Annotated in this window: 100 protein-coding genes and 1 riboswitch (2 of these 101 only partly in view); of the genes, 31 read left to right on the top strand and 69 right to left on the bottom strand. The window is 70.2% G+C overall.

Features of this window, described 5'->3' with window-relative positions:
- The 3 genes from BLT19_RS18175 to BLT19_RS04205 form a co-directional block, all read right to left on the bottom strand.
- Positions 1-616 carry the 5' portion of a cytochrome b/b6 domain-containing protein gene (locus BLT19_RS18175; protein ID WP_331710703.1) on the bottom strand. 572 nt of this gene lie to the left of the window's left edge, so 616 of the gene's 1,188 nt are visible here — the first part of the coding sequence; its start codon is at positions 614-616; its stop codon lies beyond the left edge, outside the window.
- A gap of 661 nt (positions 617-1,277) precedes the next feature.
- Entirely contained in the window at positions 1,278-2,267 is a 990-nt protein-coding gene (locus BLT19_RS04210) for an electron transfer flavoprotein subunit alpha/FixB family protein (protein WP_091486909.1), read from the bottom strand.
- Positions 2,268-2,275: 8 nt separating this feature from the next.
- A complete protein-coding gene (locus tag BLT19_RS04205; protein WP_091486907.1) occupies positions 2,276-3,052 on the bottom strand; it encodes an electron transfer flavoprotein subunit beta/FixA family protein in 777 nt (258 codons plus the stop codon).
- 110 nt (positions 3,053-3,162) lie between these two features.
- Here BLT19_RS04205 and BLT19_RS04200 point away from each other — a divergent pair, with 110 nt between their 5' ends.
- Positions 3,163-3,699 (top strand): MarR family winged helix-turn-helix transcriptional regulator, encoded by a 537-nt coding sequence (locus BLT19_RS04200; RefSeq protein ID WP_091486904.1) that lies wholly within the window; start codon positions 3,163-3,165, stop codon positions 3,697-3,699.
- A 110-nt stretch (positions 3,700-3,809) separates the two neighbouring features.
- On the opposite strand, the gene BLT19_RS04195 is transcribed toward BLT19_RS04200, so the two are convergent.
- The 3 genes from BLT19_RS04195 to BLT19_RS04185 are packed head-to-tail and all read right to left on the bottom strand — an operon-like array spanning position 3,810 to position 6,709.
- A complete protein-coding gene (locus BLT19_RS04195) occupies positions 3,810-4,592 on the bottom strand; it encodes an enoyl-CoA hydratase (RefSeq protein ID WP_091486901.1) in 783 nt (260 codons plus the stop codon).
- Between the two features lie 36 nt (positions 4,593-4,628).
- Positions 4,629-5,534, bottom strand: a complete 906-nt coding sequence (mmsB, locus tag BLT19_RS04190) for a 3-hydroxyisobutyrate dehydrogenase (RefSeq protein WP_091486898.1) — start codon at positions 5,532-5,534, stop codon at positions 4,629-4,631.
- Positions 5,534-6,709, bottom strand: a complete 1,176-nt coding sequence (locus BLT19_RS04185) for an acyl-CoA dehydrogenase family protein (RefSeq protein WP_091486896.1) — start codon at positions 6,707-6,709, stop codon at positions 5,534-5,536. Before BLT19_RS04185 ends, mmsB begins: the two co-directional genes overlap by 1 nt.
- A gap of 216 nt (positions 6,710-6,925) precedes the next feature.
- Between BLT19_RS04185 and BLT19_RS04180 the strand changes: the two genes are divergently transcribed.
- A complete protein-coding gene (locus tag BLT19_RS04180) occupies positions 6,926-10,366 on the top strand; it encodes a choice-of-anchor I family protein (RefSeq protein ID WP_091486894.1) in 3,441 nt (1,146 codons plus the stop codon).
- A gap of 86 nt (positions 10,367-10,452) precedes the next feature.
- Here the strand turns inward: BLT19_RS04180 and BLT19_RS04175 are convergent, their stop codons facing one another.
- The 5 genes from BLT19_RS04175 to BLT19_RS04155 form a co-directional block, all read right to left on the bottom strand.
- Complete coding sequence (locus tag BLT19_RS04175; RefSeq protein WP_091486891.1) at positions 10,453-11,631, bottom strand: thiolase family protein; 1,179 nt, start codon at positions 11,629-11,631, stop codon at positions 10,453-10,455.
- Between the two features lie 5 nt (positions 11,632-11,636).
- Positions 11,637-12,809, bottom strand: coding sequence for a bifunctional 2-methylcitrate synthase/citrate synthase (locus tag BLT19_RS04170; RefSeq protein ID WP_091486886.1), 1,173 nt, complete (start codon positions 12,807-12,809; stop codon positions 11,637-11,639).
- Between the two features lie 11 nt (positions 12,810-12,820).
- Positions 12,821-13,720 carry a methylisocitrate lyase gene (gene prpB, locus BLT19_RS04165; RefSeq protein ID WP_091486882.1) on the bottom strand — a complete coding sequence of 300 codons (900 nt, stop codon included), beginning with the start codon at positions 13,718-13,720 and terminating at the stop codon, positions 12,821-12,823.
- A 112-nt stretch (positions 13,721-13,832) separates the two neighbouring features.
- The gene (locus tag BLT19_RS04160; protein ID WP_091486880.1) at positions 13,833-15,374 is read right to left on the bottom strand and encodes an MmgE/PrpD family protein; all 1,542 of its coding nucleotides are present in this window, start codon (positions 15,372-15,374) and stop codon (positions 13,833-13,835) included.
- Positions 15,375-15,392: 18 nt separating this feature from the next.
- A complete protein-coding gene (locus BLT19_RS04155) occupies positions 15,393-16,073 on the bottom strand; it encodes a GntR family transcriptional regulator (RefSeq protein ID WP_091486875.1) in 681 nt (226 codons plus the stop codon).
- A 151-nt stretch (positions 16,074-16,224) separates the two neighbouring features.
- On the opposite strand from BLT19_RS04155, the gene BLT19_RS04150 reads away from it, so the two are divergent.
- The 3 genes from BLT19_RS04150 to BLT19_RS04140 are packed head-to-tail and all read left to right on the top strand — an operon-like array spanning position 16,225 to position 19,686.
- Positions 16,225-17,154, top strand: coding sequence for an ABC transporter ATP-binding protein (locus BLT19_RS04150; RefSeq protein ID WP_172825588.1), 930 nt, complete (start codon positions 16,225-16,227; stop codon positions 17,152-17,154).
- Positions 17,151-18,770, top strand: a complete 1,620-nt coding sequence (locus BLT19_RS04145; protein WP_091486871.1) for an ABC transporter permease — start codon at positions 17,151-17,153, stop codon at positions 18,768-18,770. The genes BLT19_RS04150 and BLT19_RS04145 overlap by 4 nt, the downstream gene beginning before the upstream one ends.
- 49 nt (positions 18,771-18,819) lie before the next feature.
- The gene (locus BLT19_RS04140; protein WP_091486866.1) at positions 18,820-19,686 is read left to right on the top strand and encodes a hypothetical protein; all 867 of its coding nucleotides are present in this window, start codon (positions 18,820-18,822) and stop codon (positions 19,684-19,686) included.
- Between the two features lie 13 nt (positions 19,687-19,699).
- Here the strand turns inward: BLT19_RS04140 and BLT19_RS04135 are convergent, their stop codons facing one another.
- The 8 genes from BLT19_RS04135 to BLT19_RS04100 form a co-directional block, all read right to left on the bottom strand.
- Positions 19,700-20,575, bottom strand: coding sequence for a hypothetical protein (locus BLT19_RS04135; RefSeq protein WP_091486862.1), 876 nt, complete (start codon positions 20,573-20,575; stop codon positions 19,700-19,702).
- A complete protein-coding gene (locus tag BLT19_RS04130) occupies positions 20,572-21,126 on the bottom strand; it encodes a hypothetical protein (protein ID WP_091486858.1) in 555 nt (184 codons plus the stop codon). The genes BLT19_RS04135 and BLT19_RS04130 overlap by 4 nt, the downstream gene beginning before the upstream one ends.
- Positions 21,119-21,730 (bottom strand): hypothetical protein, encoded by a 612-nt coding sequence (locus BLT19_RS04125; protein ID WP_091486854.1) that lies wholly within the window; start codon positions 21,728-21,730, stop codon positions 21,119-21,121. Before BLT19_RS04125 ends, BLT19_RS04130 begins: the two co-directional genes overlap by 8 nt.
- A 41-nt stretch (positions 21,731-21,771) precedes the next feature.
- Positions 21,772-23,001, bottom strand: a complete 1,230-nt coding sequence (locus BLT19_RS04120) for a hypothetical protein (protein ID WP_091486851.1) — start codon at positions 22,999-23,001, stop codon at positions 21,772-21,774.
- Positions 22,998-23,300 carry a hypothetical protein gene (locus tag BLT19_RS04115; protein WP_091486848.1) on the bottom strand — a complete coding sequence of 101 codons (303 nt, stop codon included), beginning with the start codon at positions 23,298-23,300 and terminating at the stop codon, positions 22,998-23,000. Before BLT19_RS04115 ends, BLT19_RS04120 begins: the two co-directional genes overlap by 4 nt.
- A gap of 79 nt (positions 23,301-23,379) precedes the next feature.
- Positions 23,380-23,865, bottom strand: a complete 486-nt coding sequence (locus tag BLT19_RS04110; protein ID WP_091486844.1) for an NUDIX domain-containing protein — start codon at positions 23,863-23,865, stop codon at positions 23,380-23,382.
- A gap of 13 nt (positions 23,866-23,878) precedes the next feature.
- Positions 23,879-24,892 carry an aldo/keto reductase family protein gene (locus tag BLT19_RS04105; protein ID WP_091486841.1) on the bottom strand — a complete coding sequence of 338 codons (1,014 nt, stop codon included), beginning with the start codon at positions 24,890-24,892 and terminating at the stop codon, positions 23,879-23,881.
- Between the two features lie 37 nt (positions 24,893-24,929).
- Positions 24,930-25,859, bottom strand: a complete 930-nt coding sequence (locus BLT19_RS04100; protein WP_091486835.1) for an aldo/keto reductase — start codon at positions 25,857-25,859, stop codon at positions 24,930-24,932.
- Positions 25,860-26,043: 184 nt separating this feature from the next.
- Here BLT19_RS04100 and BLT19_RS04095 point away from each other — a divergent pair, with 184 nt between their 5' ends.
- From BLT19_RS04095 to BLT19_RS04085, 3 genes are read left to right on the top strand one after another with little or no spacing between them, the layout of a single operon-like run.
- Positions 26,044-27,066 carry a 3-oxoacyl-ACP synthase III gene (locus tag BLT19_RS04095; protein ID WP_091486830.1) on the top strand — a complete coding sequence of 341 codons (1,023 nt, stop codon included), beginning with the start codon at positions 26,044-26,046 and terminating at the stop codon, positions 27,064-27,066.
- Between the two features lie 8 nt (positions 27,067-27,074).
- Entirely contained in the window at positions 27,075-29,702 is a 2,628-nt protein-coding gene (locus BLT19_RS04090) for an alpha/beta fold hydrolase (protein WP_091493259.1), read from the top strand.
- A complete protein-coding gene (locus tag BLT19_RS04085) occupies positions 29,699-30,673 on the top strand; it encodes an NAD-dependent epimerase/dehydratase family protein (protein WP_091486826.1) in 975 nt (324 codons plus the stop codon). The genes BLT19_RS04090 and BLT19_RS04085 overlap by 4 nt, the downstream gene beginning before the upstream one ends.
- Here the strand turns inward: BLT19_RS04085 and BLT19_RS04080 are convergent, their stop codons facing one another.
- The gene (locus BLT19_RS04080) at positions 30,674-32,626 is read right to left on the bottom strand and encodes an ABC1 kinase family protein (RefSeq protein WP_091486821.1); all 1,953 of its coding nucleotides are present in this window, start codon (positions 32,624-32,626) and stop codon (positions 30,674-30,676) included. It lies immediately after the preceding gene.
- Between the two features lie 20 nt (positions 32,627-32,646).
- The gene (gene rlmN, locus BLT19_RS04075; protein WP_091493256.1) at positions 32,647-33,885 is read right to left on the bottom strand and encodes a 23S rRNA (adenine(2503)-C(2))-methyltransferase RlmN; all 1,239 of its coding nucleotides are present in this window, start codon (positions 33,883-33,885) and stop codon (positions 32,647-32,649) included.
- 105 nt (positions 33,886-33,990) lie between these two features.
- Between rlmN and BLT19_RS17845 the strand changes: the two genes are divergently transcribed.
- Both BLT19_RS17845 and BLT19_RS04065 read left to right on the top strand, forming a co-directional pair.
- Complete coding sequence (locus BLT19_RS17845) at positions 33,991-34,827, top strand: hypothetical protein (protein ID WP_091486817.1); 837 nt, start codon at positions 33,991-33,993, stop codon at positions 34,825-34,827.
- 45 nt (positions 34,828-34,872) lie between these two features.
- Positions 34,873-35,508 (top strand): LysE family translocator, encoded by a 636-nt coding sequence (locus tag BLT19_RS04065; RefSeq protein ID WP_091486812.1) that lies wholly within the window; start codon positions 34,873-34,875, stop codon positions 35,506-35,508.
- Between the two features lie 65 nt (positions 35,509-35,573).
- Here the strand turns inward: BLT19_RS04065 and BLT19_RS04060 are convergent, their stop codons facing one another.
- The 5 genes from BLT19_RS04060 to BLT19_RS04040 form a co-directional block, all read right to left on the bottom strand.
- The gene (locus BLT19_RS04060; protein ID WP_091486808.1) at positions 35,574-35,954 is read right to left on the bottom strand and encodes a VOC family protein; all 381 of its coding nucleotides are present in this window, start codon (positions 35,952-35,954) and stop codon (positions 35,574-35,576) included.
- A gap of 224 nt (positions 35,955-36,178) precedes the next feature.
- Positions 36,179-37,780: a DUF4407 domain-containing protein gene (locus tag BLT19_RS04055; RefSeq protein WP_091486805.1), complete on the bottom strand. Its 1,602-nt coding sequence runs from the start codon at positions 37,778-37,780 to the stop codon at positions 36,179-36,181.
- A gap of 791 nt (positions 37,781-38,571) precedes the next feature.
- Positions 38,572-39,399, bottom strand: a complete 828-nt coding sequence (locus tag BLT19_RS04050) for an SDR family oxidoreductase (RefSeq protein WP_091486801.1) — start codon at positions 39,397-39,399, stop codon at positions 38,572-38,574.
- A complete protein-coding gene (locus tag BLT19_RS04045) occupies positions 39,396-40,175 on the bottom strand; it encodes an enoyl-CoA hydratase/isomerase family protein (protein ID WP_091486797.1) in 780 nt (259 codons plus the stop codon). Before BLT19_RS04045 ends, BLT19_RS04050 begins: the two co-directional genes overlap by 4 nt.
- 103 nt (positions 40,176-40,278) lie before the next feature.
- On the bottom strand, positions 40,279-41,040 hold the full coding sequence (locus BLT19_RS04040) for an SDR family NAD(P)-dependent oxidoreductase (RefSeq protein ID WP_091486794.1): 762 nt from the start codon (positions 41,038-41,040) through the stop codon (positions 40,279-40,281).
- 108 nt (positions 41,041-41,148) lie between these two features.
- Here BLT19_RS04040 and BLT19_RS04035 point away from each other — a divergent pair, with 108 nt between their 5' ends.
- A complete protein-coding gene (locus tag BLT19_RS04035) occupies positions 41,149-41,883 on the top strand; it encodes an aminoglycoside 3'-phosphotransferase (RefSeq protein ID WP_091486790.1) in 735 nt (244 codons plus the stop codon).
- 1 nt (position 41,884) lies between these two features.
- Here BLT19_RS04035 and BLT19_RS04030 read toward each other — a convergent pair whose 3' ends face one another.
- The 3 genes from BLT19_RS04030 to BLT19_RS04020 form a co-directional block, all read right to left on the bottom strand.
- On the bottom strand, positions 41,885-42,673 hold the full coding sequence (locus BLT19_RS04030; RefSeq protein WP_091486786.1) for an energy-coupling factor transporter transmembrane component T family protein: 789 nt from the start codon (positions 42,671-42,673) through the stop codon (positions 41,885-41,887).
- A complete protein-coding gene (locus tag BLT19_RS04025) occupies positions 42,670-44,154 on the bottom strand; it encodes an ABC transporter ATP-binding protein (protein WP_172825587.1) in 1,485 nt (494 codons plus the stop codon). The genes BLT19_RS04030 and BLT19_RS04025 overlap by 4 nt, the downstream gene beginning before the upstream one ends.
- Before the next feature lie 2 nt (positions 44,155-44,156).
- Entirely contained in the window at positions 44,157-44,786 is a 630-nt protein-coding gene (locus tag BLT19_RS04020; protein ID WP_091486782.1) for an ECF transporter S component, read from the bottom strand.
- A riboswitch (TPP riboswitch) is annotated at positions 44,779-44,888 on the bottom strand. (Overlaps the previous gene by 8 nt.)
- A 38-nt stretch (positions 44,889-44,926) precedes the next feature.
- Between BLT19_RS04020 and BLT19_RS04015 the strand changes: the two genes are divergently transcribed.
- Positions 44,927-46,459, top strand: coding sequence for a D-alanyl-D-alanine carboxypeptidase family protein (locus BLT19_RS04015; protein ID WP_091486778.1), 1,533 nt, complete (start codon positions 44,927-44,929; stop codon positions 46,457-46,459).
- Here BLT19_RS04015 and BLT19_RS04010 read toward each other — a convergent pair.
- The gene (locus tag BLT19_RS04010) at positions 46,452-47,129 is read right to left on the bottom strand and encodes a hypothetical protein (RefSeq protein WP_091486773.1); all 678 of its coding nucleotides are present in this window, start codon (positions 47,127-47,129) and stop codon (positions 46,452-46,454) included. The two genes, BLT19_RS04015 and BLT19_RS04010, sit on opposite strands and share 8 nt — an antisense overlap.
- A 195-nt stretch (positions 47,130-47,324) precedes the next feature.
- On the opposite strand from BLT19_RS04010, the gene BLT19_RS04005 reads away from it, so the two are divergent.
- Complete coding sequence (locus tag BLT19_RS04005; RefSeq protein WP_091486768.1) at positions 47,325-48,779, top strand: DUF2252 domain-containing protein; 1,455 nt, start codon at positions 47,325-47,327, stop codon at positions 48,777-48,779.
- Between the two features lie 3 nt (positions 48,780-48,782).
- Here BLT19_RS04005 and BLT19_RS04000 read toward each other — a convergent pair whose 3' ends face one another.
- Positions 48,783-49,409, bottom strand: a complete 627-nt coding sequence (locus BLT19_RS04000) for a hypothetical protein (RefSeq protein WP_091486764.1) — start codon at positions 49,407-49,409, stop codon at positions 48,783-48,785.
- 81 nt (positions 49,410-49,490) lie between these two features.
- Between BLT19_RS04000 and BLT19_RS03995 the strand changes: the two genes are divergently transcribed.
- The 4 genes from BLT19_RS03995 to BLT19_RS03980 are packed head-to-tail and all read left to right on the top strand — an operon-like array spanning position 49,491 to position 52,682.
- On the top strand, positions 49,491-51,188 hold the full coding sequence (locus BLT19_RS03995; protein WP_091486760.1) for a SulP family inorganic anion transporter: 1,698 nt from the start codon (positions 49,491-49,493) through the stop codon (positions 51,186-51,188).
- A gap of 11 nt (positions 51,189-51,199) precedes the next feature.
- Positions 51,200-51,871: a GAP family protein gene (locus tag BLT19_RS03990; RefSeq protein WP_091486756.1), complete on the top strand. Its 672-nt coding sequence runs from the start codon at positions 51,200-51,202 to the stop codon at positions 51,869-51,871.
- 35 nt (positions 51,872-51,906) lie between these two features.
- Complete coding sequence (locus tag BLT19_RS03985) at positions 51,907-52,344, top strand: DUF6325 family protein (RefSeq protein WP_091486751.1); 438 nt, start codon at positions 51,907-51,909, stop codon at positions 52,342-52,344.
- Positions 52,341-52,682 (top strand): SHOCT domain-containing protein, encoded by a 342-nt coding sequence (locus BLT19_RS03980; protein ID WP_172825586.1) that lies wholly within the window; start codon positions 52,341-52,343, stop codon positions 52,680-52,682. The genes BLT19_RS03985 and BLT19_RS03980 overlap by 4 nt, the downstream gene beginning before the upstream one ends.
- 374 nt (positions 52,683-53,056) lie before the next feature.
- On the opposite strand, the gene BLT19_RS03975 is transcribed toward BLT19_RS03980, so the two are convergent.
- From BLT19_RS03975 to BLT19_RS03940, 9 genes are all read right to left on the bottom strand, one after another.
- Positions 53,057-54,718, bottom strand: coding sequence for a SulP family inorganic anion transporter (locus tag BLT19_RS03975; RefSeq protein ID WP_091486743.1), 1,662 nt, complete (start codon positions 54,716-54,718; stop codon positions 53,057-53,059).
- 24 nt (positions 54,719-54,742) lie between these two features.
- On the bottom strand, positions 54,743-54,910 hold the full coding sequence (locus BLT19_RS17510; protein WP_197673016.1) for a hypothetical protein: 168 nt from the start codon (positions 54,908-54,910) through the stop codon (positions 54,743-54,745).
- A gap of 15 nt (positions 54,911-54,925) precedes the next feature.
- Entirely contained in the window at positions 54,926-57,001 is a 2,076-nt protein-coding gene (locus BLT19_RS03970; RefSeq protein WP_091486740.1) for an ABC transporter ATP-binding protein, read from the bottom strand.
- Positions 56,998-58,725, bottom strand: coding sequence for an ABC transporter ATP-binding protein (locus BLT19_RS03965; protein WP_091486736.1), 1,728 nt, complete (start codon positions 58,723-58,725; stop codon positions 56,998-57,000). The genes BLT19_RS03970 and BLT19_RS03965 overlap by 4 nt, the downstream gene beginning before the upstream one ends.
- A 176-nt stretch (positions 58,726-58,901) precedes the next feature.
- A complete protein-coding gene (locus BLT19_RS03960; protein ID WP_091486733.1) occupies positions 58,902-61,238 on the bottom strand; it encodes an arylsulfatase in 2,337 nt (778 codons plus the stop codon).
- A gap of 91 nt (positions 61,239-61,329) precedes the next feature.
- The gene (locus BLT19_RS03955) at positions 61,330-62,274 is read right to left on the bottom strand and encodes a J domain-containing protein (protein ID WP_091486728.1); all 945 of its coding nucleotides are present in this window, start codon (positions 62,272-62,274) and stop codon (positions 61,330-61,332) included.
- 67 nt (positions 62,275-62,341) lie between these two features.
- Positions 62,342-62,887, bottom strand: a complete 546-nt coding sequence (locus BLT19_RS03950) for a hypothetical protein (protein WP_091486724.1) — start codon at positions 62,885-62,887, stop codon at positions 62,342-62,344.
- Positions 62,884-63,738: an LssY C-terminal domain-containing protein gene (locus tag BLT19_RS03945; RefSeq protein WP_091486719.1), complete on the bottom strand. Its 855-nt coding sequence runs from the start codon at positions 63,736-63,738 to the stop codon at positions 62,884-62,886. Before BLT19_RS03945 ends, BLT19_RS03950 begins: the two co-directional genes overlap by 4 nt.
- 4 nt (positions 63,739-63,742) lie before the next feature.
- Complete coding sequence (locus BLT19_RS03940) at positions 63,743-64,813, bottom strand: enoyl-CoA hydratase/isomerase family protein (protein ID WP_091486714.1); 1,071 nt, start codon at positions 64,811-64,813, stop codon at positions 63,743-63,745.
- A gap of 186 nt (positions 64,814-64,999) precedes the next feature.
- Here BLT19_RS03940 and BLT19_RS03935 point away from each other — a divergent pair, with 186 nt between their 5' ends.
- Positions 65,000-66,682 carry an ABC transporter ATP-binding protein gene (locus BLT19_RS03935; RefSeq protein ID WP_091486710.1) on the top strand — a complete coding sequence of 561 codons (1,683 nt, stop codon included), beginning with the start codon at positions 65,000-65,002 and terminating at the stop codon, positions 66,680-66,682.
- A complete protein-coding gene (locus BLT19_RS03930; RefSeq protein WP_091486705.1) occupies positions 66,679-67,500 on the top strand; it encodes an ABC transporter permease in 822 nt (273 codons plus the stop codon). Before BLT19_RS03935 ends, BLT19_RS03930 begins: the two co-directional genes overlap by 4 nt.
- A 60-nt stretch (positions 67,501-67,560) precedes the next feature.
- Here BLT19_RS03930 and BLT19_RS03925 read toward each other — a convergent pair whose 3' ends face one another.
- Positions 67,561-67,977: a hypothetical protein gene (locus BLT19_RS03925; RefSeq protein ID WP_091486702.1), complete on the bottom strand. Its 417-nt coding sequence runs from the start codon at positions 67,975-67,977 to the stop codon at positions 67,561-67,563.
- 103 nt (positions 67,978-68,080) lie between these two features.
- On the opposite strand from BLT19_RS03925, the gene cofG reads away from it, so the two are divergent.
- From cofG to cofC, 4 genes are read left to right on the top strand one after another with little or no spacing between them, the layout of a single operon-like run.
- Complete coding sequence (cofG, locus tag BLT19_RS03920; protein ID WP_231917783.1) at positions 68,081-70,519, top strand: 7,8-didemethyl-8-hydroxy-5-deazariboflavin synthase CofG; 2,439 nt, start codon at positions 68,081-68,083, stop codon at positions 70,517-70,519.
- On the top strand, positions 70,516-72,006 hold the full coding sequence (locus tag BLT19_RS03915) for a flavin-containing monooxygenase (RefSeq protein WP_091486699.1): 1,491 nt from the start codon (positions 70,516-70,518) through the stop codon (positions 72,004-72,006). The genes cofG and BLT19_RS03915 overlap by 4 nt, the downstream gene beginning before the upstream one ends.
- Positions 72,003-73,022, top strand: coding sequence for a glucose-6-phosphate dehydrogenase (coenzyme-F420) (fgd, locus tag BLT19_RS03910; protein WP_091486695.1), 1,020 nt, complete (start codon positions 72,003-72,005; stop codon positions 73,020-73,022). The genes BLT19_RS03915 and fgd overlap by 4 nt, the downstream gene beginning before the upstream one ends.
- Entirely contained in the window at positions 73,019-73,693 is a 675-nt protein-coding gene (cofC, locus tag BLT19_RS03905) for a 2-phospho-L-lactate guanylyltransferase (RefSeq protein WP_091486690.1), read from the top strand. Before fgd ends, cofC begins: the two co-directional genes overlap by 4 nt.
- Here the strand turns inward: cofC and BLT19_RS03900 are convergent.
- The 11 genes from BLT19_RS03900 to BLT19_RS03850 form a co-directional block, all read right to left on the bottom strand.
- Positions 73,675-74,418: a sulfite exporter TauE/SafE family protein gene (locus tag BLT19_RS03900; RefSeq protein WP_091486686.1), complete on the bottom strand. Its 744-nt coding sequence runs from the start codon at positions 74,416-74,418 to the stop codon at positions 73,675-73,677. The genes cofC and BLT19_RS03900 overlap by 19 nt on opposite strands.
- Positions 74,419-74,433: 15 nt before the next feature.
- Positions 74,434-75,405, bottom strand: a complete 972-nt coding sequence (gene cofD / locus BLT19_RS03895; protein ID WP_091486682.1) for a 2-phospho-L-lactate transferase — start codon at positions 75,403-75,405, stop codon at positions 74,434-74,436.
- Positions 75,405-76,202: a uroporphyrinogen-III synthase gene (locus BLT19_RS03890; RefSeq protein ID WP_091486678.1), complete on the bottom strand. Its 798-nt coding sequence runs from the start codon at positions 76,200-76,202 to the stop codon at positions 75,405-75,407. Before BLT19_RS03890 ends, cofD begins: the two co-directional genes overlap by 1 nt.
- Before the next feature lie 187 nt (positions 76,203-76,389).
- The gene (locus BLT19_RS03885; protein ID WP_091486673.1) at positions 76,390-76,689 is read right to left on the bottom strand and encodes a hypothetical protein; all 300 of its coding nucleotides are present in this window, start codon (positions 76,687-76,689) and stop codon (positions 76,390-76,392) included.
- Positions 76,679-77,080, bottom strand: coding sequence for a phage holin family protein (locus tag BLT19_RS03880; RefSeq protein WP_091486670.1), 402 nt, complete (start codon positions 77,078-77,080; stop codon positions 76,679-76,681). The genes BLT19_RS03885 and BLT19_RS03880 overlap by 11 nt, the downstream gene beginning before the upstream one ends.
- Before the next feature lies 1 nt (position 77,081).
- Complete coding sequence (locus BLT19_RS03875; protein ID WP_091486665.1) at positions 77,082-77,480, bottom strand: hypothetical protein; 399 nt, start codon at positions 77,478-77,480, stop codon at positions 77,082-77,084.
- 115 nt (positions 77,481-77,595) lie between these two features.
- Positions 77,596-79,170: a protoporphyrinogen/coproporphyrinogen oxidase gene (locus BLT19_RS03870; RefSeq protein ID WP_091486662.1), complete on the bottom strand. Its 1,575-nt coding sequence runs from the start codon at positions 79,168-79,170 to the stop codon at positions 77,596-77,598.
- Positions 79,167-79,985 (bottom strand): ABC transporter ATP-binding protein, encoded by an 819-nt coding sequence (locus tag BLT19_RS03865; protein ID WP_091486659.1) that lies wholly within the window; start codon positions 79,983-79,985, stop codon positions 79,167-79,169. The genes BLT19_RS03870 and BLT19_RS03865 overlap by 4 nt, the downstream gene beginning before the upstream one ends.
- Positions 79,982-81,046: an ABC transporter ATP-binding protein gene (locus tag BLT19_RS03860; RefSeq protein WP_091486655.1), complete on the bottom strand. Its 1,065-nt coding sequence runs from the start codon at positions 81,044-81,046 to the stop codon at positions 79,982-79,984. Before BLT19_RS03860 ends, BLT19_RS03865 begins: the two co-directional genes overlap by 4 nt.
- 5 nt (positions 81,047-81,051) lie before the next feature.
- Complete coding sequence (locus tag BLT19_RS03855; RefSeq protein ID WP_091486651.1) at positions 81,052-83,772, bottom strand: FtsX-like permease family protein; 2,721 nt, start codon at positions 83,770-83,772, stop codon at positions 81,052-81,054.
- Positions 83,769-86,165 (bottom strand): FtsX-like permease family protein, encoded by a 2,397-nt coding sequence (locus BLT19_RS03850; RefSeq protein WP_091486647.1) that lies wholly within the window; start codon positions 86,163-86,165, stop codon positions 83,769-83,771. Before BLT19_RS03850 ends, BLT19_RS03855 begins: the two co-directional genes overlap by 4 nt.
- A gap of 104 nt (positions 86,166-86,269) precedes the next feature.
- Between BLT19_RS03850 and BLT19_RS03845 the strand changes: the two genes are divergently transcribed.
- From BLT19_RS03845 to BLT19_RS03830, 4 genes are all read left to right on the top strand, one after another.
- Positions 86,270-86,854 carry an HhH-GPD-type base excision DNA repair protein gene (locus BLT19_RS03845; RefSeq protein WP_091486642.1) on the top strand — a complete coding sequence of 195 codons (585 nt, stop codon included), beginning with the start codon at positions 86,270-86,272 and terminating at the stop codon, positions 86,852-86,854.
- Positions 86,851-87,282, top strand: a complete 432-nt coding sequence (locus tag BLT19_RS03840; protein ID WP_091486638.1) for a DUF1801 domain-containing protein — start codon at positions 86,851-86,853, stop codon at positions 87,280-87,282. The genes BLT19_RS03845 and BLT19_RS03840 overlap by 4 nt, the downstream gene beginning before the upstream one ends.
- A complete protein-coding gene (locus BLT19_RS03835) occupies positions 87,279-88,310 on the top strand; it encodes a glycoside hydrolase family 6 protein (RefSeq protein WP_231917782.1) in 1,032 nt (343 codons plus the stop codon). Before BLT19_RS03840 ends, BLT19_RS03835 begins: the two co-directional genes overlap by 4 nt.
- Before the next feature lie 125 nt (positions 88,311-88,435).
- Positions 88,436-89,368: a response regulator transcription factor gene (locus BLT19_RS03830; RefSeq protein ID WP_172825585.1), complete on the top strand. Its 933-nt coding sequence runs from the start codon at positions 88,436-88,438 to the stop codon at positions 89,366-89,368.
- Positions 89,369-89,446: 78 nt separating this feature from the next.
- On the opposite strand, the gene BLT19_RS03825 is transcribed toward BLT19_RS03830, so the two are convergent.
- The 5 genes from BLT19_RS03825 to BLT19_RS03805 form a co-directional block, all read right to left on the bottom strand.
- Entirely contained in the window at positions 89,447-90,901 is a 1,455-nt protein-coding gene (locus BLT19_RS03825) for a glycosyltransferase family 2 protein (RefSeq protein WP_091486633.1), read from the bottom strand.
- Positions 90,902-91,120: 219 nt separating this feature from the next.
- On the bottom strand, positions 91,121-91,729 hold the full coding sequence (locus BLT19_RS03820) for a hypothetical protein (protein WP_231917781.1): 609 nt from the start codon (positions 91,727-91,729) through the stop codon (positions 91,121-91,123).
- 91 nt (positions 91,730-91,820) lie between these two features.
- Positions 91,821-93,206, bottom strand: a complete 1,386-nt coding sequence (locus tag BLT19_RS03815) for a glycine--tRNA ligase (RefSeq protein ID WP_091486630.1) — start codon at positions 93,204-93,206, stop codon at positions 91,821-91,823.
- Between the two features lie 77 nt (positions 93,207-93,283).
- Positions 93,284-94,318: a hypothetical protein gene (locus tag BLT19_RS03810; RefSeq protein ID WP_091486626.1), complete on the bottom strand. Its 1,035-nt coding sequence runs from the start codon at positions 94,316-94,318 to the stop codon at positions 93,284-93,286.
- Positions 94,319-94,327: 9 nt separating this feature from the next.
- Complete coding sequence (locus BLT19_RS03805; protein WP_231917780.1) at positions 94,328-96,208, bottom strand: substrate-binding and vWA domain-containing protein; 1,881 nt, start codon at positions 96,206-96,208, stop codon at positions 94,328-94,330.
- A gap of 236 nt (positions 96,209-96,444) precedes the next feature.
- Between BLT19_RS03805 and BLT19_RS03800 the strand changes: the two genes are divergently transcribed.
- Entirely contained in the window at positions 96,445-97,563 is a 1,119-nt protein-coding gene (locus tag BLT19_RS03800) for a class I SAM-dependent methyltransferase (protein WP_091493236.1), read from the top strand.
- Positions 97,564-97,573: 10 nt separating this feature from the next.
- Here the strand turns inward: BLT19_RS03800 and BLT19_RS03795 are convergent, their stop codons facing one another.
- The 5 genes from BLT19_RS03795 to BLT19_RS03780 all read right to left on the bottom strand — a co-directional run bounded on the left by BLT19_RS03795 (position 97,574) and on the right by BLT19_RS03780 (position 100,997).
- Complete coding sequence (locus tag BLT19_RS03795) at positions 97,574-98,503, bottom strand: hypothetical protein (RefSeq protein ID WP_091486621.1); 930 nt, start codon at positions 98,501-98,503, stop codon at positions 97,574-97,576.
- Positions 98,504-98,572: 69 nt separating this feature from the next.
- Positions 98,573-98,713 (bottom strand): hypothetical protein, encoded by a 141-nt coding sequence (locus BLT19_RS17505; RefSeq protein WP_157681747.1) that lies wholly within the window; start codon positions 98,711-98,713, stop codon positions 98,573-98,575.
- 61 nt (positions 98,714-98,774) lie between these two features.
- A complete protein-coding gene (locus BLT19_RS03790; protein ID WP_091486616.1) occupies positions 98,775-99,170 on the bottom strand; it encodes a hypothetical protein in 396 nt (131 codons plus the stop codon).
- Between the two features lie 9 nt (positions 99,171-99,179).
- Positions 99,180-100,166 (bottom strand): cyclase family protein, encoded by a 987-nt coding sequence (locus tag BLT19_RS03785; protein WP_091486612.1) that lies wholly within the window; start codon positions 100,164-100,166, stop codon positions 99,180-99,182.
- 117 nt (positions 100,167-100,283) lie between these two features.
- Positions 100,284-100,997 carry a GNAT family N-acetyltransferase gene (locus BLT19_RS03780; RefSeq protein ID WP_091486609.1) on the bottom strand — a complete coding sequence of 238 codons (714 nt, stop codon included), beginning with the start codon at positions 100,995-100,997 and terminating at the stop codon, positions 100,284-100,286.
- A gap of 124 nt (positions 100,998-101,121) precedes the next feature.
- On the opposite strand from BLT19_RS03780, the gene BLT19_RS03775 reads away from it, so the two are divergent.
- A complete protein-coding gene (locus tag BLT19_RS03775) occupies positions 101,122-102,525 on the top strand; it encodes an MFS transporter (RefSeq protein WP_091486605.1) in 1,404 nt (467 codons plus the stop codon).
- Between the two features lie 21 nt (positions 102,526-102,546).
- Entirely contained in the window at positions 102,547-104,037 is a 1,491-nt protein-coding gene (locus BLT19_RS03770) for a peptide MFS transporter (protein WP_091486600.1), read from the top strand.
- A gap of 67 nt (positions 104,038-104,104) precedes the next feature.
- Here BLT19_RS03770 and rhaS read toward each other — a convergent pair whose 3' ends face one another.
- The 4 genes from rhaS to BLT19_RS03750 form a co-directional block, all read right to left on the bottom strand.
- Positions 104,105-105,151: a rhamnose ABC transporter substrate-binding protein gene (gene rhaS / locus BLT19_RS03765; protein WP_091493233.1), complete on the bottom strand. Its 1,047-nt coding sequence runs from the start codon at positions 105,149-105,151 to the stop codon at positions 104,105-104,107.
- A gap of 78 nt (positions 105,152-105,229) precedes the next feature.
- Complete coding sequence (locus tag BLT19_RS03760; RefSeq protein WP_091486595.1) at positions 105,230-106,291, bottom strand: ABC transporter permease; 1,062 nt, start codon at positions 106,289-106,291, stop codon at positions 105,230-105,232.
- Positions 106,288-107,328 carry an ABC transporter permease gene (locus BLT19_RS03755; protein ID WP_091486590.1) on the bottom strand — a complete coding sequence of 347 codons (1,041 nt, stop codon included), beginning with the start codon at positions 107,326-107,328 and terminating at the stop codon, positions 106,288-106,290. Before BLT19_RS03755 ends, BLT19_RS03760 begins: the two co-directional genes overlap by 4 nt.
- Positions 107,325-108,845: a sugar ABC transporter ATP-binding protein gene (locus BLT19_RS03750; protein ID WP_091486586.1), complete on the bottom strand. Its 1,521-nt coding sequence runs from the start codon at positions 108,843-108,845 to the stop codon at positions 107,325-107,327. Before BLT19_RS03750 ends, BLT19_RS03755 begins: the two co-directional genes overlap by 4 nt.
- A gap of 184 nt (positions 108,846-109,029) precedes the next feature.
- Between BLT19_RS03750 and BLT19_RS03745 the strand changes: the two genes are divergently transcribed.
- Entirely contained in the window at positions 109,030-110,040 is a 1,011-nt protein-coding gene (locus BLT19_RS03745) for a LacI family DNA-binding transcriptional regulator (protein WP_091486581.1), read from the top strand.
- Positions 110,041-110,117: 77 nt separating this feature from the next.
- Here the strand turns inward: BLT19_RS03745 and BLT19_RS03740 are convergent, their stop codons facing one another.
- The 3 genes in view from BLT19_RS03740 to BLT19_RS03730 are tightly spaced (each overlapping or abutting the next) and all read right to left on the bottom strand, a layout consistent with a single transcriptional unit that may run on beyond the window.
- Complete coding sequence (locus BLT19_RS03740) at positions 110,118-112,895, bottom strand: alpha-L-rhamnosidase (RefSeq protein ID WP_091486578.1); 2,778 nt, start codon at positions 112,893-112,895, stop codon at positions 110,118-110,120.
- Positions 112,892-113,740 carry a fumarylacetoacetate hydrolase family protein gene (locus BLT19_RS03735; RefSeq protein ID WP_091486573.1) on the bottom strand — a complete coding sequence of 283 codons (849 nt, stop codon included), beginning with the start codon at positions 113,738-113,740 and terminating at the stop codon, positions 112,892-112,894. Before BLT19_RS03735 ends, BLT19_RS03740 begins: the two co-directional genes overlap by 4 nt.
- On the bottom strand, positions 113,737-114,610 hold the 3' portion of the coding sequence (locus BLT19_RS03730; RefSeq protein WP_091486569.1) for a fumarylacetoacetate hydrolase family protein. 2 nt of this gene lie beyond the right edge of the window; the window shows 874 of its 876 coding nt (coding positions 3-876); its start codon straddles the right edge of the window (only 1 of its three bases is visible, at position 114,610); it ends in the stop codon at positions 113,737-113,739. The genes BLT19_RS03735 and BLT19_RS03730 overlap by 4 nt, the downstream gene beginning before the upstream one ends.

Genomic DNA, 114,610 nt, shown 5'->3' with positions numbered 1-114,610 from the left:
CGAGGGACTGGTGGAACCAGAGATTGAGGCTGATCTTGCGTTTCGGGTTCGTTCTCGGCGACCAGAACACGCTCGGCCGTTTCTCGCCCCGCACCTGCAGACCGGATCGGATGATCAGCACCATCAGGAACACGTTGAAGAAGTGCTGCCAGCCCAGCCACGGCGGGATCCCCACCGGCGCACCTTCGGGGAGGTGATACTCGCCCGGATACGTCGTCAGGAACTCCTGCAACGGCTCCAGGCTGAGCAGCCACCGCACCGCGAACACCGCCATCGCCGCGGCGAACAGCAGTCCCGCACCGCCGACGACCACCGCACCCGCCCACTGCACGCGCGTGAACGGGCCGTAGCGTTCCGGCTCGGCCTTCTCGACAGGCGCCGCGCGTCCGCCGGCCCCGTCGAACACGGTCCGCGTGAACGGCAGCGGGACCGAGGTGTCCGACAGGGCGAGGACGGATGCTGCGGCCGGCACGACTGCGTCGGCGACGACCAGCGCCTCCTCGGGATCGGCGCCGACCCCCGACGCGGGCGCCCCGACGGTCTCCGCGGTCTCAACGGTTTCGTCTGCCTCGGCGGTCTCGACGGTCTCGACGGTCTCGACGGTCTCGACGGTCACAGCCTGCCGGGCGGGCGCGTACCCCGCCGGCGGCCACGGTTCTCCACCCGGAACCCGCGGCAACCCGCGACGGAGAGACCTGCCGCCAGCGCCGGCATCCGCTCGCAACTCGCTTGCCTCGGATGGCGCCTCGGACGTCGCTGCGGCCGCTCTCTGAGGCAAGCCAGCATGGGCAACACCGACGTCGGCGGGGTCATTCGCCTCAGATGACGCCGTCGCGGCGCCCGAACCCGCACTCTGAGGCAACCGAGTTTCGAGGGCGGCGGCCGGTACCGCGGACGCCGCGATTCCGACCGCGACAGCGCCAGCCGGAGGCCAGGGCTCGCCACCCGGGACGCGCGGCAGTCCGCGGCGGATGCGGGGCTGCTCGGCTGTCGCGAACCGTCCAGCATCGGCGCTTGCAGAGCCTGCTTGCGACGGCGGAGCAGGCGCCGAGATCGACGTTGCCGCGGGCGCTGCGACAGTGCCACCCTGAGCGATGACAGGTGCGGAGGCGTCGGGCGTTTCGTGTCGCTGCGCTGGCTCGACGGCCGGGAGCGACGCAACGACCGGCGACGCCGACACCTCGACGGGCGCCTCCGTCCCGGCGGGCGGCCACGGCTCGCCGCCGGGCCTGCGGGGCAGACCCCGCCGCACAGTCGTTCCGGATGTCGCCACCGGGCTACGCCCTCTTCGCCTCGATGGCGGCGATCAGCTGCGGGACCACCGTGAACAGATCCCCGACCACGCCGAAGTCAGCGATCTCGAAGATCGGCGCATCCGCGTCCTTGTTGATCGCGACGATCGTCTTCGCGGTCTGCATGCCGGCGCGGTGCTGGATCGCGCCCGAGATCCCCAACGCCACATACAGCTGCGGCGACACCGAGACACCGGTCTGCCCCACCTGCGCGGTCTGCGGGATGTACCCCGCATCGACCGCGGCGCGCGACGCACCCACCGCCGCCCCGAGCGCGTCGGCGAGCTGCTCGACCAACACGAACTTCTCCTGCGACCCGAGCCCGCGGCCGCCCGAGACGACCTTCCCCGCCCCGCGCAGCTCCGGTCGGGTCGAGGCCTGCGTCGCCTCCGCGAAAGAGTCGATGGATGCCGCGGCCTTGCCGGATTCCGTCACCGTCAGGGTGTCGATCGTCGGCGACGCGACCCCGTCGGCACGGGCTTCGACAGCCCCCTGACGGACGGTGATCACCGGCGCGCCCCAGGTCGCCGCCGCGTCGACGTTGTACGAACCGCCGTACACCGAATGGTTCGCCACCACGCCCTCGTCATCGCGGGAGACCCCGACCACGTCGACGCACAGCGCCGACCGTGTCCGCGCAGCGAACCGGCCGGCAACATCCCGCCCCTCGATGGAGTTCGACACGAGGATCGCATCCGGCCGCACCAGGTCGGCCGCGGCTGCCAGCGCGTCCACCGCCGGAACCGTCAGTGACGAGGACACCGCATCGGTCTCGGCCACCAGCACAAACGGCGCGCCGAGCGCGGCCACCGCCTCCGCCGCCGCCGCACCCTCGCCCGCCGCGGTCACCACGAGCGCGACGGGCGTGCCGACACCGGCGGCAGCACCCACGAGACCCGCGGTGCTCTTCGGCAGCGCCCCGGAGGGCAGCACGTCCACCAGAACGAGGATCGAATCAGCCGGAAAGTCAGTCATCTTCGTCCTCACACCAGTCGGTTCTGCGCGAGGAAGTCCGCGAGCTTCTCGCCAGCATCGCCCTCATCGACGATCTTCGTCCCCGCCGAACGCGGCGGCTTCTCCGCGATCGCGAGCACGATCGAACGGGCTGCCGCCGGGTCCGCGGCATCGATGGCCAGATCGGCCAGGGTCACCGTCTCGAACGGCTTCTTCTTCGCCGCCATGATGCCCTTGAAGTTCGGGAACCGCGCGTCCGGCATCGCCTCCGTGATCGAGATCACCGCAGGAAGCGGCGCAGACACCTGCATCGTCCCGGCATCCGTCGCCCTCGTCCCCGAGACGGACCCATCGGTGATCTCCACCGCGACCAGCGCGGTCAACTGCGGCACCCCGAGCAACTCGGCCACCATCGCCGGGATCACCCCACCCGTCCCGTCGGTCGACAGATTGCCGGCGATCACCAGGTCGAACCCGGTCCGCTGCACCGCAGCCGCGAGCACCTCCGCCGTCAGCCCCAGGTCGGCACCGACCAATTCCGGGTCGGCGACATGCACAGCCGAGGCCGCACCCATCGCGAGCCCCTTGCGCACCGTGGCCGCGGACCCTTCCGGAGCCATCGACAGCACGACGACCTCGGTGCCGGGATGCTTGTCCGCGAAGCTCAGCGCGACCTCGAGCGAGCGCTCCCCGATCTCATCGAGCACCGTCTCGCTGGCACCACGGTCGGCCAGCCCAGTCTCGAGACTCAGCTTGCGGTCCCCGTACGTGTCCGGGACCTCTTTGACCAGCACAACGATCTTCATCAGCAACGCTCCTTTGCCCGTTCAATCCTAATGTTCAGGCGCCACGGCGCCGCGCCCGCCCGGCTCACGGACGAGCCGCTAGCGTGGGAGCGAGGGGAGGGACGCACACCATGGCCGCACGTGGACCCCTGCCCGTCGACCCGATCGCCGAGGCCAAGCGTCAGTGGCTGGCGCACGGCTGGGACGAGGCCGCGCCCGGCATGTCCGTCGTCACCTCGATCATCCGCGCGCAGCAGCTGCTCCTGGCCCGCATCGACGCGGCGCTCAAGCCGTTCCGCCTCTCGTTCGCCCGGTATGAGATGCTGCGACTGCTCGGGTTCACACGCGAGGGGCGGATGCCGATGGCCAGCGCCATCGCGCGGCTCCAGGTGCACCCGACGAGCGTGACGAACACCGTCGACCGGCTCGTGCGCGACGGCCTCATCGAGCGCGAACCGCACCCCGCCGACGGCCGTGCGGCGATGCTCGTCCTGACCGCATCGGGTCGCGAGCTGGTCGACCGAGCGACCGACGCACTGAACAGCGACGTCTTCGCCGCTCCCGGGCTGTCCGAACAGGACACGGCCGACCTCGTGCGCATCATCGCGCGATTCCGCAAGTCGTCCGGCGACTTCACCGAACCGCGGCCGCTGCCCGACCCGCTGTAGCGCTCCCTGCGCGTCGTCGCCTCGAGACCCTGCCTTTCGGCCGAGACCCGCGCGCGCACGCGACGGTCTCACCATTCCGCCCAGGTTCGGGCGCCCGGCGCCGAAGGGTCTCACCGGTTCTGGAAGTCGGGCGACCGCTTCTCGCGGAACGCCGACATGCCCTCCTTCTGGTCGGCGGTGTCGAACAGCGCGGCGAACGCGTGTCGCTCGAATCGGAGGCCCTCGGCGAGGGAGGTCTCCATCGCCGCGTCCAGGGCAGCCTTCGCCGCGTAGACCGACGGCAGCGACTTCGACGCGATCGTCTCCGCCGTCTTCGAGGCCTCGGAGAGGAGATCTGCGGCGGGGACGACGCGCGACACCAGTCCGGAGCGCTCGGCTTCCGCGGCATCCATCATCCGCCCGGTGAGCACCAGTTCGGCAGCCTTGTAGTACCCGACCGCTCGGATCAGCCGCTGCGATCCGCCCATCCCGGGGATGACGCCGAGGTTGATCTCGGGCTGGCCGAACTTCGCCGTGTCGGCGGCGAGGATGATGTCGCACATCATCGCCAGCTCGCAGCCGCCGCCGAGCGCATAGCCCGACACCGCGGCGATGACCGGCGTGCGCAGGGCGGCGAACCGGGCCCACTCGCCGAAGTGGTCGCCCATGATCATCTCGAGCCCCGACTTGGACTCCATCTCCTTGATGTCGGCGCCGGCGGCGAACGCACGCTCCGAACCGGTCAGGACGATGGCGCCGATACTCTCGTCCGCATCGAAGGCGGATGCCGCGGCCACGACGTCGCGCATGATCTGCGTGTTCAGCGCGTTGAGCGCCTCCGGCCGGTTCAGGGTGATCCACCCGACGCGTCCGCGGGTCTCGACAAGGATCGTCTCGTAGCTGTCGGGCTGCATGTCGTCTCGCTTCGCTTCGCTGTGGAACCAGGGCGCTCAGGCAGCGGTGCTGTCGGCGCGGATCGTGTGGATGATCCCCGAGAAATCCTGCCCTGCCCCGGCGCCCGCGGCGAACTCCTTGTAGATCTCGCGCGCCAGACGGCCCATCCGGGCATCCACACCGGTCAGATCGATCGCCTGCTCGGCCAATCCCAGGTCCTTGTTCATCAGCGCACCCGCGAAGCCGGGCTGGTAGTCGCGATTGGCCGGACTCGTGGGAACCGGTCCCGGTACTGGGCAGTTGGTCGTGAGCGCCCAGCACTGCCCGGACGCGTTGGATGCCACATCGAACAGCGCCTGGTGGTCCAGGCCGAGCCGCTCTCCGAGGACGAAGGCCTCGGCGACCGCGATCTGCGACACCGCGAGGATCATGTTGTTGCAGACCTTCGCCGCCTGTCCGAGACCCGCGCCTCCGCAGTGCACGACCCGGCGGCCCATCGTCTCCAGCAGCGGCCGGGCGCGTTCGAAGTCCTCGGAAGACCCGCCCACCATGAAGGCGAGCGTCGCGTTCTCGGCACCCACGACCCCGCCCGAGACCGGCGCATCGAGCGATCGATGCCCCGCCGCCTCGGCGAGATCGTGCGCCGCGCGGGCCTCGTCGACGGCGATCGTCGACGAGTCGATGAAGAGCGTGCCCGAGGCGGCGACGGCAAGCAGGCCGTCGGCACCGTCGGTGCCGCGATAGGCGTCGAGGACCTGTGCGCCGCTCTGGAACATCGTGATCACGACGTCGGCGCCGACAGCCGCCGCCGGACCGGAGTCGGCGACGCCGAGACCGGCTTCCCGCGCGGCATCGACCGCTGCCGGGTACACGTCGAACCCGACGACATCATGCCCGGCTGCGGCGAGATTGCGCGCCATCGGCAACCCCATGTGCCCGAGCCCCAGGAACGCGATGCGCATCAGCGAGAACCCTTCAGCAGTTCGCGCCCGATGATGACGCGCATGATCTCGTTCGTCCCCTCGAGGATCTGGTGCACCCGCAGATCTCGCACGACCTTCTCGATCCCGTAGTCGTGCAGGTAGCCGTATCCGCCGTGCAGCTGCAGGGCTTCGTTGGCGATGCGGAAGCAGGCATCCGTCGCGAACCGCTTCGCCATCGCGCACTGCATCGCCACATCCGGCGCCTTCTCGTCGATCGCCCGCGCCGCATCCCGGACGAGGGCGCGCGCCGCGCGGAGCTCGGTCGCCATGTCGGCGAGCGCGAAGACGACCGCCTGCTTCTCGGCGAGCGGCTCGCCGAACGTGAAGCGCTCCTGCACGTACTGCGTCGCGCGGTCCAGGGCCCACTGCGCACCCCCGAGGGAGCACGCGGCGATGTTGATGCGACCGCCGTTGAGCGCTGACATCGCGATCCGGAAGCCCTCGCCGAGCGAACCGAGGAGAGCGGATGCCGGAACCCGCACCTCGTCGAGGATCACCTGACGCGTGGGCTGGGCGTTCCATCCCATCTTCTTCTCATTCGGCCCGAACGAGAGCCCCAGCGAGTCAGCGGGCACGAGGAACGCCGAGATTCCCCGTGCGGCCCCCGCCCCCGAGCTGGTCGAGGGATCGGTGCGCGCCATCACGATGTAGACGGATGCCTCGCCGGCTCCCGAGATGAACTGCTTGACGCCGGTGAGCACGAACTCGTCGCCGGAGCGGATCGCACCGGTGGTGATCGCCGCGGCGTCCGACCCTGCGCCGGGCTCGGTCAGGCAGTAGCTGCCGAAGCCGCGCATCGCGGTCAGTTCCGGGAGCCACTCCCGCCGCTGTGCCTCTGAGCCGTAGGTGTCGATCATCCAGCCGACCATGTTGTGGATGGTGACGAAGGCCGCAATGGAGGGGTCGGCCTTCGCGAGCTCCTCGATGATGACGACGGCGTCGGAACGGGTGAGACCGGAGCCTCCGACGTCCTCGCGGACGGAGATCCCGCCGAGTCCGAGCTCCCCCGCCTGACCGAGCACGTCGCGCGGGAAGTGCTTGCGCTCGTCCCAGTCGAGCGCATGCGGCGCGATCTCCGCCTGCGCGAAGTCGCGCACTGCGTCGACGATCGCATCCAGTTCGTCGGTCGTTGTGGACGGCATCGTCATGGTCATTCCCAGCCCCCGTCGGCGGTCAATGTGTGCACTGAAGCGCGCACAGCTGCGGCATCCTGACTATTTTACATGGACCTCCGATTATCTGCTCGGTCGTCCTCTCGTTCGTGAGGACGCCGCCCGTTCGCCGTCTGTTCACCATCTCGACGGAGTCGCCCTGTAGTCACGGAGAGCGCTTCCGCGCAATCCCCTGCACCCCACTCGATGAGGAAATCGATGCCTTCGCATACCCATCGCCGTTTCGTCGCACTCGCGACGACGACGGCCGTCGCCTGCGCGCTCGTCGTCGCACCGATCACCGCGGCCACCGCTGCCGTCGTGCCCGAGCCGATCTCGTATTCGGCCGACGACGCGGCGTTGACCCTCGCACCGATCGGCTCGCACGAGAGCGGCGTCTTCGACGAATCCGCTGCCGAGATCGTCCAGGCCTACGGTGACCGGCTGTTCGTCGTCAACGCTCAAGCAGGCGCCGTGCAGGTCCTGGACTGGACCGATCCCACGGCGATCGCCGAGGAGTTCTCCCTGACCTCGGAAGGCGTCGCGAACTCGCTCGCCATCCGCGCCGACGGCCTCGGCGTCATCGCCTTCGAGGCACCGGTCAAGACCGACCCGGGTCACCTGGTCTTCTTCGACGCGAACGCGGCGGATGAGGCATCCGCTCTCCTCGGCTCGGTCGAGGTCGGCGCCCTGCCCGACATGGTCACCGTCTCGAAGGACGGCGGGTACGCCGTCGTCGCCAACGAGGCAGAGCCTGCGGACGACTTCAGCATCGACCCCGAGGGGTCGATCGGCGTGGTCTCGCTTCCCGACACCCTCACCGCACCGACGCAGGACGCCGTCGCGATCGCCGGCTTCCACGACTTCGAGAAGGGCGGCAGCAAGACGCTGCCCGCCGACGTCCGCGTCTTCGGCCCCCAGCCGCACGGCGATGACCTTCCGGTCAGCCGCAACCTGGAGCCCGAGTACATCACCGTCGTCGACGGCACCGCCTACGCCGCCCTGCAGGAGGCGAACGCGATCGCGGTCGTCGACCTCGCAACGGCGGAGGTCACCGACATCCTTGCGCTCGGCTTCAAGGATCTGGGCCTGGAGGAGAACGCGGTCGACCCGAGCGACCGGGACGCCGGGTACGCCCTGCGCACCTTCCCCGGGCTGAAGGGCATCTTCATGCCCGACGGCATCCAGTCCTACACGGCCGGGGGCCAGACCTACCTGGTCACGGCCAACGAGGGCGACGCCCGCGAGTGGGGCGACTACGTGGAGGGCACCCGTGCGAAGGACATCGCCGAGGACGGGTACGGACCGGTCTGCGAGACCAGTCCCCTCGCCTCGCAACTCGGCGATGCCGACCTCGGTCGGCTGAACGTCACCACCGAGAACGGCTTCAACGCCGAGACTGCGTGCTACGACGAGCTCTACGCATTCGGCGGCCGGTCGTTCTCGATCTGGACGACCGACGGCACGCAGGTGTTCGACTCCGGTTCGCAGTTCGAGGAGATCACCCACACGGCCGCGCCGGAGTACTTCAACTCCAACCACACCGAGGCCAACTTCGAGGGCCGCAGCGACGACAAGGGACCCGAGCCCGAGAACCTCACCATCGGTGAACTGAGCGGACGCACCTACGCGTTCATCGGCTTCGAACGCGTCGGGGGCATCGCCGTCTACGACATCACCGACCCCGGGTCATCCGAGTTCGTCACCTACGTCAACAACCGCGACTTCGCCGCCGACGCCGAATCCACCGCCGCGGGCGACCTCGGCCCCGAGGGCATCGTGTTCATCGCAGCGGAGGACTCCCCCACCGGCACACCGGTGGTCGTCACCGGCAACGAGGTGTCCGGCACCACGACGGTCTTCGAGATCACCGACCACCTGGCTCCTGCCACCACCGACATCCAGGTGCTGACGATCAACGACTTCCACGGGCGCATCGAGCAGAACCTCGCGAACGGAGAAGCCGGCGCCGCGGTGCTGGCGGGGGCTGTCGACTCCTTCGAGGCGGCGAACCCGAACACGCTGTTCGTCTCGGCCGGTGACAACATCGGCGCCTCGACGTTCACCTCGTTCATCCAGGACGACGAGCCCACCATCGACGCGCTCGTCGCGGCGGGGCTCGACCTCAGCGCCGTCGGCAACCATGAGTTCGACCAGGGCTTCGCCGACCTCACGGGGCGCGTGACCGACTCGTACGGCGACGCGGTGTTCACCCTCGGCGCGAACGTGTACGTCGAGGGCACCGACACACCGGCGCTTCCGGAGTACGCGATCGAAGAGGTCGACGGTGTGCGCATCGGCTTCATCGGCACCGTCACCGAGCAGACCGCGGCGATGGTCAGCCCCACCGGGATCGCCGACATCGAGTTCGGCGATCAGCTCGAGGCGGCCGACCGGGTCGCCGCGGAGCTCACCGAGAACGACCTGGCCGACGTCATCGTGCTCCTGACCCACGAGGGTTTGGCGACGAGCGACTGCGCGGACGTCCTGGCCGATGACACCGCCTACGGCGAGCTGATCCGTGGCGCATCGCCCGAGATCGACGCCATCGTCTCCGGGCACACGCACCAGACCTACAACTGCCTGGTGCCGGTCGATGAGACCGACCAGGAGCGCCCGGTCATCCAGGCGCACCAGTACGGCACGACGCTGGGCAAGCTCGACATCTCGGTGGATGCCGAGACCAGCGAGCTGGTCTCGGTCACCGGTGGTCTGGTGCCGCTCGTGAAGCCCGCGGACACGGTCGCCGGCACCCCCGCGACCGCGCTGTTCCCTGAGGACCCGACCGTCAAGGCGATCGTCGACGAGGCGATCGTGGTGGCAGAGGTCGAGGGGGCCGTCGAGGTCGGATCCATCACGGCCGACATCCTCCGCGGAGGAACGGCGGGGTCGGACCGTGGCGTCGAATCGAGCCTCGGCAACCTGACCGCGGACGTGTACCTGTGGGCGACCTCGAACGAGGACTACGCGGGGACACCGGCCGAGATCGGGCTGATGAACCCGGGCGGCCTGCGGGCCGATCTGCGCTACGGCACCGACGGGACGATGACCTTCCGGGACGTCGCCGACGTGCAGCCGTTCGCGAACACGCTCGTGACGGTGATACTCACCGGTGCGCAGCTGAAGGCGGTGCTCGAGGAGCAGTGGCAGCCCGACGGTTCGTCACGGCCGAAGCTGCACCTGGGTGTCTCGGACGGCTTCTCGTACGAGTACGACCCGGATGCCGCGCGCGGCGCGCACATCGTCTCGATGTCGCTCGAGGGCCGGGCGATCGCCGACGACGACGAGTTCACCGTCGTGACGAACTCGTTCCTCGCGGCCGGTGGCGACAACTTCCTCACCTTCGCCGAGGGCACCGACCGGACCGACACGGGTCAGGTCGACCTGACCGCGACGGTGGACTTCTTCGAAGCCAACTCGCCGGTCTCGCCCGCCGACCTCGGTCGCGCGATCCTGGCGACCGATGACTCGACGTCGCCTCCACCCTCGCCGTCGCCGAGTTCCACGGAACCGGCCGCCCCGGGTTCGACCCCGTCGAAGGGCAACCTGGCGACGACCGGAACGGAGTTGCCGGTCGGCATCGCGCTCACCGCGGCGCTGCTGCTGATCCTCGGCGGTGTGCTGTTCGTCGTCCGTCGCCGCAGGGCCGACGCCGCGTAGCAACCACGCGGCGGGACTGCTCCCCCGTCGCGAACCGTCCTTCGGCGCCTGCCGAGTGGACGGTTCGCGACAGAGGAGCGGTCCTGTCAGAGGCGCTCGATGATCGTCGCGTTCGCCAGGCCGCCACCCTCGCACATCGTCTGCAGCCCGTAGCGGCCGCCGGTCGCCTCGAGGGTCGCCAGCAGGGTGCCCAACAGGCGCGTGCCGGATGCTCCGACCGCATGGCCCAGCGCGATGGCACCGCCCCAGGAGTTCAGCTTCTCCGGGTCGGCGCGCAGCTCCCGCTGCCAGGCGAGCGGCACCGAGGCGAAGGCCTCGTTCACCTCGTAGGCGTCCAGGTCGTCGATGCCCAGGCCCGCCCGCTCGAGGATGCGCCGCGTCGCCGGAATCGGACCAGTCAGCATCATCAGCGGGTCATCGCCCACGACCGCGAACGCGTGGAACCGCGCGCGAGGCGTCAGCCCGAGCTCGATCGCCTTCTCCTCGCTCATGATGAGCGTCGCCGACGCCGCGTCGGTCAGCGGCGAGGAGTTGCCCGGGGTGATCTTCCAGTCCAGATCGGGGAACCGTGCGGCCAGCTCCTCGGTCCGGAACGAGACCGGGAGCCCCGCGAGCTTGTCGACGGCGGTGCCCGCACGCACGGTCTCGTCGATGGAGATCACTCCGGCATCGGTGGGCACCTCGACGATCTGCGACGCGAACCGGGAGTCCGCCCACGCGGTCGCCGCACGGCGATGCGATTCGGCCGAGAACGCGTCGAGCTCCTCGCGGGAGAACTCCCAGCGCTGCGCGATCAGCTCGGCCGAGACGCCCTGATTGACCAGCCCGTCGGGGTACCGCTCCACGACACCCCGCGACACCGTTCCACCGTGCGCGCTGGAGCCCAGCGGCACGCGGGACATCGATTCGACACCGGCGGCGATCACGATGTCGTACGCGCCGGCCATCACCCCCTGCGCGGCGAAATGCGCCGCCTGCTGGCTCGATCCGCACTGCCGGTCGATCGTCGTCGCGGGAACGCGCTCGTCGAATCCGGCGGCCAGGACCGCCTGGCGGCCGATGTTCAGCGACTGATCGGCGACCTGGCTCACGCATCCCATCAGGACGTCGTCGATCTGAGGGGACTCCAGTCCGTTGCGCTCGAGCACGCGCTGCAGCACCCCGGCGGCCAGATCGACCGGATGCACCTCCGACAGGGCACCCCCCGGTTTGCCCCGACCCGAGGGCGTGCGGACGACGTCGACGATGACGGCGGTACGGCTCATGGCCCTCAGGCCTCCGATTCGGCCGGTCGCTCAGCGGCCGCGAGGATCGCGGCATCCGCCACGTATCCCTCGATATGCCGCTCATCGGGACCGTTGTAGGCCGACAGCGGGCGGATCAGGGCGTTGGAGGCCGCCTGTTCGAGGATATGCGCGGTCCACCCGGTCACCCGGGCGGCCACGAACAGCGGCGTGAAGGTCAGGGTGTCGAATCCGATCAGGTGGTATGCCGGGCCTGACGGGTAGTCGAGGTTCGGATAGATCCCCTTGCGCGAGACGAACTCCGACTCGAGCGCGTCGTACAGCGCGGCGAGCTGATCGGCGTCGTAGTGCTCGACCAGGGTGTCCAGCGCGGCCTTCATGGTGGGCACGCGCGAGTCGCCCTTCTTGTACACGCGGTGGCCGAAGCCCATGATCTTCTTCTTGTTCGCCAGGGCGTCATCCAGCCAGGGCACGACGTTCTCGGCGGAGCCGATCTCGTCGAAGATGTGCATCACGGCCTCGTTGGCCCCGCCGTGCAGGGGTCCTTTCAGCGCACCGATCGCGCCGACGACGGCCGAGTACAGGTCGGCCATGGTGCTCGTGATGACACGGGCCGTGAAGGTCGACGCGTTGAAGGAGTGCTCCGCGTACAGGATCATCGACACGTTGAACGCGTGCGCGACGAGCGGGTCGGGGATCTCGCCGAACGTCATCCAGAGGAAGTTCTGCGCGTAATCCAGGTCGTCGCGTGGCTCGACGAGCTCCTGCCCGCGGCGGCGGCGCTGGTCGTACGCGACCATGGCCGGCAGCTTCGCGAACAGCCGCCGGGACTTGTCCAGGTCGGAGTCGCGCGAGGTGTCGAAGGCGGCGGGATCGGATGCCCCGAACACCGACACCGCGGTGCGCACGACGTCCATCGGGTGGGCATCCAGCGGCAGCAGGTCGATCGTCTGCTTGATGTTCTCGTCGAGGCTGCGCCCGGCGCGCTCCTCGGCGACGAACTGCGCCAGCTCCTCGTCGGTGGGCAGCTCGCCGTACCAGAGGAGGTAGGCGACGGCCTCGAAGGACTGGGTCGCGGCCAGCTCCTGCACCGGATACCCGCGGTACAGCAGGCTGTTCGTGTCGGGATTGACCTTGCTCACCGCCGTGTAGTCGACGGTGACTCCGGCCAGTCCCTTCTTGATCTCCACGTCGCTCATGAACGTTGCTCCTATCGCTGGATCTGGAAGTCGAACACCGAGGTGTCGAAGTGGTTGTAGCCCTCGTAGTCGATGAGCTCGTAGAGGTCGGCACGATGCTGCATCTCGGCGAGCTTCGAGGTCAGGTGCCCCTCGTCGTTCAGCGTATCCAGCGCGCGACCGGCGGCGCCCATCGCGATGCGCAGCAGCGAGACCGGCCAGATCACGATGTTGACGCCGACGTCGCGCAGCTGATCGACCGTGAACAGGTCGGACTTGCCGAACTCGGTCATGTTGGCCAGGATCGGCACGTCCACGGCGGCCCGGACGGCCGCGAACTCCTCGAGCGAACGCATGGCCTCGGGGAAGATCGCGTCGGCCCCGGCATCCACCAGCTGCTTGGCGCGATCGATCGCGGCGGCCAATCCGTCCACGGCCGCGATGTCGGTGCGCGCCATGATCAGGAAGTTCGGATCGCGACGCGCGTCGACGGCGGCGCGGATGCGCTTGACCGCCGTGTCGGCGTCGACCACGGACTTCCCGTCCAGGTGCCCGCACCGCTTCGGGTTGACCTGGTCCTCGATGTGGGTGCCGGCGAGCCCGGCGTCCTCGAGGGTCTGCACCGTGCGGGCGACGTTCATCGGCTCGCCGAAGCCGGTGTCGGCGTCGATGATCGCCGGCAGGTCGGTCATCCGCGCGATCTGCTGGCCCCGGCCCGCGACCTCGGTCAGGGTGGTGAGCCCGATGTCGGGCAGCCCGAGGTCGGCGCTGAGCACGGCACCCGAGATGTAGACGCCCTCGAAGCCCTTCTGCTCGATGAGCCGTGCGCTCAGCGGGTTGAAGGCTCCCGGGAACCGCAGCAGCTCATCCGAGGCGAGTCGTTCCCGCAAGACTCGCCGCTTCTCGGTCGCTGAGACTGTCGAATAGAGCATCAGCGGCGTCCTCCGGGTGAAGAAGTCAGGAAAAGTCGCCGGTCTGGAGTGGAAGCGAGCCCCAGAACACGCATCGTTCCTGAATTCTTCACCGCGCTCGCGTAAGACCGCATCAGAACAGTCCCTTGGGCGCGGGAGCGCCGGCCAGCACGCCGTGCTCGGCGACGATCGTCAGCTGCTGCACTTCTCCGGCGGTGAGCTCCGGCAGTCGCTGTGCGAGATCGAGGAAGCGCTCGATCTCGTCGGGCGCGAGCACGGGCTCGGCCAGGATGCGGAACTTGCGGATGTAGTCCTCTCGCGCGAACGGCCGGGCGCCGAGCGGGTGCGCGTCGGCGACGGCGATCTCGTCGGCGATCTCCGTGCCGTCGGTGAAGCGGATGACGACTCGGCCGCCGAAGGCCTTCTCGTTCGGATCCTCGGAGTGGTAGCGACGCGTCCACTCCTCGTCCTCGGCCGTCGTGACTTTCCGCCACAGCGCCACGGTGTCCTCGCGACCGGCGCGCTCCGGCGCGTACGAGTCGACGTGATGCCACGCGCCGTCCTGCAGGGCGACGGTGAAGATGTACGGGATCGAGTGATCGAGCGTCTCGCGCGACGCGGTCGGATCATACTTCTGCGGATCGCCCGCGCCCGATCCGATCACGTAGTGGGTGTGGTGGCTGGTGTGCAGGACGATCGACTCGATGTCCTGGCCCTCCGGTCCCTGGGCCTGTCGAAGACCGGGGTACTCGTTGTGCAGCTTGCGGGCCAGATCGATCCACGCCTGCGCCTGATATTCGGCCGAGTGCTGCTTCGTGTATGAATCCAGGATGCCGCGCTTGGCCTCCCCCGGCCCGGGCAGCGGAACCTCGTACGAGGCATCCGGGCCGTCCAGCAGCCAGGCGATCACGCCGTCTTCGCCTTCGTAGATCGGCGACGGGCTGGTCTCCCCGCGCATCGCGCGGTCGACCGCCTCGACCGCCATCTTGCCGGCGAAGGCAGGAGCGTGCGCCTTCCAGGTCGAGATCTCGCCCTTGCGGCTCTGGCGGGTCGCCGTGGTCGTGTGCAGCGCCTGTCCGACGGCCTGGTAGATCGTCTCGACGTCGAGGCCGAGCAGGGTGCCGATGCCGGCGGCTGCGGACGGACCGAGGTGGGCGACGTGGTCGATCTTGTGCTTGTGCAGTGAGATCGCGCGGACGAGGTCGATCTGGATCTCGTACCCGGTCGCGATGCCGCGCACGAGCGCGCGGCCGTCGGCGCCGACATGCTGTGCGACGGCGACGATGGGCGGGATGTTGTCGCCCGGGTGCGAGTACTCCGCCGCCAGGAACGTGTCGTGGTAGTCCAGTTCGCGCACCGCCACGCCGTTGGCCCACGCCGCCCACTCCGGGCTCGTGCGACGCTCGATGGCGCACCCGAAGACTGTGGAACCCTTGCCGCTGATCGAGACCGCATGATCCAGCGCCTGCTGGCGCGCCGCGCTGACGGGGGCGCGGGTGAGCGATGCCGCAGCGACGGAGGCGTTGTCGATGACCCGGTTGATGATCATGTCGACGACGTCGGCGTCCACATCGACCGGGTCGGCGGCGATCTCGGCGATGCGCCAGGCGAGCTGGCCCTCGCGGGCGAGGTCCTCGTCGCTGCGGTGGACACGGAGGTGATGCGTGACGGTCATGTGCTCTCTTTCGGAGTTCTAGGACCCCTCGACGAGCACGGGGACCGATGGGGAGGTCGCCGAGCCCGTCGAAGCGTCGATGGAGTGGAGGATGCTCTCGAGCGCGTTGTGCAGGTGCACGTGCGTCGCGGAGGCGGCCAGGTCGGCATCGTGCGCCGCGATCGCCGCGGCGATCAGCCGGTGCTCGGCCACTGACGCGGCGAGCCGGTCCGGGTTGTCGCGCGCCAGCCGGCGCACGCGCACGAGGTGGGTGCGGACGGTCCGCAGCGCGGACGTGAGGTAGTCGTTGCCGACCGCAGCGTCCAGCGCGGTGTCGAAGCGGCCGATGAGCGCGTAGTACGCATCGAGACCGGACCGCCCGTCGAGGCTCGCGTGCGCGAATTCGTCGGCCAGATCGGCGAAGGAAGCGGAGTCCGCCCGCTCGGCCGCCATGCGCGCCGCGGACTCCTCGAGCGCGCGGCGCAGTTCGAACAGCTCTCGGATGTCATCGGCGTCGATCCCGGTGACGACCGTGACCCGCGCGGACTGCTGCACGACCAGGCCGTCGGCCACCAGACGGCCCAGCGCTTCGCGCAGCGGTGTGCGGCTGACGCCGAGGCGTGCCGACTGCTCCACCTCGCCCAGGACCGTGCCGGGCGCGAGAGCACCGGACTGGATCTCATCCAGCAGCGTGCGGTAGGCGCGATCACTTGCCCGCATCCCGCACCTCCGAATCGACGACGACTCCTCCAGTGTATACACAGAGCCGTACGAGAAGCCATGTACGCCCGATAGTGGTCCTCTGCGTATACATCAGCTCGCGCTCGATGCGTATTCCCAAAGCGCTCCGCGCGGCGTACAGTCAGCGTCCGTGAACGCCATCATCAGCACCACCGGCCTGCACAAGCACTACGGACGCACGCACGCGCTCGACGGGCTGGACCTCACCGTCGAGCAGGGACAGATCCACGGATTCCTCGGGCCCAACGGCGCAGGAAAGTCCACGACCATCCGCGTCCTGCTGGGGCTGGCGCGGGCCACGTCGGGCGAGGCATCCGTCTTCGGTCTGCACCCGTGGCGGGACGCCACCGCGATCCATCGGCGGATCGCCTCCATCCCCGGCGACGTGAGCGTCTGGCCCAACCTGTCCGGCGGCGAGGCCGTCGACCTGCTGGCGCGACTGCGCGGCGCGCACCGCCACGATCAGGCGTATCGCGATCAGAAGGCGCGACTGATGGAGGCGTTCCAGTTCGACCCGCGCAAGAAGGGGCGTGCCTATTCGAAGGGGAACCGGCAGAAGGTCGCCCTCATCGCGGCGTTCGCGGTACCGGCCGACCTCTACATCCTCGACGAGCCGACGAGTGGGCTCGATCCGCTGATGGAGGTGCAGTTCCGCCGGGAGATCGCACGGGTTCGGGATGCCGGAGCAACGGTGCTGCTCTCCAGTCACATCCTCTCCGAGGTCGAGCAGCTGTGCGACCGCGTGTCGATCATCCGTGCGGGCCGGGTCGTCGAGTCGGGCACGCTGGCCGAGCTGCGCCACCTGACGCGGACGGAAGTGTCGTTCGCGGGATCGGACGCGAAGGCGGCTTCAGGCATCAGCGATGCGCACGATGTGGTCGCGGACGAGAGCAGGGTGCGGTTCACGGTGGATTCGGATGCCGTCAACGCCGTCCTTCCGGAATTGGCCGCGCGGAACGTCCAGGGACTGCGCATCGAGCCGCCCTCGCTGGAGGAGCTCTTCCTCAGGCACTACGGCGATGACACGGCAGCGCAACAGGGAGACGCGGTCGGCTCATGAGCACGCTCGGGCCCCTGCTCGCGCAGCGCATCCGGCGCGACTGGCGACAGGTGCTGATGTGGTCGATCGGCATCGCACTGCTGGCATACCTCGCCTCCCTCGGTGTCGCGCAGTCGTACGGGACGCAGCAGGACCGCGAGTCGCTGCTGGCCGCGGCGATCGCGAATCCCGTCATCCTGCTGTTCCGCGGTCTCCCGTCGGGCGCCGAGGAAGGCGCCTTCATGCTGTTCCTCATCTTCCCCTGGCTCGCGATCCTCGCGGCGTTCATGAGCACCTTCCTCGCGGTGCGCCACACCAGGATGGATGAGGAACTCGGACGCACCGAGCTGGTCGCGGCGACCCCTGCGGGCCGGACGATGCCGTTGCTCGCGACGCTCGTCCACGGCGTCCTCGCGAACATCCTGGTGGGCGTGCTGACCGCGCTCGCGCTGCTGGCGACGGGAGCGGGGACGGCCGGATCGGTGATCTCGGGCGCCGCAGTCGGCGCGGTCGGCATCGTGTTCCTGGGTGTCGGGCTGCTCGCGGGCCAGCTGATGCGAACGTCCCGCGGAGCGAACGCGCTCGCCGTGTGGATCGTGGTCGCGACGTTCGTCCTGAGCGGGATCGGCAATGCGGTGGGAACCCCCGGCGAGGATCTCCAGCGCATGCAGAGCTCATGGGTGACCTGGCTCTCCCCGTTCGGCTGGGGTGAGAACGTCCGCCCGTTCGCAGACGACGACCCGACGCCGATCCTGCTGTGCATCGGTGCCGGTGGGGTGCTGATCGCGCTCGCATGGGCACTTCAGAGCGTCCGCGACATCGATCAGGGTCTCGTCCCCGAACGGCGCGGGCGGGCGGAGGCCCGCGCGTCCCTGGGCACCGCGGGCGCCTTGGTGTGGCGCCTGACCCGCGGTGCCGTCGTCGGGTGGACGATCGGGGGGCTCATCACCGGAGTGCTCTCGACATCGCTGGCATCGGTCGTCGACTCCGTCAGCGCGGACAACCCCGCAATCGATCAGGTGCTCACCGCGCTCGGCGGCAGCGCCGACCTGGCGCAGGCGACGGTGACGGTGTTCTTCACGATGCTCGGCGTGCTCGCCGCGTGCTGCGCCGTGCAGGTCATCTGCCGCGCGCGCCAGGAGGAGGCCGCGGACCGCGCCGAGCCGGTACTGGTTTCACCCGTCGGACGCGTGCGGTGGCTGGGCGACTATGTTCTCGACGGATTCGGCGGCATCGTCCTGGTGATCGCAGCCGGTGCGGTCGGCGCCGCGATCGGGATCGCCGCGCAGCGGGGCGACTGGTCGCTGCTGCAGGTTGTCGCCGTGACCGGCGGTGGGCAGGTGGCTGCGGCATCCGTCTTCCTCGTCCTGACCTCGCTCGTCTTCGTGCTCGCTCCGCGCGCGACGCTCGTGGTCGGCTGGTCGCTCGTGGTCATCGGGATGATCCTCGGGCTCTTCGGGCCGCTGTTCGGTTTCCCGGACTGGCTCATCCACCTCGCACCCGTCGGGGTCGCCCCGGAGGTCACGGCCGACGGGGTCGACCTGCGGGGGCTCTGGTGGCTCCTGCTGGCGACCGTGGTCGGCAGCGCGGCCTCGCTCCTCCTGATGAGACGACGCGAGCTCGCAACCGACGGCTGAGCGTTGCGGGCACGGAGCCGACCCGCGCCGGCGGGCTTAGCCTGAGGGGGTGAGCGCAGATGACGCGCAGGGGAACACGGGCGACGACGCCGAACTGGCGCGGTTGCGTCGTCGCGCGTACGGCCCGCAGCCGGACATCCAGGACGATCCGGTCGCGCTGGCGCGTCTGGACGAACTCGAAGCGGTTGTCCGCTCCCGCTTCGCGATGTCGACTGTCGAGGTGGAGGACACCCGGACGACATCTCCGGATTCGGTAGCCGCGCCGGCGCCGGTCGCCGACGCATCCGTTCCTTCTCCCGTCGCGGCGACGCCACCCTCGCGCGCGCGACGTGCGCACACGGCTCTGCTGGTGGCGACGGCGACCGCGGCACTCCTCCTTGGTGCGATCGCCTGGAGCGCGGCGCCGTTCGGACAGACCGGGGCCGCAGGCCCCGATGCTGCCGAGCCGGCACCCGCCGACACCGCGAAGCCGATCCCGGTGGTGGAGGATCAGGATTGGTCCTCGTCCGATGACCGGCACTGGTCGGCATCCTCAGCCGCCGACTACACCCGCTTCCTCGATTCCCTCCGTGATGAACTCCTCGCCGGCGAGGGAATGGGCGATCTGCCGGATCGAGTGATCCGCAAGGATCTGCGCCCGTACGGCAGTCTCTACGGGCACACGGTGTGGGCGGGCTCCACCATCGACGGCGAATACTGCATGATCATCGTCGAGCAGCCGCTGCCCGAGATCGCGTGCATCTCGGTGGACGAGGCCTATGCGAGCCCGAGGACGATCGTGCTGCCGGCCGGAGTGGCCGATTCCGCCGCCGAAGCGGCCCTCGAGCCGGGTGCGCCGATCTCGTACACGCTGCTTCCGGGCGGCACGGTCGTGGCCGAGCCCTCCGACGCGTGGAACTTCCCCTTGGACGACTAGTCCGCGCGGTCGGCTACGCCTTCTCCGCGAGGTGCTTCGGCAGCCACGTCATCGGATCCGCGAAGTCCCCGATGATCACTCCACCGGCGGGTACGGAATCGTCGAACCTCGACAGATCCACTCGGGCGCCACCGGCAGTCCGCGCGCTCGCGAACGCCCGCGTCCTGACCTGGACGATGAGCCGGGCGGTGTCGGGGCCGAGGTCGGAAGCGACTCGCGCCTGCAGCGCCACCGCGTCCGATCGGGCGCCGTCGATCGCGGCGAGGAACGCCCGAGCGGTCGATCCGTCGATGTCCGCCGCCGCATCGGGCTGCGTCGCACGCACCGCGAACATGCTCACGAGCAGGACGACCGCGATGCCTGCGGAAGCGGCGATGACCGCGCCCGCACCGACGGCCCCGCGGGTGAAGGTGAACACCGCCGACAGAATCAGTCCCAGGGCGACGACAGCCTGGATACGCCACTTCGCCCGGTCCAGCGGGCGGAATCTCAGTGCGACGAGGACGGCGAGGACGATCGCGCCCGCGCCGATCGCCAACGCCGCCGCGAAGACCTCGCGGTCCTCTGGAGCGGCGCGGAACCCGCTGGAGAGCGCGGCGGACAGCGCCGCGCAGACGGCGGCGAGGATCAGCACCCATCCGATCCACCCGTTGGGTGCGCGGCCACCGTACTGGCGGTGCAATGCCGCCTTGGCGTGCTTCTTCGCGTCGTCGCCGATGGAGCGGGCGTTCTGCCAGGTTCTCGTCGCCGACTCGTTCTCGCCGACCACCTCGAAGACGATGCGCTCCGCGTCCCGCGGCGCGAACGTGTGATGGGTCGCCGACGCGCCGATCTTCTCCCGGGCCTGGCGTGCGAGCGTCTCGATCTGCTCGTCGGAAGCGGGGATCATTCCTGGACCACGTTCATCGTGACGAGGACGCGTTCCGCGTGCACCTGCGCCAGTGCGGCGTTGGGCGGCGACATCGCGGACAGGAGAGCGACGACGAGCCTTCCGGCCACCTCGAGCACGTACACGGTCCAGACGGCCTCGACGAGCGCGACCTGCGCTCCGTCGTCCGTCAGCGGGGCATCGATCACCGTGACACGCCACCCGGGTCCTCCGCCGAGGTCGGCCACGATGCTGTGCACCTCCCACGCCGAAGGCACCATGGCTCGGGCGATCTCCTCAGCCTGGGTCCGGCTCGACGCCGCCGGGACGTCGTCGTAGGCGAACACCGCAAGCGCTCCGAGCAGCCGGTGCCCGACGGCGTCGAGGAACAGCACGTGCGTGGCGTCCACTTCCGCACGGGTCCGCAATGCGAGGGTGGCCGCCTCGAAGACGTCGGCTCGCCGCTCCGCCTCCGTCGTGGCCGTTCGCTGCTCGCGCCACGCGAGCGCCTGCTGCCAGCCGGGGACGAGGCTCCAGATCTCCGGATCGGCGTTCAGCACGAGATCAGGCATCGTGCCGCCACCGGACGCTGGCCACGATGGCATCGCACAGCAGCGACATCGCGGCGATCCCCTCGTCGGCGATGGTGGTCTCACCGACCGCCCGAAGCATCGTCGAGCGGAACACCAGCGCCTTGCGGGTGCTGCCGGGGACCCGCAGCAGATACCCGGAACCGGCGACGTCGACGACGGTGCCGTCGCTCTCCGAGCTCGAGTCGGTCGACCACGTGATGATCGTCTGCCCGGGGTCCAGCGGCCGGGCATCCCGACGGCGGATCAGATCGGCACCCATCGCGGCGACGGTCGCTCCGGCCGGCGCGGTGACCCATGAGGCCACGAGGGTCACCGGCGGCGGCTCCTCACCCGTTGACCGAGACGGTGTGAACACGCGGATCACGTCAGCGCGAGCAGCCTCGGTCCGTGCGGTCGCGAGGATGTCGCGCATCCGCGCGCGTGCAGCGCCGCGCGAGGCGATGGGCAGCTGCGCCAGCGCGGCATCGAGGCGTGCGTCCATCTCACCGAAGCCGGCATCATCGCCCTCCCAGCCATCGGGAAGCAGAACGGCGAATGCCGGATCCGTCTCCGTGGCTCCGATCAATTCGGCGCGCAACGACATCGACCAGCCCTCTCGTACGGTGCATCCAGCCTAACGTCGGGTCAGCTCAGCCGATCGCCGGCGCCCACGAGACTGTCCATGACCTGGAAGTAGGCGTCGATGGATCCGCCGACGGCCTCGAGCGCATTCGCCGGGTTGCCCGCGAGGTTGCGCCAGCCTTGAGCGACGCTGGTGATGACGGAGTTGCCGTCCGCGAGGAACGCGGGCGTATGCAGCATCCGCATCAGGTTCTGCGAGTTCAGTCCGTGCGGACCGCCGACGTCGAACAGGCCCGGAATCCTCGCGCCGACGAAGTCGTCCAGCGCCCGGCCGTACTGCAGGAACTCGTCGCCGCCGAGCCGCAGCGCGCCGGAGAGCCGGGGGAATCTCGCCCCCACGTCGGCGAAGTCGGCGAGCCTGCCGAGCTTCGCGAGCTTGCCGAACGGGATGATCCCCACGGCGGCGAGGGCGACGCTCTGCCAGTCCCCGCGCCCCGCGTTCAGCTTCGCGATCTCGCCGAGCAGCGAGAGGACCCCGACGACGGCTGCGAGCACGGCGGCCAGGAGTGCCAGCGGACCGGTCACGAAGAACGCGACGATCAGCAGAGCGATGCCCACGTAGAACAGGATCTCGAGCATGACCTCGACGAACGGCATCGCGTTGTCCCAGAAGCCATCGCTGACGCCGTTCGCGTTGGTGCGCTCGAGGCTCGAGCAGGCGGTCTCGTACGCCGCCTCCCAGGTCTCCACCGGAGCGTCGTACCCGCTCCAGTACATCTCCCAGGTCTCCACGGCCGAGTCGAACGCGCCCTGCTCACCGGCGGTGGAGGGCCGGGTGCCGGTCTGCTCGATGTCGTGGTCCTCGTTGCGGTCGAACTCCCGCTGATCGCCCTCCGCGGAGCTCAGCGCCCAGGAGGCGTCGCGCACGTCGGGCCAGGTGCGGTGGGCGCCGTCCACCCGCCAGTCGGTGGAGGATTGCACCGCGCTGAGGGCGGTCGCGTAGCGACCCAGCGCCGCGCCGCTCGGGCGGTAGCGGCGCGAGGCGACATCGAGGTCCTCGTAGACCTCCTTGGCCTGCTCGCGGATGGCGTCGAAGGACGCGCCCTTTCCGACGGTGCCGTCGGCGAAGAGCTGGAGGGTCGCGGCGGCGCGGGCCATCTTCTCGCCGAGCGACTCGATCTCGCCGGCTTCGGTGGTGATGACCCCGGGGTCCCCGTCGATGTGGCGGACGCGACGGCCACCGTCGGTGCGTGGCATGTCCTCTCGCGAGTAGACGTACGAGTTCTCCGTCACTGGGACGCCTCCATGCTCGCCGCGAGTTCGAGGTCGGCCTCGGTCCACCCCTCGTGCGCGTCGTCGAGGCGCTTCTTCATCTCCTCGAGGTTGCGACGCTGGGTCTCGCGCTTGTCATTCCACTCCGACTCGAAGTCCTCGGCGGCGCGGGCGAGGCGGCTGTCGTCCTGCGGGCTGCCGATGGCTGCCACGAGGGATCCGGTGCGCGAGCCGGCGGTCTCGAACTCGGCGATGATGTCGCGGAGCGCGTCGCTGAGGGCCCTCATCGATTCGAGGGGGATCTCCACGCCATCCGTCATGCGACTGCCTTCCCGTGTCGTCGGAGACCAGCATACGAAAACGCCTTTGTCGGGCACGATGGGGACAATTGCCCATCGATCACCCGCCCGCGGCCGCCAAGTGCGTTGCCAGCGCGTCGACGGCGGGTCGCTGACCTTTCACGAGCAGCTCCTGCGCCCGACTCAGCGCCACCCATTCGGCCCGGTCGACCTCGGGGAAGGACTGCATCCGGCCGGATCGGGGCGGCCACTCCACCTCGAACGTGCCGAAGACGAGGTCGGATGCCTCGAAGCCGCCGCCATCGGCGACGAAGACGGTCACCCGCTTGCCGGACGAGTACGCGAAGGTGCCGAGCTCCGCGTACGGCGTCTCGTCGCGCGGCGCCGGGACACCGAGCTCCTCCTCGAACTCCCGATGCGCGGCATCCAGCGCTGATTCGGACTCGGGGTCGTACTCGCCCTTCGGGATCGACCATGCCCCGGCATCCTTCGATGCCCAGAACGGACCGCCCATGTGGGCGATGAGCACCTCGGGACCCTCCTCCGCCAGCCGGTAGAGGAGGATCCCGGCGCTGGTCACCGCCATGGAGCGGGCCCGATCACCAGGGGCGCGTCTTCGGCGAGACCGAGTATGTCTCTGCGCCGTCGGTCACCGCGACGCCGCCGACCGCGGCATCGATCGCGGCCATCGTGTCCGCATCCAGCGTGACGCCGGAGGCTGCGACGTTCGAGGCGATCTGCTCGGGACGCGATGCGCCCACCAGAGCCGCTGCGACGTTCGGGTTCTGCAGCACCCACGCGATCGCGAGCTGCGGCATCGTGAGCCCGGCCTGTTCTGCGACCGGCTTCAGACGCTGGACCGCCGTGAGCACGTCGTCGTCCATGAACCGCTTGATGAAGTTCGCGCCGCTCTTCTCGTCGGTGGCCCGCGAGCCCTCCGGAGCCGGCTGGCCCGGCAGGTATTTGCCGCTCAGCACGCCCTGGGCCATCGGCGACCAGACGATCTGCGAGATGCCGAGCTCCTCCGAGGCGGGGACGACCTTCTCCTCGATGACGCGCCACAGGAGCGAGTACTGCGGCTGGTTCGAGATGAGCTGGATCTTCAGCTCCTTCGCGAGTGCTGCGCCTTCGCGCAGCTGCTCTGCGGTCCATTCCGAGACGCCGATGTACAGCGCCTTGCCGGAGCGCACGACGTCGGCGAACGCCTGGAACGTCTCCTCGATCGGGGTCTCGTAGTCGTACCGGTGCGCCTGGTACAGATCGACGTGGTCGGTGCCGAGGCGCTGGAGCGAGCCGTCGATGGCCTCGAGGATGTGCTTGCGGCTGAGACCCCCGTCGTTTGGCCCCTTCGGCCCGGTCGGCCAGTACACCTTGGTGAAGATCTCCAGCGACTCGCGGCGCTGACCGGCGATCGCCTTCCCGAGGACCGTCTCGGCGGCCGTGTTGGCGTACGTGTCGGCGGTGTCGAATGTCGTGATCCCGGCGTCCAGTGCCGCGTGCACCGTCGCGATGGCGGCCGAATCATCGACCTGCGAGCCGTGGGTCACCCAGTTCCCGTAGGTGATCTCCGAGACTTTGAGACCGCTGTTGCCGAGGTAGCGATAGTTGACCATGGTTCTCCTTCGGTTGGGGAAGCGTCGGGCGGGCCGGTCAGGGCACGCGGTAGCCGGCGGTGCGGAACAGCTCATACCACTCGGGACGGGTGAGGGGGATGTCGGATCCGAGTGCGGCACCGGCGACGCGTTCCGGCGTGGTGGTGCCCAGAACCACCTGCATGTCGGCGGGGTGCCGGGTGATCCAGGCGGTCGCGATGGCGATCGGCGGCACGTCGTACTTCTCGGCCAACCGGTCGATCACCTCGTTCAGCTCCGGGTGCTCCGCCGAGCCGAGGAAGGTGCCGGTGAAGAAGCCGGACTGGAACGGCGACCACGCCTGAACGGTGATCCCGTGGATGCGGCAGTAATCCAGGATGCCGCCACCGTCGATCGTGAGCGATTGCTCCAGACCGGCCATGTTGCCCGCGACGCCCTGGGCGATGATCGGCGCATGCGTGATGGACAGCTGCAGCTGGTTGGCCACGAGGGGCTGGCTCACCGCGGTCCCCAGGAGATCGATCTGCCGCGGCGTGTGATTGGAGACGCCGAAGGCGCGTACCTTCCCGGATGCCTCGAGCTCGTCGAATGCGCGCGCCACCTCCGCGGGCTCGACGAGGGCGTCCGGGCGGTGCAGCAGCAGGATGTCGATGTAGTCGGTCCGCAGTGCGCGGAGGGACCCCTCGACGGATTCGATCAGGTGCTCGTAGGAGAAATCGAAGTAGGGTCCGTCGCCGACGATGCCGGCCTTGGTCTGGATCGTGATCCCGCCGCGTTCCGAGGCGCTCAGCTGCAGCGCCTCGGCGAACCGGGACTCGCAGACATGCAGCGCGCCGCCGTAGACGTCGGCGTGATCGAAGAAGTCGATCCCGGAATCCCGCGCGGTCCGCACCAGCGTGCGGATCTCGTCATCGCTCTTGTCGGCGATGCGCATCAGGCCCAGCACGACATTGGGGACCGGCGTTCCACCGAGGGAGATCGTCTTCATCGCGTTCCTTCCAGGGGCGTGCGGGACGCACTCATCCACCCTAGGACCGTGACCGCGCACGGGCTCCGTCGGTCGCGACATCCGAAATGCAGGTCAGCGGAAACGGCGCAACCCCGCATTTGCACAGGCTTGGTGATGTACAACCGATAGGGAGGAAGTATCGACCTCCTAATGGAGGTCCCCCGTGCCAGGTAACGCCGTCGCCCGTTTTTCCAATGTCTCGCTGCTGTCCGTCGCCAGCGTGCTGCCCAGCCGTGTCACGACATCGGAAGACATCGAGTCCCGTCTCGCCCCGTCGCTGACCCGCCTGAAGCTGCGCTCCGGCCTGCTCAGACGTGTCGCCGGCGTGTTGGAACGGCGCAATTGGGCCGAGGGCGAGTCAGCCGACGCCGCGACGATCGCGGCGGGCGAGCGAGCCCTCGCCGAAGCCGGCGTCCCGGCCTCGGAGGTGGGCCTGCTGATCAACACGTCGGTCACCCGGACGAACCTCGAACCGTCCGTTGCCGTGGCGCTGCATCACGGGCTGGGCCTGCCCAGCTCGGCCGTGAACTTCGACATCGCCAACGCCTGCCTCGGCTTCATCAACGGGATGTCGCTGGCGGCCACCATGATCGAATCCGGTCAGATCCGCTACGCGATGGTCGTGGCCGGCGAAGACGCGGACGAGATCCAGGTCAACACGATCGACCGGCTGCTGCGGTCGGACAGCGACCGCGAGGGCTTCATGAGCGAATTCGCCTCGCTCACACTCGGGTCGGGCTCGGCGGCCGCGGTCCTCGGCCGCACGGACGACCACCCCGAGGGACACCGCATCCTCGGCGGCGTGACGCGGGCGGCCACGGAGTTCCATCGCCTGTGCGTCGGCAGCGTCGACGGCATGTTCACCGACGCCAAGGCACTCCTGAAGGGCGGCCTCAACCTCGTGGTCTCGGCGTGGAAAGAGGCCAGTGGCGAGTGGGACTGGAAGTCCATGAACCGCTACATCACGCACCAGGTCTCCTCGATCCACACCGACGCGATCGTCAAGGCGGTCGACCTCGATCGCTCCTCAGTGCCCACCACGTTCCCGCACCTGGGCAACATCGGCCCGGCATCGGTCCCGATCACGCTCGACCGGGAGCAGGCGGGCCTGCGCCGCGGCGACCGTGTGCTGCTGATGGGTGTCGGGTCGGGGCTGAACACCGCCATGATGGAGCTCGCCTGGTGACCGACGCGATGATCCGGGCGCTCGCAGAGCTGCCCGGTCTCGATGCGCGCTGCAGTCGCACCCGGAGGGTTCCCGAGAGCGGGTCGGATGCGGTCCACGAATGGCATTTCCTCGACACCGCCGACGAGCTGGATCGCCTCGGCGTGAGCCCCGTCGGCACGATCCTCGCAGTGCACGGCAACCCGACCTGGTCGTACCTGTGGCGCGATGTCGTGTCGGCCTCGCTGCGGGCCGCCGAGGCGGGCGCGCCGGCCTGGCGCGTGATCGCGGTGGATCAACTCGACATGGGGTTCTCCACGCGGACCGGTTCCGCAAGGCCGCTGGCGCGCCGCGTCGCCGACCTCGACGACTTCACCAGCGCACTCGCGCTGACGGGTCCCGTCGTCACGCTCGGCCACGACTGGGGCGGAGTGATCTCGCTCGGTTGGGCGGTCGAGCACCCTGAGCTGCTGGCAGGAGTGATCGCCCTCAACACGGCAGTCCACCATCCGCAAGGCGTTCCGATCCCAGCGCCCCTGCGCGTGGCGGGTCTGCGGGGCGTCCTGGCAGCCTCGACGGTGGGCACGACCGCGTTCCTGGAGACCACGCTGGCCCTGGCCCACCCGCCGCTGCGGAGCGACGTGAAGGACGCCTACCGTGCGCCGTATCGCTCCGCCGCGCGACGCGGCGGGATCGGCGGGTTCGTCGCCGACATCCCGGTGGATGCCGGGCACCCGAGCTTCCAGGCGCTGGAGCGGATCGCCGCCGGCGTCGCGGACCTGCGCGTGCCGGCACTGCTCCTGTGGGGACCCGCGGATCCGATCTTCAGTGATCGCTACCTCGATGACCTCGTCGACCGGCTTCCGCACGCCGATGTGCACCGGTTCGAGGGCGCCGGCCATCTGATCGCCGAGGACCGGCCGTACGCGGATGCGGTCCTCAGCTGGCTGGGCGAGATCGCAGCATCCGAAGTCCGGCCCATCGTCGCACCGGCGACCGCCGGACACCCGATGTCCGGCGGGTACACCCCGCTCTGGGCGGCGCTGGATGCCCGGCGCACCGACGAGGATGTCGCGGTGCTCGACATGTCGACGCGCGGCGCGCCCGCCCGGCGCGTCACCTGGCGGCAGCTCGATGATCGCGTGCGCGGGCTCGCGGCCGGGCTCGCCGCCATCGGGGTGCGCAAGGGCCAGCGCGTGTCGGTGCTCGTGCCGCCGGGACCCACGTTGACCGCCGTGGTGTACGCGTGCCTGCGCATCGGGGCGGTGATCGTCGTCGCCGACGCCGGACTCGGCGTGCGCGGGCTCTCCCGCGCCGTCCGTGGCGCATGGCCGGACGTGGTCATCGGCGAGCTCCCCGGGCTGGCCGCCGCCCGCGCGCTGGGCTGGCCCGGCATCCGCATCTCCGTCCCCCGCCTTCCTCGAGCAGCCGCGCGGGCACTGGGCGTCACCGCCGACCTCTCCTCGATCGCCGGCGCGGGCGCCGCTGCGGCGCTCCCGATCGAGCCGGAACCCGACGACCCCGCCGCGATCCTGTTCACCTCCGGCTCGACCGGTCCGGCGAAGGGCGTCGCCTACACGCACCGTCAGCTGTCCGCGCTGCGGGACGTGCTCGCCGCCCACTTCGGCGTGACGGCTGACACGGGGCTGGTGACCGGCTTCGCCCCGTTCGCACTCCTCGGCCCGGCGCTGGGCACCCGCTCGGCCACGCCCGACATGGACGTGTCGGCTCCGCGAACGCTGACCGCGACGAGCGTCGCAGTCGCCGTCCGGGAGTCGGACGCGCAGATCGTCTTCCTCTCGCCGGCCGCGATCCTGAACGTGGTCGCGACCGCGGACGCCTTGACCGAGCAGGACCGCCGTGCCCTCGCGGGTGTCCGCACGTTCCTCTCCACCGGAGCGCCCGTCGGCGAGCCGCTCCTGGCGGCGGCGGCCGCGCTCATGCCGAACGCGGTCGCCCACACCCCGTACGGCATGACCGAGTGCCTCCTGGTCACCGACACCACCCTCGACGGCATCCGGGCGGTGGCCTCTGCCGCGGATCGCGGCGTGTGCGTCGGGATGCCGATCGGGACCAACCGCGTGCTGATCAGCGCCCTGGATGCGGACGGCCTGGCCACCGGCATCACAAGCGATTCCGCGGGCGTGCTCGGCGAGGTCGTGATCTCGGCGCCGCACCTCAAAGCGTCCTACGACCGCCTGTGGCTGACCGATCGGGGCTCGGTGCAGGGGACTCCCGACGGGCGCTGGCACCGCACGGGCGACGTCGGCCACCTCGACGCGGACGGCCGACTCTGGATCGAAGGGCGACTGCCGCATGTCCTGGTGACCGCGGACGGGCCGCTCGCACCGGTCGGGCCCGAGCAGCGGATCGAGGCGGCGGACGGAGTCCGCCGGGCGGCAGTCGTGGGCGTCGGTCCGCACCGCCTCCGGCAGGCCGTCGCCGTGGTGGAGACGATCCCAGACGCCTCCGCGCCTGGCCTCGCCTCTCCCGAGCTGACCACCGCGGTCCGCGGGCACTGCGATGTGCCGCTGGCCGCCGTGCTCGTGGTGCCGCGCCTGCCCACCGACATCCGCCACAACTCCAAGATCGATCGGACCCGGGTGTCGCGCTGGGCCGAGCGGACCCTCGCCGGCGGGCGGATGGATCGCCTGTGATCGTGCTGGCCACCGGCGCGTCCGGATACCTGGGGCGTGCGGTCGCCGCGGAGCTCGCCGCCGCCGGTCACGACGTGCGCACCCTCCAGCGGCGACCCAGCGGCGTCGAGGGCGTGCAGGACATCCTCGGCTCGGTCACCGATCCCGCGACTGTCGCGCGCGCGGTGGACGGCGCCGAGGGCATCGTGCACCTCGCGGCGAAGGTGTCGCTGGCCGGGGACCCCGCCCAGTTCCGCGCCGTCAACGTGGAGGGCACCCGGGCATTGCTCACGCAGGCGCGGCGGGCCGGAGCATCCCGATTCGTCCAGGTCTCCTCGCCCTCGGTCGCGCACGCGGGCTCCGCCCTCGCCGGGGTCGCGGCTGAACCCGCATCGCCCGCGAACGCGCGCGGGGAGTACGCGCGCACGAAGGCGGAGGCCGAGCAGCTCGCGCTCGCCGAGGACTCGATGAGGCTGCGGGTCGTCGCGGTGCGCCCGCACCTCGTGTGGGGGCCGGGCGACACGCAGCTGGTCGGTCGCATCGTGGAGCGCGCCCGCCGCGGCCGGCTGCCCCTGCTCGACGGTGGGCGGGCGCTCATCGACTCCACCTACATCGACAACGCCGCGACGGGCATCGTCGCCGCGCTCCACCGCACCGACGAGGCGCACGGCCGCGCGTTCGTGATCACCAACGGCGAGCCGCGGCCCGTCGGCGAGCTGCTGGCCGGCATCTGCATCGCCTCCGGCGTTCGTCCTCCGCGGTGGAGCGTGCCCGCCGGCGCCGCCCGTGCGGCCGGATCGGTCATCGAGCGCGCGTGGGCGCTGCGGCCGGGCCAGGATGAACCGCCGATGACGCGGTTCCTTGCCGAACAGCTCTCCACCGCGCACTGGTTCGACCAGCGCGAGACGCGACGCACCCTCGCGTGGGCGCCGAGCGTCTCGATCGACGAGGGACTGCGCCGCCTGGCCGCCCACACCGCCGCACAGCGCTGATCAGGACCGGCGGCGCAATGCCGTCCGCAGGCTCCGGAGTAGCAGGAGCAGTCCGCCCAGGCCCATGACGCTGCCGAGGAACGCGAAGGCCGGCACGTCGCCCGTGAGCATCGGACCACCATCGGCGACGCCGAGCATGATCCCGGTGACGATGAGCGTGATCCCCACCACCATCGTGGTGAGGCGGCCGAAGAGGGTCTCGACCCAGTTGCGCTCGCCGTCGCTCTCGAGGGAGCGCAGGCGAACAGACAGCGTGCCGTCGGCCAGCGACCCGGTGATCGTCTCGACGCGGCGCGGCATCCGTCTCAGCTGCTCGCCGAGGAGCGCGGACCACGTCTGGGTGCTCAGCATCGCCTGGCGCGGCGAGAGGAGGTTCAGCGCCATGCCGGGGACGACCTCGAGCGCCCGTCCCACCATGTCGTAGCCAGGATCCAGCTTGCGCAGCGTCCCCTCCAGCGAGGCCAGCGTCCGGAAGACCAGCAGCAGGGACGGCGGGATGGCGAGCCGGTTGCGCCGCAGCACGTCGACGAGGAGCCGGAAGATGTTCTCGTCGGCGCCGCTGTTGTGGATGCGGGTGAGGATGACGCCGATGTCGTGCTGCAGGGCGACGGTGTCGAAGGTCGCACCGGGCATCGGCGTGCACAGCAGCAGCACGACGTCCGTCACGGCGACATCGTCATCGTTGGACATTCCGATGAGCAGTGGGATCAGCATCCGGCGCATGCTGTGCTCGACCACTCCGACCGCGCCGAAATCGATCAGGGTCAGGGTGCCGTCCTCGCCCAGGATGACGTTGCCGGGATGCAGGTCCGCGTGGAACACCCCGCGGATGGCGATCTGATCGACGACGGCATCGAGCAGGGCGTTCGCGATCTCCGTGGCCTGCTCCGCCGGCAGCGCATCCGGCTCGAGACGACTCAACGGGATGCCTGAGGCCCGCTCCTGCACGAGCATCTGCGCCGTCGTGAGCTCGGCGTACACCCGCGGCACCCGAAGGATGGAGGGCGATTTGGCGATGGCGCCGCGCAGCATCTCGGTGTTGGCCGCCTCGATCCGGTAGTCCAGTTCTTCACGCAGCGCGCGGGCGAACTCCGTCGCCAGCGCCCGCATGCCGTACTCCTTGGCCCACCCGGTGCGCCGCTCCGCCTCGGTGGCGAGGCGATCGAGGATATCCAGGTCGGTGGTGACCTGCGCCCTGGCACGCGGGCGCTGGATCTTCACCACGACCGGATCGCCGGTGAGCAGCCGTGCGGCATGCACCTGGGCGACGGATGCTGCGGCCAGCGGCTCCGGGTCGATCTCTGCGAACACCTCGGGGATCGGACGCCGCAGCTGTGCGGTGATGGCGGCTTCGGCCTCCGGCCACGGGATCGGCGTCGAGTCCATCTGGAGGGTGGACAGCGCATCGATCAGATCGCGCGGCAGCACGTCCTCGCGGGAGGAGAGCACCTGACCGAGCTTGACGAAGGTCACGCCCGCGTCGTTCATGGCCGCCACCAGTGCGGTCGGCAGGTCGGCCGTGCCGCGCCTCCGACCCTCGTAGAAGCCGAGTCCACGGCGCGATCCGATGGCGACGATCTGCGCGTACCGCCGCGCGCGGTCGCGTCGGCGCAGCGCCTCGCGGACGACCGTGACCGGATTGGCCATGCCGTGCGAGGGCCAGAAGAACTCCAGCGTCACGATGACGACCATCGCGGCGGCGAACATCCAGCCGAGGATGATCGCGAGGAACAGGACCGCGATCGGATCGTCCACGACGATGCGGCCGCTCTCGTAGACGTCCGCCTCGGTGAGCGTCCAGATCACCAGCGGCAGGGACAGGACGAAGACGACGAGTGCCGTGACGGCGGCCCGGACCCACCCGACATCGGTGTCCAGCAGACGCCGCGCGACCCATGCGCTGGCCAGGGCGAACGCGAGCGCGACGAGCCCGACGATGATCCAGTTCGGCATGCGCCGATTCTGTCAGGTCGTCAGAGTTCGGCGGGGGTCACTGCGGCATCGGCGATGTCGGCCTCGGTGGCCACCAGCTGACCGCACGCACCGTCGATCTCCTTGCCGCGCGTGTCGCGGAGCGTGGTCGGGATGCCTGCGTCGTTCAGACGGCGCACGAACTCGTTCTGCACGCTCACCTCGGACGCCGTCCAGATCGAGCCGGGCGTCGGGTTCAGCGGGATCGGGTTGACGTGCACCCAGCCGCGGCCGCGCTCGTTGAGCTTGTCCGCAAGCAGGTCGGCGCGCCACCCGTGGTCGTTCATGTCCTTGATCAGCGCGTATTCGATCGAGACGCGTCGGCCGGTCTTGTCGAAGTACTCGCGGGCGGCATCCAGTGCCTCGTCGACCTTCCAGCGCGAGTTGACCGGGATCAGCTCGTTACGCAGGTGATCGTCCGGCGCGTGCAGCGACAGCGCGAAGGTCACCGGGATGTTCTCGTCGGCGAGCTTCTTGATCGCCGGCACGAGTCCGACCGTCGAGACGGTGATGCCGCGGGCGCTCATGCCGAGTCCGTGATCCTTATCGACCATCACACGCACGGCCTGCATCACGCGGGCGTAGTTGGCCAGCGGCTCGCCCATCCCCATGAAGACGATGTTGCTGACACGGTCGGCCGAGTGGTCGTCGCGTTTCTTCCCGCCGAGCCCGCCGTCCGCGATCAGCCGGTTGGCGCGCACGATCTGCTCGATGATCTCGCCGGCGGACATGTTGCGGGTGAGGCCGGCCTGCCCGGTCGCACAGAACGGGCAGTTCATCCCGCAGCCGGCCTGCGACGAGACGCACAGCGTGATCCGGCCGGGATAGCGCATCAGCACCGACTCCACCAGTGCGCCGTCGTGCAGCTTCCAGAGGAACTTGATGGTGTCGCCACGGTCGGTCTCGAGGCGTCGCACCTCCGTGAGCAGGGGCGGCAGCATCCCGTGCACGAACTCCTCCCGGCTCTCGGCCGGAAGGTCGGTCATGGCGGCGGGGTCGTGCGTGTAGTGCGTGAAGTAGTGCTTCTCGAGCTGATTGGCGCGGAAGCCCGGCAGACCGAGTTCTTTGACCTTGGCGATCCGCTCGTCGGGCGTCAGGTCGGCGAGGTGCAGCGGAGGCTTGCCCCGCTTGGGGCTGGCGAACTGCAGGAGCGGCCGGCCCTCGGCATCCTTCTTCTGCGACCATCCCTCGGTCTTCGGGCGCACCTGGCGGACGGGCGTGCCCTCGGGGGTGGTGATCATGTTCTCAGGGTAGAGGACCACGCCTGCGGGAGCGCTGAGCGGATTCCGCCCCAGCGCGCCCGGAAAGGAGCAGACTGGAATCGTTCCACAGGGAAGTGGACGGGGATGATGGATGCCGCAACTCGCGATGAACTGACCGAGCTGCGTCGACGTGCCTACGGTCCCGCGCCGGATATCGACGCGGACCCTGAGGCGTTGGCGCGACTGACCGAGCTGGAGGACCTCGCGCTGCCCGCGCGCCCCGAGCAGACCTCCGCCGTGCCCGAGCCGGAGGAATCGGCGCGAGCGGTGGCTGTTTCGGAGCCGGAGACGTCGCGGGTGTCGGGCGCGCCGGTCGCGGAGGTCGCGCCGGTCGCGGGAGTCACGCCGGTCGCGGAGGTCGCGCCGGTCGCGGGCAGCACGCCGGTCGCGGGCAGCCGCAGGCGGATTCCGCCCGGCAGATGGGGTATCGCCGGGGTGGTGGCGGCAGGCGTGGCGACACTGATGGTCGCCGGATTCCTCACGAGCGGCGGCGTCGCGTCGCCGCAGGCGGGATCGGCACTCGATGCGGCGGAGATCCACGTGCCGGTGATGATCATGGCCTCCACCGGCGGGTACGTGGACCTGTCCACGATCGAGTCGGCACCCGACTTCCCGATCCGCGGTGCCATGTCGTGGGCGCAGCCCCTCGGCGAGCACTACGGGTGGTCGCTGTGGATCGGCGGGGCCGATGCCGGCCGGCGCGACCAGAGCTGCCTGCTGCTGACCGACGGGGAGCGCACGCGAGGCCGCTGCGTCTCGCTGGATGCCCGCACGCAGGGCGAGTTGGTCGTCTCGCTGCCGTTCGACCGGATCGCGCCCGAGCGGCGCCCGACGGGCATGACGCCGGATCAGAGCGTCCGCTTCACATGGAGTGAGAACGGCTTCGTCACCGTCGTCGTCAGAGCACCCGAGACGCTCTGATCCCGCCCCTCGTGCGGGCCTCGCGGCGGACACTACCCTGTGTGGATGGTTCCGACGCAGAACGCACTCGCCTTCACCCTGGCGGCGTTCGTGCTCATCGTGATCCCCGGTCCGAGTGTGCTCTTCACGATCGGACGAGCGTTGGCGCTCGGCCGCACCGGAGGCCTCCTCAGCGTGCTCGGCAACGCGCTCGGGCAGCTGCCGCTGATCGCGGCCGTCGCGTTCGGCGTCGGAGCGATCGTCACCGAATCGGCCGTGCTCTTCACGATCGTGAAGGTCGCCGGATCGCTCTACCTCGTCTACCTCGGCGTGCAGGCGATCCGCCACCGCACGGAGTCGGCCCGCGTCGCCACCGCGGGGGCCCCGCGCTCGGTGTGGCGTCAGCTTCGAGAGGGCTTCCTCGTCGGCGTCACGAATCCGAAGTCGATCGCGTTCTTCGTGGCCGTGCTCCCCCAGTTCGTCGATGTGGGCGCGGGCGCGGTGCCGCTGCAGATGATGGAACTCGGGCTCATCTTCTTCGTGCTCGCGCTGGTCTCCGACGGCGTCTGGGCGCTCGCGGCCGCCGGTGCGCGCACCTGGTTCGGCCGCTCGCCGAAGCGCATCGAGACGCTCACCGCGACCGGCGGCGGACTCATGATCGGTCTGGGCGGCATCCTGCTGTTCACCGGCAGCAAGCACTGAGGAGCGGATGCCACGGCCACCGCGCCGCGTCGGCTCCATCTCAGCGCCGTGCCGGCACGATCTCCTCAGCCGCTAGAGGCCTCCGGCGGCTGGGCGGCGAGGTTCACGAGGTTGCCGTCGGCATCGCGCGCCTGCGCCACCCGCTCGCCCCACGGCATGTCGGCGGGCGACTGAATGCCTCTGCCACCCGCGGCCGTGAACGCGGCGTACGCCGCATCGACGTCGTCCACGTAGAACCAGAGCGCGATGCGGTCACCGGTCGACGGGGCATCCGGCACCCGTCCGATGCCCAGCGACTCGCCGCCGAAGGCGAGCGACACGTAGTCGTCGACCTCGCCGCTAGCGAACCGGTACTGCACGGTCGCGCCGAGCGCGTCCTCGTAGAAGCGCACCAGTCGTGGCAGGTCGCGCGAGTTGAGGATGGGGAACAGCGTCCGAACGCCCATGCCGCCACGATACGACGCCGGGCGCGTCACCGAAACCGGGGTATCGCGCCGAGGCCGGGTTGCGCGCGCCCCGGTCTCGGCGTGATGCACCGGTTTCGGCGTGATCCCCCGGCTTCGGTGGGGTCCCCCGGTCTCGGCGTGATCCCCCGGTCTCGGCGTGATCCCCCGGTCTCGGCGTGATCCCCCGGTCTCGGTGGGGTCCCCCGGTCTCGGCGTGCGTGAGCTCAGCCGCGAACGATCGCCGCGCGTTCTCGCCAGGTGCTGGCGGTGACCCGGTCCAGGGCCACCTGACGTTTCATCGCGTCCGCCTTCTCGTACAGTGACGGGTCCCCGTAGCTGGTCAGCACCTTCACGAGCACCGGCAGGAGCTCGATCATGAAGAACAGCAGCGCGATGAGCCAGTGCGCCCACGCGAGAGCGGGCTCGCGCTGGGCAAGCCGCTCCATGGCGCTCATCTGCGACAGGAGCCCCATCGCCTCGGCGTTCCCGCCTGCCACGGTCGCGGCGCGCGAATCGTATGCGGCCAGCGCGGCGTCGTACTGGGCGCGGGCGGCAGGCAGCTGGTCGGCAGCGAGCTGCTTGTTCTGCTCAGCCGACACGGCCGCGGCATCCGTCCCCGCCTCGTTGGCGGCGGTGAGGGTCGCCGTCGCCTGCTGCAGCTGGGTCGCCAGCGCGTCGTAGGAGCTCTGCGCCTGCGTCAGCTGAGCCTCTGCGGCACTCGAGCTGGTGCCGTCGCCCTGCACGCCGGTGCAGCCGGGCACGGTTCCCGCCCCTTCGCCGGTGAGCTCGCACTGGTACAGCGCGCGGGCGGAATCGATCACGGACTGCTGCGCGGCCAGCTGCGCGGTGAGCTGATCGACGGTCTGCTGGGCGGCGAGCGTCTCGGCGGACGTCGACGACGTCCCCTCCACGATTCCCGTCGCCGCCTGGTTCTCGAGGGTCGCGACGCGTGCGCTCGCGGCGTCGAGGGCCTGCTTCTCGGGACCGGTGGTCACGGCATCCTGATCCGCCTGCGCCTGCACCACGTTCGTGGAGTTGACCTCGCGCGCGATGTCGTTCTGGAAGGCCTGCAGCACGAGCGGCTCGGCGACCACGATGCCGATCAGGGCGGCCATGATCACACGCGGGATCGCGAGGCCGATCAGCCTCCACACGTTGCGCGTCGAGCGCATCGTCGAGGTCAGGAACCGGTCGAGGTTGAAGATGATCAGCGCCCAGACGAGCGCGAGGGGCACTGCGAGCCAGATGGAGATCCGCACGCCGGTGATCAGGGCGAAGAGCATCGACAGCGCCGAGACCAGGGCGGTGCCGGCCAGCACGAAGAACATCTGCACGAAGCGGGAGGTCTCCTCTGGCACCTCCTCGAGGACCTCGGCGTCGGCGCCACCGTGGACGGCGAGGCGGGTCGCGATCGGGAGTCTCCGGCGCGAGCGCCCGGTGCCGCGCTTCGATCGGGACGGCGGGGCGGGCACGGATGCTGCGGGCTCCGGTTCGGCGGATGCTGCAGGCTCCGGCTCGGCCGGGGTCACGGGCTCCGGCTCGGCCGGGGTCACGGGCGTCGATGGCTCCAGCTCCGGACTCGGTTCTGGCTCCGGCTGGAGCGCGGGCGCCTCGTCCGCTTCAGGATCCGGCTCGGCCAGCGTTTCCGCCGCGCGGAGAGGCGCAGCGACGGTCGCACGGTCTGGCTCCGGTGATGCGGGAGCGGGATCAGCGGCGCGTGCGGCCACGACATCACTGAGGTACTGGGGCTCGTCCTGGTCCGCGACTTCGAACTCGATACGGCCGTTCGAGCCCATGCGGCCGGGTCGGTGAGCGGAGAAAGACATCCCATAAGTCAAGCCGACGCGCCTGGGTAACCCATGAACGAGTGCCCAGTGCCCGTTATGCGTCGCGCCACCCGGGCCGACTGTGCCGCTGTCCGCCGCCCCGCCGACCGCCCGACCGCTCAGTGCCGAAACCCCGGCACTACGCCGAAACCGGGGCATTCCGCCGAAACCCGGTGACGCGCGCCCCGGTCTCGGCGGAAACCCCGGGTTCGGCGACATCGGAGCCGCCGGGACGGCGGTGCGCTGGCCGTAACCCCCGGTCTCGCGCAAACCCCGGGTTCGGCAACTTCGGCGCGCGCCTCAATCCTGCTTTCCGCCGCCCACCAACCCCACCGCCGACCGATCACCGCCGAAACCGGGGCATTCCGCCCAAACCGGGTGACGCGCGCCCCGGTCTCGGCGGAAACCCCGGGTTCGGCGACATCGGAGCCGCCGGGACGGCGGTGCGCTGGCCGTAACCCCCGGTCTCGCGCAAACCCCGGGTTCGGCAACTTCGGCGCGCGCCTCAATCCTGCTTTCCGCCGCCCATCAACCCCACCGCCGACCGATCACCGCCGAAACCGGGGCATTCCGCCCAAACCGGGTGACGCGCGCCCCGGTCTCGGCGGAAACCCCGGGTTCGGCGACATCGGAGCCGCCGGGACGGCGGTGCGCTGGCCGTAACCCCCGGTCTCGGCGGAAACCCCGGGTTCGGCGACATCGGGCCTGCACGGCGCCGCGCCGCGATCCCCGGGCCCGCACGGCGTCGCGCCGCGATCCCCGGGTCCGCGCCGCGCGGACCCGCGCCGCGCCTACAGGAAGATGTCCGGGAAGAGCCGGCTGTCCGGCGTGCCGGGGACCGCCGCGTAGCGGGCGAAGTCTGTCACTCCGGCATCCGTCAGCACGTCCTCGACGATCAGCGTCTGCCCCGTCAGCTCCTTCGCGGGCCGGATCAGCACCTCGTACGCGGCATCGGCGTAGATGTCCGGCGTCCGGCTGGCGGCCATCACCAGATCGCCGCCGAGCAGGTTCTGCACCGCCGCGGTCGCGATCGTCGTCCGCGGCCACAGCGTGTTCGCGGCGATCCCGTCGGCGGCGAACTCGGCGGCGAGGCCGAGGGTCACCATCGTCATGCCGTACTTGGCGAGCGTGTACCCGGTGTGCGCGCCGAGCCACTTCGGATCGATGTTCAGGGGCGGCGACAGCGAGAGGATGTGCGGGTTGGCGGCATCCCGCAGAATCGGCACCGCGGCGCGCGACAGCAGAAACGTGCCGCGCACGTTGACGTCCTGCATCAGGTCGTACTTCTTCGCGGCGAGGTCCAGCGAGCGCGACAGGTCGATCACGCTGGCGTTGTTGATCACGATGTCGATGCCGCCGAACTCGCCCTGGGTCTTCAGCACCGCCTCGGTGATGTCGTCGTCGTTGCGCACGTCGCCGACGATCGGCAGCGCGTTGCCACCGGCCGCGCGGATCTGCTCGGCGGCGGAGTGCACGGTGCCCTCGAGCTTCGGGTGCGGGGTGTCGGTCTTGGCCAGCAGCGCGATGTTCGCTCCGTCGGCCGCCGCGCGCAGCGCGATCGCGAGGCCGATGCCACGGCTGCCGCCGGACATCAGGATGGTCTTGCCGGCGAGGCTCACTTGGCTGCCTTTCGAGCGGATGCCGCGGCGAACGCCGCGACGCGGGTCTGGGCCTCGGGAGTGGCCAACGCGGCGCCGATCGTGCGGGCCTCGTCGCCGAGCTGGTCCACGACGCTCACCTCGGGCGCCGCGCGGACGAGCCGCTTGGCCTGCCCGTAGGCGGCAGCCGCCCCGGAGAGCCAGAAGCGTGCCACCGCCTCGGCGCGCGCGCGGACCTGGTCCGGTGCGACTGCCTCTGCCACAAGTCCCCACTCGACCGCCTCGGCGGCGCTCAGGAGCCGGTCCTGCAGCACAAGCTGCAGCGCGCGGCGCTGGCCGATCGCGCGGCCGAGGTGGGCCGTCACCGACAGGTCGGGGGTCAGGCCCATGTTCGCGTAGAGGCTGCCGATGCGGGAGTCCTCGCCGACCACCGCGTAGTCGGACGCGAGGAGGATCCCCAGGCCTCCGCCGGCGGTCGTGCCCTGTGCGGCGGCCACGACCGGTGTGGAGGATTCGACGAGCGACAGGATGCCGCGGTTGATCACACCGGCCAGCTCGGCGATGCTGTCTGCCGAGAAGCCGCCGGCCGCCATCGAGAGCACGTCGCCACCGGCGCAGAAGGACGGGCCCTCCGCATCGATCAGGATCGCGCCGACGTCGTCCCGCGAGACAGCTTCGGCCGTGATGCGCTCCCACGCCCGCGAGGTCGCCTCGTCGAACGCATTGAGCCGGGTCGGACGGTTCAGCGTGATGCGGGCGAGCCCGTCATCGACGGAGAACAGGATGGGTTCGGTCATGGGTGCTCCCTGTGTGTGCGGGGGTGTTTCGGGGAATCGGGGGTCATCTCGACGAACGGGGGGTCATCTCGCGGAACGACGGGTCATCTCGACGAACGGCGGGTCATCTCGGCGCCATGCGGATGCTGCCGTCCAGACGGATCGTCTCGCCGTTCAGGTATCCGTTGTCGATGATCGCCATCACGAGGCGCGCGTACTCGTCCGGCCGGCCGAGCCGCGCGGGGAAGGGCACCTGCTGGCCGAGTGAGTCCTGCGCCGCCTGCGGCAGACCCATGAGCATCGGCGTCTCCATGATCCCGGGGGCGATCGTGAGCACCCGGATGCCGTAACGGGCCAACTCGCGCGCGATCGGCAGCGTCATCGCGTGCACGCCGCCCTTGCTCGCCGAGTATGCCGGCTGGCCGATCTGCCCGTCGAACGCGGCCACGCTGGCCGTATTGACGATGACGCCGCGATCCGCATCGTCGCCCGGTTCGGTGCGTGCCATGACGGCGGATGCCTGACCGATGACGTTGTACGTGCCCACGAGGTTGATGCTGATGACCCGCTCGAAATCGGCGAGCGACGATGGGCTGCCGTCGCGATCGAGCACTTTGGCGGGCGGGGCGATCCCGGCGCAGTTCACGACGACCCGCAGCGGACCGGCGGCGGCCGCGATCTCGACCGCTGCGGCGACCTGCTCCACGCTGGTCACATCGGCGGCGGCGAACGATCCGCCGAGTTCCGCGGCGAGCTCGGCTCCGACGGAGGAGGCCAGGTCCACGATCGTGACTCGAGCCCCGGCCGCAGCGAGGCGGCGCGCGGTGGCGAGTCCCAGTCCGCTCGCACCGCCGGTGACGAGGGCTGATGCACCCGTGATGTCCATTCGCTCTCCTTCGAACTCGTGCAACCGCATCCCAGCTTACGTGGGACCCAGTTCCACGCCAGTGCGAGCCGCTCGCACGGGACAGCGTATCCGTGAAGGATGAACGTCATGTCGATCCCGCTCGAGCCCATCGCCGTGCCGGCGCGCGTCCAGGTGCTGGCCGCGGGCGCCGCGCTCACGCCGGTGTGGCGCAACAACCTCGGCGGCCTCACGTTCCGGGCTTGCGGCGCGGGCGGCGACCGGTACATCAAGTGGGCGCCGCGTGGCGACGAGAGCTCGCTGGCCGATGAGGTCACCCGGCTGCGCTGGGCAGGCCCCTTCCTGCGCGTCCCCGAGGTGATCGAGTACGGCGGCGACGACACCCATGAATGGCTGGTGACGGCGGCGCTGCCCGGCCAGAGTGCGGTGGCGCCGCACTGGGTCGCCGATGCTGCGACCGCCGTCCGCGCGGTCGGCGAGGGTCTGCGTGCGATGCACGACCGCCTGCCGGTTCTGGACTGTCCGTTCGAGTGGAGCGTGGCCTCGCGCATCGAGAATGCGGCGGACCGCGGCATCCGAGTCCCCGACACACTTCGCGAGCCGCCGCCGATCGATCGCCTCGTCGTCTGTCATGGCGATGCCTGCTGCCCCAACACGCTGATCGGCGACGACGGACGCTGGCTCGCGCACGTCGACCTGGGGCAGCTGGGAACGGGCGATCGCTGGGCCGATATCGCCGTGGCGTCGATGTCGACGGAGTGGAACTACGGACCCGGCTGGGAAGACGCGCTCATCGAGGCGTACGGAGTGGAGCCCGATCGCCCGCGCCTGGCCTACTACCGCGAACTGTGGAACGCGACCTGACTCATCCCGGCCCCAGGATGAAGTTCCAGGTGCCGACGACCACGGCCGCGCAGACCGCGGCGGCCGAGATCGCCGCGCCGATCGCCATCAGCGTCCATTCGCGCCATCCGAACCGCGACACCCGAGCCCAGGTTCGGCGTACGGGCGCGCCGAACCCGCGCGCCTCCATCGCCGTCGCCAGCTTCGATCCGCGCCGGATGGAGAGCACAAGCAGCGCGAAGGCCATCCCCAGGAAGCGGCGGATGCGACCACGGTCGGCGACTCCTCGCGCGCGGCGCGCGAGCTCGAGTGCCCGCCAGTCGTCCAGGAACAGCCCCACCATCCGCAACCCGGCGAGCGCGCCCAGCACGAACCGCGCGGGCAGGTGCAGCACCTGGGCCAGCCCATCGGCGAGGTCGGTCGGATCCACCGTCACGAACAGCACCACCGACGGCAGCGCGATCGCCAGCACCCGCAGCAGGGTCGCAAGCGCCAGCTCGAGCGAACCCTCGCTGATGCGCACCAGGAACCAGTCGACGTACACCGTGCCGGAGGCCTCGCCGTAGAGGGCGATCGTGAGCGCGGTCAGCGGCGCGGCGAGCCACACCGGCCAGGTGCGCAGCCAGAACTCCCGCCAGCCGAGGCCCGCGAACGGCAGCAGCAGGAGCTCGAGGACGAGTGCGACGGCGGCCGAGACGACATCGAGCGTGAAGATGAGCGGCAGGGCGATCAGCGCGCTCGCACCGAGCTTGGCGACGGGGTTGATCCGCGCGATGACTCCGGTGCGCGCCCGGGAATCCAGCAGGGTCATGCGGATGCCTCGGCCCGCGGCATCCGGAACTCCTCAGCGCCCAGCGCGCACACGACCTCGGCGTCGTGCGTGATCGTGACGATCGACGAGCCCGCGTCGCGGAGGCCGGCCAGCAGCGCGATGAGCTCGGCCCAGGTGCGGGCGTCCTGACCGAACGTCGGCTCATCCAGGACCAGGACGCGGGGTCGCGTCGCGAGCGCCGCCGCCACCGTGAGCCTGCGCTTCTCGCCGCCGGACAGCGTGTACGGGTTGGCGCGCGCGAGCGGCTCGAGCCGCAGTCGCACGAGCAGGTCCTCCACTCGTCGGGCGGTCTCGTCGGGATCCAGCCCCAGGGCGCGGGGGCCCACCTCGAGTTCGTCGCGGACCGTGGTGGTCAGCAGCTGATGCTCGGGATCCTGGAACACCGTGCCGATGCGGGTGAGCAGCGCGCGCGACGGCCAGCGGATGGGCGCATCGCCGATGCCGTCCGCGAGCGCGTCCGTCGCCGCGAGCGTGCCGGACTCGGGTGGCAGGAGCCCCGCGATCGTGAGCCCCAGCGTGGACTTCCCGGCTCCGTTCGGACCGGTGATCGCCAGCGCCGAACCTGCGCGGACCTCGAGCGCGAGTCCGCCCGCCACGGGGTGTCTCGCGATCCGGGCCACGCTGAGTTCGCGAGCGGCGAGCAGCGCTTCCCCCGGTTCGTGTGCCGGCGGTGGCGGCAGGGCGGGAGGGATGCCGGGCACCCAGACCCCTCGCTGAGCCAGCGCCGCCCCTTCACGACCGAGCACGTCGTCGGGCCTCCCGTCGGCGATGACGACGCCGTCACCCAGCACGATCACGCGCGTCACGATCGGAAGCCACACCTCCACCCGGTGTTCGATCACCACCAGCGTCGCAGGGTGCTCGTCCAGCGTGCGCCGCACGGCTGCACGCACACCCGCGACACCGTCGGGGTCGAGGTTGGCGGTGGGCTCGTCCAGCAGCAGAAGCCCCGGACGCATCGCGATCGCTCCGGCCAGCGCGAGCCGCTGCTTCTGCCCGCCGGACAGCGCCTTGGTCGCCCGGTCGAGGGGGACATCGAGGCCGACCGCGTCCAGCGCGGCGTCGACGCGATGCCAGATCTCGTCGCGGGGGACGCCGATGTTCTCGCAGCCGAAGGCCACATCGTCGCCGACGCGGGCGAGGATCACCTGGGAGTCGGGATCCTGCAGCACCAGACCCGAGCGACCGCGGCCGGCGGCGGCGGGTTCGCCGTCGACGAGCAGCTCGCCGACCTGCTCGCCCTCCTCGCCCCCGCCGAGCACGCCCGCCAGGCCGTGCAACAGCGTGGACTTGCCGGACCCCGATGCGCCCAGCAGCAGCACGCGCTCCCCCGGTTCGATGCGGAACGAGGCATTCGTCACCGCCCATGCGTGCCGGCTCGCGTGCCGCCAGCCCCACCCGCGTGCCTCGACGCTCGCCGGACGGACCGCACGCGCTGACGAGGACGCGGCAGGCGTCATCGTCAGACGCGGGCGCGGGCCTCGCGGCCCGAAGCGAAGCGATCCAGCGCCCCGGTCGCCGCGAGTCCGCGCGCCAGCACCCACGACAGCGCGCCGGCGATCACGGCGCCCGAGAGCACGGTGCTGACCAGGTAGATCGTCGTGAACGCGGCATCCGATCCCGGGTACCAGAGGATCAGGTTGTTGATGCCGCCGGCCAGGGCCGCGCCGGCGCCGGCGAGGATGGCGACCGGCAGGCTGAAGCGGCGGTAGAAGAAGATCAGGAAGATCAGTTCGGCGCCCAGCCCCTGGACGATGCCGGCCTCGATCGTGAGGAACCCGCCCCACGCGTTGCCCACCAGGGCCGAGACGACCGCGGCCAGCAGCTCGGTGTAGATCGCGGCGCCCGGCTTGCGGATGATCAGGGCTCCGAGCACGCCGGCGAACAGCCAGGGTCCGTCCAGGAGCCCCTGGAGTCCGGGCAGGAGCGGCTCCAGCAGCGTTTTCGGGCCGAGGTAGCCGATGTTCCAGAGGAGGAAGATCAGGCCGGATGCGACACCGATCACGCTGGCGACGACGATGTCGACGACTCTCCAGCGGAGAACGCGTGCGGAGGCACCGGTTCGTGCGGGTGCGGACGTGGAGACGTGCATGGATGCTCCTCCCTGCGCTGGCATGATCCAGATCAGGTTCGACGGTCGAAGCGTGGTTCGCTTCCTCTCAGCCCGGCTCACCGGACTCCCGTGGTTGTGGCAATCAGTGTACTCCGCCGCGGACGAGGTACTTTAGGCGAATGACCTCGGAGGACCCGCCCGCGCAGACGCGTCGCCGGCTCCGCGAGACGCAGCGCTCGCCCGAGTCCGGCGGGGATGCGAGCAGCACGGCGACCCTGACCGATGCGGATGCCACCGCGGTGTACTCCGCCGCGGCGACACTCACCGCTGCCCCGGCAGCGACGACCTCGACCGTGATCGCGGCAGCAGCCGCGCGACCAGCGGCGCTGTCGTGGGTCGACGAGCGTGCGGTCGCTTCGGCGCCCAGCGCCGCCCCCACCCTCGAGGCGGCGGGGTCGCCCTACCTGCCCGCGCAGGCCGACCTGCTCGCCGTGCCCCCGCGCCGGTCGCTGCTGCGCGCCGGCGTGGTCGTGCCGACCCTGATCATCGCCGCCCTGGCGGGCGCCTACGCTGCCACGACGCTGCTCTGGCCGCTGCACGCGATCCCCCCGGCCATCGAGGCGGTCGAGGTGCAGGCGGCGGTCGCGCCGCCCGCCGTGCTGAACTGGCCCGCGTCGGGCAGCGCCGCCGTTGCGGTCGACGGGATCGGCGGTCCCATCGCATCAGCGGTCGACCCGTCCCAGATGGCGAGCATCACGAAGGTCATCACCGCGCTGCTCGTCCTGGAGGAGATGCCCCTCGCACTGGGAGAGACTGGCCCGGAGTTCCGCTTCACCCAGGGCGACAGCGACGAGTACTGGGACTACCTCTCGAACAACGAATCGGCCCTCGACGTCCCGGTCGGCGGCACCCTCAGCGAGTACCAGCTGCTGCAGGGCATGCTGATCGGCTCGGCCGGCAACTACGCGGACCGGCTCGCCTACAACATCTGGCCGTCGCAGTCGGTGTACGCGGCCGCGGCATCGACCTGGCTCACCGCGCACGGCGTCAACGGCATCACGGTCGTCGAGCCCACCGGTCTCGACCCGCGCAACACCGCGACGCCCGAATCGATGATGTCGCTGGCCAAGCTCGCGATGGCCAACCCGGTGATCGCGGAGATCGTCGGGACGCAATCGGTCGACCTGCCGGGGGCGGGGCTGGTGACCAACACGAACGGCCTGCTCGCGGATCCGGGCGTCGTCGGCATCAAGACCGGCTCACTCGACGCCTACACGCTGCTGTCCGGAAAGAACGTGCAGGTCGGCGAGACGACGGTGCGCGTGTACGCGGTCGTGCTCGGACAGCCCGACGACGACACCCGCCTCGCCGCATCGCGTCAGCTGTACGCCGATGTCGAACTCGGACTCCAGCCTGCGCCGTCGGTGCCTCAGGGGACGGTGACCGGGCACGTCACCACGGCCTGGGGCGAGGAGGTCGACGTGATCACTGCGGCGGACGCGAGCGTGATCCTCTTCAACGGCGGCTCAGGGGCGGTCTCCACCACCTTCTCGCTGGGCGATGCGTTGTCCGCCGGCGAGACCGTGGGCAGCCTCGCGGTGCAAGGACCCCTGAATTCGACGACGGTCGAGCTCGAACTGGCCGACGATGTCGAACCGCCCAGCGCCTGGTGGCGCCTCACCCATCCGCTCGAACTGCTCGGCATCAGCTGATCCCCGCTGCGGCCGGGTGCCCGCGCCGGTAGTTCTGGACCAGGATCAGGACGCTGACCGCCAGCACCCACGCGGGGAAGATCAGCGTCACCCACAGGCTGACGCTGGTGACCACCAGCAGCACGAGCGCCACGGCGTAGGTGACGAAGGCGAGCCAGCGCGGCATCACGCGCGTGCGCAGCCACATGGTCGCGAGGCAGATCAGCAGCACTCCGGCCATCCGCAGGGCGTAGATGTTGCTGACCTGCAGCATCACCGCCCGACCGAAGTTCGACACCTCTGCCCGACTCTGCTCGTCGGCCACGAACGGCATGCTCGCGACGATTCCGCCGGCGATCGCGCCGGAGACGAAGAGCATCGCCAGGAACAGCAGTCCGCTGCCGATGAACACCGACGAGAACAGCTGGTCCTCGGCGTCTTTGAACCGGTCGCGGACGACACCCATGAACCACAGGAACGCGATGCCGGCGAACGGCAGCATCCCGAGGGCGATGCTGATCCGCGTGGCGCCACCGCCTTCCAGCCAGTCGTCGTTGCCGGTGAGGGTCTCGGGAAGCGAGGAGCGCAGCAGCACGAGGGCGACGGTGAACAGCACGGCGAACAGGACGCCGGCCAGGGCCGCCGCCCGCGGCGATGCCAGCGGCCGGGGGGCCTGCGCGGATTCGGTCATGGGGCGCTCCGTTCGGCGGCCGGACGCCGCGTCCCGACCGTATGCGCCTGCGCCGAGGCGCGACAGAGCGAACGGCCACGATCACCCCGGGAGAGTGATGCCACCGGAAGCGCGCCGCTGCCAGACTGACGCCGGGCACTTCGACGCGCCGCGCCACGCTCGTGGCGGGCCGGTGAGGTGGAAAGAAGGCTCGACATGGTTCCGACTGCTTCTGACACCGCGTCCGCGACGATCCCGGCGACGCCGGATCGCGCGGACTTCGAGGGTCGCCGTGCGTACGGCCGTGCGAGGCGCATCGGTACCCCGCGGACCAGTCACGCCGTCTGGGAGACGCCCGCCGACCGAGCCGATCCGATCGCCCTCCTGGAGGAGCAGGCCGAGTCCCGCGTTCCCGAGCTGGTGCCGATCCGGCACGGCCGGATGATGGTCTCGCCCTTCACGTTCTACCGGGGGGCGGCGCTGCTGATGGCGGCGGACCTGGCGCGGACGCCGAAGAGCGGTCTGACCGTGCAGCTGTGCGGCGACGCGCACCTGTCCAACTTCGGGTTGTTCGGCAGCCCGGAGCGGCGCCTGCTGTTCGACATCAACGACTTCGACGAGACGCATCCGGGGCCCTTCGAGTGGGACCTCAAGCGCCTCGTGGCCAGTTTCGAGATCGCCGGCCGGCATCGCGGCTTCACCGACGAGGAGCGTCAGCAGCTCCGCCTGGCCGCCGCACGCGGGTACCGCGAGCGCATGATCGAGGCCGCGGAGTCCTCGGTGCTGGATGCCTGGTACGATCACCTCGACGCGGAGCAAGTGGAGTCGTGGGTCAAGGCGGAACGTGCAGCCTCGCGGGCCGACAAGCGACAGGTGAAGGCCGTCGAGACGATCGTCGCCAAGGCACGCACGAAGGACCGCCTGCGGGCGTTCTCCAAGCTCGTCACCAACGATGACGGCGAGATGCGCATCATCGCGGACCCGCCGCTCATCGTCCCCGTCGAGGACGTCGTCACCGACGCGCACGAGATCCGCAACACCGAGGCGACGATGCGGGGCATCCTCGCCTCCTACCGCTCGACGCTGCTGGTGGCGCGGCATCCGCTCGCGGAGTACAGGTATGTGCACATGGCCAGGAAGGTGGTCGGCGTCGGCAGCGTCGGCACGCGGGCGTGGATCGTGCTGCTCACCGGACGCGATGCCTCGGACCCGCTGTTCCTGCAGGCGAAGGAAGCGCGAGCATCGGTGCTGGAGCGGTTCCTGGAGCCGAGCGAATACGCCTCCCACGGCGAACGCGTGGTCCGCGGCCAACGCCGGATGCAGGCATCCACCGACATCTTCCTCGGCTGGCGGCGCGTCCGCGGCGACGGCGGCATCGAACGCGACTTCTACGTCCGGCAGCTGCACGACTGGAAGGGCTCGTTCGACCCCGAGGTCATGATCCCGCGGGGCGCGCTGCTCTACGCCCGGATCTGCGGAGAGACGCTCGCCCGGGCGCACGCGCGATCCGGCGACCGGGTGGAGATCGCCGCATACCTCGGCCGGTCGGCGAGGTTCGACGAGGCGATCAGCGAGTTCTCGGTGGCCTACGCGGATCAGAACGACGCCGATTACGCCTCGTTCATCGCGGCGATCGCCTCCGGCCGCCTCGAGGCGCGCGAAGGGCTCTGACGATCAGAAGCGGATCGGGAAGGTGATCAGCAGCACGAGTCCCGCTGCGGCGATGACGCCGGCCAGACCCAGTACGAGCCGTGATGCGAGCAGCGAGATCCCCCGTTGCGCGATCGCCGCCAGGAAGAGCACGAGCGCGAAGAGCACGGTCATCAGGGAGTAGTTGTCGCCCTTGTCGTTGAAATCCAGCGCGGTCGCCTGCAGTGCCTCGGCCTTCGCCGTGGCCGCTTTCGCCTCGGCGGTCCCATCCGGGACGTACTCCGTCATCACGAATGGCCCGCGCTCGGTTTCGCCGTCCGCCTGCCAGGCATCGAAGGCGACTGCGAACTCCGGCGAGAAGCGATCCTCGATGTACGCCGCCAGTGCGGGCTCGTCGTTCGCGCCGGCCAGGACCCACTGCGTGTAGATCGCGAGATCGGCGCTGCGGGCGTCCCGCGCCTGGGCGTCGAAGTCGGAGGCTTCGATACGGGCGGTGGATGCTTCGCTGAAGGCGACGGAGGAGTCGCCGCCCCACTTCGCCGACTGGAATCCGCACCAGGCGGTCATGACCGCCACCAAGGAAAGCAGGATCACGGCGATCAGTTCATGCACCTCGGTGGCGCGGCTGTGCTTCGGCGTGGTCTCCCCCATGGCGCAACAGTATGCGCCCCCGGCCGCCCCGGAGTAGGTTCGGCATGTCGCGACATTGTGCGACCCGTCCCCGGAGCACGCATGCAGAAGCCCCTCGCCGGACTCACGCGCCACAATCTGGTCCGCGAGTCGGTCGCCGGCATCACACTGCTGGCGATCGCGATCCCGCTGAACATCGGCTACGCGCAGATCGCCGGGCTCCCGCCGACGGCCGGGCTGTACGCCCTCGTCGTGCCGACGGTGATCTACGCACTCGTCGTCTCGTCGCGTCAGCTGGTGGCATCACCGGATGCCGCAGCCGCCGCCCTGGTGGCCTCATCGCTGGGCGGACTGGCCGTCGCCGGCTCCGCCGACTACACCACGCTGGCGCTCGCGCAGGCGATCATCTGCGGCGTCATGTTCATCCTGCTCGCGGTGTTCAAACTGGGGTTCCTCGCGAACTTCCTCTCCAAGCCGATCCTCGTCGGATTCGTCGGCGGCCTCGCCCTCGACATCCTGGTCAGCCAGATCGCGAAGATGCTCGGCGTGAAGATCGACTCCGGCGGCGAGTTCGTCGAGAAGGTCTCCGGACTCGCGGTCGGGCTGGGCACGACGAACCTGATCTCTCTGATGATCTCGATCGTCAGCGTCGCGATCCTGCTCCTGGGCAAGCGCTACCTCGGCGCGATCCCATGGGCACTGGTGGTCCTCGTGCTGGGCACCATCATCGTCATGGTCGCCGACCTCGACGACGCCGGCGTCGACGTGCTGGGCGCCGTCCCGGCCGGCCCGCCGGCGCTGAGCTGGCCGGTCATCGACTGGACGATGTGGCTCGCCCTGATTCCCTCGGCGATGGCCCTCACCCTCGTGACCACGGCCGAAGGGCTGCTCGTCTCGCGATCGTACGGCGAAAAGCGCCACTACCCGACCTCACCGAACCGGGACCTGCTCGCCTTCGGCCTGGGCAACATCGCCGCCGGAGCCAGCAGCAGCTTCGCGATGGGATCCTCGACCTCGCGCACCGCGGCCATGGATCAAGCCGGTTCCCGCACCCAGCTGCCCTCGCTCATCCTGGCTGTCGGCACCCTGCTGCTGCTCCTGTTCGGCACGGCCGTGCTCGCCGACATCCCCTCGCCCGCCATCGGAGCAGTGGTCGCGGTCGCGATCCTGCCGCTGCTGGGCATCCGCGAATTCATCGACCTCTGGCGGCTGGATCGCTTCGAGTTCCTCGTCGGCGCCGTGTGCTTCCTCGTCACCCTCTTCGTCGGCGCGATCCCCGGCATCCTCGTCGCGTTCGTCCTGGCCCTGATCAACATGGCCAAGCGCGCGGCCAACCCCGCCATCGACGTGCTCGCCGCGAATGACAGCCCGACCGACTCGCTGCTGGACGACGCCCCATCAGGGTCGGTGACCGCACCGGGCGTGATCGTCGTCCGGATGGCGGCACCCCTGTTCTTCGCCAACGGCAGCGTGTTCGCCGAGGCGGTCAAAGGCGCCGTCGTCGCCGCCTGCGAGGACCGCGTGCACCATCTGGTGATCGACATGGAAGCCGTCACCGACGTCGATGTCACCGGCGCCGAGGCGTTCGGGGGCCTGCGGGATTGGCTCGCCTCGAACGAGGTCACCCTCGCCTTCAGCCGCGTCCGACCGGACGCCCGCAGGCGCTTGACCCGGTTCGGCATCCTCGTCGACGAGACGGTCTATCCGACCAACCGCGCGGCCGTGGCGGCGCTCACTCCGCACATGGGCTGGCCGCAGAAGCTCCGCGAGTCCCTCTCCATCACCCGAAGCAGCAACTAGACAGGATCCGCATGGGCGCCGTCATCGGAGCAGTCCTCCCCCTCGCGATCGGCATCGCGATCAGTCCGATCCCGATCATCGCGGCGATCCTCATGCTGCTCTCGCCGAAGGCGAAGGGGACGAGCGCGGGCTTCCTCCTGGGCTGGATCGTCGGCATCGTCGCGGCGGTCACGGTGTTCACCCTGCTGGCCTCCATCCTGCCTGACAGCGACTCGGACGGCCCGAAGCCCGTCCACGGCACGATCCAGATCGTGCTGGGCGCGCTGCTGCTCTTCCTGGCTCTCCGGCAGTGGCGGTCGCGGCCGAAGGCCGGGCAGACCGCGGCGCTGCCGAAGTGGATGTCGGCCATCGACACGATGAACGCGGCGAAGGGCCTCGGGCTCGGGTTCCTGCTGGCCGCCGTCAACCCGAAGAACCTCCTGATGGGCGCGGGTGCCGGCACGACGATCGGCGGCGCCGGTCTCGATGTCGGAGAGACGGTCGTGGTCATCGCGATCTTCACGGTCATCGCCGCGGCGTCGGTCGCCGTTCCCGTCCTCGGGTACCTCATCGCGTCGAGGCGGATGGCCGGCCCGCTCGAGTCGCTGCGGACCTGGCTCGTGCACAACAACGCGACCGTGATGGCGGTGCTGCTGCTCGTGATCGGCGTGGTGCTGATCGGCAAGGGCATCGCCGGCTTCTGAACCCGTCCGAATCCACCCGCATCGAAAGGAACACCATGGCTGAATTCCAATACGGTCCCGTCGAGTTGCACCTCGTCGGGTTCGAGGGCGACCGTCCCGACCCCGGCGTGATCGCCGCCATCGTCGAGCTCATCGAAGCCGACATCGTGCGCCTCCTCGACTTCGTGATCGTCTCGAAGGCCGAGGACGGCACGGTCACCGCCCTCGAGATCGAGGACGAGACCGATCGCTACGGCTTCGGCTCGGTCGAGCTCGCCGAGATCGGCATCACCGGGGAAGAAGACATCGAGGAGCTCGCCGAGCTGATCCCGCCCGGCGCGTCCGCGGCGATCGTCGCCTACGAGCTGGTCTGGGCGAAGCGGCTCGCGGAGAGCTTCGCCGCATCCGGCGGGTCGATGCTGCGCAGCGAGCGCATCCCGGCACCCATCGTGAACGCGCTGGTCGAGGCCGCGCAGGAGGAGGAATCAGCATGATCCGACGATTCGGACGCCCGGGCCTTCTGGGGCTTGCCGCACGCACCGCTGTCGTGGCCGGCACCGCCACGGCCGTCAGCGGCGGCATGCAGCGCCACCAGCAGGAGAAGGCGCAGAACCAGTACGAGCAGCAGCAGTACGAAGCATCGCAGCAGCAGGCCCAGATCGATGCTGCCGCGCAGGCCGCAGCCGCGCAGTACGCCGCACCGGCCGCGCCCCCGGCACCAGCCGGCGGCCTCGACCTGGTCGGCGAGCTGCAGAAGCTCGCCTCCCTCAAGGATGCCGGCGTGCTCAGCGACGCGGAGTTCGCCGCCGCGAAGGCGAAGCTGCTGGGCTGATCCTCTGGAGGTCCCCGGTGCGGCCCGCTTCGCCTGGGGGCGACCAGGAGCGTCTGGGCGGGCGGCTCATGGCCGATTCGTGGGGGGTGCGTTCCCGTCCCGCAACACCGGCGCGGACGGCTGGGTGGCAGTTCTCAGTGGGCACCGTCGGTGCCATGTTCATCGTCGCCGCGCCGGCGTTGTTCCTCCCCGGATCGCCCTGGTGGGTCACAGCCGGCACGCTGGCACTGGGGCTGGTCACGATGGTGCTCGGCGGCATCCAGCTGGGTCGGGAGATCCACCAGCAGCGCGCCAGCCGCGCGACGCCGCCGCCGCTGCCGCCGTCCGATTCCACGCCACCGCCCCGGCCCCAGTCCGCGCGCGAGATCCGGCGCTCAGGCGGGCGGACCGGATGCCGCGGTCAGGCCGCCCTCGACGGTGGCGTGCACTCGACCGACGGACGCAAGCCGGCGATACCAGTCCACCTTCGTCGCGACACGCTCGGCACGCTCGGGCAGCGCGACCAGGAACAGCGTGATCCCGAGCTGCGACAACTCGCGATCGAGATCGGCCAGTGCGTCCAGCACCGTGATCGTGATGACGTCCATGCGCTCCAGGTCGAGCACGACTGCTGTGACCGGCGGGTCCTGTGCCCGCGCCAGCGCGATGATGGCCCGCTCGTTGGCCAGCGCGTTGGCCGTGTAGAGTCCCCGCCCGAGGTGGACGGCGATGATTCCTTCGCGGCGGGCCACGATCGACAGCCGAGGGATGTTGAGTTCGCGCAGCACCAGGACCAGCGTGACGACGACACCGACCGCGACGGCGGCGAGCAGCCCCGCGGTGAGGCCGATGAGGGCGACGACGAGGGCGATCCAGAAGTCGGTCGGGCTGATCCGGGCCCAGCGGGCCAGCTGCCGGATGTCGATCAGCCCGATCACAGCGACGAAGACCATCGCGGCCAGCGTCGCTTCGGGGAGCAGGCTCAGCACCGGGCCGAGGAAGAGGGCCACGAGGATCGCCAGCGCGACCGTCACGAATGTGGACAGTTGCGTCCGTGCGCCCGCGCTCTGGTTCACCGCGCTCTGCGAGAACCCTCCGGCAGCCGGCATGGTGGTGAAGAATGCTCCGGCGACGTTGGCGGCGCCGGTGGCCAGCAGCTCCTGATCGCTGTCGATCTGGGGCTCGGTGGCTCTGCGGATGCCGCGCGCCACGGCTGCGGACTCGAGGAACGCCATCACCGCGATCGCGAGGGCGCCGGGTACCAGAGCCGGGATCTGCCCGACGTCCGGCAACCCCGGCACCGGCAGCCCTCCGGGCACCGGTTCGATCAGGTCGACGCCGCGTTCCGCGACACCCGCGAAGGCGACGAGCAGGATGCCGGCGACGACGACGATCAGGCTGCCGGGCACCTTCGGGGCGAACCGCTTGAGAAGCACGAGCACTGCGATCGATCCCGCCGACAGGGCGAGGGTCGGCCAGTTCACACTGTCGAACGCCTCGCCGATCGCGAGGAGCGAACGAAGGAAGCCGTGACCGGAGAAGTTGTAGGTCTCGCCCAGCAGCTTCGGCAGCTGTCCGACCGCGACGGTCGCCCCGACACCGATCTTCAGACCGAGAACCGTCGCGCCGCTGATGTTCTCCACGAGGGAGCCGAGCCGGAACAGCCGAGCCAGCAGCAGGATGAGCCCGACCAGCAGCGTCAGCGTCGTCAGCGACCCGAGGGCGTCACCGGTGCTGGATGCGCTGCCGGCCACCCCCGCCGAGACCAGTGTTGTGGCGGTGAGGGTCGCGATCGTCGACGTCGTCGACACACTCATCGCGCGCGAGCCGCCGAGCATCGCATAGATGAACATCGGCACGATGCACGTGTACAGGCCGACCTGCACCGGCAGGTTCGCGATCGTGGCGTACGCCATCGCCTGCGGCACGACGACCGCGCCGGCCGAGACGCCGCCGATGATGTCGGGAGTCAGCCACGCCCGCCGGTATCCGGCGAAAGTCGGCAGCAGCCAGGACGCGCGGGGGCGGGTCGGTGCGCCGGCCGGTGGTGTCGTCACTCCCGAAGACTATCGACGCGGCGCTCAGGCATCCGGCAGAGGCGGGAACACGTCGGTCCAGTCGTCCTTCACGCTGACCACGACGATCGAACCGTCGACCGCGGCATCCAGCGCGTCCTGGGCCCCCTTGTCGTACGGAGCATCCCCTCGACCGGTGTCATCGCGCCACGAGCCGAGCGGCTCGGTCGTCACGGGATCACCGCTCTCTCACGCCTCGCTCACGCCCTGCCCGTAGCCGGCACCCGCGGCATCCGGCACCGTCTCGAGCGTGCCGGTCTCGGCTGCGACGAAGTCAAGATCGGTTGCCGCCTGCTCGAACTGCGACTGATACAGGCGCCAGTAGGCGCCGCGCGCGGCGATGAGTTCCTCGTGGTTGCCCTTCTCCACGATGTCGCCGTGCTCCATCACGAGGATGAGGTCTGCGTCGCGGATGGTCGACAGCCGGTGCGCGATGACGAACGATGTGCGTCCCTCGCGCAGCAGGTTCATCGCCTGCTGGAGCAGCAGCTCCGTTCTCGTGTCGACCGAGGACGTCGCCTCGTCGAGGATGAGCACCGACGGCTGGGCAATGAAGGCCCGGGCGATGGTGATGAGCTGCTTCTCGCCCGCTGACACGTTCGAGGCGTCTTCGTCGAGGACGGTGTCATAACCTTCCGGAAGCGAGTGGACGAAGCGGTCCACGCGCGTGGCCGTCGCGGCTGCGATGATCTCCTCGTCGGTGGCCGACTCGCGCCCGTAGCGGATGTTGTCGCGGATCGTCCCGGCGAACAGCCAGGGGTCCTGCAGCACCATGCCGGTGCGGGAGCGGACGTCATCGCGAGTGAGTTCTGCGATGTTCTGCCCGTCCAGCAGGATGCGCCCGCCGTCCAGCTCGTAGAACCGCATGATCAGGTTGACCAGCGTCGTCTTGCCGGCGCCCGTCGGACCCACGATCGCGACGGTCTGGCCCGGCTCCACCCGGAAGGACAGGTCGGTGATCAGCGGGCGATCGGGCGTGTAGGCGAACTTCACGTGGTCGAACTCGATGACGCCCTCGCCGTCGACCGGTTCCGGCGCGTCGGGGGAGTCCGGCTCCTGCTCCTCGGCGTCCAGCAGCTCGAAGACCCGCTCGGCCGAAGCTACGCCGGACTGGACGACGGCCGCCATCCCGCCCAGCTGCGACAGCGGCTGCGTGAACTGCTGCGAGTACTGGATGAAGGCCTGCACGTCGCCGAGGCGGAGCTGCCCGCCGGCGACCATGACGCCGCCGAGCACCGCGATGCCGACGTACGTCAGGTTTCCGATGAAGGTCATGCCGGGCATGATCACGTTCGAGAGGAACTGCGCGCGGAAGCTGGCCTGGTAGAGCTCCTCGTTCTCGATCTCGAACTTCTCCCGCGAGTCCTTTTCCCGGCCGTACACCTTCACGAGTGCGTGACCGGAGAACGACTCCTCGACACGGGCGTTGAGCAGGCCGACCTTGCGCCACTGGATGCCGAACGCCTTCTGCGACTTGGGCCCGATGACGCCGAAGATCACGCCCATCAGCGGCAGCGAGATCAGGGCCACGAGGGCGAGCTGCCACGAGATCGAGAACATCATGAACATCACGCCGATGACGGTCAGCACCGAGGTCAGAGCTGAGGAGAGGGACTGCTGCATCGTCTGGGTGATGTTGTCGATGTCGTTGGTCACGCGCGAGATCAGATCGCCGCGCTGCACTTTGTCGAAGTACGACAGGGGCAGCCGGTTGATCTTGACCTCGACGTCCTGACGCAGGCGCCACATGGTCCGCACCATGATGACGTTGATGACGTAGCCCTGGATCCAGCTCAGGAACGACGAGACGACGTAGATCGCGAGCACCGCGACGATCACCATGCGGAGTGCGTCGAAATCCACTCCCGTGCCGACGGAGAAGTCGTTCATCGCGCCGACGATGTTGGCGAAGTCGGTCTGTCCCGCCGCCTGCAGTCCGGCGACGACGTCGGCCTGCGACGTGCCCTCGGGGAACGTTCCGGCCAGTCCGACAGACACGGCGCCCTCGAAGATGATGTTCGTCGCCTCGCCGAGGATCTTCGGGGCGATGACGGCGAGGACGACCCCGATCGCGCCGAGGATCGACACGATCGTGAAGGACACGGCGTGGGGTCGCAGGAGGCCGATGAGCCGGCCGAAGCTCTTGCCGAAATCGGTCGCCTTCCCGGGCTTCACGCTGTCCCAGTCGCCCGAGTTCTGGCGGGCCTGCTCGGCGAGCTCGAGTTCGAGCTGCTCTTCCTCGGAGAGGGTGTCGGGAGTACTCATGCCTGCACCGCCAGCTGCGAATCGACGATCTCCCGGTAGGTGGGACTGGACTGGATCAGCTCCTCGTGGGTTCCGATTCCGGCCATGCGGCCGTCCTCGAGGACGATGATGCGATCGGCTTCGGTGATCGTGGAGACCCGCTGTGCGACGACGATCTTGGTCACGTGCGGCAGTTCGCGCCAGAGCGCCTGGCGCAGACGGGCGTCGGTGGTGAGGTCCAGCGCCGAGAAGGAGTCGTCGAAGACGAGGATGTCGGGCTGATGCACGATCGCCCGCGCGATGGCCAGCCGCTGCCGCTGGCCGCCCGAGACGTTGGTGCCGCCCTGGGCGATGCGCGCATTCAGCTTGCCGTCCATCTCCTCGACGAAGTCGCGGCCCTGAGCGATCTCCAGCGCAGCCCACAGCTCCTCGTCGGTGGCGTCCTCGCGCCCGAACCGAAGATTGGACGCGACGGTTCCGGTGAACAGGAAGGGTCGCTGCGGAACCAGGCCGATGCCCTTCCACAGCACGTCGAGGTCGGCCTGGCGCACGTCCACGCCGCCGACGAGGACCGCGCCGCCCGTGACGTCGAAAAGGCGCGGGATCAGCGAGACGAGCGTGGTCTTGCCGGCACCGGTCGAACCGACCACCGCGATCGTCTCGCCGGGCGCGGCGTCGAAGGTGATGCCCTGCAGCACCGGTGTCTCGGCACCCGGATAGGTGAACTCCACATCGCGGAACTGCACTGCGCCGCGCGACGGGAATGCGGTGACCGCGTTCTCCGCACGCGTCAGGGTGGACTCGCTGGCCAGCACCTCGCTGATGCGCTCGGCCGAGACGGCTGCCCTCGGGATCATGATCACCATGAAGCTCGCCATGAGCACGCCCATGAGGATCTGGGCGATGTACTGCATGAACGCGAACAGGGTGCCGATCTCGATGCTGCCGTTGTCGACTTCGATGCCACCGAACCAGATGACGCCGACGATCGTGACGTTCAGCACCAGCATGGCAACGGGGAACAGCAGCACGAAGAGGGATCCGACCTTGCGCCCGACCACCATGATGTCGGTGTTGGCGACGCCGAAGCGCTCCTCCTCGATGTCCTCGCGGACGAACGCCCGCACGACGCGCACGCCGGTGAGCTGCTCGCGCAGCGTGCGATTGACGGCATCGAGCTTCTTCTGGAACTGCCGGAACAGCGGCACCATCCGGCTGACGATCAGCAGGACGAACACCAGCAGCAGCGGGACGGCGACCGCGATCAGCCAGCCGAGCCCCAGGTCGGCGCTCAGCGCCATGATCACCCCGCCGATCGCGAGCAGCGGCGCGGTGATGAGCATCGTCGAGCCCATCATCGCGAGCATCTGCACCTGCTGCACGTCGTTGGTGTTGCGGGTGATGAGCGAGCCCGGACCGAATGCCGAGACCTCGCGCTCCGAGAACGCGCTCACCTTCTCGTAGATGTCGCGGCGCATGTCGCGACCGGCCGCCATCGACGCCTTCGCGGCGAAGTAGGTGGCGATGATGGCCGCGACGATCTGACCCAGCGAGATCGCGAGCATGAGCGCGCCGGTGGACCAGATGTACCCGACATCGCCCTTCGAGACGCCCTGATCGATGATGTCGGCGTTCAGCCTCGGCAGGTAGAGGGTGGCCACCGCCGAGATGATCTGGAAGACCAGCAGGGCCACCAGCAGCCAGCGATAGGTCTTGAGATAGCGGATGAGGAGTTTTCCGAGCACGGCATCTCCCGAGAAGAGAGTTCGAAGAATGCGACGAATGCGTCGACGATCCAGGGTGCCACGAACCGCGGACACGGGACGACCTCAATGTCCGCCCGTCCGCTCAGGGCGAAACCCCGCGATGCGGTGCCACACCCCGGCGATGGTCCGGTCGCGGAGCGAGCATCTCCTCGACCTCAGTCGCGGGACATCGCGGCGGCGAGGTGGGCCTCGAGGTCGACGTAGGCGTCATCACTGACGTCGAAGACGACGCGCTCGATCTCGCCACCCTTCCAGTCGAAGCCGTACTCGTACAGCGAGGACACGGGGTCGGCGCTGTCGCGTCCGATCGTGAGGCCCTCGCCGCAGAGCGAGAAGTGTCCGAGCACCGTCCTGATCTCCTGCTGCGCGATCAGCTGGTCGTCGATGTAGAGCTTGAGCGGTCCGATAGCCTCGCGGTATTCGCCCATCCGCTCCTTCGTGAACTCGACGCCGATGATGTGCTTGCCCGGCAACGGGAGCGCGGCCTGGATGTGATCCTCCGGTGGGATGCCGAGGAAGTTGTACGCGTAGGTCACCGTGCCGTCCTTGACGAACAGCGAATGGCCGCCGAATCGCGAGCCATGCGCGAAGATCACGCCCTCCGAGTCCGCAACCAGGTCGACCTCCGCGGCGATCTTGTACGAGACGCCGTGCACGTTCGCTGCGGACCGCTCGGGCACGTCTGTCGTACCCGGGTAGTAGATGAACTGCCCGCTGGGAGGCGCCGGCTGGTGGAATTCCATCGCCACGAAGGTCTCGAAGTCTTTCGCGTTGCCGATGATCTGCAGGTCGTTGAGCGGCAGGACGTCGTTCGCCTTGGCCTCCTCGAGCCACAGGGCTTTGAGCTCTTCGAGCTTCTCCGGATGCTCTCCGGCCAGGTCGTGCGCCTCCGCGCGGTCGAGGTCGGTGTGGAAGAGCTGCCACGTGTCGTCCTCGAAGCCGCTCATCCCGGCCATCGGCCCGTGCACCGTGACCGCCTTCCAGCCCTCATGCCAGATTCCGCGACTGCCGAGCATCTCGTAGTACTGCGTCTTCTTGGTGGTGGGTCCCTCCGCCGCGAACGAGTAGTTCATGGGGACGCCCGCGAGCGGCGTCTGCTCGACGCCGGCGTACGTGTCCGGCATCTCGACGCCGCACGCCTCCAGGATCGTGGGCACGATGTCGGTCGAGTGGTGGTACTGCGAGCGCACCTCTCCCCTCGCCTGGAAACCGGCGGGCCAATGGATCACCAGCGGGTCGCAGACGCCGCCCTGGTACGAGTACCGCTTGAACATGCGGTACGGCGTCGAGAATGCCATCGCCCACCCGGTCGGGTAGTGGTTGTACGTGTCGGGGCTGCCGAGCTTGTCGACCATGGTGAGGTTCTCGGCCTCGTCATCGGGATAGCCGCCGAAGATCTTCCCCTCGTTGACCGATCCGTTGGGGCTACCCTCACCGGACGCGCCGTTGTCGGCGCAGTACAGGATCAGCGTGTTCTCCAGCTGGCCCGACTCCTCGAGGTAGTCCACGATCCGGCCGACCTGCGCGTCGGTGTACTCCGAGAAGCCGGCGAACACCTCCGCCATGCGGCAGAACATGGCCTTCTCGTCCTCGTTGAGCTCGGCCCAGGGACGCACCTCGTCGGTCTGCGTGAATGTGCCGTCGGGCATCGGGTTGACCTCGGTGAGGTCGGTCTCGGGCGGCAGGATGCCGCGCTCGATCATGCGCGGCAGCACCCACTCGCGGTATGCCTCGTAGCCGTCGTCGAACATGCCCTTGTACTTGGCGATGTACTCCTCCGGCGCGTGATGGGGAGCGTGGTTGGCTCCGGGGCAGAACCACAGGTACCAGGGCTTGTCCGGCTCGGTCTGCTTCACGTCGCGGATCATCTTCAGCGCCTGATCGGCGAGATCCTTCGACAGGTGGTAGCCGTCTTCGGGCAGGTAGGGCTGGTCGATGTAGTGGTTGTCTTCTGCCAGCGACGGGTACCAGTTGTTCGTCTCGCCGCCGATGAAGCCGTAGAAGCGGTCGTAGCCCTGCGCGAGCGGCCAGTTCTTCTTCGAGGCGCCCGCGGTCCACTCGTCGATGGGCACGTTGTGGTTCTTGCCGACCCAGAACGTCGCCCACCCGGCATCCCGCAGCACGTTCGCCATCGTCGCGTTGCTGGGCGGGATGTGGGAGTTGTAACCGGGGAACCCGGTCGAGGACTCCGAGATCGTCGCGAACCCGTTCTGATGGTGGTTGCGCCCGGTCAGGAAGGTGGAGCGGGTCGGCGAGCACAGTGCTGTGGTGTGCCACTGGCTGTATGTCAGTCCGCCGGCGGCGAGACGGTCCATGGTCGGCATGTTGATGCGTCCGCCGTAGGGCGACCACGCCGCGGTGCCGGTGTCGTCGTAGAGGACGACCAGGACGTTCGGGGAGCCCGCCGGGGGCTTGGTGGGAAGGAACGCGTCCCAGTCGGCGACCGAGTCGCGGACGTCGAGCTCGATCTTTCCCTGGAATTCTCGTGGCACGGTGCGGCCTTTCGATCGTGGGGATCGCGGGCTGCCGCCCACCCGTCCAACGTATCGAGCGCCGTGTGCGTTCGGAAGATCGAATGCGGGGTCAGACGAAGCGAACGGCGCGCTGCAGACGCGTCCGGACGTCGAAGATCTCGTTGCCGCCGATCGATCTTGCACCGGGCACGCCCTGGCGCAGCACGTTGGCGAGGGCACCGCGGGCGACCAGCACGACCGGCACGCCGCGCACCTTGCCCAGGGGCGTCACCGCCTGCACGAGGTCGTCGTCCGGCAGCACCACGATCGCCCCGCCGAACCGCACACCGGCGGAGCGGGCGACCACCCGGGTGCGGGCGAGCAGGTCGGCGACCGGGGTGCCGTCCACGCCGTCGCCGGTGATCTCACCGCGGCGCACACCCACCGGGCCGCCGAAGTCCTCCGACAGCACGGCGTACAGCCCGGACGGGCTGAGCACGATGTGATCCACCTTGTCGTCGCCGCCACCGCCGCGGACCGGCGCGGCGACGTCGTGCCACACCGTGTATCCCATGCCGAGGTCCGACACCACCCGGGCGGTGGCCTCCTCGGCGAGCGCGTCCGCGAGCATCCGTCGCAATTCCCTCGGGGCCGTGCGCACCAGCGCCGGATCGTACGGGTCGTCGACCGTGACGCCCCGTCCCACCCACTCGCGAATGAGGTCGAGGTACCGCTCGCGGCGCCAGCCGCCGGGCTGGCCGTAGGACCGGGCCTTGGGGCGCGTGTCCGCCGGCCGGGCCGGCGCACGCCACCCCGCCGAGCCCGTCGACGGGCCGAACTCGGGTGCGGCCGCCTCGCCGAACCCGTGCCCACGGTCGTAGGCGGCGCGCGCCTCGGGGGTCCCCACCAGCTCCCACGCCCGCTGCACCTGCACGAACTGGACCGCGTCACCCCCGGTGTCCGGATGCGTCTGGCGCAGTCGCAGCCGGTAGGCCTTGCGCAGCGTCTCGTCGTCGGTCGCCGGATCGACCTCGAGCACCTCGTATGCCGATGCGGACAGCGGGCTGTCGAACACGCTCGCCTCCCTGACGACGCCGACCGTGGAACGCGGCGGATTTCAGGCTAAACCAACGGCACCGGGCTCAGCGCCGTTCCTTCCGCCGCGCGTACGCGGCCGCGCTGCGGCTGGACAGCGCCAGCAGGATCAGGATGTCCAGGCTCAGCGAGAGGTATGTGCTGTCGAGGGTGATCTCCTGCCCCTGCACCCACCACGCCGTGAACGACGTCGAGATCGAGAAGACCGAGATGATCATGACGATGACCCGCGACCAGTTGTGGCCGCGCAGGGTGAACACGGCCAGCAGCAGGTCGGCGAGGAGCACGATCGCACCGATGATCAGCACGACGACCAGCGTGAACCGGCGGATCTCCGGCGTAAGCTGCGAGCCGTCGGCGCCGAGTTCGAGATCGAGCGCCAGCGAGTCCCAGCCCGAGGCCAGGGCGACCAGGACCAGGATGCCGGCCAGCACGCGCAGCAGGATCAGCACGGCTCCTGCCACCGTCGTGATCGGGCGCGCCATGTCGGGGTCGTATCCGGTCGGGCGCAGCAGTCGGGCAGCCGGCTCGTACGCCGGGCGCTTGACGGGCATCGGGGCGGACGGGATCGGTGGCGTCTCCGGTGCGCTCATCGCTCCGCCTCCCCGGCGATCGCGGTCGCCGCGCCGACGGAGACTCCGCTCACATCGATGATCGGCAGGTCGCCGTCCGTGCGGATCGAGTCCCCTCCGCCGTTTCTGGCGTGGTAGCCGGTGGAGAAGTCGGCGATCACGCCCACCCGAACATGCGGATCACCCGCGGTGAGCGTGGAGACGATGTGGTCGCGCTCGACGTCGGTGTCGGCGTCGATCTTGTGGGTGACCTGCAGCGTGAACAGCGACAGCCCGACGCGCGTGTCGAAGGTGCCGGCGGCCACCCAGTCCACGCGGGTGCCACCGGGCAGCATCCACTCGTCCGGGCATTTCCAGAACCGCACGTGGTGGCGCTGCGCGGGGTTGCCGCTCACCTCCTGCTGGTAGGCGAAGTCCTGCTGCTTGCCGAACAGAAAGAGGGGGCTGACGGGCGCGTCGTCGTAGCTGCGGCGGGTCAGCGTCGAGGTGATGATCCGCCACGACGATGCGAGGGTGACCGGATCCGCCTTCGTCCAGCCGGCACTGCGCAGCGCCTGCTCGATCTGATCGCCGCTGCCGCGCAGGGCGAGGTTCACGGGGTCGCCCAGCAGTCCGTCGCTCGTGCGCGCCCGGCCGATGAAGTAGTCGGGCACGTAGATCGTGGTGAGGATCCGATGCAGACGCGGCAGCACCAGGTACGCGAGCAGGACCCAGAACGCGACGGCGAACAGGATGCCCCACCAGCCGACCCGGAACGACTCGGTGAAGCTCAGGTAGGCGAGCCAGATCGCGGACAGACCGGCGAAGACGAAGAAGAACCAGTCGATCACGATGCCGATCGAATAGCGCCGCTCCCGCGATCGTTCGCTCATGACCTCACGTCCAGAGGGGGACCGGCGGAACGTATGCGAGGGCGGACGCCGCGGCATCCCCACCGACATCGGCGAGCGCCGCCGGCTGCCAGCGCGGCGACCGGTCCTTGTCGACGAGCTGTGCGCGGATGCCCTCCGGCAGGTCGGGCTGGGTCGTGGCGAACCACAGCACCAGACCGTATTCCTGGGCCAGGGCGCTGCGCAGGTCGGGCAGCCCGCGAGCCCGGCGGACGGCCTCGAGAGTCACGGTCAGTGCGGTCGGCGACAGCTCGCCCAGGACGTCGGCGGTGGCGGATGCCTCGGGCTCGCCGCGCCCACGCAGCCGTTCGACGATCTCGGCGACAGTCTCGGCGGCGAACGCGTCGTCGATCCATTCGCGGGCGGCGGCCGCACGCGACGGCGGCGGCGTCTCGTCGAACAGCAGCACGAGCTCGGTCGGTGTCGCCGGGTCGGCGCGCGTCACCAGCGCATCGCGCAGGTCGTCGAGGCGGTCGGATGGCACGAGATGGTCGGCGAGTCCGGCGTAGATCGCATCACCGGCATCCATCGATGCACCCGTCAGAGCGAAGTACTCGCCCAGCCGGCCGGGGGCGTGCGCGAGCAGCCACGTGCCGCCCACGTCTGGGGTGAAGCCGATCCTCGTCTCGGGCATCGCCAGGGCGGAGCGCTCGGTCACGACGCGGACAGCCGCGTGCCCGGCGAGGCCGATCCCGCCGCCCATCGTGATGCCGTCGGCGAAGACGACGAACTGCGCGGGGTACTCGGCGATCCTGGCGTTGAGCGCGTACTCGGCGCGGAAGAACTCGCCGGTGGCCTCGGCATCGCCGGCGCGGATCTGCTCGTAGAGCCCACGCACGTCGCCGCCGGCGCACAGTCCGCGCTCCCCCGCACCGTCGAGCAGGACGATGTCGATGTCGGGGTCGTTCTCCCAGGCGTCCAGCGCGGCGGAGAGTTCGAGGATCATGCCCAGGTCGAGGGCGTTCAGCGCCCGGGGACGATTGAGGGTGAGGCGGCCCAGACCGCCCTCGGTGCGCACCAGCACGCGCGATTCCGTCGGTTCGGGCGCTGCGTTCACGGTCGCAACGTTACCGGCCGGTCTCGGCGCCGCGCACCGTCCCACTTGACCCAATCGGCCCACTCCCGTCCGCGGGAAGGGGCCGATCGGGTCAAGTGGCGGTGCCTCGGGATGACGGGAATCCTGCGCCGCGGAGACGTTTCCGCCAAGATTGGGGGAACACACCGCAACGACGAGAGGTTCGGCATGCCCGAAGGACAGGTGCTGGAGTTCTCCGGTGTCACCAAGCGATTCGGCGCGGTGACCGCAGTCTCGGGGCTGACAGCACGGGTCGAACCCGGGCGGGTGACCGGCTTCCTCGGGCCGAACGGCGCGGGCAAGACGACCACGCTTCGGATCCTCCTCGGGCTCGTCCGCGCGACTGAGGGCTCTGCCACGATCGGCGGCGAGCGCTACGCCTCGCTTCGCCACCCGCTGCAGACCGTCGGCGCCGTGCTCGAGGCATCCAGCTTCCATCCCGGCCGCACCGCGGCGAACCACCTCAAGGTCTACGCGCAGGCGGCGTCGCTGCCGATCTCGCGTGTCGATGAGGTGCTCGGCCTCGTGGGCCTCGCCGATGTCGGCGGACGCAAGGTGGGCGGCTTCTCGCTCGGCATGCGCCAGCGGCTGGGCCTCGCGTACGCGCTGCTCGGCGATCCGGGCGTGCTGGTCCTGGACGAACCGGCGAACGGGCTGGACCCCGAGGGCATCAAGTGGATGCGGGTGTTCCTGCGCGACCTCGCCCGTCAGGGACGCACGGTGCTGGTCTCTTCGCACATGCTCTCCGAGGTGCAGCAGACCGTCGATTCGCTCGTCATCGTCTCGGCCGGCCGCCTGGTCTATCAGGGCGGGCTCGAGGATCTGGCAGACCCCTCCGAATACGTCACCGTCGTCGACTCCCCCGACCGGGCGGCGCTCAGCGCGGCGCTGACCGCATCCGACGTCTCGTTCGAGCTGCTGCGTTCCGGTCTCACGGTGCGGGGGCTCGATCCGGTCGAGGTCGGTGCGATCGCTGCATCCGCCGGGCTCGCCCTCTCCGCCCTGCAGCGTCGCGGGCCGGCGCTGGAGGAAGTGTTCCTCGAGCTGATCAGCGGAGCCCGCGTGCACGCGACGGCGGGCGGCGCGGCGCCCGGTGCGGCTGGTGCGCTCGCGCCAGTCGCGGATGGTGCGCCGGTGGCGGATGCTGCCGCGATCGGTGCGGCAGGTGCTGCCGACGTCTCGGAAGCCTCCGCGCCTCCCGAGGTCGATGACGCGGAATCGGCGGCCGTCGCCGCAGAACTGGATGCCGCAGCCGGCCAGCCTCCGGGCGCCGCCGTCGCGACGCTCGTGGCGGCCGACCAGTCGGAGTACGTCCGCGAGTCGGCAGCGCCGTCCACGGCCGGCTTCGCCGTCGCGAGCACCGGCGTGATCGACATCGTCCCGGCAGCGGCAGCGGCAGCGGCTGCTGCGTCGGCAGCGGCTGCTGCGTCCGCACCGGGGTCGACCCCCGCGGCTGCCGACGACGACCCGGGCCCGGAACCGGGTCCAGCCCTGGACGGCGATCTCGACCTCGACGGCGACCCCGATGTCGAAGCGCTCGGCGAGATCGACGCGGAACTGTCCGACGCCGGCGACGCGTCCTCCGACGAGCCCGACTCGTCGGCGCAGCCGCAGGGATCGGACGACCGGCCGTGGGAGCAGTACGTGCGGACCGAGGCCGACGACGAAGCCGACGCGTTCTTCGCCGCGTTCGCGGACGACGATGACGATGAAGACGTCGATCTCGACGAGTCCGCGCCCGCGGGCGGCGACCAGGCGGCGGCGCCGGACGACGCCGACCACCCCGATGTGCTCGAGCAGCCCGACGAGCCCGACCAGCACGCCGATGAGCGGGGAGGTGAGCAGCGATGAGCCTCTCCGCCGCCGGCCGTTCCGAGGTCACGAAGCAGTTCTCCACCTCGATGTGGTGGATCCTCGCGATCGTCCTCGTCGCCTACGTCGGCTTCACTGCGACGGTGCTCGCGTTCGTGTTCTCCGCCGCGGCGTCCGGATCGCTCGGCGATCAGGCGCCGCCGCTTCCCGCCGAGGGGCTCTCGGCCACGCTGTACAGCTCGGCGACGTCGGTGGGGTACGTCTTCCCCCTGCTCATCGGCACGTTGATGGTGACCAGCGAATTCCGCCACAAGACGCTCACCCCGACGTTCCTGGCCACTCCGCGGCGGGGGATCGTGCTGTCGGCGAAGATCCTCGTCGGCATCGGGATGGGGGTGCTGTTCGGCGTGATCGGCATCCTCGCCTCCGTCGTGCCGTCAGCGGCGCTCCTGGTCGGCTACGGCCTGGAGACCGATTTCGGCTCGAGCGACACGTGGGCTTTGTTCGGCCGGATGCTGCTGGCCTTCGTCCTCTGGGTGATCATCGGTATCGGGGTCGGTGCGCTGGTGCGCAACCAGGTCGGCGCGATCGTGGGCGTCCTCGTGTTCACGCAGTTCCTCGAGCCGGTCGGCCGCGCGGCCGCGGCGTTCGTCGAGGGGCTCTCGAATGCGACGCGTTTCCTTCCGGGCGCCGCCAGCGACGCGCTGGTCGGGGCGAGCCTGTTCAATGCCCCCGCAGTGAGCGGGAGCGGTGCGGATCCGCTCGCGTGGTGGGCGGGCGGACTCGTCCTGCTGGCCTACGGCGTCGTGCTCGTGCTGCTCGGGCGCCTCACGAGCTGGCGCCGCGACGTCAGCTAGCTGACACGCACCGGACACCGGACGTCAGCGAGCTGACACGCATCGGACACCGGAGGTCAGCTAGTCCTGAACCGGGATCGTCCCCGTCGCGAGGTCCACGACGTCGGCCGGCGCCTCATCGCTGTCCACGTCCAGGCGGAGGGCCGTCACGAGGTCGAGCCCGTGACGCGTCGTCAGCACGATGCGCTCGTACTCGGGATGCCCGTCCAGATCGATCACGACGCTCGGCCGGTGACGGCGCACGATCGCGAAGTCGTTGGCGCCAGCCGATTTCCAGGTGCCCATCGCGAGGACTCCGCGGATGTGGGTGCCGGGGCTGGGAACTCCGCGCAGCCAGGTCCATGCGTCTTCGGTGAGCTGCACCTTGGCGATGGTCGATCGCTCGACGACCACATTCCCCTTATGGAATGCGAAGGCCCGTTCGGCGCCGGTCAGCACGATCTCGAGCTGAGTCGAGTCGAGCAGCAGGGTCACCATCCCTCCAGTCTGCCAGCGGCGGCGGGTCGGAAACGGGCGTTTTGCTTACGGACCGGCAACGATCCCGCGGCCGGTTCGCCGCGGGCGGTGCAAGACTGGGACGGTGACCCTGCTCGATCCGACGCGTTCCGCCGCGGATGCCGCGGTCGTCCGCATCGACGACGCGCTGAACCGTGCGGCCTCCGGCGAGCGCCTGGACGCGGATGATGCGGAAGCACTGCTCAGTGCTGAGGGGGAGTCCTTCCAGCGGATGCTCCGGCTCGCCGCCGCCGCGCGCGACGCCGGGCTCGCGGCATCCGGTCGCCCCGGCATCATCACCTACTCGCGCAAGGTGTTCATCCCGCTGACGACCCTCTGCCGCGACCGCTGCCACTACTGCATCTTCGTCGACACCCCCGCGCAGCTGCTGAAGATGCACAAGCCGACGTACATGTCGGCCGAGCAGGTGCTGACGGTCGCACGTCAGGGCGCCGCGATGGGCTGCAAAGAGGCCCTCCTCACGCTCGGCGACCGCCCGGAGGACCGCTGGCCCGAAGCGCGTGCATGGCTCGATGAGCACGGCTACACCTCGACCCTGGACTACGTGGGCGCGATGGCTCGCCTGATCACCGCCGAGACCGGCCTGCTCGCCCACCTGAATCCCGGCGTGATGGCCCTCGACGAGCTGCAGACGCTGCGACCGACGGCCCCGTCGATGGGGATGATGCTCGAGACCACGTCGCGGCGGCTGTACGAGGAGCCGGGGCAGGTGCATTTCGGCTCGCCGGACAAGGACCCAGACCTCCGCCTCGCGGTGATCGAGGACGCCGGTCGTGCGCGCGTCCCCTTCACCACCGGCATCCTGGTCGGCATCGGCGAGACGCTGCGCGATCGCGCCGACTCCCTCATCGCCCTGCGCGAGGCGCACGAGCGGCACGGTCACGTGCAGGAGGTCATCGTGCAGAACTTCCGCGCGAAGCCCCGCACGGCGATGCAGAGCGTTCCGGATGCCTCGGTGCTCGAGTACGTCGCGGCGGTCGCGGTCGCGCGGCTCGTTCTCGGCCCGAGCATGCGGATCCAGGTCCCGCCGAACCTGTCAGACCCGGCCGAGTTCGATCTGCTCGTTCGCGCCGGCGCCGACGACTGGGGCGGCGTCTCACCGCTCACGGCTGATCATGTGAATCCCGAGCGCCCGTGGCCGCACCTGGACGAGCTGGCCGAGCGCACCGCCGCTCTCGGCTTCACGCTGCGCGAGCGCCTCACCGCTCAGCCGGAGTTCATCCTCGACCGCGACGAGTGGATCGATCCCGCACTGCACGCCGCGGTCGCCGTGCTCGCGGACGGGACCTCTGGGCTGGCGGATCCCGCCGGCTCGGCCCGTTCCGCCTCGGTCGCCGACGCTCGCCCGCACGGTGACAGATCGTCGAGCGGGCGCAGCGAGACCGCACGCGGCGTGCAGCACCTCGCCGAGCGAGCCGCCGCCGACCCGCTGACCCTCGACGACGCCGAATGGGTCGCGCTGCTGCACGCCACCGGCGACGATCTGGACGCCCTCGCCTCGACCGCGGATGCACTCCGCCGCTACACCGTCGGCGAGGCCGTCAGCCTCGTCGTCAACCGCAACCTCACATCATCGGGGTACCGCAGCGTCCCGTCGGGAGAACCCGGCACGTTCACGCTCGACGATGCGGCCGCCGTAGCGAGGGATGCCTGGGACCTCGGGGCGACGGAGATCTGCGTGCAGGGCCGGCTTCCGGCATCCGAGGATCCGGCCGCCTACCTCGCCATCGCTCGTGCGATCAAGACGGCGACCCCCTCGATGCACCTGCACGCGTATCGCCCGCAGGACGTCTGGGATCTGGCCGAGCGCGGCGGACTCGGCCTTGGGGGCGCCCTCGAGGCCATGCGTGCGGCCGGCATCGATACGGTGCCCGGAACGGGCGTCAAGGTCCTCAGCGAGCGCGTCCGCTCGCTGGTCGCGCCCGACGACCTCGAGATCGACCGATGGGAGACCGGCATCACCGCCGCCCATGCCGCGGGCTTCCGCTCGACGTCCGTGCTGTTCTACGGGCATGTGGAGACCGCCGCCGAGCGCGTCGCCCATCTGCGCCGCCTCCGCGAGCTGCAGAGCGCCTCGAGAGGCGCACTCCCCGGCGGCGGGTTCACGGAGTTCGTCCCGATCCCCCTGCCCGGGCCCTCCGGCGGCGTTCCGCTCGTCGCGGGCCGCGCGCCGATCGACGAGCATCGGGCGATGGTCGCCGTCTCGCGACTTCTGCTGTCCGGGAGCATCCCGCACATCCAGATCCCGTGGACGCGAGTCGGGCGCAGCGACGCCGCTGTGCTGCTCCAGTCCGGCGGCGATGACCTGGGCGGCACCCTCCTCGACGGCCGAGTGCTGCCGGAGGCCGGAATCGAGTACGGACAGGAACTGCCGGCGGAGGATGCCGCGCGCATCGCCGCGCGCCTGTTCCGGCCGTTCCGACTCCGCACCACGGATTACCGCGAACCGCCCGCTCGGCGGGACGGGATGACCGCGGTGCGTTCGACGGGCACGCCCGTATGACGCGCGTGGAGATCGCGATCGTCGGCGCCGGCTTCGCCGGACTCGGCATGGCGATGGCGCTGCGACGAGCAGGTCGAGACGATTTCGTCGTCCTCGAGCGCGCGGACTCCGTCGGCGGCACCTGGCGCGACAACACCTACCCCGGCGTCGCGTGCGACGTGCCGTCGCACCTGTACGGGTTCGCCGCGTACCCGAACCCGAACTGGTCGGGGACCTTCGCTCGCGGCGAGGAGATCCGCGACTACCTCGAAGACGTGGCCCGGCGCGAGCAGCTCGGCGACCGGCTGCGACTGCAGACGCCGCTGATCTCGGCCGACTGGGACGCCGAGGAGTCGGCGTGGCGCATCCGCACCGGCGGCGCCGGCGGGGCGGACGTGATCCTCGCGGACGCGCTCGTCCTGGCCTGCGGTCGCCTCACCGAGCCCGAGATCCCAGACATCGCCGGACTCGAGACCTTCCCCGGCCCGCTGTTCCACTCCGCCCGCTGGGATCACGACGCCGACCTCACAGGACTGCGCGTCGCCGTGGTCGGCACCGGCGCCAGCGCCGTCCAGCTGGTGCCCGAGCTGGCCGCGCTCGCCGCACAGGTCACGCTCTTCCAGCGGACGCCTGCCTGGATCGTCCCGCGCGACGCGCACGCGTTCACGCCCGATGACCGGCGCCGGTTCGCCGAGCACCCGGACGAGCTCGCGCGCCTGCGCGCCGAGCTCTTGGACGAGGGCGAGGCGCGCTTCGCCTCCCGGTCGGGCGATGCCGCAGCATCCGCCGCCGCCCGCACCATCGCGCTCGACCACCTCCGCGCGCAGGTCCCGGATCCGGCCCTGCGCGCCGTGCTCACTCCGGACTACGCCTTCGGGTGCAAGCGCGTGCTGCTCTCCGACGAGTTCTACCCCGCGCTCTCGGGTGAGCGGGTGAGGCTGGTCGCCTCGGCACTGGCATCGGTGGACGGGAACACCCTCATCGCCGCGGACGGGACCGTGCACGAGGTCGATGCGGTCGTCCTGGCGACCGGGTTCGCCTCGACCCGCCAGCCGTACGCGCAACTCGTTCGCGGCGAGGACGGGCAGAGCCTCGACGAGCACTGGTCGAACGGCATGACCTCGTTCGGCTCCACCGTCGTCGCGGGATTCCCGAACCTCTTCGTCCTCAACGGCCCGAACGCCTCGCTCGGACACAACTCCTCGGTCCTCATGATCGAGGAGCAGGCCGACTACGTCGTGGAGAGCCTGAGCCGGCGCCACGCGCGCGGAGTGCTGCGGGTCTCGCCGGAGGCCGAGCGCGCCTACACCGCCGAGATCGCCGCGGCTGCCGAGCACACGCCGTGGCTGACCGGCGGATGCCGCAACTGGTACGTCGACGAGCGCTCAGGGCGCCTCACCCTGCTGTGGCCGGGAACAGTCGACGCCTTCCGCCGCCGACTCTCCCGCGCCGACGGATCCGAATTCCTCCCGGCCGCCGCCGAGGACGCACGAACAGGAGCAGCATGACCATTCCGCTGAGATTCGGCTACAAAGCCTCCGCCGAGCAGTTCGGTCCGCGGGAGCTGGCCGACTTCGCCGTGCTCGCCGAGGAGATGGGGTTCGATTCGGTCTTCGTCTCGGACCACCTCCAGCCGTGGATGCACGACGGCGGCCACGCTCCTGCGGCCGTGCCGTGGCTCGGCGCGGTCGGCGCGCGCACCTCGCGGGTGCTCCTGGGGACCTCGGTGCTCACTCCGACCTTCCGCTACCACCCCGGCGTGGTCGCGCAGATGTTCGCGACGCTGGGCGTGCTGTACCCGGGCCGCATCATCCTGGGCCTCGGCACCGGCGAGGCGCTCAACGAAGTGACGCTCGGGCTCGAGTGGCCCGACCCGCCGGAGCGCTTCCAGCGCCTGAAGGAGGCGATCACCCTCATCGAGAAGCTCTGGGACGACGAGCGGGTCACGTTCGAGGGCACGTACTACTCGACGAAGGACGCGACGATCTACGATCGCCCATCGGAGGACGAGAAGGTGCCGATCTACATCGGCGCCTCCGGTCCGGCCGCGACCCGGCTGGCCGGCCGCATCGCGGACGGCTACATCACCACCTCCGGCAAGGCGGCGGAGCTGTACACCGACACCCTGCTGCCCGCCCTCCGCGAGGGCCTCGAGAAGGCCGGGCGCGCCGATGACGCGATCGACACGCTCATCGAGGTCAAGGTGTCGTACCACCCCGACCACGACACGGCGATGGAGAAGACCCGCTTCTGGGCGCCGCTGGCCCTCAGCCCCGAGGAGAAGCGCGACATCCACGATCCGCTGGAGATGCAGCGCCGTGCGGCCGAGCTGCCGATCGAGCGCGCGGCATCCCGCTTCATCGTCTCCACCGACCCCGAGGAGCACGTCGAGAAGATCGCCGAGTACGTCGATCTCGGCTTCCGGCACCTGGTGTTCCACGATCCGGGACACGATCAGGAGGAGTTCCTGCGCATGTACGGCGCCGAGATCCTGCCGAGGCTCCGCGCGCGGTTCGCGGAGTGACCGACGGCGCTCCGGCCGGGCGCGACCGCTGGGCCGTGATCATTCCGGTCAAGCCGACGGCGCTGGGCAAGTCGCGGCTGGCCGTCGCGGGCATCGAGCGCGTCAGCCTCGCCCGCGCGATCGCGCTGGATACCATCGAGGCCGCAGCCGACTGCGACGCGGTGGGGCAGGTCTTCGTGGTGACCGAGGACGCCGCCCTGATCACCCTCGCCTTCGACATCCCCGGCCTGCGCTTCGTGCCCGAGGGCGATGCGCGCGGCATCGACGCGGCCGTCGCGACGGGCGCGGAGGCGGCCGGAGAGCGGATGCCGCGCGCCGCGCTGCTCGGCGACCTCCCCGCCCTGCGGCCTCAGGATCTGTCGGCTGCGCTGTCGACCGCCTCCGCGCTGGCGCGCACGGTGGTCGCCGACGCCGAGGGAACCGGGACCACGCTGGTGACGGCCGGTGCCGGTATGGCGCTGCGGACCTCCTTCGGCGACGGCTCGTTCGCGCGTCACCTCGATCTCGGCTGCGTTGCGCTGAACGTGGCGCCGGACTCGAGTCTGCGTCGCGACGTGGACACCGCCGACCAGCTGCACTCGGCCGCCGGACTCGGTGTCGGGCGGCGCACGCGTGCGGTGCTCGCCGGTGCCGCGAGCGAGTCGCGTTCCGTTCAGAACAGCAGCAGGTAGAGCGCGCCGATCACGGTGAAGACGATGACGAGGCGCTCGAACAGGCGCTGATCGAGGCGATCCGCCAGCCACCGACCGGACAACGCGCCGATGACCACCGCGGGCACCAGCACGAGGTCGATGAGCAGACCCGGCACGGTGATCAGGCCGAGGCCGACCGAGAACGGGACCTTCGAGAGGTTCACCAGCGCGAAGAACCACGCCGCCGTCCCCAGGAACTCCTTGACCGAGAACCGAGCCGCCAGGAAGTACATCGACATCACCGGGCCGGCCGCGTTGGCCACCATCGTGGTGAATCCCCCGAGCGTCCCGTACGTCGCCGCGGCGATCCGGTGCGAGCCGCTCCCGGCGACGGTGGCGACCATCCTGCGCCGGATGAGGGTGACCACGATGACGGCGAGCAGGATCACACCGATGACCTTGCGCACCCACGCGTCATCGGCGAGCGCGAGGAAGACCACGCCGAGACCGAGCCCGACGACGACGGCCGGGGCCAGCCGCAGGAGCGCACGCCAGTTCGTGTCGCGCCGGTAGGCGACGACGGCGAACACGTCGGCGACGATCAGGAGGAGCAGCAGCGTGCCGGTGGACTGCTTCGCCGGCAGCACGGCCGCGAAGATCGCGACCGAAAGTGTTCCGGCACCGGGCAGCGCGGTCTTGGAGAGTCCGGTGATGAGCGCGGCGACGGCCAGGAGCGCCCACGCGAGCGCCGTCAGCTCCACCACGTCGGAGCCGGCCCGTCAGTTCCGAGCCGCGGCGAGCGCGGCATCTGCCATGGCGGCGGTGGCATCGACATCGCTCATCCACAGCGGTGCGACGACAGGCGTGACGCCGAGGGCTTCGATGCTGCCGGCGTGCGCGGCATCCTCCTCGGCGATCAGCCATGAATCCAGGATGCCGCCGCCCGATCGTGCGCCGTAGTGCTGCGCCACCCCCGTCGAGGAGGTCTGCACGCCGATCGCGGTGAGGCAGACGTCCGCCATTCCGCGCACCACCCGGCCGCCGATGATCGGCGAGATCCCGACGACACGGCCCGGCGCGCTGCGCAGCACGTCGCGGATGCCGGGCACCGCGAGGATCGGGCCGATCGAGACGACCGGGTTGGAGGGGGCGATCAGCACCACGTCGGCGGCGGCGATCGCCTCCCGCACTCCCGGCGCCGCCGTCGCGACGTCGATGCCGGGGTTGTCGAAACGCTCCGGCTCCAGCGCCGCGCGGTGTCGGGTCCACCACTCCTGGAAGTGCATCGAGGTTCCGTCGCGCAGGGCGACCTGCGTGTCGACCTCGGCGTCGGTCATGGGGAGCAGTCGCGCTCCGAGCGGCCAACGGCGCGACATCCGCTCCAGCACCTGCGTCGGAGTCAGTCCCTCGCGCAGCCAGCCGGTGCGCGCGAGGTGGGTACCGAGGTCGAGGTCGCCGAGGGTGAACCACGGCCACCCGGCATCCCACTGCTGCAGTTCGGCGTTCACCCGCTCGCTGTCATCGGCGCGGCCCCAGCCGCGCACGGTGTCGTTCACACCCGCGAGCGCGTACACGATCGAATCGACGTCGGGCTGCAGCCGGACGCCGGAGAGCCAGAGGTCATCGCCGGTGTTGACGATGACCGTCGCCTCCGGCGCGCCGCTCCGGGCGAGCGCCGCACGCACGCCGAGCGTGAACTTCGAACCGCCGACGCCGCCGGCCAGGACGACGACGCGGGGGGCTTCGCGCATCAGGGCGCGAACTCGTCAGCGGCGTGCGGGAGCTGGAAGCCGGCCACCGCATCGATCAGCGCGTCAACGGTCTGCGACTCCGCCACCACATCGACCGAGAGGCCCGCGCGCTTGGCGTCCTTCGCCGTGCGGGGCCCGATCGCCGCGATGACGGTGGCCTCGGGGATCACCGGGAACTGCTGCTGCACCTGCTCGGCGACCGAGCCGCTGGTCACCAGGATCGCGTTGATACGGCCGTTGCGCACGTCTTCGGCGATCCGGTCGGTGACAGGCACGCCGACGGTGCGATAGGCGACGACGCTGCGGACGCGGTGTCCCGCCTCGATGAGCAGCCGGGTGAGGACGGGCTTGGCGATCTCGCTGCGCAGCGTGAGGATGTCGCGCGGCGAAGGCTCGAGCCCGATCATCTGCTCCGCCATGCCGGCCGCGGAGTTGTCGCGATCAGGCACCAGGTCGACCCGGTAGCCGACGGCCTGCAGGGCTGCGGCCGTCGTCTCGCCGACCGCCGCGACCTTCGTGTTCGCCGGGATCACGGCGCGGTGGGCGAACAGGACGTCGACCGTCGTGGCGCTCGTCACGGTCAGCCAGTCGAAGGCACCGGCGGCCAGATCCGCCAGGGCCTGATCGAGGGCGGCCTGGTCGTTGGTGGGCGCGAAGTTGATCAGGGGGGCAACGACCGGAACGGCTCCCTTGTTGCGCAGCGTCGCTGCCACACCGTCACCCCAGGGCCCGCCTCGCGGCACGAGCACGCGCCAGCCCGCGAGGGGTCTGGGCTGCTGCTGTGAGGGTTGATTCATTGGGGGTTGACTCTCGTGGTACCGGTCAGCCGCCCCAGGTCGTTCGAGCAGCCGACGAGCGACTTCGAACCGAACGGGACCGGTTCGCGCCATCGGCAGCGTTCGCACCATTGCACTGCCTGTTTCCGAGCATACCCCGCAGCGCGCGACCGGCGCTTCACGCGGTCGGCGCGGGTGTGACGTGGGATCAGCGCGTGTAGGCGCGGACTGCGGCCCACACGATCGTGCCGACCGCCGCGGCCGCGGCCGCGACGATCGCGGTCGTCGCACCCGGGTTCCGCCGCGCGAAGCCGCGCGCGCGGCTCACCTCGCGGTCGGTCGCCTCGGCGACGCGCTTGGGCACGTTCGCCTTGAGCTCGATGGCGGCCAGGGCGGCCTTCAGCTCGGTGCGAGCCTGCTCGACCGGGTCGCTGATGCCGATCGGCACCGCGGTGCGCGGCACCGGCACGGGGGTGCGGGAGACGGGAACGGGAGAGTTAGAGCTCATCACGCACCTCCTTGACATCCAGGGCGATCGACTGGGCGGGGTTCTGCGTGCGTGCGACCTTCCGGAAGCGCAGCACGCCGAGCAGTGCCAGCACCAGGGCGATCAGCACCAGTCCGACGAAGACGACCAGGGCCGACAGCCACGCCGGCCACCAGGACGAGAGCCCGATGATCACGAAGGCGCCGAAGGCGGCGACGGACCAGAAGAGGAAGAACAGCGCGGCGACGATCCAGCCCGCCCCGATTCCCGCATCCTTCGCCGTGCGCTTGACCCAGCCCTTGGCGGAGTCGATCTCAGCGACGACGAGATTGCGGATGAGCTCCGGGATCTCGCCGATGAGGGTGAAGAGGCTGTCGTCCGACCGATCGCGGAATCCGCGAGGTGTCGTCATGTCAGGCTCCGTTGCGGTCTCGCCCGGCCGTGGCGATGTCATCGACCGCGTCGTCCGCGGCGGCCTTCGCGGCTCGCGCGGACTTCTCGGCGGCGGCGCTGATGTCCTCTGCCTCGTTCTTGCTGGTCTTGAGGGCGGCATCCAGCTTCTGTCCGGGCGTCGAGCCCTTCGAGGAGACGGCCTTCGTGACCTTCACGGCGCCGTCCCACAGGGCGTTCGGCAGTGCCATGACGCTCGTCTTGGCGAGGTCCTTCACCTTGCCGACCTGCTCCTGGACGGGGTCGAGGTTCCATACCTTCTCGGCCTGAGCCTTGATCTGCTCGTAACGCTCACGGCCCGCGCGCGTACCGAGGACGTAGCCTGCGGCGAGGCCGATGACGAGTCCGACTTTGCCCCTCATGGGGTCTCCTCACGCTGGATGTGTCTGAAAGTGCTCGGGGTGTACTTCCGGTCTGGTCCCAGGGTAGACCCGTATTCCGATTCCGGCATCCACTGGCCTCCGGGGAGGGCCTGTGCTAGGTGGCCGGGTTCCACAGCGCCTTCCGGCGCACGCGCTCCGCTTCCTCCATCGCATCCGGCACGACCTGGGCCAGTCCCGTCCCCGACAGCCACGCTCCGACGGCGGCCAGACCAGGGACGGACCCGATCGCCGCGCGCGCCTGTGCGGCTGCCGCCGCCTGGCCCAGCGCCGACACAGGCCGGGGCTGCGCGTAGCGCTGCCGGTGCGTCGCGCGGACCTGACCGATCTCGAGCGGGACCCCCAGGAGCGCGGATGCCGCGGCCACCGCCACCGCGGTGGCCGCGGAGGCGGCGGTGTCGTCGTCGGCGCCGACGTCGGGACCGCTACCGGCGAGACCGGGGTTCGGCGGCGAAACCGGGGGCTGCGCGCCCGGGTCTCGCGGTCCAGGCCGGGTTTCGGCAGCCGCGGCGGCGGCGGCGCCCGGGAACGTCACCCGCAGGACGCGCAGACCGGCGGCGTCCCGCGCGAGATCCGGCCACTGCGCGGTCAGATCGGCGACCGCCGTCGCGGGCGACGACCCCGGGATCGCGTACACCTCGGTGCGGGGCGGCGCAGCGGCCAGTTCGGGGCTGTCGATGACCAGCGTGACCACGTCCAGGTCGGCATGAGCGGATGCCGCGAGCTCGAGCGACGGAACGACTCCAGACAGCAGACGGCGCGCTTCCGACTCCGGGCCAGCAAGGATCACCGTGTGAGCTGGCTCGATCGGTGAGTCATCCGGGGCGGCGGGTGAGGCATCCGCTCTCATCGTCAGGACCTCCCAGCGCCCATCGCCGCGTCGTTGCAGCGCAGCGACGGCCTCGCCAGTGCGGATCGCGGCGCCGAGCTCGAGCAGCCGATCCCGCAGCGCGTCGATGAGCACCGACATTCCGCCCTGGACGCCCTCGAACCCGGGTCCGGCGTCGGGGGTCTGCTCACCGCGCACCTGCGCGACGGCCCCTGACAACGAGCCCGTCCGGGTGAGTGCGGCGCTCAAGCCCGGCGCGGCGATCTCGACGTCGACGTCGTCGGGGTGGATGGCGAACGCGCCGATGCCGGCCGGCGCGACCAGGCGATCGAGGACGCGCGCGCCCATCCGGGTGCGGACCAGCCGGCCGAGGCTGCGCTCCTGGCCGATCGTCAGCGGCGGGCGCAGCCGGTCGAGGTAGGCGCGCCAGGCGCCGCGCCAGCCGATGATGCGGCGGACGCGCTCATCCCACGGGTTGTCGGGGATGCCCAGGACTCCGCCCGGGGGAAGGGGCGTCGGACCGCCCGTCAGCCCCGACAGCCACAGCGCCCGTCGCGCAGTCTGGCGGGTGCGGTCTCCGAGTCCCAGATCGTCGACGAGCGAACGCACGGAGCCGCCGTGAGTGGCGTATCCCTGCGCGCCGACGTCGACACGCAGACCGGCGAGGTCGATGGTCTCGATCACGCCGCCGAGCCGATCGGATGCCTCGACCACCGTGACCGGCATCCCGACCTTCGCGCATTCGTACGCAGCGACCAGCCCGGCGATCCCGGCGCCGACGACGACGACGTGCGTCTCGTGGGCGTGCGCGACCAGTTGGTCGAAGGTGTCGGGCTCGGTCACCCGTCCATCCTCGCACCGCGGCGCGAACGCGCCTCGGCGCGGGTGCGCGGAGCGGCGGCGGCAGGCGCGGCGGCGGAGCCGGCACCAGCGGCGTCAGGAGGGGCGGCTGCAGGAGTGGCGACGTCGGCGGCGGGCGCGAGCGCAGGCGCGACGCGACCGTCGTGGATTTCGATGACGCGATCCGCGCGGCGCACGAGCAAAGGATCGTGGGTCGAGACGATCGCGGCGATCTGCCGGGTGTGCACGAGGTCGACGAGCAGATCCATGACACTCGCGGCGGTGCGCGAGTCCAGCTGACCGGTCGGCTCGTCGGCGATCAGCACCCGCGGCCGCGCGACGATCGCGCGGGCGATGCCGACCCGTTGCTGCTGACCTCCGGAGAGCTCCCCGGGCCGCTGCGCGGCGTGATCGGCCAGCCCGACCAGGTGCAGCGCCTCGGCGACACGCGCGTTTCGGTCAGTCGGATCGTCCCCGGCGATCCGCAGGGGCAGCTCCACATTCTCGGCCGCGGAGAGCACCGGGATCAGTCCGAAGGACTGGAACACGAAGCCGAGGTTCTCGCGACGGATGCGCGCGAGATCGTCCTCGCCGAGGGCTGTGAGTTCGACGTCACCGATCCAGACGCGACCCGAGGTCGGCTGATCGAGGCCGCCGAGCAGGTTGAGCAACGTCGTCTTCCCGGCGCCGGACGCCCCCCGCACGACGACGAGCTCCCCCGGGTTCACGGTCAGGTCGACATCGACGCACGCGTGCACCTCGCCCGCGGCGGATCGGAAGGTGCGGGTGAGCCCCTCGGCGCGGATCGCGGTGCTCACGGGGCCTCCCTCGTCGTCGAGCCGTCCGACGCTTCGACGGGCTCACCGCCCGCCCGAACGGGCTCACCGCCCGCCCGAACGGGCTCACCGCCCGCCCGAACGGGCTCACCGCCCGCCTGAACGGGCGACGCACCCCGGTCAGCCGCATCCGCCCTTCCCGGCCATACCCCGACGTGATCCGGCTCCAGCGCCAGTCGCACCCGCTCGCGCAGGTCGAGGGCGGTGACGAACTCGTCGGGCAGCTGCAGCCGGCCGACCCGGTCCACGACCGCGTACTCCTCCGCGACGTGCTCCTCTGTCCCGTGCTCGTCGACGCGAGTCGAGCGCAGCACCTCGGTCGAGGTGCGTCCGTCGCGGATCTGGACCGTCCGCGCGACGTGCTCGGACACGCTGGGGTCGTGGGTGACGATCAGCGTCGTGACGCCGAGTTCACGGTTGACCGTACGCATGGCCTCCAGCACGTGCGAGCTCGTGGCGTCATCGAGCTCGCCCGTCGGCTCGTCGGCCAGCAGCACGCGCGGACTGTTTGCGATGCCCACGGCGATGGCCGCGCGCTGCTGCTCGCCGCCGGACATCTCCGCCGGCCGCCGCTCGGCGCAGTGCGAGACCTCGAGCAGGTCGAGCAGCTCTGCCACGCGCGTCCGTCGAGCGCTCGCTCCCTGGCGGTCCCCGGCGATCGCGAGCGCCGCGGCGACGTTCTCCCCCGCCGTCAGATACGGCAGCAGGTTGCGCGACGTCTGCTGCCAGACGAACCCCACGCTCCGGCGGCGGAACTGCACGCGCTCCTTCTCCTTCATCGTGAGCAGATCGTGTCCGGCCACCCACGCCACACCGGCCGTGGGCTGATCAAGGCTGGAGAGGATCGACAGCAGCGTCGACTTCCCGGATCCGGATGCTCCGACCACGGCGACCAGCTCGCCCGGATCCACCCGCAGGTTGAGACCCTGCAGCGCTTGGACCTCGACCCCCTGCCCGTCGCCGGCGAGCACACGGAAGATGCGCACCAGGTCGACGCAGAGGATGTCGGCGCTGTCGGCGGCCGTTGCGGAGGCGAATGCCATGGGTCCTATCCTTCCTCGACGGTGCGCAGCGCGGACGCGGCGCGCACGCGCCGCGAGATCAGCAGTGCGACCGCGGTGAACAGTGCGGCCAGGGCGAGGAACACGCCGAGGGTGAGCGCCAGCGTGCCGGGGTCCGCGGAGTACGCCGGCTGGATGCTGGATCCGGTGAACGAACGAAGGTCGACGCCCGCCAGCACCACGACCGGCACGAGCGCGCCGAAGACGGTTCCGGCGATGACCGCCGCGATCACCGGCGGCCCGATCTCCCACAGCGCGAGCGAGACCGACGTGCGCGGGGGCGCTCCGAGCGTGCGCAGCAGCGCGAGGACCCGCCCGCGCGCACCTGCGGCGAGGGTGAGCGTCATCACGATCGCCAGCGCGCTGAGCAGGGCGGCCAGGCCGGTCGCGGCGACGAGCGCCCAGCGCACCCCCTGCACGGACGGACCGGACTGGATGCCGGCGACGATCTCGTCCGCGGAGGAGATGCGGATGCCGCCTCCCAGCGTGTCCCGCAGGGCTTGCGCGACACCGGCGCCGGCGTCCGATCCCGGGTCGGCGAGGCCGACCAGCAGCGTGCGGTCCGCTGGATCGCGTCCGAGCACCTCCTCAGCGTAGGACGAGTCGATCGCCACCCAGTTCTCCCGTGACCCGATCGGACTCGGGCCGGCCGAGATCCCGACGATCTCGGCGGGAACGGCGTCGATGCGCACATCGTCGGACGCGCCGATGAACGCCGCCGTGGCGGCGGCCACCACGATCGGCATCGGACCGCCTGCCGGCTCGAGCGAGACGCCGCTCGGGAGCAGTCCGGGGCGCTCGCCCTGCACCGCTCGCAGATCGGCGGCATCCACCACGAAGACGGATGTCGGGCGCCTCTGCCCGGTGTCGACGGTGGCCACCTCCGCACCCGAGATGCCGGTGGCATCGCGGACCCCGTCGAGTGCGCGGACCTGATCGAGCTGCTCGGCCGTGAACGTGCCGCCCGTGACACGCAGGTCCGCGCCCACCTGGCCCTGGGCCGCCTGCTCCACCCCGCCCTGCAGCGACGACAGCAGGACACCCGAGGAGACCGCGACCGACACCCCGACCACGAGCGCGAGCACGGGCGTCAGCCCGATCGAGGGCTCGCGGAGCGCCCGTGCCGCGCCGAGGAAGCCGTTCAGACCCCGCGATCGTCGTGCCCGCGCCAGAACCGCCCGCAGCGGCACCGGGTAGACCCGCAACGTCACCAGGCAGGCGACGAGCGCCAGCAGCAGCGGGGTCGCCGCCTGCAGGGGGTCGATGCCGGCCGAGGAGCCGTACCCACGGAGGAACAGGAGGGCAACGGCCACGGAGGCGACCGCGAGCGTGGCGCCCTCGAGGATGAGACGGGCGCGGGAGGACCGGCGTCCGAGATCGGCGCGCTCCGCGCGCTCGGCCGTCGACCCGGCGAGCGCGACGAGGATGCCGAGCGGGGCGAGCGCCAGGATCGCGGCAGCCACGAGGTCGGCGGGCAGGTTCGCGGCCGCGTCGAACAGCAGCATCCCGCCGGTGATCGCAACGGCCGCGCCGAGCGCGGCGGGGAGCACCCCGACGATCGCCCCCTCGATCCCGAGGAGGCCGCGCAGCTGCGCCGAGGACGCTCCCCGTGCCGAGAGGAGTCGCAGACCCGATCGTCGTCGTTCCAGGATGAGCCGGCAGCCGAGGACCAGGACGGCGGCGGCCACGCCGACGGGTCCGGCAACCACCATCGCGATCACGCTCGCGGTCGCCGCCTCCTGCGCGAGCGCCAGCTCGATCGTCGCGGTCGCGTCGGCGCTGAAGCGCAGGCTGAGGATGCCGACCCCCTGCGCGGTCGTCCCGACCGTATGGGAGACGGCCGTGAATGCGCGCAGCGCCGAGGCGGTCTTCTCCGCGGTCGCCGCCTCGACACCGCCGGTATCGAACGGGTACCACACGGTGGTCGACGGCTGCCCGGCCAACCCGTACGCGGAGGGCAGTGAGGCGGGGTGCGCGAATCCCGTGCCGGTGACGCGACGCGGAGCATTGCCGTCGTCGAAGATGTTCGGGTCGAGCACCGAGGTCACGTGCTGCCAGTACTCATCGTCGGGGTCGGCCGCCGTGAAGGTGCCGGTGAGCACGGTCTCGGTGAGTGCGTCTGCGACCCCGATCGTGCGGGACTCGCCCACCGTCCACCCCATCTGGTCGGCGGTGTCGGTGGACAGCACGATCTCCACCCGCACGCCTGCCGAGCCGCCATCGGTGCCGGCGGTCGCCGGCTCCGGCATCCGGCCCCCCGCCATCTCGATCTGCTCAGCGAATGCGGGGTCGAACGCGACGCTCAGCCCGAGCGTCCGCGGGTCCTCCAGCACCGCGTTGTCCGTCACGACGGCGACCGTCCGCGCCGCACCGAGCAGCGGCATCAACGCCGGTCCGGCCTCGCCGCGGATGCGCTCGACGGCGTCGGTGAAGCCGCCCCACACGCGGTCGGTCGTCGCATCCGCCGTCGGTGTCGCGCGGTCCACCTGCGGCAGACCCGCCTGCGTCGTCTCGACGTCGCGCTCGAGCGCACCCAGGGACGCCACACGATCGCGCAGCGCAGCGTCGGCCAGCGCGCTCAGCGCGAGCGGCGTCGCCGTCGCGAGCAGGCTCAGCACCAGGATCAGCACGGCCACCGTGACGGCGCCGCCGGAGCGCGACCCGAGGTGGTGGGCGAGAAGCGGCAGCGTCCCGACACGACGACTCATCGCGACTCCTCCCCCACGGTCGAGGCGGCCGCAGCGCGGCGCACACCGACAGCGGCGCTCCCGACGATCGCGGCGAGTCCGAGCACGAATGCGCCGAGTGCGACCCCGAGCGGAACCCAGGCGATCCCGATGCCGGTGCCGAGGGCCAGGATGCCGGGGGTCGTCGCCCGGACGAGGTCGGGCACGATCAGCACACCGACGAGCACGCCTGCGGCTGCGCCGACGACCACGGCCGTCGCGATCACGCCGCCGAGTTCGGCGGCCCGGGTGCGCGCCTGGGCACTGCGCGTCACTCCCAGTGCGCGAAGGACGCCGAGCTCGCGGCGCCGGGCGAGTGCGAGGGTCTGCACGATCGCGAACACGGCGATGAGCGAGAGGACGACGGACCCAGCCGTCGCGATCCACCAGCCCGGGACCAGGGCGCCGACCACGGCGTCGGTCACACCCGGCGCGGAGGTGGCCACCGGGCGATCCTCCAGCGCGGCGCTGAGGGCGACATCGGCCGACGGATCACCCGAGGCCCACACCGATGATCCCGCAACGAACGTGGCACCGCGCTGCAGCTGCGAGACCTGCAGGACATCGAGGGGCGCGAAGAGTGCGAGTGAGGACGCAGCACCCGGAACCGCCGGGATGACCGCACCGACCTCGACCTGACCGCGGCGCCCGCTGCCGGCGTAGCGGAACTCGAACGAGTCGCCGATCTCCATCCCGAGCCGGGCCGCGAGCTCGGTGGTCAGCGCCGCCCGCACGGGCCGCGGCTCGGTGCTGTCATCGTCGGCGTCACCGAGCCACAGCACCTGCTCGCGTGCGGTCTCACTGAGCTCCGCTCGGCCCTGGACGGGCAGCACCGATCCGGCCACGGCGCTGACCTCCTCGAGGGTGACGACCGCCGTGGTGCTGCCGAAATTCGCCTGCATGGCGGCGGTGACCGCCACGAGCGACCACGGCGCAGTCCCTTCCGGCAGCGTGCCGGAGCCGGTGATCCTCGCCGAGGATCCCTCGTCCATGCCCGCGGCGTCACCGCTGAGGCGCACCTGAGCGCTCGCGCCGGTCGCATCCACGACGATCGCGGCCAGCTGCAGGCCCGCCGCCCCGCCTGCTCTGGTGGTCTGCACCGTCGCGGTGGCCTGGATTCCCGTCGCATCCGCGCCGAGCGCGACAGGCTCGGCGACCACCGTCTCCGCGGCCGGGGCGAGGCCGGACAGCAGCTCGTTGGCATCCACGATTCCGCCCGCCGATGTGACGACCGTCGCCACGGCATCCGTGGGCACCGCGATCAGTTCGGCCTTTCCGTCGCCGATCTCGATCCCCGTTGCGAGCGCCGGTGCCGCCGCATCCACTCCGGCGACGCCCGCCGTCGTGGCGACGGTCCCGGGCGTCGCCGCCTGCGGCTCGAGGTCGACCCGCAGATCGGTCCCCGCGCGGAGGGCGGCGGAGTCCGTCGCCATGCTCGTCCAGGTCGCGGCGTAGGCGGCGGCGAACACGATCTGGGCCGAGGTGAGTCCGACCAGGAGCACCGCGACCGCGTAGATCGGCAGGCGGCGCACCACCTGACGCGCCGGGTAAGCCGGTGCGAGCCCGCGGCGCGCGGCCGCCATCCGCGCCCAGGCCAGAGCGCCTGCGCTGAAGACCCCGAGGACGAGGATCGCCCCGGCCCCCAGGACGAGCGTCGGCGCGAGCGCCACGATCGGATCGAAGCCGGTCGGCCGCGCGTAGCGCACCTGCCAGGTGACGAACGCGGCCGCCGCGATCGCCAGCACCAGAAGGGTCGTCGTCGCCGCCCGGGCGCCGCGCCGGGTCGGGCGGATGCCGCTCATGGCGGCGAGGACGAGCACGAGCCCGAGGGCCGATGACGTGACGACGGCGACCCACCAGAAGCCCAGAGCGACAGCGGCGGCATCGAGCCAGGTGCCGGCCCCGTCCTGCGCGCTTCCCACGACGGCGAGCACGACCGCCACCACGAGGCCTGTCAGACCGCCTGTCGCGGCGACCGCCGCGGCCTCGATGGCGTCGGCACGCACCGCCTGCGCGTGCGAGAGACCTCGCGCACGGGCGTTGGAGCGCTCCTGCTCGCGGGCGGCGGCGAGCAGTCGAGCCAGTTGCGCCGCCGCGGTCGCCGCGAGGATGCCGACCAGCAGGATCAGCGCCGGTGCCGCCGACACCAGGGCACCGACACCTGCGTCGACCCGCGCAGCGGTCTCGGCCGCGGGAACCCCCGGCGCTGAGGCATCCGCCGCTCCATCCACCGCGATCGAGAGCCACCCGAGCACCGCGCACACCGTCGCCACGGCCACCGCGACCGTGGCCGTCGCGCTCGCCAGCAGGCCACGCCGGGCCATCGCGCGGGCCGTCAGCAGACTCGCCGTCGACAGCGCACGACCGTCGGGCATGGGGCTGATTCCTCCGAGGCTCGTCGGCGCCGAGGTGCGCCGGCGCGATCCTGCCAACCTAATCGAGGAGACCGCGGACGCGGAGAGGATGCCAGACTTGCCGCATGAGCCTGCACATCACCGACGACGAGGCGGCCGATCGGCTGCTCACCGATGAGCCGCTCGCGCTGTTGATCGGCATGCTGCTGGATCAGCAGGTCGCGATGGAGACCGCCTTCTCAGGACCGCTGAAGATCCGCGAGCGGACCGGATCGCTGGATGCCGCGACCCTCGCGGACTCCGACCCCGACGCGCTCGTCGAAGCGTTCCGCAGGACGCCCGCCGTCCACCGCTACCCCGGATCCATGGCGGCTCGCGTGCAGGCGCTGTGCCGGGCGATCGTCTCGGACTGGGATGGGGATGCCGCGGCGATCTGGACGCGCGGCGAGCCCGACGGGGCCGAGGTGCTCCGGCGCCTGAAGGCGCTGCCCGGCTTCGGCGAGCAGAAGGCGAAGATCTTCCTTGCCCTGCTAGGCAAGCAGTACGGCTTCACCGGCGAAGGCTGGCGCGCCGCCGCCGGCGACTACGGCGACGAGGGATCGTTCCGAAGTGTCGCCGACATCGTCTCGCCCGAGTCGCTGACCAAGGTGCGTGAATACAAGCGGGCGATGAAGTCCGGCGGCAAGATCGCCCCGAAGGAGATCTCATGAAGCCGACCGGCGCCGACCCGGACGAGTACCTCGCGGCGGTGACGCCTGCCGTGCGGCAGCGCGACGCACACGCGCTGTCGAGGCTGATGACGCGAATCACCGGCGAGGAGCCTGCGATGTGGGGCTCGATCGTCGGCTTCGGCTCGTACCATTACCGCTACCCCACCGGCACCGAGGGCGATGCACCGGTCGCATCCTTCGCTCCCCGCAAGACCGCCATCACGCTCTACCTGCCCGACGGTGTCGAGGCGCATGCGGAGGAGCTGGCCGCCCTCGGTCCGCACACCACGGGTGCCGGATGCCTGTACCTGAAGAACCTCGACGACGTCGACACCGCCGTGCTGGAGGAGATCGTCCGCGCCTCGGTCCGCACCGTCACCGCGACTGACTTCGGCACACCGGCCGGCGACGGCAGCGGCCGCCGGTGAGCGGCACCCGTGCGTCGTCCCGGTTTCCCTCACCCCCGCCCGGACGCGGGAAGAAGCGCACGCTCGCGCGCACCATCATCGCCGGCATCGCCGGCGTCGCTGCCGTCGTCGTCGCGATCGTCGTGATCGTGGCGCTGATCCCGCGACCGCCGTCGCCGCCCGGCCCGGGCACCACGATCGTGACCTCCACCGACTCGAAGGCCCTCGTCGCCGCCGGTACGTCCAAGGCGGGCACGCCGGCGCACGCCGCGGCGGAGTATCTCGGCGAGCAGCCCACGGCCGTCTGGCTCACCCCCGAAGCGGAGCCGATCGGCCAGGTCGGCGACCGCGTGGCCGAGCTCGCCGCCGAGGCGCGATCGCAGAACGCCGCGCTGGCGCTGGTCATCTACGGCCTGCCGGAACGCGACTGCGGGCAGTTCTCGGCGGGCGGTCTGGAATCCGCCGACTACGAGACGTGGACCGCGGAGATCGGCGGCGCGCTGCGCGAGGCATCCGAGGTCCGCTCCATCCTCGTCCTCGAGCCGGACAGCCTGGCGCTCGCGCCGGAATGCGGCAACATCGAGGACCGCGCCGACCAGCTGAGCAAGGCGATCGACGCGCTGCGGGCCGGCGACTCCTGGATCTATCTGGATGCAGGCCACTCGCAGTGGCTCCCGGTCACCGAGATGGCATCGCTCATCTCGCAGGTGGGCGACCTCGGTCGCGTGCGCGGGTTCGCCACCAACGTGTCCAATTACAACGCGACCGACGAGGAGGTCGACTACGCGCACCGTCTGGCCGATGCCCTCGGCGGTGGCCTCCACGCCGTCATCGATACATCGCGCAACGGTGCCGGCTCGAACGGCGAGTGGTGCAATCCGTCCGGCCGTCTGATCGGCGAGCCGGGCGGCTCGATCGGCGATGACGTGGTCGATACGAACCTGTGGATCAAGGTTCCCGGCGAGAGCGACGGCTCGTGCAACGGGGGCCCGGCGGCGGGCGCCTGGTGGTCGAAGGCAGCGATCGAGCTCACCCGCGACGTGCGCTGATGACGCAGCGCACGTCCGCGTCTGTGTAGCATCGGTAGCACCTCACACTCGCGAGTGCATCCGACCGATGGCGTTCCGCTCCCCGGGTGCGACGCCGCCCCACGCGAGCAGAGAGTGATTTGCGCATGAACAACGCCGCCGAGGTGCCCAAGACCGCAGTCATCATCGAGGACGACGCCGACATCCGGCACATCCTCGCCGAGGTGCTCGAGGCCGCAGGATTCTCGACCGTCTCGGTCGGCAACGGCCTGGACGGCGTTCGCGCCGTGCTCACGTACCAGCCCCTCATCACGACGCTGGACGTCAACCTGCCTGGGATCGACGGGTTCGAGGCGACGCGACGGATCCGCGCGCAGTCCGACACCTACATCATCCTGCTCACCGGTCAGAGCGACGAGACCGACGTGATCCTGGGCCTGAGCGCCGGGGCCGACGAGTACATCGTCAAGCCGTTCCGCCCGCGCGAACTGCGCGCCCGCATCGAGGCGATGCTGCGCCGCCCGCGCAACACCGGGACCGCCACCCCGCCCAGCGCCGCACCGGGCCGCGAGAGCGTGGGGCCCTCGTTCCCCGCCGGACGACCCGCCGCCACGGCGATCCCCGTCGTTCCGGCAGCCGGCGACGCCGCGGCATCCGATGACGTGGTCGTTCTGGCAGAGGCATCCGGCACCGCCCTCGCCACGACCGGCGCGGACTCGACCGTGATCGCCGTGGCCGACGACGGCACCTGGCTCGAGCACCGCGACCTCCGGCTCGACCCGGATTCGCGGATCGTGATCCTCGGCAACACCGAGCTCGAGCTCACCCGCACCGAGTTCGACCTGCTCGCCGCGCTCCTGGAATCCAAGCGACGCGTGCGCAGCAAGGCCGACCTCACGCTGCTGCTGCGCGGCGAGTCCTACGTGACGAGTTACTTCGTCGGCGACGCCGACAAGCGTGCCATCGAGGCGCACATGACCAACCTGCGCCGCAAGCTGAACGACAATCCGTCGAATCCGCGCTACATCGAGACGGTGCGCGGCGTCGGCTACCGGCTGACCTCCGACCGCATCGCCTGACACCGACGACCGCGTCGCGCTCGGCGGACGCGCGAATGCCCCGGCTCGAATCGAGCCGGGGCATTCCGCTGTGCGATGTCAGACCTTGAAGCCGTGCTGACGACGGACCAGGCGCAGGAACATCATGAGCGTCTGCAGGACGGTGACGACGCCGACGATCGGCCAGCCGATCCAGAGGATGGTCGACTGGGCGACCGTGCCCAGGAGCGTCCAGATGAAGGCGAGGGCGATGACGACCGCGAAGACGACGATGAGCGGCGTCCAGTGCCCGAGGCCCGCGCCCTTCTCGGCCTTGGCCTGCATCGCCCAGTTGTCGACCTTCTTGCGGGAGAGGAACCGGGTCCAGGAGCGCAGGAAGTGCGCCAGCCGGATCCACATGTAGATCTCCGCCGGGAAGAACAGGACGGCGAACAGGATGTCGCGCGAGTCGTGGTTCTTCATGGTCATCGCCATGCGCAGGTTCAGCGCGAGGGCCATGCCCACCGGGATGAGCCACCACGGGGAGAAGACGAAGGCGCCGATCGAGAGCGAGGCGGCCAGCAGCGTGATGAACGCGACCCGCACGAACAGGTTCGTGAGCATGCCGAAGTTCTCCAGCCACCGCACGCGCAGGTTCGGGTGGAACGGCTGACCCTTCGTGTCGCCGCGCTGGCCGGGCCACATGAGCTCGATCGCGCCGTAGGTCCACTTGACCTGCTGCGCGTCCAGGGCGCGGAGGGTGGTCATGCCGCCGACGTCGGCGCGGGCGAAGGGGCTGATCTTGGTGAGGTACCCGGCGCTCTTGATCTGCAGCGACAGCAGCGAGTCCTCGACCTCGCTGTCCTTGACCCACGGCGCGCTCTGGTGGTTCTGCTTCATCACGTCACGCAGTGCCTGCGTCGAGAAGATCGAGAACTGCCCGCCGAGGACGGCCATGTTGCGGCCGCGCAGCAGGTTCTGCAGGTTGAAGGCCGCGAACTGCGAACGCTGACCCGTGATGAGGAACTTCGCGATGAAGCCCTTGATCGGCTTGTCGTCGATCGAGTAGATCGCCGAGATGCCGCCGATGCGGGTGTCCGAGATCGCCTCGGTCTCCAGCAGCTCGATCGCCTTCGAGTCCGCGACCGTGTCGCCGTCGACGCCCAGCAGGTAGTCGTAGCCCTCGACGAGCGCGTAGCCGTAGTTGAGCGCGCCGACCTTCTTGTCGGGGTTCTTGCCGATGTCGTGCACGAAGAGCTCGGTGAACTGCTCGCCGAGCTCGGTGACCATCTCGTGCGGGCCGGCGTACTGCGAGGCGATCTTCACCGTCGCGTCGGTGGTGTTGTTGACGACCACGTGGATCACGTCGGGAACGCGGGTCTGGCTGAGCAGCGACTCGATCACCTGGGCGATCGACTCCTCCTCGTTGTATGCGGGGATGACGCAGCCGATGGTCGAGCGGTGCACAGACGAGCCGTCGAGCACCTCGTCGAAGTCGTCGGGGAAGCCGTGCGTGTTGTCCTCGACGACCACGAGGTCGGCGGCCGAGATGTTGCGGCGGGCGAGGTCAGTCATGTCAAAGCCTTCGTGGGAGTCGGTGGATCAGGATGAAGTCCGTTGCCGGGCTGAGCTGCAGCCCTCGGCGTTGGTTCAAGCATCGGAGATCGACCGCGAGGAGCGCAGAACACAGCCAGCGCTCAGCCCGCAGTTCTGCACGGGATCGTGCGAAGAAAGCGCCGGAACCTCAGGATGCGCAAGATTCGCGCAAGAAAACCGCCGGACGGCGCCGGAAACTCAGTCGGTGGCGGCGATCGCGACGGTCAGCGTGTCGGTCGCGGTCTGCTTCGCGTACTCGGTGGAGGTCGGCGTCGTCTGCACGAGGAAGTCGTAGGTGAACTGCAGCGTGACGTGCGTCGCCTCGGCGGGAACCGGCCCGACGTTGAAGGTCTGCGAGTAGCTGTAGGGCGAGAGCACCAGGTAGCCGGGGCTCACCGTGGCCTGATCGGTCTGCGCCGACAGGGCGTCGAGATCTTCTGTCGCGGTGCCCGGGACGGCGACCATCGTGGCCCGCTGCAGGTACACCTTCTGACCGTCGTTCGGGGTGATGGTGGTCACCATCGACAGGCTGACGGGCTTGACCGCCGACGCCGTCCACTTGTCCATCGTCAGATCCGACCAGTAGTCGACGGTGGCCGCGACGGCACCGGTCTGCAGGGCGCGCTGCGTGGAGCCGCTGGACAGGTCGTTGGGCACCGGCGCCGCCACGGTGGCGCTCTTGCTCGGCTTCGGGCTGCTGCTCGCGCCCGGCGCGTCCCAGGGAGCGGGTCCGCAGCCGACGAGGAGTGCCGCGAGCGCCGTGGCGCCCAGCGCTCCCGCGAGAACGCGATGCCGTCGAACGTTCATGAGGCCCCCACCCGAAGTCCGCAGCGACGCCCGTCGCCTCCGCATCCGGTCAGTCTAGTGGCGCGAGTGGGGCCGACCCGTCACCCGGAGGTCAGGCGCCTCGCAGCCGTTCGGCGAGATACGCGTGCAGCGTCTCGAGCGGCACGCGCTCCTGCGCCATCGTGTCGCGGTCGCGCACGGTGACCGCGCGGTCCTCGAGCGAATCGAAGTCGACGGTGATGCAGAACGGCGTGCCGATCTCGTCCTGACGGCGGTAGCGGCGACCGATCGCACCGGCGTCGTCGAAGTCGACGTTCCACTCGCCGCGCAGGTCGGCGGCCACTTCGCGGGCGATCGGCGAGAGCTGCTCGTTGCGCGAGAGCGGCAGCACTGCGGCCTTGACCGGCGCCAGGCGCGGGTCGAGCTTGAGCACCGTGCGGGTGTCGGTGCCGCCCTTGGCGTTGGGCACCTCCTCCTCGAAGTACGAATCGACCAGGAACGCCATCATGGCGCGGGTGAGGCCGAACGAGGGCTCGATGACGTAGGGGGTGTAGCGCTCGCCGCTGGCCTGATCGAAGTAGGTGAGCGACTGACCGGATGCCTCGGAGTGGCTCTTCAGGTCGTAATCGGTGCGGTTGGCGACACCCATCAGCTCGCCCCACTGCTTGCCGGCGAAGCCGAACTCGTACTCGACGTCGATCGTGCCGGCCGAGTAGTGCGCGCGGTCTTCGGCGGGCACGTCGAACCGGCGCATGTGCGCGGGGTCGATGCCCAGATCGACGAACCAGTTCCAGCACGCCTCGACCCAGTGCTCGAACCACTCCTGGGCCTCGGCGGGGGGCACGAAGAACTCGATCTCCATCTGCTCGAACTCGCGCGTGCGGAAGATGAAGTTTCCGGGCGTGATCTCGTTGCGGAAGGCTTTTCCGACCTGACCGACGCCGAACGGCGGCTTCTTGCGCGACGCGGTCACGACGTTGCCGAAGTTCACGAAGATGCCCTGGGCCGTTTCGGGGCGCAGGTAGTGCAGGCCCGACTCGTCGTCGACGACGCCGAGGTAGGTCTTCATCAGACCCGAGAACGCCTTCGGCTCGGTGTACTGGCCGCGGGTGCCGCAGTTCGGGCACGGCGCATCGGCCAGCCCGTTCTCGGCGGGGCGCCCCTTGCGGGCCTCGTAGTCCTCGATCAGGTTGTCGGCGCGGAAGCGGCGATGGCAGCTGAGGCACTCCACGAGCGGGTCGGTGAAGGTCGCGACATGACCGGATGCCTCCCACACGCGCTTGGGCAGGATGACCGAGGAGTCGAGGCCGACCATGTCGCCGCGGCCCCGGACGAACGTCTGCCACCACTGGCGCCGGATGTTCTCCTTCAGCTCCGTGCCGAGGGGGCCGTAGTCCCACGCCGAGCGGGATCCGCCGTAGATCTCACCGGCCTGGAACACGAACCCGCGGTGACGGGCGAGGGCGATGACTTTGTCGAGGCGGGACTGCTCGGCCACGGTGGCTCCAATGGTCGGGTGAGGGTGCGGATTCGCGGCGCCGCGCAGGGCGCGGCATCCATCAATCCTATCCGCGGCTACGCACCCGTCTGCGGGCGATCCGGCTCACCGGTCGCGCTGTTGAACTCGCGCTCCCAGTCCTGCAGTTCCTTGCGCTTGCCGATCAGACCGTCCAGCGACACCTGGAAGTGCAGGCCCCTGCGCGCATTGACCTGCTTGATGTTCTCGACGAGCTCCTCCGAGACGGCGGTGACCGCGCCGCTCACCTCGCGCACGCGATCGTCGGGGTCTTCCCAGAGGCCCTGGTGGGTGAGGATGTCCAGCAGATAGTCGCGCCCGACCGCGGCCGTCAGCTTGCGCAGCTTGTCGTCGTACTCGACGGCGGCGATGCTCAGCTGGCCTTCGGCGCTGCGCCGATCGATGCGCGAGAACAGCTCGGTCGTGTTGGTGACGATGGCGTCGAGGTCGTCGCGCGTTCGCGCGGCGACCGCGTCGCCGGATGCCGCGAGGTCGGCGTACTCGGGGATCAGCGATCGCAGCACGACGAGCTGGTTCTCGACGCCCTCGGGCAGCTTCTCGTCCGCGCGTGCACGCCGCCGGCGACGCGAACTCACCAGCAGCCCGATAGCGACGCTGATCGCCGCGATCACCGCAGCGCTCGCGAGCACGATGCCGACGATCGCTCCGCCGTCCGATCCCGCCTCGGGGATGGCCACATTCTGGTCGCCGGCGGTCTGCACGCCGATCACCGTCTCGGTCAGCGCATCGGTCAGGCTGCCGGCCGAGCCCTCTGCCTCGTTGGCGATCTGCATCGCCCGCCCGGACTCGAGGACCCGTGACCCTGCGGAGAGGTCGTCGCCCACGGCCACGATGATCGTGTCGTAGGTGGTCTTCCCTGCCAGCGCGGAGACGATGTCGGGACCGGATGCCTCCAGCGCTGCGTTGTCCGAGAACACCGCGATCGCGATCGAATCGCCCGATACCTGCTGCTGCAGCGTGTCGCGAAGGGCACCCGCGCCGCTCACTTCCGACGAGACGAAGACGTTGCTGGCGGCCAGAGCATCGGCCGCCTCGTCGATGTACCCGTCGGCGGCGGTGAGGATCAGGGTCATCGTCGCTGCCTAGAAGTTGTTGATGACCGAGGCGAACACGAGATCGATCTTCGCGGCGTCGGACGCATCGAACCACTGGCCCCCGGTGGCCTCGGCGATGCGCTGCAGCGCCGAGCTGTCTGCTCCCTCGCCGTAGGCGATCGGGAAGATGCGCACCGGAGCGTCGTCGCCGCCCTCGCGCGAGGCCTGCGAGATCTTGGCGATCAGCGAATCCAGCGAGATCGAGGAGTCGGTGTCCTGCCCGTCCGAGAGTACGACGATCGCGTTGATGCGTCCGGGTTCGGCCCGCGCCACCATGTTGTCGTACGCGAGCGCGATGGAATCGTAGAGCGGGGTGCCCTGACGCGTGGCGTAGTGCAGGTCATCGAGCGAGGTGTCCAGCGACTCGCGGTCCGATCCGAGGGGCTCGACGTCACGGAGCACCGCGATGCCCTTGCCGGCTTCGGACTCGATATCGGTCGTGAACGCCCAGACGCCGACCTCGTCGCTGGAGCGGAAGTGGCTGAGCGTGGACTGGGCACCCTCGATCGCGCCGTCGAGCTTGGACCGTCCGTCGCCGATCGGGTCGTCCATCGATCCGGAGATGTCGATGAGCTCGAGCACCGACGACGGCTTGCGGATCTGCGTCCACTGGTCGATCGCGGCCGAGACGACATCGACGCTCGGGCGAGGGAGCGTGATCGCCGGGCCCGCGGCATCCACCCCGTACTCGCCCGTGAACAGATCGCCGAGCGGCACCGACTCGTCCAGCGGCCGGAAGCCGTACTCGGGCAGGATGCGCTGCGCGGCGGTGGTCTGCAGGAAGGCGGCGAACGCGTTGCCGGCTTCGGTCTGCTCCGGCGTGACCCAGTCCGCGCCGAGCACGGTGATCGGGTTGTCCGACCACATCGATCCGCCCTCGGGGTAGATCGCGACGAGCTTCTCCTTCGGCGGCTTCAGCGTCTCGCCGGGCTGCACGGTGTGCGAGTCGGGGTTGCCCTGGTTGTAGTTGAGCAGCGAGGTCTCCTCGAGCGCGACCGCCGAGACGTAGCCCGACCCGCCGGCACCGTTCTGCGTCTCGTCGTACAGGGTGTTCAGCACCTTGCCCGTGGTGTCGCCGTAGTGGATGACGCACTCCTCGAAGACGCGGGAGAAGTCAGCGGCGGCAGCCACATCGGCCGAGGTCAGGTCGGAGGTCTTCCCGGATGCCTCGTACGACTGCATCAGGATCGCCGACAGGCCCGTGGTCGAGGTGTTCGGGTTGGTCTTGGAGATCTTGAACGATCCCCACACGTCCTTGCCGACGCTCGCCCAGCCCCGCGGGTTCGAGCACAGCTGCTCGAGGTCGGTGATGCTCACCGGCGAAGCCGGGTAGCCGAGGGCGCGCGCCATGGCCTCCGGCATCCCGAACACGACCGGCGTCCGCGTGAACGACTCGGGCTCGCCGACGAGTGCCGGGGAGCCTGCGGCCGCCACGCGCTCGGTCCACACGGTGGATGCCGGCGACCACAGCGTGGGCCACAGCTCGGTGTTCTCGTTCGGCCAGCTGTCCTGACTCGCCGTCAGGAAGCGGGTTGCGTCTCCGGAAGAGACGTTGATCGGGCGAACGGTCGCGCAGGTGTCGAGTCCGTCGTGCTCCGGTGACTCCTTGAAGGCGTCGGCGAGCGCGTCGAGCATGTTGACCTTCTCGGACGATGTCGCCACGACGATGTGCGTGCAGCCGTCGTCGATGAAGTCACCCGTTCCGCCGTCGGCCCCGTTGCCGCCGCCTCCGCCGAAGCAGCCCGTCAGCGCGACCGCGGCACCGGTGAGCAGCGCGGCGAGGGCGAGCAGCCGGCGCGGCCGGAGCGCGCTCCCCGTCGGTAGCGGAGAATCACTGCGGGCGGCGGTTCGCCATGAGCCGGGTGCCATGGGACCAGCGTACGGCGCGGCGCCATCGGGCGCGGATGAGTCTCGGCGAAGACACGGCGTCAGACCGCGCGAAGCGCCTCGCGGGGGAGGTCGGCGATGCCGTGCGGCCGGTCGCCGCGGCCGCGCGAGATCAGGTGATCCCACCGGGACAGGACGATCCGGCACGCATCGTCCTGTTCCGGCGTGTTCTCCTGTCCCCGTCGCGGGGCTCCCGGCGCAGGACTACCATTCGGCGCATGAGCGCTGCACCGGACGAGGCGGCCGCGGCCGCCGGGGTCGGCGACGCCGCGGAGGTCGACGCCTTCGCAGCGCGGATCTTCCAGCAGGTGCTCGACGGCATGGAGGCCCTCGCCGTGTACGTCGGCGACCGGCTCGGGCTGTACCGCGTGCTGGCCAGCGGCGACGCGCTGTCGATCGACGAGTTCGCCCGACGCACCGGCATGCACCCGCGCTACGCCCGCGAGTGGCTGGAGCAGCAGGCCGTGAGCGGCATCCTCACCGCGCAGGACGACGGCGACGTCGTGCGCTTCCGTCTTCCCGGGGCGCATGCCGAGGTGCTCGCCGACGAGCGATCGCTCGCGTACACCTCGCCGGCGGCGCGGATGCTGGTGGCCGCGGCATCCCGTCTTCCCGAGCTCCTGGAGGCGTACCGCGGCGGGGGCGGCGTCTCCTGGGAGCAGTTCGGGGCGGATGCGCGCGATGCGCAGGGCGACATGAACCGGCCGTGGTTCGAGCGCGCGCTGGGCGCGGCCTTGGCGGGGGTTCCGGCCGTTCACGAGGTGCTCTCCCGCGCGGGAGCGCGGCTCGCCGACGTGGGCTGCGGGCACGGATGGTCGACGATCGCGCTGGCGCGCGCCTACCCCGGGGCCGAGGTGCTCGGAGTCGACGTCGACGCCCCGTCGCTTCAGGCCGCTCGCCTGCATGCCGCCGGGATGCCGGCGGTGTCGTTCCGGCTGGCGGCCGGCGAGGACCTGGCGGATCTGGCCGGCACGCGTCAGAACGGCCGCCTGGACGCGGCGTTCATCTTCGAAGCCCTCCACGACATGCCGGATCCGGTCGGCGTGCTGCGCGCGATCCGCGACGCCGTCAAGGACGACGGGGTCGTGGTCGTGATGGACGAGGCGGTCGCCGACCGGTTCGCGCCCGACGGCGACGAGATCGACCGGATCATGTACGCCTACAGCCTGTTCATCTGCCTGCCCGACAGCATGTCGACGCCGGAGTCCGTGGCCACCGGCACGGTGATGCGGCCGGCGACGCTCGACGCGTATGCGCGCGCGGCCGGATTCTCCGGGACCGAGGTGCTCCCGATCGACGGGTTCGCGGCGTTCCGCTTCTACCGACTGCTGGTCTGACCGAGCCCGTTCAGCCCTGCCCCGGGCCGAAGCCGCACCAGTCCGAGACCCAGCGGAGGATGTCCCCGCGGAGTCGCTCGGATGCCGCGACCTCGACCACCCCGACGGCGCCGTCGACCTGGACGCCGAGGTTGAAGACCGTGCCGCGCTTGTCCTCCATGACCGCGTGCGGATCGCAGCGGAGCGGCACCAGGGGGACTTCGACCTCGCGCACGGCGGTTCCGGGGGCGAGTGCGAGCGGCAGGGCGATTGCGAGCGGGAATGGCGTCGGCAGGTCGGCGAACTGCAGCAGGTTCGTCGTCTCGATCTGCACCAGTTCGCCCGTGGCCGCGGCGGTGGCGCTCCCCGGCGTGATCGACAGGACGAGCTGGGCAGGCGACGGCGCCGCACTCGGAGTGAACGAGGTCCACTCGAGGGTCGCGAGCTGGGCGAGGTCGTGCCGCAGGCACTCCTTCTCGTGCACGAGCTCGGTGAAGCCGAGCGGGTCGGCCACCTCCACGGTGGCGGTGCGGGCGGCATCGTCGTTTCCGACGGCGAACTCGAGGGTGACGCGGCTCGTGCGCTCCGCGGCATCCGGCTCGTCGTCGCACGCCGATTCGGGCAGCTCGATCCGCAGGTCGACGGTGCGGCCCGCGGCGATCCCGCTCTCGCGCTCTCGCACACTCGGGCCTGTGAACCAGTCGTCGTCGAACGTGACCCGGGTGATGACGAGGTCATCGTCCGACGCATTCACCACCCGCACCTGAGCGCCGCGCTCGGCGACATCGGAACGCAGCTGGTAGAGCTCCACCTCGATGCCCTCGGGCAGCGCGCCGGCGGTCGGGGCGCTCGGCGACGGTGCGGCGCCGGGCGCGCACGCGGCGAGCGCGAGGATCAGCGCGCTTCCCACGAGCGCCGCGACGCGACGCCTCCAGGTTCCCCGGGTCGGGACGACCGTCATCCATTCAGGGTACGCGTGGGACCGTGCCGGGCCGAGCGGATGAGAGCGCGCGGCGGGAGTACGCGCGCCTCAGCGCGCCGGCACGAGTTCACGCCGCAGCGGCACGAAGGTCGCGCGTGCCCGACGAGGACGCTCGCGTCGCGGCGCCATCGGCGCGGAGCGCGGGCTGGGGTGCAGGACGGCGGTGAGCCGGTCGACGTAGATGCGCATGGTGATCTCCTTCGCGAGGAAGGAGGGGGCACATGCGCCGCAGATACACGCTGATCCGGAATCAGCCGAACGGGGACGCGCCGGACTCGTCCGGCCGCCTCGGACGCAGGGTCGACGGCGCGGGCCACGCCAGCACCATCCGCTGCACCGGCACATCGATCGCGCCGAAGTCGTCGGTCTGCACGATCACGCGTCCCGGCTCGCCGACACCACCAGGGGTGACCTCGACGAGCCGGACGCGCCACGGCTCGGGTGTGACGCCCTCCAGCATCCAGATCTCCGCCAGCCAGCCGAGCCCGCGCTCCTCGAGCACCGCCTCCGCATCGAGCCACTCCACGGGAGACGATGCCTCACGGCCGAGCAGGTCGACGGCGACCCAGAACTCACCGGCGGGCCGGATCCATCCGACGAGTTCGCCGTCGTCGCGGCGGTGCGGCGTGAAGTCGGCGGGGATCATCCCCTCACGCTAGGACAGCAGCGCGTACGCCCGCACCGGGAACGTGCCGAAGCCCTCGACCGCTGGAGGTGCTGCGGTGAAGCGCGCGCCGCGCGGGGGCAGCTGCTCGAGGCGCGTCAGATGCTCGACCACGTGCACGCCGGCCGCCAGCAGCAGCGAGTGCGCCGGGCGCTGGCCGCCCGATTCGGTGTCGTCGATGTTCAGCGAGTCGATCCCGACCAGCACGACGCCCGCGTCGATCAGCCACTGCGCGCCCTCGCCGGTCAGGAACGGCGCTCCAGTGCCGTACGCGGGCGTGCCGAAGTGCCGGTCCCAGCCGGTGTGCAGCAGGACGGCCGTGCCGCGGACGTCGCGATCGGCCAGGGATGCGGGGCGGATGCCGCGATCCGACGCGCTCCAGGCGTCGTCGAGATGGAACACCTCGGCCGGGAGATCGACGAGGGAGGCGAGCTCGAGCCCGGCGAGATCAGGGCCTTCGGCGTAGCGGTGGAACGGCGAGTCGAGGTAGGTCCCGGTGTTGCCGATCATCGTGATGATGTCCATGGCGAACTCGGTCCCCGGTGCGTACTTCGCACGCGAGTCCTCGCGCGTCAGGTGCGAGGCGATCGTCGGGGCGGGCAGTCCCGGGTAGGTCACGAGGCCCGCGCGGATCGGGTGGCTGAGATCGATCACTGCACGATCGATCTCTGCACGATCGATCTCTGCACGATCGATCACTGCACGGTCGATCACTGCACGATCAGCGTTTCGGGTCCCGGCGTCACCGGCACCGTTCCCGACACCGCGGCTGCCGCGGTGGGCCTCCTCGACGATCTCCAGGCCGGTGATCTCGACCGTGCCGACGAGGGTCAGACCGAGGTGGCGCACGAGCAGCAGCTCGAGGTCGGCGGTCGAGATGTCGGCGCCGGGCAGGTCGAGGCGGAACCCCTCGCCGGTCAGTCCTCCGCCGTTGGCGAAGCGGATGTCGAAGTCGAAGACGGCGCGGGAGTCGGGCATCCGGCCAGCTTAGGGACGCGGCATCCGATCGTCGGAGGATCGGCGCTTCGTCGGAGGATTCGGCAGGAATCCTCCGACGATGGTGCAATCCTCCGACGGTGCCCGGGGTGCGAGGGGTCAGGGCCGCACGAACAGGTAGCCGCGCTCGTCGTCGAACCCACCGATCGCGAGGCCGTCGGCCAGGTGTCCGAGAACGCCCTCGCGCACGCGGACCCGCCAGGCCGCAGCCTCCGCCGGATCCTCCCGACGGAGCGCGGCGATGTCGGTCGGCACGGCAACCGCGGCCACCACCGCGTCGGCAGGCGGCGTCGGCACTGGAGGCGCGGCGAGCGCCCACGACACCATGACCCGGTCGGTCTCGTCGCCGCGGTTGACGCCGTCGTCCATCGGACCGTAGTGGTCGACGAGGTACTCGGTCGCCCGCGCGCCGAGCACGCGCAGGTTGAAATGCGCGTTTCGGGCGACCAGCGGGTCGAAGGTCCAGGTGATGTGGCCGACGTCGCGCGCGAACGCCCACTCCCGCTGGTGCTGCTTGAGCACCCGCCCGAGCCCGCGGCTCTGCAGGCCCGGCAGGACGCCGGTGATGTGCGAGTGCATCGAGCGCACGGCGGGTGCTGCGAAGAAGGCGATGGATGCTCCGACCATGCGATCGCCGTCGTACAGGCCCACCACGTAGTTGCCGGAGTAGGCCAGCGCGCGGATGAGGTTCGGCGGCATCGCGTCGCGGTCACCGGCCCACACCGAGCGCAGCACGGCGGCCGCCTCGTGGATCTGCTCGATCGTCTCGAGCTGCTCGATGCGGATGCGGGGTTCGGGCGTCGACTCGCTCACCCGACCAGTGTCGCACCGCACGATGCAGGGGGGTACGCGCAGGGCCACCCGAGACCCTCCGCTGCGCCGATAGCCTGAATCAATGGGATCACGGGACGAGGACGCACGAAGACGACTCTCCCGGATGCCCCGTCAGGGCGTGATCGTCGCGGTTCTGGCCTTCACGGGCCTGGTGTCTTCGTTCATGTTCACCCTGATGGTGCCGATCCAGTCGAAGCTGCCGGAACTGCTGAACGCGAGCCGCGACGACACCGCCTGGGTGGTCACCTCGACCCTGCTGGCGGCAGCCGTGATCACGCCGATCTCGGGCCGCCTGGGCGACATGTACGGCAAGCGGCGCATCGTGCTGGTGCTCCTGGGCGTCATGATCGCCGGATCCGTCATCGCCGCGTTCTCGCCCGGCATCGTGGGCATCATCGTCGGCCGGACGCTGCAGGGCGCGATCGTCGGCGTGGTGCCGCTGGGCATCTCGATCCTGCGCGACGTGCTCCACGAGAACCGCGTCGATTCCGCGATCGCCCTGATCAGCGCCACACTGGGCGTGGGCGGTGCGCTCGGACTCCCGATCAGCGCCGTCATCACCGAGCAGAGCGACTGGCACCTTCTCTTCTGGGTCGCGGCTGCGTTGGGCGCCATCGGGTTCGTGCTGGTGCTGTGGATCGTGCCGGTCAGCGTGCTGCGCACCGCCGGGCGCTTCGACTTCGTCGGCGCCGCCGGCCTGGCGGTCGGGCTGATCGGCGTCCTCCTCGCCATCTCACGCGGGAACGAATGGGGCTGGGGCTCGCCCGCCACGCTCGGGACCGGTCTGGGCGGGCTCGTCGTCCTGGTGGCGTGGGGCTGGTTCGAGCTGCGGATCGCGGAGCCGCTCCTGGACCTCCGCGTCGCCGCTCGACCGGCCGTGCTGCTGACGAACATCGCATCGGTGGCGATGGGATTCGCACTGTTCTCCTCGAACGTCAGCTACCCGCAGATCCTCGAACTGCCGGTGGCGACTGGCGTCGGCTTCGGCCTTTCGCTCCTGGCCGCGAGCCTGATCGTGATGCCCTCCGGCCTGGTGATGATGGTCCTCTCCCCGGTGGCCGGACGGATGGCGCGACGCACCGGTCCGAAGCTGCTGCTCGTGCTCGGTGCGCTCTCACTCGTGGTCGCCTACGGCTTCACGCTGCTGTTCTCCTCCGAGGTATGGCACATCCTCGTGGCGAACATCATCATCGGCGTCGGCATCGGCTTCGGCTACGCGTCGATGCCGATGCTCATCATGCGCTCGGTGCCGCAGAGCGAGACGGGTGCCTCGAACGGCCTGAACGCGCTGTTCCGCTCGCTCGGCACGAGCGTGGCCGCCGCGGTGATCGGCGCGGTGCTGGCCACGTACTCGGTGGAGTTCGAGAGCACGCAGGTGCCGACGGGCACGGCGTTCACGCTCTCGTTCGTGCTGGGCGGGATCGCTGCCGTGATCGCCCTCGTCGTCGCCCTGTTCATTCCGACCAAGCGGGCTCCCGAGGAGCGGCATCCCTCCCTTCCGAACTGACCTCGCGCTAGCCTGACGGCCATGAGCAACGGCAACGAGGCCGCTTCGGCCACGACTCAGGTGGACGCAGGCGGCGATCGCGACGCGCGGTTCTTCGGCCAGCCGTGGGCGCTGGCCCACGTGTTCGGCGTGGAGATGTGGGAGCGGTTCAGCTTCTACGGCATGCAGGGAATCCTGCTGATCTACATGTACTACTCGATCGCCGAGGGCGGATTGGGGATGCCGGAGGCGATCGCCACCGGCATCGTCGGCGCCTACGGCGGCGCGGTGTACCTCTCCACGATCCTCGGTGCATGGCTGGCCGACCGGCTGTTCGGCTCGGAGCGCGTGCTGTTCGCCAGCGCGATCGTCATCATGGCGGGCCACATCGGACTCGCGCTCGTCCCCGGCTTCTGGGGGCTCGGCATCGGCCTCGTGCTCGTGGCCATCGGATCCGGTGGGCTGAAGGCCAACGCGACCTCGGTCGTCGGAACCCTCTACACCGACGACGACCCGCGCCGGGACGCCGGCTTCTCGCTGTTCTACCTCGGCATCAACCTCGGCGCGTTCTTCGGACCGCTGTTGACGGGGCTCCTGCAGACCACCTGGGGATTCCACTGGGGGTTCGGGCTGGCGGCGGTCGGCATGGGTCTCGGGTTGATCCAGTACTCGTTCGGACGGAAGCAACTGCCCGCTCAGGCGCGCGCGGTGCCGAACCCGCTGCCGCGGAGCCGGTATGGCCTCGTGATCGGGGTGGCGATCGCCGCCGTGGTCGTGCTGATCGTGCTGGTGCTGGTCGGGGTCATCCGTGCGGACAACCTCGCCCTGATCGTGATCATCGCCGTGATCGCAGCGACGCTCGCGTACTTCTTCGTGATCCTCTCCAGCAGCAGGATCACCGCGATCGAGCGTTCGCGGGTGTTCGGCTTCATCCCGCTGTTCATCGTGAGCGTCGGGTTCTGGTCGCTGTACCAGCAGCAGTTCACCGTGCTCACGGTCTACTCCGACAAGCGTCTGGACCGCTCGATCTTCGGCTGGGAGATGCCGGTGTCGTGGGTGCAGTCGATCAACCCGATCTTCATCATCGTGCTCTCGGGCGTCTTCGCCGCGATCTGGACGAAGCTGGGCACCCGGCAGCCGACGACGCCGATCAAGTTCGGACTCGGAGCGATCGTGATGGGAGCCGCGTTCCTGCTGTTCCTGCCGTTCGCGAACGGCGCGCCCAACAGCACGCCGCTGCTGGCGATCGTCGGTATCCTGTTCGTCTTCACGGTCGCCGAGCTGCTGATCTCGCCGGTCGGGCTGTCGGTCACGACGAAGCTGGCGCCGAAGGTGTTCCAGACGCAGATGGTGGCGCTGTTCTTCCTGTCCGTCGCGCTCGGCACCGCACTGGCCGGATTCCTCGCGCAGTTCTACGACCCGGAGAACGAGGTCCCGTACTTCACGATCCTCGGATTCGTCGCGATCGGTCTGGGCGCGGCGCTGCTGCTGTCGATCAAACCGGTGCTCGCACTGATGAAGGGCGTCCGCTAGCCCTTTCACCGGGACGCGGAAGCGCCCGGCCCGCGAAGCGGGCCGGGCGCTGTGGCGCAGCGACTGCTCAGAAGTCGAAGTCGCCGATGTTCTCCGCGTCGAACACGAACGGGTCGCCCAGGAGCACAGCGCCGTCGGCGCCGACCTCGAACGAGCCGAGCTTGCCGGCCTCGAACGTGTCGCCCTCTTCGCCGGTGATCTCACCGGTGATGAGCGCCTGCGTCGCGAAGGCTGCCAGGTAGCCGAGGTCGGCCGGGTTCCACAGCGCGAAGGCGGTGACGGTGCCATCCTCGACGTACTCGCGCATCTGGTTCGGCGTGCCCAGGCCGGTCAGTGCGACCTTGCCCTTGTACTCCGAGGTCGACAGGTAGCGGGCCGCTGCGGCGATGCCGACCGTGGTCGGCGAGACGATGCCCTTGAGCTCCGGGTAGGTCTGCAGGAGCGCGGCGGTCTTGTCGAACGAGGTCTGGTCGTCGTCGTCACCGTAGACGACCTCGACGAGCTCGATGTCGGGGTGGCTGGCGGCCAGCTCCTCCTTCATCATCTCGATCCAGGCGTTCTGGTTGGTGGCGTTGGCCGATGCCGACAGCACGGCGATCTGACCGGCGTCGCCGATCTGCTCGGCGATCAGGTCGACCTGGACCTTCGCGATGCCCTCGCTCGTTGCCTGGTTGATGAACAGGTCGCGGCACTCGGGGTTGGTGTCCGAGTCGAACGTGACCACCTTGACGCCGGCGCTGCGCGCCTCGTCGAGGGCGTCGCACAGGGCCTCGGGGTCGTTGGCCGAGACGATGAGTCCGCCGGCGCCCTGCTGGGCGGCCGTCTGGATGTACTGCACCTGCGAGGTGGGCGACGCCTCGCTGGGGCCGACCTCCTCGAACGTGCCGCCGAACTCCTCAGTGGCCTCTTCGGCTCCGCCGGTCGAGGTGTCGAAGTACGGGTTGCCGAGGTTCTTCGGCAGCATCGTGATCGACAGGTTGGCGTCGCCGCCGTCCGAGCCCTCGGTGGCGGTGCCACCGCTCGAGCCCGAGCAACCGGTCGCGACGAGCGCGACGCCGACGGCGAGAGCCGCGGCCGAGAGCGCCAGGCGCCCTCTTCGCTGAATTCCGAACATCATTGTTTCCTTCCGTGGTGCACGAGGTGCGATGTGGGTGGTGCGGTATTGCGGTGATCTCGGGTGAGGTCGAGGGCGTCAGGGTGCGTCCGCGGACGCGCCGGCTCTGCCCTTTCTCCTGCCGACGGCGGCGGCGCGTCGCGCTTGCAGCCAGGCCAGGAAGCTTGCCGACACCACCGAGACGATCAGGAGCACCCCGGTGATGACGTTGATGATGTCGCTGGTGATGCCCGCCAGGCGCAGCGCGCTGGAGAGCGTGCCGATCAGCAGCACACCGGCGATGACTCCGTGCAGCGCTCCGCGCCCGCCGAAGATCGAGACCCCGCCCAGCAGCACGGCGGCGATCACCTGCAGCTCCATGCCCATGGCGTTGTCGCCGCGGGCGTTGGAGTACAGCAGCGTGAAGTAGACGCCCGCGAAGCCCGCGACCGTGCCGCTCATCACGAAGAGGATGAACTTCGTGCGACCGACGTCGATGCCGGAGAACTGCGCCGCCTCCTTGTTGAGGCCGATCGCGTACAGCGAGCGTCCGAACGGGGTGAAGTGCAGCAGCACCGCGAAGATCAGCGCGAGGATCACGAACGGGATCATGATCACCGGCACCGGGGTGCCCGGGATGTTGGCCTTGGCGAGGTCGGTCCAGAACTCTGGGAAGTCCGTGATCGCGGTGGTGCCCAGCAGGCCCACCGCGATGCCGCGGAACAGCGCGAGCGTTCCGATCGTCACCGCCAGCGAGGGCAGCCCGACGACCGTCACGAGGAATCCGTTGATCACACCGGCGAGGGCGCCGACGACGATCGCCGCGACGGCTGCCAGCTCGAACGGCCAGCCGGCCTGCGCCAGGATGCCGGTGGTCACGCTGCTCAGGCCCACGATGCTCGCCACCGAGAGGTCGATCTCCTCGGTGATGATGATCAGGGTCATCGGAAGCGCGATGAGCAGGATCGGCGCGATGTCGCGCAGCAGGTAGGTCACCGTCAGCGGGCTGTCGAAGTTTCGGACCGTCGCCAGTGCGACCACGATCACCAGGATCAGGATCGCGATGATCGCGGTTTCGCGGGTCAGCAGGTAGCGCCGCCATGCGGGCTTGCCGTGCGCCTGGTAGACGCGTGCGGGGGCGGCATCCGTCATCGTGGTCATCTCGTCCCCTCCCTCTGTGAAATCAGTCGTTTGTGTTGTCGGAGTGCCAGGACCCGATCCAGCACGATGGAGCCGATGATCAGCACGCCGACGACGGCGCGCTGCCAGAAGTCGTCGATGCCGAGGATCGGAAGCGCCCGGTTGATCGTCAGCAGCAGGAACGCGCCGATCGCGGCGCCCCAGACCGTGCCGACGCCGCCGGAGATCGCGACACCGCCGATCACCGCCGCACCGATCGCCTGGAGCTCCCAGCCGAAGCCCGCGGCAGAGCTGACCGTGCCGTACCGGGCGGCGTAGAGGACGCCGGCAAGGCCGGACAGCGCCCCGCTGACGACGAAGGCGGCGATGACGCGACGCGTGACGCGCAGGCCGTAGAGGTGCGCCGCGGCCGGGTCGGACCCGATCGCGTACAGCTCGCGACCGCTGCGGAGGTTGCGCAGATACCAGGCGGCGGCGATCAGGACGACGACGGCGATGATCGTGAGGATCGGGATGCCGAGGAGCCGATCGGTCCCGAGGGCGCGGAAGTCCTTGGGCAGATCGCCGGCGTTGATGCGCTCGCTGCCGGTCCACGCGACGTTGAGGCCGCGGTAGATGTACATCGTGCCGAGCGTGATCACGAGGGCGGGCACCTTCGCGAACGCGACGAGCGCGCCGTTGATCAGGCCGAGCAGCCCGCCGAACACGACTCCCGCGACGAAGACGAGGATCAGCGGGATCCCCTCGATGTCGATGAAGAGGCGACCGGTGAGGTACGCGGTCAGGCCCACGATCGAGCCGACCGAGAGGTCGACGTTGCGGGTGATGATCACGACGGCCTGGCCGACGGCGACCAGGAGCAGCAGCGACGGCGTGAGCAGAAGGTCGCGGAACCCGTCGTTCGAGAAGAGGAAGGTCGGGTTGCTGACGGTCGCGACCAGGATCACCAGCAGCAGGGCGATCAGGATGCCGGTCTCTCGGGCGGTCGCGATGTGCCGGACGAGCTTCGCGGCCGAGCTCGTGCCCGGCTGGACGGGGGCGGTCATCGTGGTGGTCATCGGGCCGCCTCCGCATCGGCAGTGGCGGCGTACATCACGGCTTCAGGGCTCGCCTCCGCGCGCGGGAACTCGCCGGTGAGGCGCCCCTCGCGCATCACCAGCACGCGGTCGGCCATGCCCAGCACCTCCGGGAGTTCGGACGAGATCATGAGGATCGCCATGCCTTCTTGCGCGAGTTGAGAGAGGAGGCGGTGCACCTCGGCCTTGGTGCCGACGTCGATGCCGCGGGTGGGCTCGTCGACGATGAGCACCTTCGGCTCGGTCGCCAGCCACTTGCCGAGCACCACCTTCTGCTGGTTGCCGCCCGAGAGCGTGCCGGTCTCGGCATCCAGCGCCGCCGTCTTCACCTCGAGGCGGCTCGCCCAGATCTGGGCGGCCTCGTTCTCGGCACCGCCCCAGAGCAGGCCCCACGTGGCGAGCTTGCCGCGGATCGCGAGGGTGATGTTCTGCGTCACGCCCTCGTCCAGGACGAGGCCCTGCCGGCGGCGATCCTCGGGCACGAGTGCCAGGCCGCGCGCGGTCGCCGCTCGGGGGTTGCCCTTGGGCAGTGCGGCGCCGAGCAGGCGGACGGTGCCGCTCTCGTACGGGTCGACGCCGAAGATCGCACGGGCGACCTCGCTGCGACCGGCCCCGACGAGGCCCGCGAGTCCGACGATCTCACCGGCACGCACGGTGAAGCTGATGTCGCGGAAGACACCCGCACGGGTCAGGCCGTCGACCTCGAGCACCGTCTCGCCGATCTCGGCGGGCAGCTTCGGGAACAGCTCGGTGACGTCGCGGCCGACCATCTGGCGCACCAGTTCGTCGACGCTGGTCTCGACGATCGGGGTGGTCTCGACGTACGACCCGTCGCGCATCACGGTGACCGTGTCGCACAGGGCGAACACCTCGTCGAAACGGTGCGAGATGAACAACAGCGCGCGGCCCTCGTCTCGCAGGCTCCGGGCCACGGCGAACAGCCGCTCGACCTCGACGCCGGACAGCGCCGCGGTCGGCTCGTCCATGATGAGCACGCGGGCATCGAGCGAGATGGCCTTGGCGATCTCGATGATCTGCTGGTCGGCGATCGACAGGCCGTCGGTGACGCGGTCGGGGTCGAGACCGACGCCGAGCCGGCTGAAGATCTGCACCGCCTCGTCGCGCATCGCACGACGGTCGATGCGACCGATGCGGTTCGTGGGCTGACGACCCATGAAGATGTTCTCGACCACCGACAGGTCGGGGAACAGCGTGGGCTCCTGGTAGATGACCGCGATGCCGGCGGCCTTCGACTGAGCCGTGCTGGTGAAGTCGACCGATTCGCCGTCGAGCAGGAACTCGCCCGAGTCGCGACGGTACAGACCCGCGATGATCTTGACCAGCGTCGACTTGCCGGCGCCGTTCTCACCGATCAGCGCGTGGATCGAACCGCGGTCGAGCGTGAGGCTTCCCGATCGCAGCGCGACCACGGGCCCGAAGGACTTGACGACGCGGCGCAACTCGAGTGCATGCGCGGACGCTTCGGCATCTGATGCCATTTCGGGCACCCTCCTCATTGAGGTCTTGAACGACGGGGTGGAAATCCTGGGTCTGAATCAGAACTGAATCGATTCAGGTGCGATTCAGGCTACTCTATGGAGACCGACCACCACGGTCAAGTTCTCTGCAGACCTTGATCGAATCGTGACCAGACGCGAATCCAACGAGGGAGCAGGAGCGCCAGTGCCGGTGAGCATCCGTGACGTCGCACAGCGCGCCGGCGTCTCCGTGGGCACGGTCTCGAACGTCCTGAATCGGCCCGACGAGGTCTCGAGCGAGTCGATCGACCGCGTCAACCTCGCAATCGAAGAGCTGGGTTACGTGCGCAACGACGCCGCCCGCAAGCTCCGCGGCGGGGTGAGCACAACGGTCGGCTTCGTCGTGCTCGACGGGCAGAACCCGTTCTACACCGACGTGGTCCGAGGCGCCGAGGACGAGGCATCCCGGCACAGCATCGCCGTGCTGTACGGCAACACCGACGAGGACCCCGCGCGCGAGCGCCTGTACCTCGACCTGTTCGAGGAGCAGCAGGTGCGCGGCGTGCTCATTGCCCCGTACGGCGACATCACGGCGCGGCTGCAGAAACTCCGCGCCCGGGGCATCGCGGCGGTGCTGGTGGACCGCTTCAGCGGTGACGGCCGCTTCTCGTCGGTGTCGGTCGACAGCGTGCTCGGCGGCCGGATGGCGGTCGATCATCTGATCGAGACCGGTCGTTCGCGCATCGCGTTCGTCGGCGGTCCGTTCGACATGCGCCAGGTCACCGACCGCCTCGCCGGAGCACGGGTCGCGGCCGAGAACGCCGGCGCGCACGTCGAAGTCGAGGTCATTGCGACCGGGGCCATGACCGTCGGGGAGGGCGCGGCCGCCGGCGCGCGCATCCTCGCGCGACCGCGGCACGAGCGCCCCGATGCGCTGTTCGCCGCGAACGACCTGCTGGCGCTCGGACTGCTGCAGTCGCTCGTGGTCGGGGGGCGGATGCTGGTGCCGCACGAGATCGCGATCATCGGGTTCGACGACATCCCGTTCGCCGCCGCGGCGGCCGTGCCGCTGTCGTCGATGCGTCAGCCGAGCCGGATGATCGGGCGCACCGCGCTGCGGATCCTTCTCGAGGAGGCCGCAGATCCGGAGAGCATCGCCCGTCAGACGGTCTTCCAGCCCGAGCTCATCGTGCGGGCCTCGACGGCGCCGCGCTGAACCGGGACTGCTCCCCCGTCGCCAACCGTCCACCACGGCGCCGCGGACGGACGGTTGGCGACAGGGGAGCGGTCCGTTCAGGAGGGGAAGGTGCAGGTGGAAGTGCCGGAGGGCAGCGGCACGGTGTGCCCGGCGGCGACGAGTTCTGCACGGACCCCGACGGGCACCTCGACGGTGATCTCGACCCCGTCGCCCGTCCGCTTCCAGAAGACCACCAGCGGGCCGTACGGCGTGCCGACGTGGGCGTGCACATGCTCCAGACCGCTGTCGAGGTCGGGCTCGATCACAGCGGTGCGATAGCCGGGGGATGTGGAGCGGATGCCGGCGAGCCGACGGAACAGCACGTCGTCGACGGCTCCGGGCGCGTAGTGATTGAGCGACATCGGGCGGATCGTCCCGTCGGGCGAGATCGCATCCCACGTCTCCCAGATCGTGGTCGCGCCGCGGTCGACTTCGTACAGCCACGATGGCATCTCGGATTGCCACAGCAGCGCGCGTGCGACATCGGGGTGGCCGTTGTCGTAGAGCACGTCCAGCAGGTACGGGGTCGACAGGAACCCGGTGTCGAGCCGGTTCCCGCGCTCGCGCACGAGCTCGACGAGACGCGCCGCGGTCCGCGCGCGCAGCGCTGTGGGCACCATGTCGAACGCCAGCGCCAGCACGTAGACGCCCTGCAGCCGGACGGGCAGATCGCCGTCGGCGTCGACGTACTCCGCGGCGAAGGCAGCGCGAACGTCGGCGGCCGCGGTCGCCAGCGCCGCGGCATCCGCCGTCCGTCCGAGCACGTCCGCCCACCGCGCTGCGATCGACAGCGTCCGGGCCTGGAACATCGGCGCAAGGTACTCGCTGGTCAGTGCGGGAGCGATGCCGATCGCCTCGTGGACGGGCTTGCCCTCCATCGTCGAGGGGGTCAGCCAGTCCCCGAAGTGGGCTCCCGTGTTGTAGAGCAGTGCCTGGCGCGCCCGGCGATCGGGCGCGAGCGCCGTGTCGATGAGCGCCTCGGGCAGCTCGGACGCTGCTGTCCTCCGCTGGTACTGGATCCACCGGATCAGCGCGTCGTAGTTATGCTCGAGGAGGCGCCGGTCGCCGTACCGTTCGTACAGCGTCCAGGGCACGATCGCGATCGCATCGCTCCACCCGGCGGCGGCGACGATCGACCCGATCCCCTGCGCGTTCGCCGCCGCATCGGCGTCGAACGGCGAGCGCGGCGAGAAGATCGGGATGCGCCCGTCGGGCAGCTGGTCGGCCCGCAGGTTCTCCAGCCAGCGGGTGAGGAACGGCACGACCTGGGCGTTGTTGGCCGCGGCTCCGACGAAGGCCTGGATGTCGCCGGTCCAGCCGACCTTCTCGCGCTGCGGGCAGTCGGTCGGGATCGAGACGAAGTTGCCGCGCTGGCTCCAGACCACGTTCTGATGCAGGCGATCGAGACGAGGATCGGATGCCGAGAACGCGCCGGTCTGCTCGAGGTCGCTGGCGATCACGACGGCGACGATGTCATCGCGATTCAGGGGCGCATGCAGTCCCGTGACGCGCGCGTAGCGGAAGCCGTGGAACGTGAACTCGGGCTCCCACTCGTCGTCATCGCCGGCGGCGACGAAGATGTCGGTCTGCTCCTTGTTGATGCCCTGAATGTTGTCGAACCACGATCCGCCGGGGGCGAGCGTCTCGGTGTGCTCGAGGACGATGCGCTGACCGGGTGACGTGTCGTGCAGCCTCAGCCGGACGCGCCCGGCGATCACCTGGCCGAAGTCGACGATCGCACCCTCCGGCGTCTCGACGACCTCGATGGCAGGCAGTTCGAGCACCCGGCGGATCGGCTCACCGGTGAAGGCTTTCAGGAGCGCGTGATCGCGACCGACCTCGACGACCGGAGTCCACCCCTCGTCGGAGAAGCCCGGGCGGTCCCAGCCGACCGGTACGGCTCTCCGGTCGAACTGCTCGCCGACGAACAGGTCGGCGTAGGCCCATGGGCCAGGGCTGCTGCGCACTCCGGAGCCGGAGCCGATCACCTCCGAACCGCCGTCGGCGTACTCCACGTGCAGCTGCCAGATCGCGCTCGTGCGAGTGCCGTACTGCGCGCTCGAGCCGGTGAGGCCGAGGCGTCCCGCCCACCACCCGTCGGCGAGCGCGACGCCGAGCACGTTCTCGCCCTCGACGAGCGCGTCGGTCACGTCGTACGTCTGCACCGAGATGCGGTGCTCATAGGTGTCCGACCCGGGGGCGAGCACCTGGTCGTCTGCAGGCAGGCCGTTGACCGTGGCCGCATACGCGCCGCGAGCGGTCGCGTACAGGCGCGCGCGGACCGGACGTTCCCCAAGGGCGAACGGATGGCGCAGCAGCTGCGGCGGTCGGAGTCTCTCCTCGAGCGGCTCCTGCGGACCGAGGCCGCGGATCCAGTCGAGGATGCTCCAGCGCTCCACGACGGCATCCTGCTGGTCGGGCTCGACCCACGCTGCCGACCAGTCCGCAGCATCCAAGAGTCCGGTGCCGAACGTCGACGATGCCCAGTCAGACCAGCCACCGGCATCCGCCCGCGAACGCACCCGCCAGGTGTAGTCGGTGTCGGAGGCGAGCGCGGCACCGGCATACTCCACCAGCGACGTCTGCGGGCTCTCGACGGGTCCGCTCGACCAGATCGGCTCGGCGCCACGAGCGACCACGATCTCGTATGCGTCCTGCGGGTGATCGACGATCCACGAGAATCGCGGCGTATCCGTGCCGATCGCGATCGGCGCCCGCAGGTACTCGACTCGGAGGTCGGTGCACGACACGGCCTGAGCGGAGGAGATGTGCAGAACGGACGAGGAGAGCAGGTCGGTCGCTCCTCCGGTCGGGACATCTCCTCTGTTCGTCACGCGGTGAACCGCGTCGTCAGCGTGCCGATGCCCTCGATCTCGCTCACCAGCACGTCGTCCGCCCCGATGAAGCGCGGGGGCGTGCGGCGGTTGCCGATCCCCGAGGGCGTCCCCGAGAAGATGATGTCGCCCGGCAGCAGCGGACAGACGGCCGAGATCCGCACGAGCAGTTCGGGCACGTCGTAGAGCATCATCGACGTGCGAGATGCCTGCATGCCCTCGCCGGACAGGCTGCACGAGATCGCGAGGTCGTCCTTATCGGCGAACTCGTCCGGCGTGACCAGCCACGGGCCCGTCGGGCCGAACCCGGGGAACGACTTGCCCAGGCTGAACTGCGGCGCCGACCCCTGCAGCTGGGTGATCCGCTCGGAGAGGTCCTGACCGATCGTGAGTCCCGCGACGTGGTCCCAGGCGCTCTCCCGATCGAGTTTGTGCCCCTCGCGGCCGATCACGACGACGAGCTCGACCTCCCAGTCGACATGCCCTTCGGGCAGCTCGACGACCGCATCCGGGCCGACGATCGAGGACGGGAACTTCGTGAACGTCACCGGCATCGAAACCGGCGGGTAGCCGGCCTCAGCGGCGTGCTCGGCGTAGTTCAACCCGATCGCGAACACCTGACGCGGGCGCGGGACAGGGGCGCCCAGCTCGGTGACATCGAACGAGTCGGATGCCGCGGCATCCGCGTTCAGGAGTGCGTCAGCCCACTCGGCGAACGCCGTCCAGTTCTCGAACAGCGACTGCGGGTCGGGGCCGAAGCGTCCGTCCGACGCGCCGGCGATGTCGATCGCGCCGCTCTCGCCCCGGACCAGGACGGCGCGCCCCCCGAGGTTCGCGATCCTCACCAGTCCACCCGCGCCGGGGCGGGCTCGCCGTAGCGGTCCTCCCACGAGATGACCCGGTTGCGCAGGGTGCCGATGCCGGTGATCTCGGCCTCGATCTCATCACCCGGCTGCAGGTAGAAGTCGAACGGGTTCGGCTGCACGGCCGCGACGCCCGAGATGGTGCCGGTCGTGATGATGTCGCCGGCGCTGTAGATCTGCGGCGAGTGGTATGCGACCAGGTGCGGGAACTTGATGCGGGTCTGGTTGGTGTTGCCCTGCTGGCGCACTTCGCCGTTGACGCGCAGCTGCATGGGCAGCTCGTGCATGTCGGGCACCTCGTCGCGCGTGACGATCCACGGGCCGATCGGGCAGAACGTGTCGATGCCTTTGCTGAACGAGAACACCCCCGACTCCATCTCCTTGCGCTGGATGTCGCGCGCGGTGATGTCGTTGAAGACGGTGAAGCCGGCGATGTAGTCGTCGGCTTCGTCCGGCCCGAAGAACTTGCCCGGCTTGCCGATGATGATGCCGAGCTCGAGCTCGTAGTCAAGCTCCTTGGTGAGGCCCTCCGGGTAGACGATGTCATCGTCCGGCCCGATGATGGCGTCGACGTTCTGGAAGAACACGATGCCCTTGTGCACGGGGTGCGACCAGTCCACGGCGGTGAGCTCGTTGTGGTGGTCGGCGAAGTTGCCCGCGGTGTGGAAGAACTTCTTCGGCCGGATGGGCGCTTCGAGCTTCACGTCGGCGTAGGCCAGGCGCTCTCCGGTCTCGCGGACGTCGCCGCCGCGTTCGAAGTACTCGCGGGTCGAGGGCACGTCCAGTTCGATGACGGTGCCTTCTTCGAGCTCGAGACGGCCCACGCGGCCGCCGTCGAAGGTGATGAGCTTC

Origin of the sequence: Microbacterium pygmaeum (genome assembly GCF_900100885.1) — a bacterium.
GTDB lineage: Bacteria > Actinomycetota > Actinomycetes > Actinomycetales > Microbacteriaceae > Microbacterium > Microbacterium pygmaeum.
Note: the sequence above shows the minus strand (reverse complement) of the source record. Positions and strands in the feature narration are given on the sequence as shown.

What these genes read in the sequence shown, in the direction of transcription:
- BLT19_RS04200 (WP_091486904.1), top strand. Translation starts at nt 3,163, where the DNA reads ATGGCCGCACGTGGACCCCTGCCCGTCGACCCGATCGCCGAGGCCAAG.
- BLT19_RS04015 (WP_091486778.1), top strand. Translation starts at nt 44,927, where the DNA reads ATGACCTCGGAGGACCCGCCCGCGCAGACGCGTCGCCGGCTCCGCGAG.
- BLT19_RS04060 (WP_091486808.1), bottom strand. Translation starts at nt 35,954, where the DNA reads ATGGGCGTTCGGACGCTGTTCCCCATCCTCAACTCGCGCGACCTGCCA.
- BLT19_RS03990 (WP_091486756.1), top strand. Translation starts at nt 51,200, where the DNA reads ATGGGCGCCGTCATCGGAGCAGTCCTCCCCCTCGCGATCGGCATCGCG.
- BLT19_RS04000 (WP_091486764.1), bottom strand. Translation starts at nt 49,409, where the DNA reads ATGGGGGAGACCACGCCGAAGCACAGCCGCGCCACCGAGGTGCATGAA.
- cofD (WP_091486682.1), bottom strand. Translation starts at nt 75,405, where the DNA reads ATGCGCGAAGCCCCCCGCGTCGTCGTCCTGGCCGGCGGCGTCGGCGGT.
- BLT19_RS03850 (WP_091486647.1), bottom strand. Translation starts at nt 86,165, where the DNA reads ATGCCCGACGGTCGTGCGCTGTCGACGGCGAGTCTGCTGACGGCCCGC.
- BLT19_RS04210 (WP_091486909.1), bottom strand. Translation starts at nt 2,267, where the DNA reads ATGACTGACTTTCCGGCTGATTCGATCCTCGTTCTGGTGGACGTGCTG.
- BLT19_RS03825 (WP_091486633.1), bottom strand. Translation starts at nt 90,901, where the DNA reads ATGACTGACCTCGCCCGCCGCAACATCTCGGCCGCCGACCTCGTGGTC.
- BLT19_RS03985 (WP_091486751.1), top strand. Translation starts at nt 51,907, where the DNA reads ATGGCTGAATTCCAATACGGTCCCGTCGAGTTGCACCTCGTCGGGTTC.
- BLT19_RS04155 (WP_091486875.1), bottom strand. Translation starts at nt 16,073, where the DNA reads ATGCGGGCAAGTGATCGCGCCTACCGCACGCTGCTGGATGAGATCCAG.
- BLT19_RS03945 (WP_091486719.1), bottom strand. Translation starts at nt 63,738, where the DNA reads ATGAGCGAACGATCGCGGGAGCGGCGCTATTCGATCGGCATCGTGATC.
- BLT19_RS03950 (WP_091486724.1), bottom strand. Translation starts at nt 62,887, where the DNA reads ATGAGCGCACCGGAGACGCCACCGATCCCGTCCGCCCCGATGCCCGTC.
- BLT19_RS03840 (WP_091486638.1), top strand. Translation starts at nt 86,851, where the DNA reads ATGAAGCCGACCGGCGCCGACCCGGACGAGTACCTCGCGGCGGTGACG.
- mmsB (WP_091486898.1), bottom strand. Translation starts at nt 5,534, where the DNA reads ATGCGCATCGCGTTCCTGGGGCTCGGGCACATGGGGTTGCCGATGGCG.
- BLT19_RS04180 (WP_091486894.1), top strand. Translation starts at nt 6,926, where the DNA reads ATGCCTTCGCATACCCATCGCCGTTTCGTCGCACTCGCGACGACGACG.
- BLT19_RS03980 (WP_172825586.1), top strand. Translation starts at nt 52,341, where the DNA reads ATGATCCGACGATTCGGACGCCCGGGCCTTCTGGGGCTTGCCGCACGC.
- BLT19_RS04110 (WP_091486844.1), bottom strand. Translation starts at nt 23,865, where the DNA reads ATGGCGGTGACCAGCGCCGGGATCCTCCTCTACCGGCTGGCGGAGGAG.
- BLT19_RS03890 (WP_091486678.1), bottom strand. Translation starts at nt 76,202, where the DNA reads ATGAATCAACCCTCACAGCAGCAGCCCAGACCCCTCGCGGGCTGGCGC.
- BLT19_RS03915 (WP_091486699.1), top strand. Translation starts at nt 70,516, where the DNA reads ATGACGCGCGTGGAGATCGCGATCGTCGGCGCCGGCTTCGCCGGACTC.
- BLT19_RS03935 (WP_091486710.1), top strand. Translation starts at nt 65,000, where the DNA reads ATGCCCGAAGGACAGGTGCTGGAGTTCTCCGGTGTCACCAAGCGATTC.
- fgd (WP_091486695.1), top strand. Translation starts at nt 72,003, where the DNA reads ATGACCATTCCGCTGAGATTCGGCTACAAAGCCTCCGCCGAGCAGTTC.
- BLT19_RS03785 (WP_091486612.1), bottom strand. Translation starts at nt 100,166, where the DNA reads ATGCCCGACTCCCGCGCCGTCTTCGACTTCGACATCCGCTTCGCCAAC.
- BLT19_RS04030 (WP_091486786.1), bottom strand. Translation starts at nt 42,673, where the DNA reads ATGACCCTGCTGGATTCCCGGGCGCGCACCGGAGTCATCGCGCGGATC.
- BLT19_RS03790 (WP_091486616.1), bottom strand. Translation starts at nt 99,170, where the DNA reads ATGATCCCCGCCGACTTCACGCCGCACCGCCGCGACGACGGCGAACTC.
- BLT19_RS03880 (WP_091486670.1), bottom strand. Translation starts at nt 77,080, where the DNA reads ATGACGACACCTCGCGGATTCCGCGATCGGTCGGACGACAGCCTCTTC.
- BLT19_RS03795 (WP_091486621.1), bottom strand. Translation starts at nt 98,503, where the DNA reads ATGACGGTCGTCCCGACCCGGGGAACCTGGAGGCGTCGCGTCGCGGCG.
- rlmN (WP_091493256.1), bottom strand. Translation starts at nt 33,885, where the DNA reads ATGATCACCACCCCCGAGGGCACGCCCGTCCGCCAGGTGCGCCCGAAG.
- BLT19_RS03755 (WP_091486590.1), bottom strand. Translation starts at nt 107,328, where the DNA reads ATGACCACCACGATGACCGCCCCCGTCCAGCCGGGCACGAGCTCGGCC.
- BLT19_RS04090 (WP_091493259.1), top strand. Translation starts at nt 27,075, where the DNA reads ATGATCCGGGCGCTCGCAGAGCTGCCCGGTCTCGATGCGCGCTGCAGT.
- BLT19_RS04185 (WP_091486896.1), bottom strand. Translation starts at nt 6,709, where the DNA reads ATGACCATGACGATGCCGTCCACAACGACCGACGAACTGGATGCGATC.
- BLT19_RS03855 (WP_091486651.1), bottom strand. Translation starts at nt 83,772, where the DNA reads ATGAGTCGTCGTGTCGGGACGCTGCCGCTTCTCGCCCACCACCTCGGG.
- BLT19_RS04130 (WP_091486858.1), bottom strand. Translation starts at nt 21,126, where the DNA reads ATGCCTGATCTCGTGCTGAACGCCGATCCGGAGATCTGGAGCCTCGTC.
- BLT19_RS04035 (WP_091486790.1), top strand. Translation starts at nt 41,149, where the DNA reads ATGTCGATCCCGCTCGAGCCCATCGCCGTGCCGGCGCGCGTCCAGGTG.
- BLT19_RS04080 (WP_091486821.1), bottom strand. Translation starts at nt 32,626, where the DNA reads ATGCCGAACTGGATCATCGTCGGGCTCGTCGCGCTCGCGTTCGCCCTG.
- BLT19_RS03885 (WP_091486673.1), bottom strand. Translation starts at nt 76,689, where the DNA reads ATGAGCTCTAACTCTCCCGTTCCCGTCTCCCGCACCCCCGTGCCGGTG.
- BLT19_RS03770 (WP_091486600.1), top strand. Translation starts at nt 102,547, where the DNA reads ATGAGCAACGGCAACGAGGCCGCTTCGGCCACGACTCAGGTGGACGCA.
- BLT19_RS03800 (WP_091493236.1), top strand. Translation starts at nt 96,445, where the DNA reads ATGAGCGCTGCACCGGACGAGGCGGCCGCGGCCGCCGGGGTCGGCGAC.
- BLT19_RS04205 (WP_091486907.1), bottom strand. Translation starts at nt 3,052, where the DNA reads ATGAAGATCGTTGTGCTGGTCAAAGAGGTCCCGGACACGTACGGGGAC.
- BLT19_RS04125 (WP_091486854.1), bottom strand. Translation starts at nt 21,730, where the DNA reads ATGTCGTTGCGCGCCGAATTGATCGGAGCCACGGAGACGGATCCGGCA.
- BLT19_RS03970 (WP_091486740.1), bottom strand. Translation starts at nt 57,001, where the DNA reads ATGAGTACTCCCGACACCCTCTCCGAGGAAGAGCAGCTCGAACTCGAG.
- BLT19_RS04025 (WP_172825587.1), bottom strand. Translation starts at nt 44,154, where the DNA reads ATGACGCCTGCCGCGTCCTCGTCAGCGCGTGCGGTCCGTCCGGCGAGC.
- BLT19_RS03930 (WP_091486705.1), top strand. Translation starts at nt 66,679, where the DNA reads ATGAGCCTCTCCGCCGCCGGCCGTTCCGAGGTCACGAAGCAGTTCTCC.
- BLT19_RS03805 (WP_231917780.1), bottom strand. Translation starts at nt 96,208, where the DNA reads ATGGCACCCGGCTCATGGCGAACCGCCGCCCGCAGTGATTCTCCGCTA.
- BLT19_RS03810 (WP_091486626.1), bottom strand. Translation starts at nt 94,318, where the DNA reads ATGACCCTGATCCTCACCGCCGCCGACGGGTACATCGACGAGGCGGCC.
- BLT19_RS04195 (WP_091486901.1), bottom strand. Translation starts at nt 4,592, where the DNA reads ATGCAGCCCGACAGCTACGAGACGATCCTTGTCGAGACCCGCGGACGC.
- BLT19_RS03875 (WP_091486665.1), bottom strand. Translation starts at nt 77,480, where the DNA reads ATGAGGGGCAAAGTCGGACTCGTCATCGGCCTCGCCGCAGGCTACGTC.
- BLT19_RS03860 (WP_091486655.1), bottom strand. Translation starts at nt 81,046, where the DNA reads ATGGCATTCGCCTCCGCAACGGCCGCCGACAGCGCCGACATCCTCTGC.
- BLT19_RS04005 (WP_091486768.1), top strand. Translation starts at nt 47,325, where the DNA reads ATGGTTCCGACTGCTTCTGACACCGCGTCCGCGACGATCCCGGCGACG.
- BLT19_RS03830 (WP_172825585.1), top strand. Translation starts at nt 88,436, where the DNA reads ATGAACAACGCCGCCGAGGTGCCCAAGACCGCAGTCATCATCGAGGAC.
- prpB (WP_091486882.1), bottom strand. Translation starts at nt 13,720, where the DNA reads ATGCTCTATTCGACAGTCTCAGCGACCGAGAAGCGGCGAGTCTTGCGG.
- BLT19_RS04135 (WP_091486862.1), bottom strand. Translation starts at nt 20,575, where the DNA reads ATGATCCCCGCTTCCGACGAGCAGATCGAGACGCTCGCACGCCAGGCC.
- BLT19_RS04115 (WP_091486848.1), bottom strand. Translation starts at nt 23,300, where the DNA reads ATGACGGATGGCGTGGAGATCCCCCTCGAATCGATGAGGGCCCTCAGC.
- BLT19_RS04170 (WP_091486886.1), bottom strand. Translation starts at nt 12,809, where the DNA reads ATGAGCGACGTGGAGATCAAGAAGGGACTGGCCGGAGTCACCGTCGAC.
- BLT19_RS04105 (WP_091486841.1), bottom strand. Translation starts at nt 24,892, where the DNA reads ATGGTCAACTATCGCTACCTCGGCAACAGCGGTCTCAAAGTCTCGGAG.
- BLT19_RS03750 (WP_091486586.1), bottom strand. Translation starts at nt 108,845, where the DNA reads ATGGCATCAGATGCCGAAGCGTCCGCGCATGCACTCGAGTTGCGCCGC.
- BLT19_RS17505 (WP_157681747.1), bottom strand. Translation starts at nt 98,713, where the DNA reads ATGCGCATCTACGTCGACCGGCTCACCGCCGTCCTGCACCCCAGCCCG.
- BLT19_RS03775 (WP_091486605.1), top strand. Translation starts at nt 101,122, where the DNA reads ATGCCCCGTCAGGGCGTGATCGTCGCGGTTCTGGCCTTCACGGGCCTG.
- rhaS (WP_091493233.1), bottom strand. Translation starts at nt 105,151, where the DNA reads ATGTTCGGAATTCAGCGAAGAGGGCGCCTGGCGCTCTCGGCCGCGGCT.
- BLT19_RS03925 (WP_091486702.1), bottom strand. Translation starts at nt 67,977, where the DNA reads ATGGTGACCCTGCTGCTCGACTCGACTCAGCTCGAGATCGTGCTGACC.
- BLT19_RS04020 (WP_091486782.1), bottom strand. Translation starts at nt 44,786, where the DNA reads ATGCACGTCTCCACGTCCGCACCCGCACGAACCGGTGCCTCCGCACGC.
- BLT19_RS04010 (WP_091486773.1), bottom strand. Translation starts at nt 47,129, where the DNA reads ATGACCGAATCCGCGCAGGCCCCCCGGCCGCTGGCATCGCCGCGGGCG.
- BLT19_RS17845 (WP_091486817.1), top strand. Translation starts at nt 33,991, where the DNA reads ATGATGGATGCCGCAACTCGCGATGAACTGACCGAGCTGCGTCGACGT.
- BLT19_RS03760 (WP_091486595.1), bottom strand. Translation starts at nt 106,291, where the DNA reads ATGACCACGATGACGGATGCCGCCCCCGCACGCGTCTACCAGGCGCAC.
- BLT19_RS04160 (WP_091486880.1), bottom strand. Translation starts at nt 15,374, where the DNA reads ATGACCGTCACGCATCACCTCCGTGTCCACCGCAGCGACGAGGACCTC.
- BLT19_RS04040 (WP_091486794.1), bottom strand. Translation starts at nt 41,040, where the DNA reads ATGGACATCACGGGTGCATCAGCCCTCGTCACCGGCGGTGCGAGCGGA.
- BLT19_RS04145 (WP_091486871.1), top strand. Translation starts at nt 17,151, where the DNA reads ATGAGCACGCTCGGGCCCCTGCTCGCGCAGCGCATCCGGCGCGACTGG.
- BLT19_RS03845 (WP_091486642.1), top strand. Translation starts at nt 86,270, where the DNA reads ATGAGCCTGCACATCACCGACGACGAGGCGGCCGATCGGCTGCTCACC.
- BLT19_RS03820 (WP_231917781.1), bottom strand. Translation starts at nt 91,729, where the DNA reads ATGAACGTTCGACGGCATCGCGTTCTCGCGGGAGCGCTGGGCGCCACG.
- BLT19_RS04055 (WP_091486805.1), bottom strand. Translation starts at nt 37,780, where the DNA reads ATGTCTTTCTCCGCTCACCGACCCGGCCGCATGGGCTCGAACGGCCGT.
- BLT19_RS04065 (WP_091486812.1), top strand. Translation starts at nt 34,873, where the DNA reads ATGGTTCCGACGCAGAACGCACTCGCCTTCACCCTGGCGGCGTTCGTG.
- BLT19_RS04175 (WP_091486891.1), bottom strand. Translation starts at nt 11,631, where the DNA reads ATGAGCCGTACCGCCGTCATCGTCGACGTCGTCCGCACGCCCTCGGGT.
- BLT19_RS04100 (WP_091486835.1), bottom strand. Translation starts at nt 25,859, where the DNA reads ATGAAGACGATCTCCCTCGGTGGAACGCCGGTCCCCAATGTCGTGCTG.
- BLT19_RS04045 (WP_091486797.1), bottom strand. Translation starts at nt 40,175, where the DNA reads ATGACCGAACCCATCCTGTTCTCCGTCGATGACGGGCTCGCCCGCATC.
- BLT19_RS03995 (WP_091486760.1), top strand. Translation starts at nt 49,491, where the DNA reads ATGCAGAAGCCCCTCGCCGGACTCACGCGCCACAATCTGGTCCGCGAG.